Source organism: Microcoleus vaginatus PCC 9802, assembly GCA_022701275.1.
Taxonomy (GTDB): Bacteria; Cyanobacteriota; Cyanobacteriia; order Cyanobacteriales; family Microcoleaceae; genus Microcoleus; species Microcoleus vaginatus_A.
Map to the genome: position 1 here is coordinate 4,056,654 of CP031740.1, position 115,343 is coordinate 4,171,996.

General features: G+C 45.8%; 89 protein-coding genes, 1 tRNA gene and 3 pseudogenes (2 of these 93 cut by a window edge). 53 read left to right on the forward strand and 40 right to left on the reverse strand.

Annotation, left to right across the window (positions count from 1 at the left end; genetic code table 11):
- Together D0A34_16485 and D0A34_16490 are read left to right on the forward strand one after the other, a co-directional pair.
- Positions 1–705, forward strand: the 3' portion of a protein-coding gene (locus tag D0A34_16485) for a hypothetical protein (protein UNU20255.1). Its footprint begins 195 nt before the window's first position; only the last 705 of its 900 coding nucleotides appear in the window; its start codon lies beyond the left edge, outside the window; it ends in the stop codon at positions 703–705.
- A gap of 144 nt (positions 706–849) precedes the next feature.
- The gene (locus D0A34_16490; protein ID UNU20256.1) at positions 850–1,860 is read left to right on the forward strand and encodes a glutathione S-transferase family protein; all 1,011 of its coding nucleotides are present in this window, start codon (positions 850–852) and stop codon (positions 1,858–1,860) included.
- A 538-nt stretch (positions 1,861–2,398) separates the two neighbouring features.
- On the opposite strand, the gene D0A34_16495 is transcribed toward D0A34_16490, so the two are convergent.
- Positions 2,399–3,250, reverse strand: a complete 852-nt coding sequence (locus tag D0A34_16495; protein UNU20257.1) for a hypothetical protein — start codon at positions 3,248–3,250, stop codon at positions 2,399–2,401.
- Between the two features lie 589 nt (positions 3,251–3,839).
- Entirely contained in the window at positions 3,840–4,406 is a 567-nt protein-coding gene (locus D0A34_16500; GenBank protein ID UNU20258.1) for a transposase, read from the reverse strand.
- A gap of 270 nt (positions 4,407–4,676) precedes the next feature.
- On the opposite strand from D0A34_16500, the gene D0A34_16505 reads away from it, so the two are divergent.
- Positions 4,677–5,075 (forward strand): hypothetical protein, encoded by a 399-nt coding sequence (locus D0A34_16505; protein UNU20259.1) that lies wholly within the window; start codon positions 4,677–4,679, stop codon positions 5,073–5,075.
- Here the strand turns inward: D0A34_16505 and D0A34_16510 are convergent.
- Positions 5,008–5,934 (reverse strand): TIGR01777 family protein, encoded by a 927-nt coding sequence (locus D0A34_16510; protein UNU20260.1) that lies wholly within the window; start codon positions 5,932–5,934, stop codon positions 5,008–5,010. The genes D0A34_16505 and D0A34_16510 overlap by 68 nt on opposite strands.
- A 148-nt stretch (positions 5,935–6,082) precedes the next feature.
- On the opposite strand from D0A34_16510, the gene D0A34_16515 reads away from it, so the two are divergent.
- Positions 6,083–7,714, forward strand: a complete 1,632-nt coding sequence (locus tag D0A34_16515) for a DUF3352 domain-containing protein (GenBank protein UNU20261.1) — start codon at positions 6,083–6,085, stop codon at positions 7,712–7,714.
- A 164-nt stretch (positions 7,715–7,878) separates the two neighbouring features.
- Here the strand turns inward: D0A34_16515 and D0A34_16520 are convergent, their stop codons facing one another.
- The 3 genes from D0A34_16520 to D0A34_16530 form a co-directional block, all read right to left on the reverse strand.
- A complete protein-coding gene (locus tag D0A34_16520) occupies positions 7,879–8,076 on the reverse strand; it encodes a hypothetical protein (protein ID UNU20262.1) in 198 nt (65 codons plus the stop codon).
- A 196-nt stretch (positions 8,077–8,272) separates the two neighbouring features.
- Positions 8,273–8,689, reverse strand: a complete 417-nt coding sequence (locus tag D0A34_16525; protein UNU20263.1) for a hypothetical protein — start codon at positions 8,687–8,689, stop codon at positions 8,273–8,275.
- Between the two features lie 87 nt (positions 8,690–8,776).
- Complete coding sequence (locus tag D0A34_16530; protein ID UNU20264.1) at positions 8,777–9,130, reverse strand: iron-sulfur cluster assembly accessory protein; 354 nt, start codon at positions 9,128–9,130, stop codon at positions 8,777–8,779.
- Positions 9,131–9,375: 245 nt separating this feature from the next.
- On the opposite strand from D0A34_16530, the gene D0A34_16535 reads away from it, so the two are divergent.
- The 9 genes and pseudogenes from D0A34_16535 (at position 9,376) to D0A34_16575 (ending at position 21,160) form a co-directional block, all read left to right on the forward strand.
- Positions 9,376–11,028 carry a hypothetical protein gene (locus D0A34_16535; protein UNU20265.1) on the forward strand — a complete coding sequence of 551 codons (1,653 nt, stop codon included), beginning with the start codon at positions 9,376–9,378 and terminating at the stop codon, positions 11,026–11,028.
- 129 nt (positions 11,029–11,157) lie between these two features.
- Complete coding sequence (locus tag D0A34_16540) at positions 11,158–11,412, forward strand: hypothetical protein (GenBank protein ID UNU20266.1); 255 nt, start codon at positions 11,158–11,160, stop codon at positions 11,410–11,412.
- Between the two features lie 4 nt (positions 11,413–11,416).
- Positions 11,417–11,773: pseudogene (locus D0A34_16545) on the forward strand (type II toxin-antitoxin system PemK/MazF family toxin).
- Positions 11,774–11,833: 60 nt separating this feature from the next.
- Positions 11,834–13,270, forward strand: a complete 1,437-nt coding sequence (gene zds, locus D0A34_16550; protein UNU20267.1) for a 9,9'-di-cis-zeta-carotene desaturase — start codon at positions 11,834–11,836, stop codon at positions 13,268–13,270.
- A gap of 176 nt (positions 13,271–13,446) precedes the next feature.
- Positions 13,447–13,893, forward strand: coding sequence for a hypothetical protein (locus D0A34_16555; protein UNU20268.1), 447 nt, complete (start codon positions 13,447–13,449; stop codon positions 13,891–13,893).
- Positions 13,894–14,152: 259 nt separating this feature from the next.
- Entirely contained in the window at positions 14,153–16,144 is a 1,992-nt protein-coding gene (locus tag D0A34_16560; GenBank protein ID UNU20269.1) for a serine/threonine protein kinase, read from the forward strand.
- A gap of 86 nt (positions 16,145–16,230) precedes the next feature.
- Positions 16,231–16,304: transfer RNA gene (locus D0A34_16565), tRNA-Val, on the forward strand.
- Between the two features lie 163 nt (positions 16,305–16,467).
- A complete protein-coding gene (locus tag D0A34_16570; GenBank protein UNU20270.1) occupies positions 16,468–17,076 on the forward strand; it encodes a Uma2 family endonuclease in 609 nt (202 codons plus the stop codon).
- 535 nt (positions 17,077–17,611) lie between these two features.
- Positions 17,612–21,160 carry a PAS domain S-box protein gene (locus tag D0A34_16575; protein ID UNU20271.1) on the forward strand — a complete coding sequence of 1,183 codons (3,549 nt, stop codon included), beginning with the start codon at positions 17,612–17,614 and terminating at the stop codon, positions 21,158–21,160.
- 796 nt (positions 21,161–21,956) lie between these two features.
- On the opposite strand, the gene D0A34_16580 is transcribed toward D0A34_16575, so the two are convergent.
- Together D0A34_16580 and D0A34_16585 are read right to left on the reverse strand one after the other, a co-directional pair.
- Positions 21,957–22,184 carry a hypothetical protein gene (locus D0A34_16580; GenBank protein ID UNU20272.1) on the reverse strand — a complete coding sequence of 76 codons (228 nt, stop codon included), beginning with the start codon at positions 22,182–22,184 and terminating at the stop codon, positions 21,957–21,959.
- Positions 22,126–23,124: a hypothetical protein gene (locus D0A34_16585; GenBank protein UNU20273.1), complete on the reverse strand. Its 999-nt coding sequence runs from the start codon at positions 23,122–23,124 to the stop codon at positions 22,126–22,128. The genes D0A34_16580 and D0A34_16585 overlap by 59 nt, the downstream gene beginning before the upstream one ends.
- Before the next feature lie 367 nt (positions 23,125–23,491).
- On the opposite strand from D0A34_16585, the gene D0A34_16590 reads away from it, so the two are divergent.
- On the forward strand, positions 23,492–23,758 hold the full coding sequence (locus D0A34_16590; protein ID UNU22334.1) for an XRE family transcriptional regulator: 267 nt from the start codon (positions 23,492–23,494) through the stop codon (positions 23,756–23,758).
- 141 nt (positions 23,759–23,899) lie between these two features.
- Here the strand turns inward: D0A34_16590 and D0A34_16595 are convergent, their stop codons facing one another.
- The 3 genes from D0A34_16595 to D0A34_16605 form a co-directional block, all read right to left on the reverse strand.
- Positions 23,900–24,565: a sulfotransferase family protein gene (locus D0A34_16595; GenBank protein ID UNU20274.1), complete on the reverse strand. Its 666-nt coding sequence runs from the start codon at positions 24,563–24,565 to the stop codon at positions 23,900–23,902.
- A gap of 316 nt (positions 24,566–24,881) precedes the next feature.
- Positions 24,882–25,295 (reverse strand): aminoacyl-tRNA hydrolase, encoded by a 414-nt coding sequence (locus tag D0A34_16600; GenBank protein UNU20275.1) that lies wholly within the window; start codon positions 25,293–25,295, stop codon positions 24,882–24,884.
- 72 nt (positions 25,296–25,367) lie between these two features.
- The gene (locus D0A34_16605) at positions 25,368–25,865 is read right to left on the reverse strand and encodes a restriction endonuclease (GenBank protein ID UNU20276.1); all 498 of its coding nucleotides are present in this window, start codon (positions 25,863–25,865) and stop codon (positions 25,368–25,370) included.
- 280 nt (positions 25,866–26,145) lie between these two features.
- On the opposite strand from D0A34_16605, the gene D0A34_16610 reads away from it, so the two are divergent.
- Together D0A34_16610 and D0A34_16615 are read left to right on the forward strand one after the other, a co-directional pair.
- Complete coding sequence (locus D0A34_16610; protein ID UNU20277.1) at positions 26,146–26,457, forward strand: NAD-dependent epimerase/dehydratase family protein; 312 nt, start codon at positions 26,146–26,148, stop codon at positions 26,455–26,457.
- Positions 26,458–27,436: 979 nt separating this feature from the next.
- Positions 27,437–28,915, forward strand: coding sequence for an alpha-amylase (locus tag D0A34_16615; protein UNU20278.1), 1,479 nt, complete (start codon positions 27,437–27,439; stop codon positions 28,913–28,915).
- 100 nt (positions 28,916–29,015) lie between these two features.
- On the opposite strand, the gene gnd is transcribed toward D0A34_16615, so the two are convergent.
- Entirely contained in the window at positions 29,016–30,470 is a 1,455-nt protein-coding gene (gene gnd, locus D0A34_16620) for a decarboxylating NADP(+)-dependent phosphogluconate dehydrogenase (protein ID UNU20279.1), read from the reverse strand.
- 293 nt (positions 30,471–30,763) lie between these two features.
- Between gnd and D0A34_16625 the strand changes: the two genes are divergently transcribed.
- Positions 30,764–31,186: a hypothetical protein gene (locus D0A34_16625; GenBank protein UNU20280.1), complete on the forward strand. Its 423-nt coding sequence runs from the start codon at positions 30,764–30,766 to the stop codon at positions 31,184–31,186.
- Between the two features lie 213 nt (positions 31,187–31,399).
- On the opposite strand, the gene D0A34_16630 is transcribed toward D0A34_16625, so the two are convergent.
- The 5 genes from D0A34_16630 to D0A34_16650 form a co-directional block, all read right to left on the reverse strand.
- On the reverse strand, positions 31,400–31,996 hold the full coding sequence (locus D0A34_16630) for a Uma2 family endonuclease (protein UNU20281.1): 597 nt from the start codon (positions 31,994–31,996) through the stop codon (positions 31,400–31,402).
- 337 nt (positions 31,997–32,333) lie between these two features.
- Positions 32,334–34,229 (reverse strand): ABC transporter ATP-binding protein, encoded by a 1,896-nt coding sequence (locus D0A34_16635; GenBank protein ID UNU20282.1) that lies wholly within the window; start codon positions 34,227–34,229, stop codon positions 32,334–32,336.
- A 154-nt stretch (positions 34,230–34,383) separates the two neighbouring features.
- Positions 34,384–38,316: a WD40 repeat domain-containing protein gene (locus D0A34_16640; protein UNU20283.1), complete on the reverse strand. Its 3,933-nt coding sequence runs from the start codon at positions 38,314–38,316 to the stop codon at positions 34,384–34,386.
- 469 nt (positions 38,317–38,785) lie between these two features.
- Positions 38,786–41,122 carry a DUF4968 domain-containing protein gene (locus D0A34_16645; GenBank protein UNU20284.1) on the reverse strand — a complete coding sequence of 779 codons (2,337 nt, stop codon included), beginning with the start codon at positions 41,120–41,122 and terminating at the stop codon, positions 38,786–38,788.
- Positions 41,123–41,758: 636 nt separating this feature from the next.
- Positions 41,759–42,118: a group 1 truncated hemoglobin gene (locus tag D0A34_16650; protein UNU20285.1), complete on the reverse strand. Its 360-nt coding sequence runs from the start codon at positions 42,116–42,118 to the stop codon at positions 41,759–41,761.
- 634 nt (positions 42,119–42,752) lie between these two features.
- Between D0A34_16650 and D0A34_16655 the strand changes: the two genes are divergently transcribed.
- The gene (locus D0A34_16655) at positions 42,753–43,364 is read left to right on the forward strand and encodes a 2OG-Fe(II) oxygenase (GenBank protein ID UNU20286.1); all 612 of its coding nucleotides are present in this window, start codon (positions 42,753–42,755) and stop codon (positions 43,362–43,364) included.
- Positions 43,365–43,421: 57 nt separating this feature from the next.
- Here D0A34_16655 and D0A34_16660 read toward each other — a convergent pair whose 3' ends face one another.
- Positions 43,422–45,203: an SWIM zinc finger domain-containing protein gene (locus tag D0A34_16660; GenBank protein UNU20287.1), complete on the reverse strand. Its 1,782-nt coding sequence runs from the start codon at positions 45,201–45,203 to the stop codon at positions 43,422–43,424.
- Positions 45,204–45,627: 424 nt separating this feature from the next.
- Here D0A34_16660 and D0A34_16665 point away from each other — a divergent pair, with 424 nt between their 5' ends.
- The 6 genes and pseudogenes from D0A34_16665 (at position 45,628) to D0A34_16690 (ending at position 55,879) form a co-directional block, all read left to right on the forward strand.
- Positions 45,628–46,878, forward strand: a complete 1,251-nt coding sequence (locus D0A34_16665) for an alpha/beta hydrolase (GenBank protein UNU20288.1) — start codon at positions 45,628–45,630, stop codon at positions 46,876–46,878.
- A gap of 900 nt (positions 46,879–47,778) precedes the next feature.
- Positions 47,779–49,953 (forward strand): glutamine synthetase type III, encoded by a 2,175-nt coding sequence (locus D0A34_16670; protein ID UNU20289.1) that lies wholly within the window; start codon positions 47,779–47,781, stop codon positions 49,951–49,953.
- A gap of 178 nt (positions 49,954–50,131) precedes the next feature.
- A pseudogene (locus tag D0A34_16675) lies at positions 50,132–50,275 on the forward strand (BMP family ABC transporter substrate-binding protein).
- Positions 50,276–50,305: 30 nt separating this feature from the next.
- Positions 50,306–51,403, forward strand: a complete 1,098-nt coding sequence (locus tag D0A34_16680; protein ID UNU20290.1) for a BMP family ABC transporter substrate-binding protein — start codon at positions 50,306–50,308, stop codon at positions 51,401–51,403.
- Positions 51,404–51,444: 41 nt separating this feature from the next.
- A complete protein-coding gene (locus D0A34_16685; GenBank protein UNU22335.1) occupies positions 51,445–54,276 on the forward strand; it encodes a PAS domain S-box protein in 2,832 nt (943 codons plus the stop codon).
- A gap of 595 nt (positions 54,277–54,871) precedes the next feature.
- On the forward strand, positions 54,872–55,879 hold the full coding sequence (locus tag D0A34_16690) for an ADP-ribosylglycohydrolase family protein (GenBank protein ID UNU20291.1): 1,008 nt from the start codon (positions 54,872–54,874) through the stop codon (positions 55,877–55,879).
- 228 nt (positions 55,880–56,107) lie between these two features.
- Here the strand turns inward: D0A34_16690 and D0A34_16695 are convergent, their stop codons facing one another.
- The 6 genes and pseudogenes from D0A34_16695 to D0A34_16720 all read right to left on the reverse strand — a co-directional run bounded on the left by D0A34_16695 (position 56,108) and on the right by D0A34_16720 (position 63,244).
- On the reverse strand, positions 56,108–57,517 hold the full coding sequence (locus tag D0A34_16695) for a cation:proton antiporter (GenBank protein ID UNU20292.1): 1,410 nt from the start codon (positions 57,515–57,517) through the stop codon (positions 56,108–56,110).
- A gap of 126 nt (positions 57,518–57,643) precedes the next feature.
- Positions 57,644–58,417, reverse strand: coding sequence for a 1-(5-phosphoribosyl)-5-[(5-phosphoribosylamino)methylideneamino]imidazole-4-carboxamide isomerase (gene hisA, locus D0A34_16700; protein UNU20293.1), 774 nt, complete (start codon positions 58,415–58,417; stop codon positions 57,644–57,646).
- A gap of 138 nt (positions 58,418–58,555) precedes the next feature.
- On the reverse strand, positions 58,556–59,233 hold the full coding sequence (locus tag D0A34_16705) for a TIGR02117 family protein (GenBank protein UNU20294.1): 678 nt from the start codon (positions 59,231–59,233) through the stop codon (positions 58,556–58,558).
- A 14-nt stretch (positions 59,234–59,247) separates the two neighbouring features.
- Complete coding sequence (locus D0A34_16710) at positions 59,248–60,450, reverse strand: glycoside hydrolase family 10 protein (GenBank protein UNU20295.1); 1,203 nt, start codon at positions 60,448–60,450, stop codon at positions 59,248–59,250.
- Positions 60,451–60,584: 134 nt separating this feature from the next.
- Positions 60,585–61,721, reverse strand: a complete 1,137-nt coding sequence (locus D0A34_16715; GenBank protein UNU20296.1) for a serpin family protein — start codon at positions 61,719–61,721, stop codon at positions 60,585–60,587.
- A 113-nt stretch (positions 61,722–61,834) separates the two neighbouring features.
- A pseudogene (locus D0A34_16720) lies at positions 61,835–63,244 on the reverse strand (amidohydrolase).
- 213 nt (positions 63,245–63,457) lie between these two features.
- Between D0A34_16720 and D0A34_16725 the strand changes: the two are divergent.
- The 5 genes from D0A34_16725 to D0A34_16745 all read left to right on the forward strand — a co-directional run bounded on the left by D0A34_16725 (position 63,458) and on the right by D0A34_16745 (position 67,550).
- Positions 63,458–64,228 (forward strand): cysteine hydrolase family protein, encoded by a 771-nt coding sequence (locus D0A34_16725; protein UNU20297.1) that lies wholly within the window; start codon positions 63,458–63,460, stop codon positions 64,226–64,228.
- A gap of 151 nt (positions 64,229–64,379) precedes the next feature.
- Positions 64,380–64,817, forward strand: coding sequence for a cupin domain-containing protein (locus D0A34_16730; protein ID UNU20298.1), 438 nt, complete (start codon positions 64,380–64,382; stop codon positions 64,815–64,817).
- Between the two features lie 128 nt (positions 64,818–64,945).
- Positions 64,946–66,571, forward strand: a complete 1,626-nt coding sequence (locus D0A34_16735; protein UNU20299.1) for a CocE/NonD family hydrolase — start codon at positions 64,946–64,948, stop codon at positions 66,569–66,571.
- Between the two features lie 19 nt (positions 66,572–66,590).
- Positions 66,591–66,950 (forward strand): DUF952 domain-containing protein, encoded by a 360-nt coding sequence (locus D0A34_16740; GenBank protein UNU20300.1) that lies wholly within the window; start codon positions 66,591–66,593, stop codon positions 66,948–66,950.
- A gap of 6 nt (positions 66,951–66,956) precedes the next feature.
- Complete coding sequence (locus tag D0A34_16745; GenBank protein UNU20301.1) at positions 66,957–67,550, forward strand: restriction endonuclease; 594 nt, start codon at positions 66,957–66,959, stop codon at positions 67,548–67,550.
- Positions 67,551–67,561: 11 nt separating this feature from the next.
- Here the strand turns inward: D0A34_16745 and D0A34_16750 are convergent, their stop codons facing one another.
- Complete coding sequence (locus tag D0A34_16750; protein UNU20302.1) at positions 67,562–68,542, reverse strand: site-specific DNA-methyltransferase; 981 nt, start codon at positions 68,540–68,542, stop codon at positions 67,562–67,564.
- Positions 68,543–68,646: 104 nt separating this feature from the next.
- Complete coding sequence (locus tag D0A34_16755; GenBank protein ID UNU20303.1) at positions 68,647–69,900, reverse strand: CCA tRNA nucleotidyltransferase; 1,254 nt, start codon at positions 69,898–69,900, stop codon at positions 68,647–68,649.
- Positions 69,901–70,007: 107 nt separating this feature from the next.
- Here D0A34_16755 and D0A34_16760 point away from each other — a divergent pair, with 107 nt between their 5' ends.
- The 3 genes from D0A34_16760 to tsaB all read left to right on the forward strand — a co-directional run bounded on the left by D0A34_16760 (position 70,008) and on the right by tsaB (position 72,864).
- Positions 70,008–70,256 carry a hypothetical protein gene (locus D0A34_16760; GenBank protein ID UNU20304.1) on the forward strand — a complete coding sequence of 83 codons (249 nt, stop codon included), beginning with the start codon at positions 70,008–70,010 and terminating at the stop codon, positions 70,254–70,256.
- A gap of 233 nt (positions 70,257–70,489) precedes the next feature.
- Positions 70,490–72,202: a serine/threonine protein kinase gene (locus D0A34_16765; protein ID UNU20305.1), complete on the forward strand. Its 1,713-nt coding sequence runs from the start codon at positions 70,490–70,492 to the stop codon at positions 72,200–72,202.
- 2 nt (positions 72,203–72,204) lie between these two features.
- Positions 72,205–72,864 carry a tRNA (adenosine(37)-N6)-threonylcarbamoyltransferase complex dimerization subunit type 1 TsaB gene (gene tsaB / locus D0A34_16770; protein UNU20306.1) on the forward strand — a complete coding sequence of 220 codons (660 nt, stop codon included), beginning with the start codon at positions 72,205–72,207 and terminating at the stop codon, positions 72,862–72,864.
- A 152-nt stretch (positions 72,865–73,016) separates the two neighbouring features.
- Here tsaB and D0A34_16775 read toward each other — a convergent pair whose 3' ends face one another.
- Positions 73,017–73,280 carry a hypothetical protein gene (locus tag D0A34_16775; protein ID UNU20307.1) on the reverse strand — a complete coding sequence of 88 codons (264 nt, stop codon included), beginning with the start codon at positions 73,278–73,280 and terminating at the stop codon, positions 73,017–73,019.
- 149 nt (positions 73,281–73,429) lie between these two features.
- Here D0A34_16775 and D0A34_16780 point away from each other — a divergent pair, with 149 nt between their 5' ends.
- Positions 73,430–76,369, forward strand: coding sequence for a CHAT domain-containing protein (locus D0A34_16780; protein UNU20308.1), 2,940 nt, complete (start codon positions 73,430–73,432; stop codon positions 76,367–76,369).
- 694 nt (positions 76,370–77,063) lie between these two features.
- Here the strand turns inward: D0A34_16780 and D0A34_16785 are convergent.
- The gene (locus tag D0A34_16785; protein UNU20309.1) at positions 77,064–77,885 is read right to left on the reverse strand and encodes an SDR family NAD(P)-dependent oxidoreductase; all 822 of its coding nucleotides are present in this window, start codon (positions 77,883–77,885) and stop codon (positions 77,064–77,066) included.
- A gap of 758 nt (positions 77,886–78,643) precedes the next feature.
- Positions 78,644–80,077: a hypothetical protein gene (locus D0A34_16790; GenBank protein UNU20310.1), complete on the reverse strand. Its 1,434-nt coding sequence runs from the start codon at positions 80,075–80,077 to the stop codon at positions 78,644–78,646.
- Positions 80,078–80,150: 73 nt separating this feature from the next.
- On the opposite strand from D0A34_16790, the gene D0A34_16795 reads away from it, so the two are divergent.
- From D0A34_16795 to D0A34_16825, 7 genes are all read left to right on the forward strand, one after another.
- Positions 80,151–81,188 (forward strand): LD-carboxypeptidase, encoded by a 1,038-nt coding sequence (locus D0A34_16795; GenBank protein UNU22336.1) that lies wholly within the window; start codon positions 80,151–80,153, stop codon positions 81,186–81,188.
- A gap of 97 nt (positions 81,189–81,285) precedes the next feature.
- Complete coding sequence (locus D0A34_16800) at positions 81,286–82,044, forward strand: class I SAM-dependent methyltransferase (protein UNU22337.1); 759 nt, start codon at positions 81,286–81,288, stop codon at positions 82,042–82,044.
- A 221-nt stretch (positions 82,045–82,265) separates the two neighbouring features.
- Complete coding sequence (locus tag D0A34_16805) at positions 82,266–83,267, forward strand: cytochrome c oxidase subunit II (GenBank protein ID UNU20311.1); 1,002 nt, start codon at positions 82,266–82,268, stop codon at positions 83,265–83,267.
- Positions 83,268–83,345: 78 nt separating this feature from the next.
- On the forward strand, positions 83,346–85,151 hold the full coding sequence (gene ctaD, locus D0A34_16810; protein ID UNU20312.1) for a cytochrome c oxidase subunit I: 1,806 nt from the start codon (positions 83,346–83,348) through the stop codon (positions 85,149–85,151).
- Between the two features lie 143 nt (positions 85,152–85,294).
- Positions 85,295–85,918, forward strand: a complete 624-nt coding sequence (locus D0A34_16815) for a heme-copper oxidase subunit III (protein UNU20313.1) — start codon at positions 85,295–85,297, stop codon at positions 85,916–85,918.
- Between the two features lie 162 nt (positions 85,919–86,080).
- Positions 86,081–86,362, forward strand: a complete 282-nt coding sequence (locus D0A34_16820) for a hypothetical protein (protein UNU20314.1) — start codon at positions 86,081–86,083, stop codon at positions 86,360–86,362.
- Between the two features lie 171 nt (positions 86,363–86,533).
- Positions 86,534–87,766, forward strand: a complete 1,233-nt coding sequence (locus D0A34_16825) for a hypothetical protein (GenBank protein ID UNU20315.1) — start codon at positions 86,534–86,536, stop codon at positions 87,764–87,766.
- A gap of 14 nt (positions 87,767–87,780) precedes the next feature.
- Here D0A34_16825 and D0A34_16830 read toward each other — a convergent pair whose 3' ends face one another.
- The 4 genes from D0A34_16830 to D0A34_16845 form a co-directional block, all read right to left on the reverse strand.
- Positions 87,781–88,080, reverse strand: a complete 300-nt coding sequence (locus tag D0A34_16830) for a (2Fe-2S) ferredoxin domain-containing protein (protein ID UNU20316.1) — start codon at positions 88,078–88,080, stop codon at positions 87,781–87,783.
- A 265-nt stretch (positions 88,081–88,345) separates the two neighbouring features.
- The gene (locus D0A34_16835; protein UNU20317.1) at positions 88,346–89,320 is read right to left on the reverse strand and encodes a cysteine synthase A; all 975 of its coding nucleotides are present in this window, start codon (positions 89,318–89,320) and stop codon (positions 88,346–88,348) included.
- Between the two features lie 65 nt (positions 89,321–89,385).
- A complete protein-coding gene (locus tag D0A34_16840) occupies positions 89,386–89,967 on the reverse strand; it encodes a Uma2 family endonuclease (protein UNU22338.1) in 582 nt (193 codons plus the stop codon).
- A gap of 195 nt (positions 89,968–90,162) precedes the next feature.
- On the reverse strand, positions 90,163–90,801 hold the full coding sequence (locus D0A34_16845) for a peroxiredoxin (GenBank protein ID UNU20318.1): 639 nt from the start codon (positions 90,799–90,801) through the stop codon (positions 90,163–90,165).
- A gap of 160 nt (positions 90,802–90,961) precedes the next feature.
- Between D0A34_16845 and D0A34_16850 the strand changes: the two genes are divergently transcribed.
- Positions 90,962–91,237, forward strand: a complete 276-nt coding sequence (locus tag D0A34_16850) for a hypothetical protein (GenBank protein ID UNU20319.1) — start codon at positions 90,962–90,964, stop codon at positions 91,235–91,237.
- 174 nt (positions 91,238–91,411) lie between these two features.
- On the opposite strand, the gene D0A34_16855 is transcribed toward D0A34_16850, so the two are convergent.
- Positions 91,412–94,525 carry an endonuclease/exonuclease/phosphatase gene (locus D0A34_16855; protein UNU20320.1) on the reverse strand — a complete coding sequence of 1,038 codons (3,114 nt, stop codon included), beginning with the start codon at positions 94,523–94,525 and terminating at the stop codon, positions 91,412–91,414.
- Between the two features lie 640 nt (positions 94,526–95,165).
- On the opposite strand from D0A34_16855, the gene D0A34_16860 reads away from it, so the two are divergent.
- The 4 genes from D0A34_16860 to D0A34_16875 all read left to right on the forward strand — a co-directional run bounded on the left by D0A34_16860 (position 95,166) and on the right by D0A34_16875 (position 101,507).
- Positions 95,166–98,363: a hypothetical protein gene (locus D0A34_16860; GenBank protein ID UNU20321.1), complete on the forward strand. Its 3,198-nt coding sequence runs from the start codon at positions 95,166–95,168 to the stop codon at positions 98,361–98,363.
- Positions 98,364–99,095: 732 nt separating this feature from the next.
- On the forward strand, positions 99,096–99,458 hold the full coding sequence (locus tag D0A34_16865) for a cupin domain-containing protein (GenBank protein ID UNU20322.1): 363 nt from the start codon (positions 99,096–99,098) through the stop codon (positions 99,456–99,458).
- Between the two features lie 547 nt (positions 99,459–100,005).
- Positions 100,006–100,887, forward strand: coding sequence for a hypothetical protein (locus D0A34_16870; GenBank protein ID UNU20323.1), 882 nt, complete (start codon positions 100,006–100,008; stop codon positions 100,885–100,887).
- A gap of 38 nt (positions 100,888–100,925) precedes the next feature.
- Entirely contained in the window at positions 100,926–101,507 is a 582-nt protein-coding gene (locus tag D0A34_16875; GenBank protein ID UNU20324.1) for an NADPH-dependent oxidoreductase, read from the forward strand.
- A gap of 687 nt (positions 101,508–102,194) precedes the next feature.
- Here the strand turns inward: D0A34_16875 and D0A34_16880 are convergent.
- Both D0A34_16880 and D0A34_16885 read right to left on the reverse strand, forming a co-directional pair.
- Positions 102,195–103,025, reverse strand: coding sequence for an inositol monophosphatase (locus D0A34_16880; GenBank protein ID UNU20325.1), 831 nt, complete (start codon positions 103,023–103,025; stop codon positions 102,195–102,197).
- A 93-nt stretch (positions 103,026–103,118) separates the two neighbouring features.
- Positions 103,119–104,552, reverse strand: a complete 1,434-nt coding sequence (locus tag D0A34_16885) for an MFS transporter (GenBank protein UNU20326.1) — start codon at positions 104,550–104,552, stop codon at positions 103,119–103,121.
- Positions 104,553–104,694: 142 nt separating this feature from the next.
- On the opposite strand from D0A34_16885, the gene D0A34_16890 reads away from it, so the two are divergent.
- Both D0A34_16890 and D0A34_16895 read left to right on the forward strand, forming a co-directional pair.
- Positions 104,695–105,639: an aldo/keto reductase gene (locus D0A34_16890; protein UNU22339.1), complete on the forward strand. Its 945-nt coding sequence runs from the start codon at positions 104,695–104,697 to the stop codon at positions 105,637–105,639.
- A 151-nt stretch (positions 105,640–105,790) separates the two neighbouring features.
- A complete protein-coding gene (locus D0A34_16895) occupies positions 105,791–106,306 on the forward strand; it encodes an isoprenylcysteine carboxylmethyltransferase family protein (protein ID UNU20327.1) in 516 nt (171 codons plus the stop codon).
- Positions 106,307–106,324: 18 nt separating this feature from the next.
- Here D0A34_16895 and D0A34_16900 read toward each other — a convergent pair whose 3' ends face one another.
- Entirely contained in the window at positions 106,325–106,939 is a 615-nt protein-coding gene (locus D0A34_16900) for a pentapeptide repeat-containing protein (GenBank protein ID UNU22340.1), read from the reverse strand.
- Positions 106,940–107,028: 89 nt separating this feature from the next.
- On the opposite strand from D0A34_16900, the gene D0A34_16905 reads away from it, so the two are divergent.
- From D0A34_16905 to D0A34_16930, 6 genes are all read left to right on the forward strand, one after another.
- Positions 107,029–108,462 (forward strand): hypothetical protein, encoded by a 1,434-nt coding sequence (locus D0A34_16905; protein ID UNU20328.1) that lies wholly within the window; start codon positions 107,029–107,031, stop codon positions 108,460–108,462.
- Between the two features lie 405 nt (positions 108,463–108,867).
- Entirely contained in the window at positions 108,868–110,451 is a 1,584-nt protein-coding gene (locus D0A34_16910) for a chloride channel protein (GenBank protein UNU20329.1), read from the forward strand.
- Between the two features lie 63 nt (positions 110,452–110,514).
- Entirely contained in the window at positions 110,515–111,390 is an 876-nt protein-coding gene (locus D0A34_16915; GenBank protein UNU20330.1) for an Rpn family recombination-promoting nuclease/putative transposase, read from the forward strand.
- A 58-nt stretch (positions 111,391–111,448) separates the two neighbouring features.
- On the forward strand, positions 111,449–112,030 hold the full coding sequence (locus D0A34_16920; GenBank protein UNU20331.1) for an NLI interacting domain protein: 582 nt from the start codon (positions 111,449–111,451) through the stop codon (positions 112,028–112,030).
- Between the two features lie 174 nt (positions 112,031–112,204).
- Positions 112,205–112,684 carry a J domain-containing protein gene (locus D0A34_16925; protein UNU20332.1) on the forward strand — a complete coding sequence of 160 codons (480 nt, stop codon included), beginning with the start codon at positions 112,205–112,207 and terminating at the stop codon, positions 112,682–112,684.
- Positions 112,685–112,760: 76 nt separating this feature from the next.
- On the forward strand, positions 112,761–113,033 hold the full coding sequence (locus D0A34_16930) for a DUF3143 domain-containing protein (GenBank protein UNU20333.1): 273 nt from the start codon (positions 112,761–112,763) through the stop codon (positions 113,031–113,033).
- Between the two features lie 320 nt (positions 113,034–113,353).
- On the opposite strand, the gene D0A34_16935 is transcribed toward D0A34_16930, so the two are convergent.
- The 3 genes from D0A34_16935 to lysA form a co-directional block, all read right to left on the reverse strand.
- Positions 113,354–114,100: an isoprenyl transferase gene (locus D0A34_16935; GenBank protein UNU20334.1), complete on the reverse strand. Its 747-nt coding sequence runs from the start codon at positions 114,098–114,100 to the stop codon at positions 113,354–113,356.
- 20 nt (positions 114,101–114,120) lie between these two features.
- Complete coding sequence (locus tag D0A34_16940) at positions 114,121–115,014, reverse strand: TIGR00159 family protein (GenBank protein UNU20335.1); 894 nt, start codon at positions 115,012–115,014, stop codon at positions 114,121–114,123.
- A gap of 208 nt (positions 115,015–115,222) precedes the next feature.
- Positions 115,223–115,343 carry the final stretch of a diaminopimelate decarboxylase gene (lysA, locus tag D0A34_16945; GenBank protein ID UNU20336.1) on the reverse strand. 1,313 nt of this gene lie beyond the right edge of the window, so only the last 121 of its 1,434 coding nucleotides appear in the window; the start codon falls outside the window, past its right edge; it ends in the stop codon at positions 115,223–115,225.

The following is a 115,343-nucleotide window of genomic DNA, read 5'->3' on the forward strand; positions in this document are numbered from 1 at the left end:
TACGCTAACCCCAACGAACCCTATCAAGGCGTAGTCAGGCTTTACCAGTTAGCAGACAGCGCCGACAGTGCGTTAGGTGCAACGGCTATGGCCAGTAAAATCGGCGAAAACATCGGCTTTCTTTCCTTTCTGAACCGCCTCACTCCCAAAGCTGACACCACTCAAACGATCGACTTGTGCGTCAAAGTGGCGATCGAGCTAATTGCCTTCTGCAAACTTAACAATATTTCCCTTGACAATGTGGGAAGCTTTGGTAATTATTTATCCCTTTACAAAGGCGAATCTGTGATGCGGATGGCTGCTTTAGTGTGTGCTGACGGTTTAATTCCCCTTGGCCCGGACTTCATTAGAGTAGCACAAAATACCCTAGGCGGATTGAATCCTTCAACCTTGCAGCAAAACTCAACATTCCAAAATATCAGCAACCTAATTCCGGGCGCAAATAATTCACAAAAGTTCGGATTTGTGACATCAACTTTCGCCTCAGCGCAAGGTTGGATGAACAATTTAGTACAGTCTCGCGGCTTAACTCCCGCCATAGTTTTAGGCCATCTCAAGCAATACGTTGATGTTACTGATGACAAATTGGATTATGTGGCGGCGTTTTTAGACATGACTACCAATTATTACGAACATACGGGAATTCAGACGGTTGCTCGCCGATTGATCGATCGAGCTTATGCTGAAATAGCCTCTGGCAGATAGTAGAAAAGTCGTTCCCAGGTGAGGGAACACAGCGAGGCAGAGCCTCTGGATCTGCGTTCCCAGCCTCTTCCTGGGAACGAGGGAATAAACCTCGCAATGTGAGTTAAAATAAGCAGATTATGTTAGCAAACCTCTTTTAATCGCATTGTGAAAAACAAATCGCTTCCTTCATCCGTAACAGTCAAGCTAGGCAAATTTGTCTGGACATCAATGTGGCAATTAATGATGTCAAAACTAGCGCCGCCCGATCACACCGGAGCATACATTCGCCCCAGCAGCAGTTTCCGCAACTTTGTCAGCACTGCACCAGACAACCCTCACGGGCCCGCTGCGGGACGGTATCGCCTCTTCGTGGGTACGGGATGCCCTTGGGCGCACCGCACTCTGGTGACGAGAGCGCTCAAAGGGCTGGAAGATGCGATATCGGTGTCGATTGTCTATCCCTCTGAAGGGGGAATGTGGGTGATGGAGTCGGAGACTTTTGGCTGCAACACGATGCCCGAACTTTACCAGTTGGCTTTACCGGGCTATCAGGGGCGGTGTACGGTGCCGGTGCTGTGGGATGACTCGAAAAAGGCGATCGTCAATAACGAGAGTTCGGAAATTATTGTGATGCTAAACTCGGAGTTTAACGAGTTTGCTAGCAATCCTCAAATGGATCTTTATCCTCTGGATTTGCGATCGCAAATTGACGAGTGGAATGAGAAGATTTACCAATCGGTGAATAACGGCGTTTATCGCTGCGGTTTCGCACAATCTCAAGCTGCTTATGACTCGGCTTGTAGTGAATTGTTTGCTGTTTTAGACGACATCGATCGATCGCTCTTGAGGAGTCGTTACCTTTGTGGCGATCGGGTGACTTTAGCAGACGTGCGGCTTTTTACTACTCTATTCCGTTTTGATGCCGTTTACTACAGCTTGTTCAAATGCAATGTGCGCCGCATTCAAGATTACGAGCATTTGGGAGCTTATCTGCGCGATTTGTACCAGTTACCGGGAGTGGCTGGCACTTGCGATTTGGAGGCTGTGAAGCGCGATTATTACGGCAATTTGTTCCCGCTGAATCCCGGCTGCATTATCCCCGCTGGACCCGATCCGGCGAGTTTGCTCAAAGCTCACGATCGCGCAGGGCTCAGAAACCGGGTTTCTCCATAAATCTCTGTGATTATCGAAATTGAAGCGAATAAAATGACCTCGTTCGGGGATATATTTTAGCAAAATTCTTCTCCTTCTGGTTTTCCCCAAGAGATTTCTTCGCCCGGTTCTATTTCGCCTGCTAATAATTCATCTAGGGTATATTTGGAAACTTTCTGATTTACAGGCTCTATGACTATTTTTCCATTTTCTATACTGCAAATTACTGCATCATCTGCTTTCAGGTTGAAATATTTGGTTCTTCAGTACGTAGTATGCTAAACAACCCAAAATCAAGCTGTAAACCTTGTTATATCAAATCCGGTAGCATCGGAATTATTCATCTCTCTTATCTCCCTCTGTGTTCTCTGCGTTCTCTGTGGTTAAATCATTCCGATGCAACCGGAAACAATATTAAATAAGGATTAAACGAAATATCGCTCATTCTAGCCCAATTCATCTAAATAAATAGTCAAAACCTTTGCGGAGCAAAGGTTTTGACTACATTTCTATACAAGTTGGCCTACCAAGTAATGAAGAGCCATTATTTTTTGTATACTCATCCAAAGATTTTATAATAATTAGGATCTTTTTTAATAAAAACTCTCAGTCTAAATAATCGATAATAAAACACAACCTGTTTACTTAGTTTGTTGTTGATTTTCTCCCAAAGGGAACGTTTGGGATATTCAATCTGTTTATGGATGTCGAAGTAAATTTGTTTCTCCTGAATAATTGCTTGTCCATTTTGGATTCTTACTCGTTCAATATTATCCTTAAAGAATGGAAATTTGTCTTCGCGGAAAAAATCAAATGTCATCCCAATTCGAGCCGCAGCTAGCCCCATAGCATAACCCTCACCCTGATAGATTTCTTGCATTTCAAAAAAGTAAGAAATTGTCTGCCAAAGTTCAAAAAATTCCCCTTCTAATCCATTCTGTCTCTTCATGACAAACATAAACTCGTGAAGCCACTTCACTTGTTGAAGATCAATATTTAGTTTTTGCCCTGCTGCTTTTATAACTTCAATTTTTTTCGGATTTTTAATGTTTTGTATGTGTTTGACCAAATCAGTACCTGCTCTTGCTGTAATTCCAGGAGACCAATTCATTTCTTCTACTAGAGGGCCTAGCAATCTAACATCAGAGTCTAAAAACATACAACTCTCAAATAGTGAGAGAGCTTTTTCAAGAACGAAACGTTTGTCATGATACCCTTTCACACTCTGGAGGTGGTGCTTGAACACCAGAACATGAGGGAAATTTTTAAACTGCTCTGGTTGATCGCTTAGGATACATAAAGTTGTGGAAGGCATATGGGTCTGGATATCTTGAGCTAGCATCTTTACATGAGCACGATACCTATCACCTACAGCTAGAGTACAAAAACAAAACTTTTCAGATGTGTCCATATGATTTGAGCGCCAGAGATGTGAGTTAAACTTGCAGAAATTTTTCGTGAATCCAACTTATGAAAATATTATAACTGACTTATGGTTACTAGATTACTCTGAAACAGTTTCAATAGCAAGGAATAAACAGAATATTAAGAATGCGTTTATATTGCGATCGCAATATTGAAGATTAAACCCTATATCCCTCTTCTGTCACTCTCCGGGGGGGCGATCGCGCTTAATCTTCATCTGGCAATTAATACAAGCTATTCTATTAGAAGAAAAAATGCTCAGGTTTATTTATTATAACAACTAGATATAGTCGCGCGTGGGGATCAGAAACCGGGTTTCTTACCCAAATCTTGGGTAGGATGCCTAAATTATCACAGAAACCCGGTTTCTTGGCTCAGGGTTAGGCGCGATCGCGTGGGGGGTTGAGAAACCGGGTTTGAAACCCAAATCTCTGTTGGGATGCCAAAATTCTCCCAGAAACCCGGTTTCTTGGAGTTTCTGGGAACACGCGTGGGGATTCAGAAACCGGGTTTCTTACCCAAATCGGGCGTGAGGATGTCAAAATTCTCCCAGAAACCCGGTTTCTTAAAGCCTTCTATTCTTCAAATGTTAAATACTGGATTAATTTATCGCTAGTTGAACCTTCTAAAAAGTCACGATAAGCATCGGCTGAAAAAAATTGCGATCGCACTCCATCTATTTTAGGTAAACTTCCCTGACGCAAATCAATATATTCCTGATAGCTGGAAAACTCCCAATCCTCTGCTTTTTCAACTATATTAGCACAGACTGGGTTTAAGTGAATATATCGAGTTAAGTGTAATAAATAGTCTTCTCCATCCACATGAATCGCCTGAAACCGTCCCTGAAATAGTGAACCCACCCTTTGATAGCGTTTATTGATAGCCTTAGCATAAGACAGAGTAAATGACTGCATCAGCTTGGAAAAATCATCCGTTTGCAGGTAAACTAATAAATGATAGTGGTTCGGCATCAAACAATAAGCAATAATATCGACACCATGAATAATCAGATGGTTTCTTAATTGACGTAAAAAATAAATATAGTTTTCTCGCTCAAAAAAGATAAGCTGACGGTTATTACCTCGGTTATAAACATGGTAGTAATTACCCGCTTGGAAGATAATTTGGCGACGTGGCATATCAGAGGATAGGTGAGTGGCTAGCGGAAGGGGAGGGGTAAGAAACCCGGTTTCTTACCCAAATCTTCGGTAGGATGCCAAAATTATCGCAGAAACCCGGTTTCTTGGCTGAGGCTGAGGGGCGCGCGCGTGGGGTTCAGAAACCGGGTTTCTTACCCAAATCTTCGGTAGGATGCCAAAATTATCGCAGAAACCCGGTTTCTTGGCTGAGGCTGAGGTGCGATCGCGTGGGGTTCAGAAACCGGGTTTCTTACCCAAATCTTCGGTAGGATGCCAAAATTATCGCAGAAACCCGGTTTCTTGGCTGAGGCTGAGGCGCGCGCGTCGGGGACTCAGAAACCGGGTTTCTTACCCAAATCGGGCGTGAGGATGCAAAAATTGTCGCAGAAACCCGGTTTCTTGGCTGAGGCTGAGGCGATCGCGTCGGGGAGTCAGAAACCGGGTTTCTTACCCAAATCTTCGGTAGGATGCCAAAATTATCGCAGAAACCCGGTTTCTTGGATGGCAGGGCCTCAGAAACCGGGTTTCTTCACCCAATCGGGCGTGAAGATGCCAAAATTATCGCAGAAACCCGGTTTCTTGGACAACGAGGATGCGACTTCTAACTTCCCGATAAAATCTCTTCGAGTGCTAATTTCAGCGTCGGATATTGATATTGAAAACCACTAGCTAAAGTTTGTTTCGGCAACACTTTCTGCCCTTCCAAAACAAGTTTTGCCCCGTCTCCCAACAGCATTTCTAAAGCAAAACCTGGCACCGGCAACCAAGAAGGTCGCTGCAAAACTTCCCCTAAAGTTTGACACAATTCATTCATCCGCACCGGATTCGGTGCTGTCGCATTCAAAACGCCTTCAACTTGCGAATTTTGCAAAGCGTACAAAATTAAATCAACCACATCCTCGCGATGAACCCAAGAAAACCACTGTTTCCCAGTGCCCAGCGGCCCGCCTGCAAATAGTTTAAAAGGTGGCAGCATTTTTGCCAACGCGCCTCCCATTCCCAAAACTATCCCCAGCCGCAAAATTGCTAACCGCGTTCCCGCATTTTTTGCAGGTTGGGCCGCTGCTTCCCAGTCTTTGCAAACTGCTGCTAAAAAATCGTTTCCCGCAGGGCTAGTTTCGTCAAACTCAGCGGTTTCGCTGGTTCCGTAATAGCCGATCGCCGATGCGCTAACTAACACAGATGGTCTAGGATTAGCATTGACGATCGCCTCGACCAATTTTGCCGTCGTCAGTCTGCGACTGTCCAGAATTGCTTGCTGGCGCGCCTCCGTCCACCTTTCCTCTGCAATCGGAACCCCTGCTAAATTGACAACAGCGTCGCAGCCCGCGATCGACTTTTGCCAATCACCAGACTCCGCTGGAGTGTAGGCGACAACTTCCAAATTCGGATAAGCTGAAGCGGGAAAAACTCGGCCAGCCTTCGCCGCATCCCTGCTCAAAACCACCACTTGATGTCCCGCAGCTTGCAGCTTCTCCACCAGCCGGCTACCTACAAATCCCGTTGCTCCCGCGATCGCTACTTTCATCTTTTACCAATAATGCACAGTTCTAGCAGTTTAGACGATCGTCCAAACTTGTTTTGAATTATACAAAACTAGAGCGCCGACCCGATCGCCTCGCCACAAGCTTTCTGTATTTTGATTAAACTGATATGGGACGCGAGGAACACAAACCATGCCTGCAAAAAAATCAAAGCTTCTAATTGCTGCCTCCACCGTCGCAGCAGGTAGCGCTGCGGTCTACTTTTACTTCCAGGGTTTGAGCCAACAAGTATCCAACCCTCAAGACAGCGCCAAAGTTGTGCCCGACGAAGCAATGATGGCCGCGTTTATCTCCCCCAATCCGCAAGCGTTGGCCCAGTTGCAGCGATTTGGCACGCCAGGAGCTCAAAAGTTGCTCGGTCAGGGTTTGAAGGGCTTTCAAGAACAAAGCTTGGCAGGCACTCAAATCGACTTTGACAGGGACTTAAAGCCTTGGCTGGGGGGTGTGATGGTCGCTTTGCTGCCCCCTGATGCTGCGACGAATACACAGCCTCCAAAACTGCTGGTAGTCGTCAGCGTGAAAAATAAAATTAGCGCTTGGAATTTTGCTAATAAATTAAAATCTCAGCCTGGTGCAACTACTCAAGAAAGCGAGTATAAAGGAATTAAAATCTTTGAGATTGCAGAGCCAACTGGCAAGCGCTACAGTGTGGCTTTGCTGAACGACCAATTAGTGATGGCTCCTTTGAAAAAGCCTGTGGAATTGGCGATCGATACTTTTAAAGGAGAACCCTCCCTCGCTACGCAGCAGAGCACAACTAAGTTTTTTGCAGAGAGTGCTGGTGTCAAGAATCCGATCGCAACTGTTTATATTGCTGACTATCCTGCTGCAATTGACCAATTGAAAGCTAATTTGCCCGCAGATATCCAGTTGCCTTGGGCAGTGTTTTCGCAGTTCAAACAAGTTAAGTCTTTGGTTGCGGGAATTGGAGCAGATAGTGAGGGATTGAGGGTAAAAACTATTGCTCAGTTAGACCCTAAATTCGTGCAGCAAAATCCCCAATTCGCATCGAAATTGTTGCCCAGATTTCCCGATGAAACTATTGCTTTAGTCGGCGGCAAGGGAATCGATAAAATTTGGTCGCAAGCAACCGCTGAGGCAAAAGATAGCCCGGAAGTTGACAGGGGAGTTCAGCAGGTGAGGAATAGTTTTAAGCGGTTGGATTTGGATGCGGATCGAGAGGTTTTTGGTTGGATGAATGGGGAATTTGCGATCGGGGCGATCGGTTCCAATCAAGGCATTTTGTCTCAGTTGGGGATGGGGGCGGCGATGATTTTTGAAACGAGCGATCGCCCTGCCGCCGAAGCAACTCTGAAAAAACTCGATGCGATCGCCAAAAGCAATCCTACAGTCAGCGTGGCCCCTAGAACCGTTGAGGGTAAAGAGGTTACGGAGTGGCAAATACCCCAGCAAGGCACTCTATTCGGACACGGTTGGCTGAATGAAAATTCTGTGTTTGTAGCTTTCGGCGGGCCTTTAGTTGATGTGATTACTTCGACGCCACCGCAACCGCTAAGCAGCAGTCCGAGTTTTCAGGCGATCGCTACTTCTTTACCGCGGGCGAACCAAGGTTACTTTTACATAGATATGGAAAAAAGCATGTCTTGGGCTAACCAATATTTGCTCGCAGTACAGCCAAATTTAGTTTCGCCACCCGTCGCTGAATTGCTGAATTCTCTCCGAGGAGTTAGCGTAGCCACAGCTTCTACACAACCGACAACTGCTGAGTTGGAGATGCTTTTTGCCTTGAAATCTAACAATTAGGGAATCTGTAATCGGTAATTTGTAATCGGTAATTCTTCCTTCTATCCCTTAAATCCCGTACACGGCTTCGTGGTCGGACTTTTTTCTGACCAAAAAAAGATGCTGCCCTCTATGGAGGGCAGCTACTCAAATAAAGCATCTTAAAGTCTCTCAAAACTTCAGAATTAACCTTCAGACATTCCTGATTTATTCGGCAATTGCAAATCATCCGGGTCTACGTAGTGACAAACTGCTTTGTCCATACAAATCAAGGCCCAGCCGGATTTATCGATGCTCATCAACTTGTAAGAAGCTGGCTGAATAAAGAAACCTTTGTGGTTGCGGGTTGCGGGCTTGATGTTAACGTGGCTGTCAGTGCTCATGTTTTTACAACTCCTAGTATTATCGTAGTAAAATCTGAAAACCGCTGAGCGGGTTTGTGAATCGTCTAAGTTTTCAAATACTAGCACTGACTTTCTGAGTTTTCCATAAAGTTATTTATTGATTTATTACGATATCGTAATAAACCGCAAAACCGATTTCCTCGATCCCCGCCCAAAAATCGACTTGTTTGCGTGGTTACGGCTCCAGAAGCCACTGTTTAACGCGGGCGAGACTCTTCCAGTCGGGTTTTCTCTTTAATCCTTCTTCAAAATTTTTTTTAACTTCGTCGAGCAACTCTTCCGAAGCCATCACGAGTTGCTGAGCCACTTCTACGTGGGGGCGCACTCCTTTATCTTTGAGATCCAGGATCGCTACTGCTAGGTTGATGCGAGCTTGGGGGTCGTGAGGGTTCAATTTAACGGCTGTTTTCGCTGCCTTTTGAGCCGGTGCAGGTTTATTTTCCAACAGGTAGAGCCACGCGAGGCTAGCCCAGGCATTGCCATTTTTTGGAGCTTTTTCGCACACTTCTTTAAACACGGGGATCAGATTAGCCGGGGCTTCGCCAGCTTGGTAGCGATCGAAACCGTCTTTAAACAATTCTTCAGGGGTCATTCGATTTTAGATTTTAGATTTGGGATGTTGCACGGAAAAGGGCATGGGGCAGTTAACAACTTCCTGCCCCATGCCCTCTTTTCCGATTTATGTAGAAAAAGAACTGCCACAACCGCAAGTTTGAGTTGCGTTGGGGTTCGTAAACTGAAAGCCGCCCCCGATCATAGCATCGCTGAAGTCGAGAACCAAACCGTAGAGATAAAGAATGCTCTTGCGATCGCAAACTACCTGAAAACCGTCGTAGTCGAACACTTCATCGTCGGATTTCACAGTGCTGGGATCTGCGAAATCCATCACGTAGGACATTCCAGAGCATCCGCCCTGGCGAACCCCTACCCGCAAGCAGAGGTCTTTACCTTGTTTTTCTCTCAGGGCTAAAACTTGACGGACAGCAGAGTCCGTCATTTGAATGCCGCGCTTTTCAGAAATGGCTTGAGTCATAATTTGCCGAACTCCTGAGACTGTCTAATGCAAAGAGTTTAATCTTATTGCTCCATTGTACAGGCATTCGCCAGAAGGCATTCGGTTAGATGCTGAAGGCAGAATTTTTAGCTTCTAATTTTTAATTCCCGTGGGGCCTCGTTCCCAAGCTCGATGCCCTCTCCCCCTATAGGGTTTATGATTGATAAGCAGCGGTTGACCGGCTACCGGCACCGCAACAATGCTTCACCCAACGGGCTTACTCTATGGCAGCGCTGAATCGCACTACTCTTCGTCGGCTACAAAACTTACCTCAAATTCCCAGCGTGTGGGAGGGCGATCGCCGACCCTTATCTAATGCTGACTCACACCTGATGATAGATGACGATGACGTTCTAGAAGCGGGTGGCGAGTGCATTCTCTGGGTCGATGGCTCCGAGGGAGTCGTGAGGGCTATGGACATGGTAGGCCCAGATGCCGGCCCAGAGGCGATCGTCCGGGCCCTGCTACGGGCAATGGAACATCCCCAAAGTCCGGCTCCTGCAGGTCGGCCCCAAAAAATAGTAGTCAAAAACCGAGAAATTCAATTTTATCTGCGGGGCGTACTTCAAGATTTAAGCATTTCCATTGACTACGTGCCGGAATTGCCCTTAATTGACGAAATATTTCGCGGCATGGAAGAGGTCGCGATCAACAGACCTCCTGAGTTGCCCCCTCAGTATGCTGAAGTTTTAATGGAAAAAGCTGCTCAAATTTGGCAAGATGCTCCGTGGCGGACTTTGAGCGAACACCAAATTATATCTATTGAAATCAATCAGTGGGATGTCGCCAGCCTCTACGTGTCCGTATTGGGGCAAGGCAGAATGGATTACGGAGTTTTACTGTACCGTTCTCTAGAATCCTTGAAGCGGTTTCGAGAACGAGTCGTCAACGATGAATCTTTTGAAGATTTAGAACAGGCTTTTTTAGGGCAAGACTGTTTGTTTCTTACCTTTGAAAGTGCGGCAGATATTGATGAGGACGACGACGAAGAAATTGATTTAGCCGAGTTGCCTCCATCGGAAATTGAACCAAATTTCGGCAACCTACATCCTTTAGAAGGATTGCGATCGATTCTTTACGAAGAAGAAGCCCTCACGATGTTAGTTGCTCTCGAAGCATTTCATCGCTTTTTCCGCAACGGCCGCCGGAAATTGGGAGCAGACACTTTTCCCAGTCTTAGCAGTCGCTACCGCATCCCTGTTCCGCAGCCTGACGGAGAAATTCAACAGGTATCCGTTAAAGTTTCAACGATGCCGGATGTGTCAGACGAATTATTACAGATGCTCGGTGATGATGACGATGATGACGGTGATGACGATGATGATGAATTTGAAAAGCCACTGCTGCGGGACGATTTGGTGCCGCAAAATTCATTTTTGAGTCTCGGCGCCGTACCTTGGGAAACGGTAGAGTTCCTGCGCGAAAGTGTGCAGTTTCACCAAGCTGCAGAAAGTGATATTAATACCGCTGGAGATGGTTTGCCGGTGGTGATGATCCAAACTTCTCATCCGAAAGCGAAAACTATGATTCAGGATTTGAAAGAAGCGGGAGGGGTGAAGGCAATTGGTTTTAACCCGGGCGAAAATCCTTTTCAGGATGAGCAATACGACTTGGGTATTTTGCAAACTAAAAATGGGGAACTGTATTTGTTTGGGGAGTTCAATGAAGACGATCCGGTGCATCAGGAAGCTCGCAAGAAGTGGGACAATCGCTGTAAATTAACCAACGGTTGGTGCGGTTTGATTATTGCTAAAGGGTTGATGGGTGCTTCTCGCGGTCAGCCTCAGTTTAAGGATATGGTTGCTTTGCTGGAGGTGCGCTGGGTGTCTGCTAAAGATTTGGGAATTGGGCCACTTCAGTTGATGCCGATGTTTTGAAGGAAGAAGGAAGAAGGAAGAAGGAAGAAGGAAGACGAAAGAAGGAAGAAGGAAGAAGGAATATGTAAAATTAATATGTAAGGTGCGCCCCAGCGCACCATAGTTTTTAAATTATTAAGGAGAATGATTATGTCAAATTCTACTCAAAAGCGAGAAGTGTTAGTCGCTCTTGATGCTGAATTCGCGGAGAAAATAGACCAGCTTACTGATGATTGGACGGAGGCGATCGAACAAGCTCTCCGTCTCTGGTACGCTAACCAAATCGAAGATAAGTTGCGGAAATTTTATCAAAACCGCAGCCAAGAAGATATTGAGTTTGAGGAAGAATGGGCAACATTTGCTCAGGAACAAATGGAAGACATTTTAATAGAGGAAGGTCTTTGAGACAATGACAGAAGCTTATCCGCGACAAGGCGAAGTTTATCTTGTTAGAGCTTTGCGAACGATCGGAGATACCAAAAAGCGTCCTGTTGCTGTCGTTTCCATAGATAGCCGGAATGAATTGAGCCGTACTGTACTGATTGTCCCTTTTACTAGCGATTTGAGAGGGGGCGAAACTCCGACTAGGGTTTTCATTCCTGCTGGTGAAGGAGGTTTAGAATCTGACTCGCTGGCTGTCTGCGAGCAAATTATAACTGTCCAAAAGACTTATCTGGAACAAGGCCCTTACGGTTAACTTAGTGCGGATGTCCTAGCAAGAATACAGAGGGCTATACAAATGTCGATCGGCATTTATGAACTTTGAATGTTTCGGAAATTCTAAAATTTGTTACAATCTGTAAAAATACTGGAAAGGATAGGTAAAATGCGGGTTGCGATCGCAGGTGCGGGACTGGCTGGAATGACCACAGCAGTCGATTTAGTGGAGGCTGGCCACCAAGTAGAAATTTTTGAATCCCGCCCCTTTGTCGGCGGCAAAGTCGGCAGTTGGGTAGATCCCGACGGCAATCACGTTGAAATGGGTTTGCACGTCTTCTTCGGCTGTTATTATAACTTATTTGCCCTGATGAAAAAAGTGGGAGCATTTGACGATTTGCTCCTCAAAGAACACGTCCACACTTTTATCAATCGAGGCGGCGAAACTGGTTCTTTAGATTTTCGCTTTCCCGTGGGTGCTCCTTTGCACGGTTTGAAGGCGTTTTTCACGACATCTCAGCTATCCGTACAAGACAAAATTCAAAATGCGATCGCCCTGGGAACTAGCCCGATCGTCCGAGGTTTGATAGACTTTGACGGGGCAATGAAAACTATCCGCGATTTGGATAAAATTAGCTTCGCTGACTGGTTCCGCAGCCAAGGTGGCAACCAAAACTCGCTCAAAAGAATGTGGAATCCGATCGCCTACGCACTGGGTTTTATCGACACTGAAAATATTTCAGCCCGGTGTATGTTGACAATCTTTCAATTTTTTGCCTCAAAAACCGAAGCCTCTGTCATGCGGATGCTGGCTGGTTCTCCCAACGAATATTTGCACAAACCCATTGTGGAATATTTGGAAAAAAAAGGAGCAAAAATTTACACGCGGCGCAGAGTCCGAGAAATTCAGTTTGAAGAAGGCGAAGAAACCCGCGTAACAGGCTTGCTAGTAGCTAACGGCGAAACAGAAGAAAATATTACCGCAGACGCTTACGTGTTCGCCTGCGACGTGCCCGGAATTCAGAAAATATTGCCCCCAGCTTGGCGCAAATGGTCAGAGTTTGACAACATTTATAAATTAGATGCGGTGCCGGTGGCTACAGTACAATTGCGGTTCGACGGTTGGGTAACGGAACTGGAAGACGAAGCCAAGCGCAAACAGTTGAGCCACGCTGTAGGAATCGATAATTTGCTATATTCAGCAGATGCAGATTTTTCTTGTTTTGCAGATTTGGCGCTGACAAGTCCCAAAGATTATTATCAAGAAGGACAAGGTTCGCTGCTGCAGTTGGTGCTGACACCGGGAGATCCGTTTATTAAACAAAGCAATGAGGCGATCGCCCAACACGTACTTAAGCAAGTTCAGGATTTATTCCCGTCAGCGCGGGAATTAAACATGACTTGGTACAGTGTAGTGAAGCTCGCTCAATCTTTGTATCGCGAAGCACCGGGGATGGATGTTTTCCGCCCTGCTCAAAAAACTCCGATCGCCAATTTCTTTCTAGCAGGAAGTTACACTCAGCAAGACTACATTGATAGCATGGAAGGAGCGACACTTTCAGGCCATCAAGCGGCTAAGGCAATTCTCGAAGCTTACAGTCATTAGTCATTAGTCGTCTCTCGTTTTTTCTGGTTCCCAGGCTATGCCTGGGAATGCCTATCAGGAGGCTCCGCCTCCAGTATTTAGACAGAAAACGCGAGGCAGAGCAAGAGTGAAATGCGTTACCAGGCTCTGCCTGGTAACCAGAAATCTAAAATCTAAAATCTAAAATCTAAAATCGCATGACTGATTGGTTAGAACACAGCGTCCAAATAGAAGTAGCAATTCCCATCGAATTAGCGTGGCAACTCTGGTCAGACTTAGAGCAAATGCCGCGCTGGATGAAGTGGATAGAATCAGTTCGCATTCTCGAAGACAACCCAGAATTGTCGCGCTGGAAACTCGCAACTGGCGGGTTAGAATTTAGCTGGCTTTCTCGGATTCTCAAAGTAGTGCCGAATCAGATAATTCAGTGGGAATCGGTAGACGGTTTGCCAAATCGGGGTGCGATAAGATTTTACGATCGCAAAAGCAGCAGCATTGTCAAAATGACGGTAGCTTATGGAGTTCCCGGCTGGCTGGCAAAATTGATGGACAATTCATTTCTAGCGCGAGTAGTTGAATCGACTCTTATGGCAGACTTGGAAAGGTTTAAAGAGTATGCTCTGAAAGTTAAGGCGACTTCTTAAATTATGAGGATTAAAGTCATAACTACTAACCAGTTTGTAGTAAGGACTTCAGTCCTTTAATTTCTAATTTAGGACTTAGGCACCCGAACAAAGAAACCGGGTTTTTGAACCGAGATTGAAAGTTTTAAGCAAATATTTTGGTTAAAAACCAGGTTTCTGGTCGCCCGTGCGTCCAAGACTATAATTGTAACGCGAGAGTCGATCGTCCTTTGGCGTCAGTATCATAGAGATGTGCTGCTGATTCCTTCTCGGTTCAGTTATGAGTTACTGCCTAAACCCCGCTTGTCAAAACCCGCAAAATGCCGATCGTACCCAATTCTGCCTGAATTGCGGCTCCAAACTGTTGCTGAGAGAGCGTTACCGCGCCATCAAACCCCTGGGGCGCGGCGGTTTTGGTCGCACTTTTTTAGCAGTAGACGAAGACAAACCCTCAAAACCGCGCTGTGCAATTAAACAGTTTTTCCCGCTATCCCAAGGTACCAGCAGCAGCGAAAAAGCAGCAGAATTATTCAACCGAGAAGCGGTGCGGCTGGACGAATTGGGGAAACACCCGCAAATTCCCGAACTGCTGGCGCACTTTCAGCAGGAACGCTATCAGTATTTGGTACAGGAATTTATAGAAGGTCAGAATTTACAGGAAGAGTTGGCGCGGACTGGGCCTTTCAGCGAAAGTCAGATTCTGAGTCTGCTGAAGGATTTATTGCCAGTATTGCAGTTCGTGCACGATCGCAGTGTAATTCACCGAGATATTAAACCCCCCAACATTATCCGGCGCCGCATTTCTAAAACTCCCATCATTTATACTTACCCAGCATTAACCGGCGAATTAGTTTTAGTTGATTTTGGCGCGGCAAAAGTTGTGGAGGGTTTGAGAGAAACCGGTACAGTCATCGGTTCTCCCGAATTTGTGGCGCCGGAACAAATTAGAGGTCAAGCGGTTTATGCCAGCGATTTGTACAGTTTGGGAGTAACTTGCATTTATTTGCTAACTCAAATATCTCCTTTTGAGTTGTTTGATATTAATCAAGATGTTTGGGTTTGGCGAGACTTTTTGAAGGTTCAAATTGATCCGAAATTAAGTCGCATCCTCGACAAAATGATCGAATCGAGTCTCAGTCGGCGCTACAAATCTGTAGCTGAGGTATTGAAAGATTTGCAGCCGCAGCAGTCGGCAGCACAGGTTGCGACTCCGGCGGCCCCTGCTATTTCCATGCCGCAGAGGACGCCAGTGGTGCAGAATGCAGTGCCGCCAACGCTTGCAGGCACAATCATACCTGTGCCGCCGATGCAGCGGGTTGTACCCGCACGCGCGCCTACTTGGAGGTGTGTTCATACTCTGGTAGGGCATTCTAATGCTGTCACGTCGGTAGTTTTCAGTCCTGATGGCGCGATTTTAGCTAGCGGCAGTGAGGACAAGACGATTGAGATGTGGAAGTTGGATGCGGGTAAGCGGTGGTACACTCTCACGGGTCATTCTGAGTGGGTGACTTGTGTAGCGTTTAGTCCTGATGGCGCGAGTTTGGCTAGTGGCGGCCGGGACAAAATGATTCATATTTGGGATTTGAATAAGGGTAAGTGGTGGTACGCTTTGGCTGGTCATTCTGACAGGGTTTCTGCTGTGGCGTTTAGTCGGGATGGTCAGGTTTTGGCTAGCGGCAGTCGCGACAAAACTGTGCAGTTGTGGAATTTGAATAAGGGAAGGCGGATGTCGGCTTTGACGGGTCACGCTGGCGGGGTGGAGGCGGTGGCTTTTAGTGCTGGCGGGGAGTTTTTGGCTAGTGCCAGTCGGGACAAGACTGTGCAGTTGTGGGATTGGCAAAAGGGTCGATCGATTTGTACTTTAGCAGAGCACGGGGATTGGGTGCGGGCGATCGTTTTTGCGACCCCCCCCAGCCCCCCCTTGGTAAGGGGGGGAGTAGGAGAAGGATTGATTTTGGCGACGGGGAGTCGGGATGGTACGGCGAAGCTGTGGCGGGTGGATGCACAGGGGCGAGGGACGCTGTTGCGGAGTATGAGGGACAATTCTGGGGATGTTTTGTGTCTGGCGTTGAGTCCGGATGGTCGGGTTTTGGCGACGGGGAGTCGGGATGGGACGATTTATTTGTGGGATGCGGGTACGGGGGGTTTGCTGGAAATTCTGACGGGCCACAGGGGGGAGGTTTTGTCGGTGGCGTTTAGTGCTGATGGGAGGAGTTTGGCTAGCGGTGCGGGCGATCGAACTGTGAAGATTTGGCGGGGGATTGGCCATTAGGGGCGATGTCAAGAGTGTCCGCTTAAAAAATCTCATATTTATGCTTGACAGGCGATCGAATGTTCTGCTACATTAGGAATTCGTGAGGACGCATAGCTCAGTTGGTTAGAGCACTACGTTGACATCGTAGGGGTCACTGGTTCGAGTCCAGTTGTGTCCATGAATTTCCATCATTTATAAATCCAAAGTTTTAGGTTTGCCCTCCTACCCAGAGTCTGGTCTTTAGCTAGACAATTAACCTATTAGTTAGATAATTAATTTAAAAATCTGACGCACCCTACTGAATCAGAATCAAATGATATTAGAGCATGGGAGACTTTACCATGACTCAAGCGATATCGAAGTTAATGAGTTTTGATGAATTTCAGGAAGGAAAACCCGAAAACGGACGCTATGAATTACATAACGGAGTTATGGTTGAAATGCCATATCCAACTGGTAAACATTCAGCGAGCGCGGGTTTTCAAGCGATAGAGTTGGGTTTAGAAATCAGGCGATTACAACTTCCTTACTTTATTCCGAAAGAATGTACAATTAAATTTAACGATAACTCTGGCTACGCTCCAGATGTGATTGTATTAGATAAACAAGCCGTAGAAGCCAATGAGTCTCTATGGGAAAGAGAATCAGTTATTACTCATGGAAATTGGGTCAAATTAGTGATTGAAGTGGTCAGCACAAATTGGCGCGATGATTATGCACATAAAATGATTGATTATGAAGCATTAAGCATTCCTGAATATTGGATTGTAGATTATTTGGGTTTAGGGGGTAGCCGTTATATTGGTTATCCGAAAGAGCCTACTTTATCGGTTTATCAGTTAGTAGATGGTGAGTATCAAATTAAGCTGTTTCGGGGAGATGAAAGAATTGAATCAGTGGTGTTTCCCCAGTTGAATTTGACCGCTAAGCAAATTTTTAACGCTGGATAAGTGCTGAGGCGATCGCATAGCTAAGTTGGTCAGAGCACTACAATGCCATTGTAGGGGTCACTTGTTAGAGTCCAGTTTTGTCCATAGCTAAAACCCGCCCACAAAGCGGGTTTTGTTTTTTCTACAACCAAACTGGTAGATTTGGCATTATCAATTAGGAATGACAGAATATGTCTAGGGCAGAGATTTAGTACAGTCGCCACGTTTTGTCGAGGCTGTTGCTGGGCCGTTGCGTAGTTTGCATGAGTTCGCTGTTAAAGAAACGCTAGCCCGATTCTCGTCGGCACTATTCCCATCCGTGAACAAAGCGCAAGCAAGCAGAACAAGAAAGAGAACAACTGTTAGAATGCGATCGCCTTGCAGAGTCCCAAGCAGAAGCCGCTAACCGGATTCAAGACGAGTTTTTAGCGGTGCTGTCCCATGAGGGGCGATCGCCCGTGTGCTTAAACACTGAATGACTTAGGTTTTGGGCATATTATATTTTGATTCCCTAACAATAACTGGCATAATAGGTAAATAGGCAGGACTAACCGCAATGAAAGTAGAACGTACACACTCCTTGAATGATGGACAAGAGCTTACTGTAAATTTTCCTCAAGAGCTATGTACGGACTGCCAAGCACTCGAAGCACGACGATTTGCGGTGATAGTCGATCACATGGCTGAGGCTTTTATTTCTATTAATTCAGAGTGGCGCTGCACCTATGTCAACCATAAAGCAGAGCAGCTTTTAACCAGGAAGCGGCAACACCTGATAGGCAAAAATATATGGACTATATTTTCGGTCGATCTTACCTCTGAGCTATATAAGTATTGTCATCGAGCGATCGTAACGCCAACGGCGATCGAGTTTGAAGAACACTACCCCTCACTCAACAAGTGGTTAAAAATTCGCCTCATCAAGAGTGAAGATGGCTTACTTATTTACTTCCAAGACACGACTCAAACATCTCAACTCGATCGACAATTGAAAGCCGAAATTACAAAGTGCCAGCAGGTGGAAGCGACCCTTCAGAAAGAACAGGACTTTTTGAAGGCAATCCTAAACAACGTTCAAGCTGGCATTGTCGCTTGCGATGCAGATGGCATATTGACGGTATTTAACCAAGCAGCTAAAGATTTCCATGGGGTACCTCAGCAGCCACTTCCACCGGCTCAATGGGCTCAGTATTATAATTTGTATTTGCCCGACGGCAAAACACCCATGAATACAGAGGATATTCCCCTGTTCCAGGCCTTGCAAGGACACAACGTTCGTGATTTGGAAATGATGATTGTTCCGCAGCAGGGAACGCCGCGAATGCTGTTAGCAACTGGACAGGCGATTATTGCCGCCAACGGCGAAAAACAAGGTGCTGTTGTCGTGATGCACGACATTACACAACGCAAGCAGGCAGAAACTGCTCTGCGTGAGGGTGAAGCGCAATTATCCAGCATCTTCCAAACTATTCCTGATGGCATCACTATTTTAGATTCTACCGGACAGATTATTGCCGCAAATAGGGCAGCAGAGAGGATTTTAAGATTAACTAGCAGCGACATTGTGGAGCGAGGCTATAAAGATCCATCCTGGTTCATTACAACCGTGGAGGGTCATCCTTTCCCAGAAGATGAACTGCCGTTTGCGAGGGTTATGCAAACAGGTCAGGCTATTTATGGCATTGAACATGCCATTAACCATGCCGATGGCACCCGCACGATTCTCTCGATCAATGCTTCCCCTTTGTTTGACGCAGAAGAACAAATTATCAATATCATTGCTGCTTTCAGCGACATTACTGAACGCAAGCAAACCGAAGACGAACGAGTACAGCTTGTTCAAGAACAGGCAGCCCGTGCTTTAGCAGAGGTTTCTCAGGAAAAATCAGCATTTTTAGCCCAAGTGAGTGCTGTCCTTTCCTCTTCGCTAGAGTATGAACAAACTCTCCAAAGCGTTGCAAAGCTGGCAGTTCCTTATTTTGCAGATTGGTGTAGTGTTGATTTGCTAAATGACGATCGCACAATCAGTCGTGTTGCAGTTGCTCATTCAGATCCCGAAAAAGTGAAGTTGGGCTGGGAGTTGGCTCAACGCTTTCCCAGACATCTCGATGATGGGTATGGCATTACTAAAGTCATGCAAACAGGACAGGTTGAAATTGGGATTGAGATTACAGATGAACAGTTAGTTGCCACAGTGCCGAATGGTGAATACCTGGAAATCTTACGTGGAGTTGGGTTAAAGTCCTGCATCATTGCACCGCTACAGGCACGCGGGCGCGTGTTGGGTAGCATTACCTTTGTGTTTACTGAATCCGATCGCCGCTATCGCCTGGAAGACATTGGCCTGGCTGAAGATTTGGCTCAGCGAGCAGCGATCGCCATTGATAACGCTCGTCTCTATAATGAAACACAACAAGCGAAATTAGCCGCCGAACTCGCTGCAAACCGGACGGCTCGACTGCTGGCGGTGATGACAGCTTTGTCTGAATCCCTAACTTCGGCTCAAGTGGCTCAGGTGATTATTGAACAGGGAATGTCCGCACTGGGAGCAAGTTCTGGTTTGCTTGCGGTATTAAACCAGGATGCAAGCGAACTGGAGATTATTCAAGCCATTGGCTATGAGCACGTAGGAGACTTTCAGCGCAGTTTTTCACTTCATGCACCCTATCCTCTGGCAGAAGCTGTGCGAAGTGGGCAACCTGTTTGGGTAGAAACTATTGAAAACCGAATTGCCCGTTATCCTCATTTAGCCCAAGCTTATGCCAAGGCTGGTTCAGAAGCCTGGATTTCAGTGCCATTGTTGATTGAAGGACAAGCCGTTGGTGGGCTATCGCTGAGTTTTTCGACCCTTCCCCGACTTTCCGAGAGCGATCGCGCTTTTGTTTTGGCACTGGCACAGCAGTCGGCGCAGTCGATCGACCGAGCACGGCTCTACGAGTCAGAATCGCAAGCACGGACACAAGCAGAAGCAGCTAACCGAATTAAAGATGAGTTCTTAGCTGTCTTGTCGCACGAATTGCGAACTCCGTTGAATCCGATTCTGGGTTGGACTCGACTGCTGCGAAGGGGAACCCTGGATTCTGGCAAGACGGCGGTAGCTCTCGAAACGATTGAACGCAATACCCAGTTGCAAGTTCAACTGATTGAGGATTTGCTGGATATTTCTCGCATTCTGCAAGGCAAGCTGAGTTTGAACTCTACTCCTATTAATTTGAAAACAACTCTTAAAGCTGCGCTCGAAACAGTTAGTTTAGCCGCCGAAGCGAAAAACATTCAAATTCAAACTCACCTAGAACCCAATGTCGGCGATGTATTAGGAGATGCTACCCGATTGCAACAGGTTGTCTGGAATTTGCTCACCAATGCCATTAAGTTCACCCCAACAGGAGGTCGAGTTGAAGTTGAGCTAAAAAGGATTGATTCCTATGCTCAAATTCAAGTCAGGGATACAGGGAAAGGGATTAAGCCAGAATTTATTCCCTATGTATTTGACACATTTCGACAAGCCGATAGCAGTATTACGAGAACATTTGGTGGGTTAGGGCTGGGATTAGCGATCGTGCGTCACGTCGTTGAGCTACATGGTGGAATTGTCAAAGCCGAAAGTTTTGGAGAAGGACAGGGAGCAACATTTACTGTCACACTTCCCTTATTAGCCAGAAGCAATGATGCAAACAGTGACCCCAACGATAATCTATCACTCAAAGCTCACACTTCACCCTTGGCTAGATTATGTATCCTGGCCGTCGATGACGAAGTAGACAATTTAGAGTTAGTTCAATGTATTTTGGAGCAAGCGGGAGCCACAGTGATCTCTGTATCTTCAGCAACGGATGCGCTACAAAAGCTCAATGAATCTAAGCCAGATGTTTTGATTGCTGATATTGGGATGCCACAAATGGATGGCTATATGTTGATTCGTCAAGTGAGACAACTATCCACACAGGAGGGAGGAGAGATTCCCGCGATCGCCCTCACAGCGTATGCAGGTGAGGCAAATCAGCAGCAAGCACTAGCAGCCGGATTTCAAAAGCATCTTCCCAAGCCTGTTGAGCCTGAAACGTTAGTGGAGACAATTGAGAAATTGCTTCATCAAATAGAGTAATATTAATTCCGGTTGCACTCCTCATAATTGTTGGCTGTTGGCTGTTAACTGTCAGTCGAAAAACTGAAGGAGATAAATTCCGGTTGCATCGGAATAGTCCAATCCAGTCAGCAGTCAACAATCACGGATGGATGGTGCAACAGGAATTGATAGAATTCATCTGCGTTAATCTGTGTTTATCTGCCCTCATCTGCGGTAAAAAAAAGAGAATGTATTAACCACAGATGACAAGGGATTGACGCGGATTAACGCAGATGAAGAGAAGAGAGAGAGGAATAATTTCGATGCTAACAGATTTAATATGATGGTTGAGTGTTGATTGTTGACTCGATTTTACGCCCGACTATGAAGCGCAAATTTAATATAAGGCAGAGTATTAGAGAGAGTGGAAATTAAGATTCAGCTAGCTCGGTACAAGGATTTCAAGTTGATTATTGGAGATGTCTTTTGAGTATAGTCTGGGAAGAAAATGTCACGAATTGAGGGCTAGCCTAATGCTGCTGGGCTTAGATGTATGAATAGGCTCTGCTAAGGCATTGCTCCCCAAACCCCATAATAATATATCTTTGACACCAGCCCAGGGCCCACAACGCGGGAAATTTTAACTTGGCCCCACAGTTGGGAAATTCCGATCGCAATCGCAACTAATGTCGATCGCCCCCCTGCATCCCCAAATCATCTCAAATCCAGTTCACCACTCCACCAGCCTACCAGTCCCTTCCGGGACACGGCTGCCATGCCGTGTCCTCACCCGCAGCAAGACTTGAGACGCCTTGGGGAAAAATCCCCTGATAACTTACCTGCGACAGCCTTGGGCGATCGCCCTCAACACCGCTAGCCGCACTTCTGGATGAGATTTTTCAAGCCCGTTAGCCCGGAAAATCCAGTGTCCGCCGCCCGCGTGCTCGATCGCAATCTTCTGTCCGTCAGGCAAAACTATTTGCCACCAATTCAACACTGTGGCTTTAATAAGGTGGCACTGAATTTCGTTCAGTTGAACCTCCATTAATTTCAGTTGACGCATGATTGGATTTTGGGCAGATGACTTCATGATTTTTCTCATTAAATGAATTCGACTGTTTCTCGGCTTTGATTTCACTTTGCCGATTTTTGAACTTAACTTCACCTTCCGAAGTTTTTGCCTTAACTTCCCTTTCCGAAGTTTTCGCCTTCACTTCCCTTTTACCACCTTTAGGGCCAACTTTGACTCCAAAACCTTTAGACTTAACTTTTCCTGGGGCAGAAGTTGAAGTCTGTTCCGTTGCCGGCTTCTTAAACTCCGCGTCTAATTGGTCTAAAATCTCCTCTTGTTCGGGAGTATGTTCCGCTGGCTGCTCTAAATTTCTGGGATTGTATTCGCCAACCAACCTTGCCAAAAATTCCGAAATTGACAGTCCGGCTGCGGCTGCTTTTTTGGTTAAAAGGGCGTAGGTGTCGGTTTTAATGCGAATTTGTTTGAGCCGGAGGTTGGGATTGTTGTCAACTGTTTCGGCAATAGTTACTGCGGTAATCCTTTCTTTGGGAATGACATCGACAACTTCTTGCCACTTTTCCTGTAAACGACAGTCGCCATATTGGTCGGTAATTGCGTGTTTGAACAAAGGAACAACTTGAGCGACGCAGCTAGGCAAAATCTCAAATCCGGCTTTAATTAAGCGCAGGCAAATGCCAGCAGCTTTGATAATTTGTCTGCAGTAAAAATACTGCCGACCTAATGCTTGTTCGCAGTAAGTTTTAAAAGTTTTGAACTTGTCTTTGTACAATCGCAGTTTTCGGATCGCGTCCAGCATGATTCCTTGACGCACGTAGTCTAGGAATCCCCTTTTAATTTCGCCTGTCAGGTAGTCTAAATCGTGAAAGGGAGATTGATTCTGGATTTCTTCTTCAAAGTCTAGCAGCGGGCCTGCAAAGTGAAAGTTGGAGGCGACATCGCCTAGGTAGAAGTTGTCAATTGATGTGGACATGATCTGGAATGGTTCGAGAAAGGGCACGATAGCACGGAAGTTGTGCGATCGCAAAGGAGAAGTTTTGGTCGGGATCTTTGATACAATTTTGAGTTGTGTTGTCCTGTGAGGTCGATCGACCTTTTACATGGCATCACCTCCTCGGCGTTGAGGAAAAGAGGCTTGAGCTATGCGCCCCAGCCGTAAAAATACACTTGGGTATGCAGGCACAATTGATAGACACGAAAAATCAGGCGGTTCTTCAAACCTGCATTTTGACGAAACGAGACTCGCTGAGCCGCCCTTTGTCATGTCACCTTTGTCTCATTATGAGATGTCAATTTAATTTTGTCAAGCATGACATCTCAATATGAGATTTTACGATCCAATGTCATCAAGAAAAGAACGAAGACAGGAGGGCAATTCACCATTGGAAGCCCTAAGAATCCACAAAACCGACTTATCACAAGATGAGTTCGCTTTTAAATGTGGGATTCCCCGCGCCACCTATCACAGATGGATATCTGGAGCAACAGAGCCCAAATTTTCTCTCGAACAGTTGAAAGCAATTTGCCGAGAACTACAAATAGAAAAAATAGATGAACTTCCAGAGAGCTTTGGCCCGAAGAAGCAATCAAACCAAACCAACAGTTAAAAAATTACTGCTGATACAATTTTGAGTCAGGCTGCAAGGTCGATCGACCTTAACCCGACCAGGATCGAACCTACCCTTGGAAGGGGGGGGAGAGGTAGATTGTAATAATGATTAATCTTTAATTGGGCAGGAACTTCAATGCTAGTAAAGCTCTTTTGATGCCTGTTGAAATGTGGCGCGATCGTTGAGATGTGGAAAAGGCTTGTCAGGAGGAACAGATACGCCAAGGAAGTGACACAAGGGTTCCCAACCCTCCTTCACTTGGTAAACTAACAGGCGCTCTGGTGGAACCAAACGTTTGACTTCTTCAATGTGTTGATTGAAAATTCCGATCGCGTAGGGTTTATCCTCAAATTTCCCTTGAAAATCCTTCACCCAAACATCTTTATCTGCCATGCGGAAGATGCGAACTAGATTCCGCAGCTTTGGAGAAAATGGGAGCGATAAAGCCATCTTTAGCTTCTTCCAGCCTTTTGGCCCTGCTTGGTAGATTGTTTTCAAGGTACTCTCATACCAACTATCTGCATCTCGAATACTCAACAGAACTTTAGCATCAGGATAGTGCTGCATAAGTTGACTATAGTAACGATAACCTGGGTAATCTACTATTGCTTGGTAGCCATCAAACAAAGCATCCCAATTGACAGGTTTTCCCTGACTGGCATCCTCCCAGAACTTTACATCAGAAGGGTGTGTTAGAAGTTCTACCATGTGGTAGCATTTACTAAAACCGAGTTCTTCTAAAGCAGCTTTGATAGATAGCGTTCCCGTTCGTCCAAAACCTGCACCAATCACCTTAATTGCCATAAATTCCTCAATATTCTGCTTCCATTAAAAGTCGAAGCCCACTGCCTCAATTGTAGATCAGGCGATCGCGCAACAGTTCTGGTACTAGGGTATAGATTTTCCCCCCTAGGTGTAGCGACCTGCAATACTAAACGCTCTGTCCCTGCAATGCTGCGATTTTTGAGGATGGATTAATTGCAACTGAAATTACTGTTCAGCCAGGATTAACTGCAACACAAACCCAGGGCTAACTGCAAATGAGCCTGCAATCATCCATTTCGACCGGAATTAACTGCAACTGATCGATGTCTAGAGGGTGACAAGGATCTTTCATCGCTCAATCCGTGACTTTCCCTCTCAGAGCTTTAATCTGCCCTCGCTTGGTTTTGCTGTCGAGACGCTTGCGCTGGGAACTACGAGTTGCTTTGCTGGGTTTGCGCCTTTTCGGTATGACGATCGCACTTTTAATGAGTTCTTGCAGCCGTCTCAAAGCCTCCTCCCGGTTTTGTTCCTGGCTGCGGTGTTCCTGGGCCTTGATGACAATCACACCTTCGGAGGTGATGCGCTGGTCGTTGATTTGCAACAAACGCTGCTTGTAGCGATCGGGCAATGAGGAAGCTGGGATATCAAAGCGCAAGTGAATCGCACTCGCCACCTTATTTACATTTTGCCCCCCCGCGCCTTGAGAGCGAATGGCACTAATCTCGATTTCGCGATCGTCCAGGAACACTGTATTAGAAATTTGTAGCATGATTCATCAGTGAGATTAAAGATACTGGGAAAGCAGTGCATCTTTTATATATAACTTACTTTGGTAGATCAATTATTTACACTTCTTAGCTGTCAGGATGAATTCGATGAGTCTTTTTCTATCCCATAACTCTATGTCGTTAGATTCAGCAAGGTTGTAAGCATTTTCTGTAAATCTGTTGTTGGTGATGACTCTTCCTTTATTCCCTTGGTAATGTCTGACGGCTCCTGCTACTTCTTGAACTGCTTTAATCCCAACTGGATTTTTGCTTCTTTTCGCTTGAACCACAGTTGTTGAGCCATCTTTGTATAAAATTAAATCCGCCCCATAATCTTGACTATCTTGAGTTAAAGTAACACCATACCCAAAGTTTCTAAAATGGACATCAAGAAATCTTTCAAACTCTTTTCCTGTCATTTCATCTACTTCCAAAATTCCACTGTCTAATAAACGTTTTTTTTCCTCTTCTTCTTTTTTCTTTTCTTCTTTCTCTTCTTCTTTCCATCTATCAACTACCGATTTCGCAATAGCAACGGCAACGGCAGCGCCTCCTACTATAAAAGGCCACATAAAATTACATTTATTTAAAAGGATTATTTATTATACCAGATTTCCTCAGTATAGTTATCTACGAAAATCACAAGCACATTGTGATCTTAATTACTGAGAAATTAAACATAAAATCCTCTTCTTTTAGATCCCCGACTTCTTTAATAAGCCGGGGATCTGGGTATTCTGTAGAAAAATTACCAGCAACTGATTTCCAAAATAACTACTTTTTCTATCAATAGAGGGTCGCGCCACTGCGGTCAGAAATAGTAAGCATATAGAAGACACGTTATCAAAATACATGACAGACACAAAGCTGAGCATTGTCATTACAGGCGCAGATACTGAACTCGGACAAGAAACCGTCCGGCAGTTTGTAGCGCCGGGACACAAAGTAACTGGATTGACGCAGGACAAAGATGGTGCAGCAACCGTGCGTTCCCACGGCGGAATCGCGGTAGAAACTGACCCATCCAATGCTGTTGAACTCAGGGATGCGATTCTGGTCGCCAATGCAGATGTGGTGGTGAACGTGACCCCGCAACTGGCAAATACGCTGCTAAGCGATGGGCAAGAGTTGTCACCCCTCAACAAGTGGTTTACAGAAGCTTAAATTACCAATTATTTCCCGCTAGCAATGTTCGGTTATCACGCTACTCAATCGCTAGTCAATCCATGAAAACCATTCTAAAATAAGTGTATAGGTTCGTTAATCTCTGAGATCCAAAAGCTTCTTCCCGGAAGGGAGGGATGAATTGGCGAAGGCTGAGAGCATGGCGCATATTTCTAGAGCGTTTGTTTATGTGGCTATTGAGCTACGGAAAAGGAAAACCCAGTCTCGCACTAACGAAAAAGGAGGAAAAAAGCTATGAAAAGAGTTATAGACAAAATTAAGCTAGTTCTCCCCAAGAGTAAATTAGTGTTAGTATACTCAATACTAGGCGGGTTCTTGGTCTTCGCCAACGCGTCCGGTCCAATCCTAAAACAGAATAGCCTGTAAGTAGGCCCACCTCAACAAACAGAATACCCAGAACCCCGAATTCTTAAAGAAGTCGGGGTTCTAACATATGGAGATGGAGATAGTTTTACTTTTAATTACGTTGATTTACTTAGTTTAGCCTTTTGCCAGATGACAACCCTTAACTGCTGAAACCAAAGTGGATTTGTTAAACCTTTCTACTACCGTTGGGGGCGACTCATTCCGCAAGCAGTTTGGGTGGACTCCACGCTATCCCAGCTACCGAGAGGGTTTGCAGCAAACGGTTGATAGGTGGGGATCGAGTGCTGGTTGAATTGTTTTGATTCCCGGTAATCTTTGCTTTGAACTTGAATAACTTGGACTTGGGCTTTTTGTGTGTACTCAAGTTCAAGTATTATTCAAACAGTCAGGCGATCGCTCTTTAACGACGAATATATTAAAAGCTATCTCGAAAAAAAACGTCAAGGGAGTTTAGATTAGAGAACTGTAACAAAACTTTAATCACACCCAAACCGTAGGTTTAGCCAAAATTAGCGGAGACAGTGACAATGGGCAAGGCTGTAGCCTAAGATCGGTTTAAATTGTCAGTATCATCTCAAGGCAAGGGTGCAAAATGGCAGATATCAACGGCACGATGATGCAATATTTCCACTGGTACATTCCCGATCGAGGAACCCTGTGGGATGAGGTGAAAAACCAAGCCAAAGAATTGGCGGATGCGGGTTTTACGGCACTGTGGTTGCCGCCTGCGTACAAAGGGCTTGCGGGGCAAAGCGACGTTGGATATGGGGTTTACGACTTATTTGATTTGGGAGAATTCGACCAAAAAGGTTCAATTCGCACCAAATATGGTACTAAGCAGCAATATTTGGATGCGATCGCAGCCCTGCACAAATCTCAGATCCAAGTCTATGCCGATGTAGTTATCAACCACAAAATGGGTGCAGATGCAGCAGAGATATTTAAGGCAACTCCTTATCCTCAAAACAATCGGCTAAATCCCAAAGGTGGATTGCAAGAAATCAAAAGCTACACTCATTTTAACTTTCCCGGACGCCAAGGTAAATATTCCCAATTTGAATGGCACTGGTGGCATTTTGACGCAGTAGACTACAACGAATACAATAAAGACGATCGCGGCACAGTCTATTTGGTAGAAGGGAGAATTTTTGATGACTATGTTGCCCTAGAAAATGGCAATTTTGCATATTTAATGGGGTGCGATCTGGATTTTCAGGATCAAGGGGTACGAGATGAAATTATACGCTGGGGTAAGTGGTATCTCGACACAACAGGTGCCGACGGTTTCCGTTTAGATGCAATCAAGCACATATCGTCTTGGTTTTTTCCGGAATGGTTAGATGAATTGGAGCGATATGTCGGCAAAGATTTGTTTGTTGTCGGTGAGTATTGGGCACCAAATATCGATATCCTGCACTGGTATGTCGGTTCAGTTAAGGGCAAAATGTCAGTTTTTGATGTGCCACTGCATTACAACTTTCATTACGCCAGCCAACAGGGCGGTAACTACGATATGCGGCGCATCTTAGACGGTACAATGATGCAGCAGCAACCGACTCATGCAGTAACGTTTGTCGAAAACCACGACTCCCAACCGCTGCAAGCACTTGAATCTGTGGTAGAACCCTGGTTTAAACCTCTTGCTTATGCGATTATTCTATTGCGAAAAGAAGGTTATCCCTGCGTTTTCTACCCGGATTATTACGGTGCAGAATATGAAGATTGGGGGCGTGATGGCAATCGGTATAAGATTGTTATGCCCTCTCATCGATCGCTAATTGACAAGTTTCTCCATGCTCGCAAACACTTCGCCTACGGCCCTCAATATGACTATTTCGATCATTGGAATACCATTGGCTGGACGAGATTGGGCAATCGGAAACATCCACAGGCAATGGCAGTAATTATGAGTGACGGGCCGGAGGGTTCCAAGTGGATGGAAGTTGGTAAACCTCATGCTAAGTTTGTGGATTTAACAGGGCATATTAAGGAACCTGTTTCTACTAACGAGTGGGGTTGGGGCGAGTTTCGCTGTCAAGGCGGTTCAGTATCCGTGTGGATTCAGGAATAAGATCGGTTGGCAGTAATCTCATGTTCTATCTGTAAGGTGCCCCGAAACGCACCCTACAAAAATTAATAAGGTGCGCCGAAACGCACCCTACAAAAATTAATTAATCACCACTACCAGTTTGCAGCGATTCTTGAGCAGTCTGCGTCCACTCAGAGTGGAAGAATTCGCCGCGCGGTTTGTCGGTGCGTTCGTAGGTGTGAGCCCCGAAATAATCACGCTGAGCTTGCGTGAGGTTTTGTGGCAATCGAGCGCGCCGGTAGCTGTCGAAATAGTCCAGCGAGGCGCTAAATGCCGGTACTGCAATCCCCAGTTGGCAAGCAGTAGCTAACACGTCTCGCCAAGCCGATTGGCGATCGAGAATGCTCTGTTTGAACTCGGGCGCTAACAGCAAATTCGGCAGCGTGGGATCGTCCTTAAAAGCTGTTTTAATCTTGTCCAAAAATCCAGCCCGAATGATACAGCCACCTTTCCAAATTCGGGAAATTTCGCTCAAACTCAAGTCGTAATTGTACGACTTCGACGCCGCGCTCAACAGCGCCATACCTTGCGCGTAGGAGCAAATCTTCGAGCAGTAAAGCGCATCCCGAACTTTGTTCACAAACTCTTTAGTATCGCCTTCGTACTTGCCGCTAGGCCCCGTCAGTTCTGCGGAAGCTCTGACGCGCTCGTCTTTGTAAGAAGACATGATTCTCGCATTCACAGCAGCGATAATTGTGGGAATGCTCACACCCAATTCCAAAGCACTCATTACAGTCCAGCGGCCCGTGCCTTTCTGACCGGCTGCGTCCATAATTACCTCAACTAAGGGTTGCTTAGTTTCCGGGTCGTTGTACTTGAAAATATTAGCCGTAATTTCAATCAAAAACGAGTTGAGTTCGTCTGTGGTATTCCATTCGGCAAAAACTTCCTGCAACTGCTGGCCCTCCAATCCGGCAACGTTTTTGAGCAAATCGTAGGCTTCAGCAATGAGCTGCATATCCCCGTACTCAATGCCGTTGTGAACCATTTTCACGTAGTGGCCGGCGCCACCAGGGCCGATGAAAGTGACGCAGGGGCCATCATCTACTTGAGCCGCAATTTTGATGAGAATTGGCTCTAGTAGGCCGTAAGCAGTGCGGGTGCCACCGGGCATCATGCTAGCACCGTTGAGCGCGCCTTCTTCGCCGCCACTGATGCCCATGCCGACAAATCCCAGTCCCATCGATTCTAAATCTTTGGTGCGGCGTTCGGTGTCGTCGTATAGCGAGTTGCCACCGTCAATAATCATGTCGCCCGGTGACAGCATGGGTTTGAGCTGGTCGATGACTGCATCTACGGGTTTCCCAGCTTGCACCATGACTAAGATTCTGCGCGGGGTTTCTAGGACATCGACGAATTCTGTCAGAGTCTTGGCGGCTACAATGTTCTTGCCGGGGGCGCGTTTGGCCATGAATTCGTCGGTTTTAGCTGCTGTGCGGTTGTATACAGCCACGGAGAAGCCTCTGCTTTCGACGTTGAGCGCGAGGTTTTCGCCCATCACTGCTAGACCGATTAAACCAAAATTTTGCTTTGTCATGCTAATAACCCGCTGGTTGTTCCCGCTTGAGGATAGATTTGCGAGAGAGGAAAGCGAGGCGGGGTGTAGCGCTTTCCGGTGGACTAAAAGTATTGGACAATAGACCTAGGAGGTTTAGGTTTATTTTTATATTCCCAGAATTGCTGTTTGGTAAATCAGTAGGGTTTTTTTAAGATTTAAGGGGTATTAATGACGCAGGCAGGTGATGATAAGGCAGGTATTATGTCGATCGCAGTAACGGTAGATACAAACAAGCGGACATTTTGAGGAAAATTGAGGAGACTGTTGTAACTATGGAAGATTTGCAGTATCTTGCGGCCTGGGTGAAGGAGCAACACGCTCGCGAGTATATTTTGACTTGGCTGCTGAGTCAACAGGGGCTGTGGTGGTCTGATGGGGATATTTATCAGGCCGTTTTGCAAAAGTCGGGAAAGCTTTTGAAAGCTTATGTTCAAAAAAGGCAAGCGGGAGAGTTATTTGAGGGAATTTCTGAGAAGTTGGTGGGAGATGATAATTGGGATGATTTGGTGCTGAGTTTAGGGCGAATTGTTGCTGTTTATCAAGAGGAATTGCTGAAGCTGCAAGAGCGCGATCGCCGGGGGGATGGGGTAAAAAAAAATTTGATTAGCCAACCGTTGGCTGGGGATGCTTTGTCGCTTTTGGAGGTGCAGCAAGCTTTGCCCGATCCTTATGCGGATACGCTGACGGGGAGATAATTTGCGATCGACTTTTCGGAGGCACAAGAATCTCAGAAACCCGGTTTCTTCCTATATCTCTCGTACTCAACCAAAATTTGTCGCCGAAACCCGGTTTCTCGCCACGCAGTGAATCCCAAAAACCGGGTTTCTTCCTATATCTCTCGTACTCAACCAAAATTTGTCGCAGAAACCCGGTTTCTCGCCAGCCAACTAAAGAAAATGGATCGAGATTCAAGGGTTGAGAATAGGTGTAATATCTAGAAGAAATCCGGGAAGGACATCTTCACCCGAAAGTGTAGGCGGTTGGTCAAAAGAGAAATTAATAACTTCTGCTACCTCTTCAGACAACCGATAAATTTCTACTAAAGGCGTTTGGGGGTCAATTAGCCAACCTAAGCGACAGCCGTTAGTTCGATAATACCGCATTTTAGCCCGCAATGTTTCTAGGGAATCACTTTGCGAGCGCAATTCTATTACAAAGTCCGGGCACAGGGGAGGAAATTTGCGCTTATCTTCTGCGGATAATGCTTCCCAGCGTTCTCGGAGTACCCAAGAAACATCGGGAGAACGCTTCGCACCGTTGGGTAATTGAAAGACGGTGGAAGAATCAAAGACTTTTCCTAATTGAGTCCGTTCATTCCACAAGCCGACTCGTAGGTTGAGATCGGAATTTCTGATGCCGCTTTCGCCGCCTGTTGGAGGCATAATAATTAGTTCTCCTTCGGGGGTTTGTTCTAATCGCCACTCTTCATTAGCGATGGACAATTGATAAAATTGTTCGTCGGTTAAAGCGACGGCGGCAGGTAGGTTGAGAGTTATAGTTTCCATCGTTGATATTATCGCCAACTAGGTTGGTTTTATTATAGCTCGCACTTTCTGACAATTTTCTCAAAAAGATCGCACGCTCAGAAACGGGGTTTCTTCCGATATTTCTCGTGCGAGGCCGAAAATTGTCGCAGAAACCCGGTTTCTCGCCACGCAGCTAATTCCAGGAACCGGGTTTCTTCCGATATTTCTCGTACTCAACTGAAAATAGTCGCAGAAACTCGGTTTCTCGCCACGCAGCGACACAAATGCGAGCGTTAGGGCTGGTTTATATAGATTGTTTGTGGGAATTCAAGATGGTTGATGAACCCGCCCCTCCGGTAATTCTGTTGATTTCACTCTAAATATAGCTACTAGCTTGACGTGTGAACATTGAGCAGTAAATTCCGTTTGATGCTATCAATTCGTCGTGAGTTCCTATTTCTGCTATTTTACCGTTTTCCATGACGGCGATACGATCGGCTATTTTTGCTAAGCCTAATCTGTGACTGATGACTATTGTTGTTTTCCCGGCGGCTATTTGGCGGAAGATGCTGTAAATTTCGTGTTCTGTCTTGGGGTCTAGGGCAGCGGTTGGTTCGTCAAAAATTAGCACTTCGGCTGTAGAAAGCCGCATTAAGGCGCGGGCGATCGCAATTCTTTGCCACTGTCCCCCCGATAAGTCTATGCCGTCTTCTAATTGTTTCCCCAACGGAGTCTCTAAGCCTGCGGAAAGACTATTGACTTTTGCGCTAATTCCTGCTTCGGAAATAGCTTCGTTAATTGCGGTGTCATCCGACAGTGAAAGCAAGTCGCCGAAACCGACGTTTTCGCGGACTGTCGAGGGGAAACGGGCGTAATCTTGCATAACGACGGCGATGCGCGATCGCACGTATGCTAGAGAGTACGATCGCAAATCTTTGCCATTCCAGTCGATCGTACCACTTGTCGGGTCGTACAGGCGGCCGAGGAGTTTGCCAAGGGTTGTTTTACCCGCGCCATTTTCACCGACAAGCACTAGCATTTCCCCCGGATTAATGGTTAAGTTGATATCTTCGACCGTGCTTTTATTACTACCGGGATAGCAGAAAGATAGATGCTTAATCTCGATGCCAATTTTATCTTTTGGGGGGCGGGAATCTTGCCCGCCATCTGGTAAACTAGGCAGGCGAGATGCTACATCCACAAGCGGCGACTGCAATTCTGGTTTGAGTTCCAAAAGTTGAAAAATCGGACTAACGCCGAGGGAAATATCGTACAAATTAGTATAATTGCCAATCAATAATTGCAAACTTTGCTCCACCTGGACAATCAAACCCGAATAAAGCGCCAAATCCCCCAAAGTATAGCGCCCTCCCAAAGCTCCCATTACCACATAAACAAAGGGCAAAGCTACTCCTACTCTACTAAACACTGACCAGAAAAGTACAACAATTGCTCCTTTTTTTCGGATGCGTTGCATCTCGCTAAAGAACTGCACAAACTGACTTTGCCAGCGTTTGAGCCAAAGTTCCTGCAAGCCAAACAAACGCAATTCTTTAGCGTATTCTTCCCCGGTCAATACTCTAGCGGATAAGTTCATCTCGCGGCTGATTTTAGCTTGCTTTCTTTGAACTCTCCAGATGATTCTGCTATATTTTCTTTGGATGTAAATTGAGGGAGATGATGAAATCAGCATCAGGAGTGGCACCCACCAAGCTATGGTAGCAGCAAGGCTAATAGATGGAATAAATATAAAAATTCCCGTGATGGTCATGCTGAGGGTAAATGCTAGTTGCTGTATTTTGGTGACTCCGGTTTTTGCGAGTTCTACTATATTTAATAGTTCGGGGTTTTCAAAGAGGGCGATATCGTCGAAATTGGCGACTTTTTCCAGGACTTTTCCTTCGACAAAGCCTTGAACGCGATCGCGCAAAGATGTCGCGGCAAAGGAACTCATTGTTTCGAGGGAGTCGCCGATTAACTTGAGACTTAAGACTCCGGCAATACTCCACAGCAGTATTGGCCGGGAAAGCATCAAAGCAAAGGGCTGTGCTGTTTGGGTTTGCGATAGCAACCGAGATACTTCATCAATGATTAATTTATCTAAAAATAGCACGGCAGATGGGGCAGCACCGCTGATAATGTTGAGTATTATTAAATTGCGGAGTTCTATTGGTGCGGCTTTGATTATCAGGCCCAAGCTGCGCCACAAAGCTTGGAAGGTGGTAATTTGGATGGGTTGCATAGTTTGTGGGTAGGTGTCGGGTCTACTCATCCCCGGAGGTATATTATAACAGTATTTATTAACTGTTTGCCCAGCATTTAAAATTAAATATCTTAGTTAGTTTACTCTGTTAATTATGGAATTTTATTCGTCAATTAATTTTTCATTACTCCATTATATACTCGAAAAAGTTCCTAGCATCTATCTAATTTAAATAATCATCATGATCGAGTACATCATTAATACTATAACCATCGTAGTAAAAAAGCGGGCTTCTTCTGTAAAACCACTCCTCGCTTTTATTCGTCAAATAAAGGTAATCAAAATAATTATTATTTTGATAAAAATTTATTAAGCTATCGGTATCATTTTCAAAAATATAGTCATCAAAATCATTGTCATCAAAATAATTGTCTCCGAAGATATCGGTATCATCCTCAAAATCATTATCTTGTTCATCATCTTGTTCATGATCCGGATCAATTTTATCTCTAGGCTTGGGGTCAAGTAGAGATGTTAATACATTTATAAATGCAGAATCATAAATCTCTCCCAAATAGGCCGTTATTGTAACTTGACCTATACTTTTTCCAGCGATAAATTTACCATCTGAATTTATATTGCCACTTGTTGCACGCCAGATGATATTCCCAGGCATCATCAGATCCCCTTGCTGATCAAATCCTCTAGCAGTAAAAGTTAAATTATGATTAAGCTTAAGTTGTACTTCTTTAGGATAAATTTCTAATCGTCTCAATACAGGAACTACAATAACTTCAACAGAAGCACTAATCTTAGCTGCATTAATAAATAGTTGATCAGCCAAGTCGAGAATCCGAGCGACAATCTTAAAGATGTTTTTCTGTAACCATGCTTCTATATCAAAACCAAGGATATCGGTTTCTTCATTTGTAAGATCTGTTTCTGTATTTTCTGCTTGTTCTGCTTGTTGACCAGTCGTAAAATTACTTTTTATAAGCTCGACAGCCGACTTGAGGATGAAATTACTTGGGGTAGAATTAACAAATGAAAATACACGATATAAAAGCCTCATGTATATTCCCAATATTAAGAGTTTAGCCCTTACCCCAGATTCCGATATTTCAGTAACATTAGCTGTTACCTTAAATGTACCTTTCGCATTATTATCGGCAGTAAAATTACCGTTTTGGTCAATTTTTCCACCTGTTGTTTCCCAAGATATTTTTCCAGTATCTATTCGATTGCCATATTGGTCTAAGCCTACTGCTGTAAATTTTTGGCATTCACCAGGCTTGAGCTTTACTACTTTTTGAGGATAAATCTCTAATCGTCTTAAAACTGGGAGCAACGTAACTTTAACTGATTGAGTAATTCCTTCGACTGTAGCATTAACCGTAACTTCACGCTTTTCATAACCTCCTATAAAAGTTCCATTGCCGTTAATTCTCCCCCCTTGGGTACATTGCCAATATACTTGATGAATCTGTATTGGTTCATCTTGTTGATCAAATCCTATAACATCAAAAGTGAAATCTTCTTCAGGTTTAAGTGCTGCTTCATTGGGAAAAATAGATAATTCTCTCAATACAGCAATCACTGTAATATCAGCAAAGGTACTGATATTGTATTCCGTGGAAGTAACTGTTACTCTAAACTTACCTTTAGCATTTATGTCAGCTATAAAATTGCCATGTTGGTCAATCGTACCACCTGTTGCTTGCCAAACTATCCGCCCAATTGCGATATCACGATCCCACTCATCTAAACCCTGAAGCTGGAATTTTTGATGTTGTCCAGGCTCTATTTTTACTTCCTTGGGTGAAATTACTAATGTCGTTAGTTTTGGCGGTTCAACTACAGTGACATCGGCAGAAATGCTGATTTTACCCAGAGTGGCAGTAACAGTTATTTTCTCTTCTTGATAACTAGCGCGGAACATTCCATTATTCAGAATTGACCCGCCCGTTGTACTCCAAGTTATTTGTCCAATATTTATGTTGTCACCATACTGATCCTCACCTTTTACTCGAAACTGAAAACTCTGCCCAAACTCTAATTGATCTATTGAGGATGTAATAATTAGTTGTGCTAGCTTCGGAGGTGCAATAATCCTAATTGGGATAACTCGACGAATTGAATTGACTGAAGCTATAATTTCAAAGTTATCTTGATTTTTTCCAGCTACGAAATTGCCATTTTGGTCAATCCTTCCACCGCCACTACTTACTGACCAATTAATTTGTCCAGTTTGTATATTGTTACCATACTGATCAACTCCCTTAACTTGAAACGGAAAGCTCTGACCAAACTCTAATTGAGGTATTGAAGATATAATAATTAGTTCTGCTAGTCTCGGAGGTTCAATAATCGTAATTGGAATAACTCGACGAATTGAACGGACTGAAGCTATGATTTCAAATTTACCCTGCTTGCTTCCAGCTATAAAATTGCCATTTTGGTCAATGCTTCCACCTCCGCTTACTTCCCATAATACAGTTTCCTGCATGGGATTTCTGCGTTGATCTAAAACTTGTGCTGTGAATGGTTGCGTTTTACTAAACTCTAAAGTAATACTAGAGGGAGTAATAGAAAGCTGAGTGATTATAGGACGCTGAATAATAGTAATTGTGACATAAGTCTCAAAAATGCCTATCTTTGCTTTGACTTCAAATCTTCCTTCCCTTTGACCTGCTGTAAATAAACCCTGTTCGATTTTACCGCCAGTAGTTTCCCATATAATATCTTGAGCGTTAAGGTTCATTTCTCTATTATTTTGGTCTAAACCTTGAAGAGTAAAATGCTGCTCTTGACCACACAATAGTGTTTGGAAAATTTCAGAAATAACAATTTTGCTTAGTTTAGGATAAGAACATCCTTTAATAGCATGAAGTGGTTTTCCGGTTTCTGCCTCCAACAATGTTACCCAATCTTTACCTGCGACAGCAAGAGTTTTTCCATGAGAGCTAATTGCTACAGAGCTAATAAAACCAGACTCTTCTGGTAAAGAATAGATGATTTTATTATAATTATCTCGTAAATCAAATATTTTAATGTTTTTGGAAAAGCCTACTACAAGTATATTTTGATTTACATGATAAGCTAGAGAATTAATTGATTGATTGTGAGAGTAAGTATTGGTGCATTCTAAATTTAGAAGAGGTAGTACAGAAGCATCTCCATTATCTGCTGCAGCCACAATAATTCTACCTAAAACCCAAGCCCCTACAGCTATAGGCCCTCCTAATGAAAATCCTGCTATAGTAGCTGCTACATCTACTAAACCTTTACCCAACACTGAACCTGATTGATTTGAAGACTCTTCTTTAGTTTTGGATTGCCAAAATTTGATAGCCCCATCACGACTTCCACTAATTAAGGTTGTGTTGCCTGAAGTAATACTTAAAGATTGAATCCAATCCGAATGCCCTTCAATACTGCGTATGAGTTGACCGCTATCTAAATTCCATAATGTAATTTTATTATTAGTGCTTCCACAAGCGATGACTTTTCCATCATGGCTAATACATAAACTCAAAACACAAAATAGTTCCTTTTCATTTTTTAGGGTTTTACTTAGCTTACCTGTATTTAGCTCCCATATTTTGATGGTTTTATCTGCGCTACCGCTAACAATTTTGCCGTCAGCAGCGATAGCAACAGCAGTAATCCAACTAGAATGACCATTGAGCGTCCGAATAACCTGCCCTGTTTTTAAATTCCATACCTTAATAGTTTTATCTGCACCTCCGCTAACTAATATACTTCCACCAGGACTAATAGCCACAGACAAAACCCAGTGCGAATGTCCTTCAATACTACGAATCAGTGCCCCTGTTTGCAAATCCCATACCCAAATTTTTTTCCAACTCCCTCCTACTAAAATAGTATTGCCTGGACTTATTGCTAGACAAGTAATAACATCGGTTGGGCAAGTTGTTAAGTTTTCGGGTGTATTTCCCCTCAAATAATAATTCTCACCCCGAAAAACTCTGTAGGCAAATTGTTTAACTCTGTCTGATTGATCTTTGATTGACTGTTCAATCAATAGTTCTAAACCTTGTTGACCATAATTGAGAGTCTCTGATAAAGCAGCGAGTCTTTCTTGCTCACTTTGACTAGATAACTGCTTCTTAACTTCTTCAATTCTTGTAGACATTCTATTTCTCTCCCAATCATTACTTTTCTGATTTTTGGGCAGCGACAAGCAACAAATTAGCTAGGTGATAGGGTTCTCCCGTAAATGTGGTGCTCATAAAATCTCATCTAACTGGGGTGGTTAGGCACGGGCAATAACGGATAGCGTCAAAACAAATAATTAATTTGCAGTGCCGTAACCCACCACCGCCAAATCTGTAACATTAACCAACATTTTTCACCATCAAACTGAAAAAGCTGATGATATTAATCTCTCTATCTAGGTACACCCTGCGGGAAGCACACTCTTGGAGAGCGCACCTACCCATTCAAACTACCCGCCCATTGCTGATGAATTCGATCGCACCACACCGGAATCAGAGACTCACCTATTTTCCATGATACGATCGCCCTTTCCATCTCAAACTCTGCCAGATCGAGCGATCGCCCTGAACGAATCCCACCATAGCATAAACCGCTTTATGCCAAAGTTATCCAAATGTCAAACGCCGCGCCGTACCGTCATCTGTAAATCGCTGTTCGCCAACGCCAACAACTTCCACAATAACTTCGCGTTCAGAAATCGAAAATTGGCCCTCCCGCGCGGCAATTTCAACGATGATTTTTTCCTCTTCCAAATACACTTTGTAATTAGTAGTTGCCCAGACACCTTGTTCGTGTTCAAAACTGTGTCCGTCGTCCTCATAAAGCGTCCATTCACCGCTTCCGGGCCAAATTCGCATTTTCAATGACTCAAGCGGTTCTTCGCTGACAAATTGCCTCACAGGTTCCATCGCAATTATGCCCCCGCCCCGCACGTAAAGCGGCATTCTCTCCAAAGGTGCATAAGCTAAAATGTGCGTCGGGCCATGATAGCATTCGCCCGTCCACCAATCGTACCAAGTCCCCTCCGGCAAATACACGGCGCGGTGTTCAACTCCCGGCCGGTAAACAGGTGCAGCCATCAGCGACGGGCCGAGCAATACTTGATCGTAAAGATGATAAGTTGCCCGATCGCGCGGAAATTGATATAGTAACGGTCGCAAAATCGGTGTTCCCGTCGTCGCCGCTTCCCAAAACAACGTGTAAATATAAGGCAACAACTGATAGCGCAAATTCATGTATTCGCGGCAAATCTTCTCAGTGCGATCGCCAAAAACCCACGGTTCGTGTTGGGCCGTATTTATCGCCGAATGACCGCGCATCAAGGGATACAGCATTCCCACCTGCATCCACCGCGCGAACAATTCAGCGGTTGCATTCTCCGCAAAACCCCCGATGTCGCAACCGACAAACGCCACGCCGGAAAGCCCCATATTGCAAAGCATCGGTAGCGACATTTCTAAGTATTCCCACTGCGATAGATTGTCGCCCATCCATACCGACGAGTAACGCTGAACGCCGGCAAAACCCGATCGCGTCAGCACAAAAGATCGCTCGCCCGATCGCACTTTTTGCAACCCTTCCGAACAAGCTTTCGCCATCATTAAACCATACAAATTGTGCGTTTCCGCGTGGGTGGCGCCCTCGGATTCCGGGCCTTGCGGTGCATCCAGCGGAAACCAGACGTGTTGGTGGCCGTCGCCAAAAGGCCGTTCTGCGATCGAAGGTTCGTTCATATCGTTCCAAATCCCCGCAACGCCCATATCTGTAAGGTTTTTGTGCAATTCGCCCCACCACTGGCGCACCTCTGGCCGCAGGAAGTCTGGAAACACCGCTTTTTCGGGCCAAACGTAACCGTGGAATAGCCTTCCCTCTGCGGTGCGGACGAAATAGTCATTTTCCACACCCTGATCGAATACTTCATAATCTCCTTCCGGTTCGTACTTGACACCGGGATCGACAATCGTGACAACCTTAAAACCGGCTGCTTTCAAGTCTGCGAGCAGTTTCGCAGGATCGGGGAAACGCTTCGGGCTCCAGGTAAAAATGCGGTAGCCGTGCATATAGTCGATGTCGAGGTGGATGACATCGCAGGGAATGGCGCGATCGCGAAATTCCTTCGCCAACTCCCGCACAACGTCTTCGGAGTCGTAGCTCCAGCGGCATTGGTGGTATCCCAGCGCCCATTTTGGCGGAAGCGGCATCCGGCCGGTTAACTGCGTGTAGGTAGCAAGAATTTGGGCGGGTTCCGGGCCGTAAATGATGTAGTAATCGAGTTCCGGGCCTCTGGTTTCCATCCGCAAAACTCCCGGTTGTTCGGCGCCGATGTCGAATCGACTCCAAAATGTAGTGTTGAAAAAGAGGCCGTAAGCGCGATCGGGATTCAGGGCGATGTAAAATGGGATCGCCTGGTACATTTCATCGCTGAGGGAATTGTAGTCAAGCGCGTCTATTGTCCAGTGTGTCTTGACTTGGGAGAGTTTGTCCAGAAAGCCCGTGCGTTCCCCAAAACCGTAGAAGTGTTCGTCTGCTTCGATGCGTTTCCAGCCTGCGGTTGCGCCGGTGCGCCATCCCATACTAGGATCGCAGTCGCTAGCAAAGGGTTTTCCCGATTTGTCAAAGCATTCGATGGAAGCGCGATCGCGATTGACTGAAATCGTTATTTGCGCTGTTTCAATTTCTATTTTTTCGTCTGTTTCTCGCACTTCAAATGGTGTAATTTCCCACTCTTCGTCAGGGACAGTTATTGATTGCGATCGGCTTTTGAATTCACCTGTCGGGGACATTCGCACTCGGATCAAATTCGGCGCGAGGATGCTGAGGTTTAGGGAAGTTTCACCGCAATTAAAGTGAAAGGCGCGATCGGTTTTATTTATGGATTCTACCGAACCGATTGTTGACCAAGGCTGTTCGGTTTTTTGAAGTTTTCCGAAGTATTGCGGCATATACGATTGGGTAATTGGTAATTGGCAATTAGTAAACCGATCGTGCAATCCGCACTTGACTACCGTCATCTAGCTAAAGGATGAATATAACTTCTCAGCATTTCAAGTAAATGAACAAATGCGGTAAAATATACTTCAGCCATACCGTGGCTAGCCGAATAAGCTACTCTTAAAAATTAAATCGGTATCAATAAACCCAGTCAAAAAGAACTGACACCTTGCACCCTTCTCAATCAGGCTTTATGAACAGGCAAGATGCCTGTTCCACAATAAAATTTAGTCTTTGTGGAACAGGCATCTTGCCTGTTCTTGATAACGCCAGATGCCTGTTCCACAATAAAATTTAGTCTTTGTGGAACAGGCATCTTGCCTGTTCTTGATAACGGTGCAAGATGTCATAAATAACTTAAATTTGCTACTATATCGATCGCGATTGCTTCCCACAACTCCTACGGAATACCGATTAAATAACTATAGCAATGCTCGCATTAATTGTGAACTCTTCTCTTCCTGCGCCTCTTCGGGGTTCATTATATGCGGCAAAAAACAAAGTGGAGCTTTCGCTGCACAATTACGAAATCTCCACTTTTATCACTATTCTAGTGGGTGCAAAAACCCTGTTGTCTTCACTCCATTTTACTTGTACAAAACAGCATCTTTCAAAGTAGCGATCTTAGCTAGCGCTTTATCAAGGTCCTCTTGGGACGCGCCGTGGGCAATGATGGCATCGGTCAAATGCTTCACAATTGCATCAAAGTGTTCAGGCTGTAAATTCAAACCTGCGTGTGCTTTCTCCATTGAACGGCCTGAGTATTGCTGGGAGCCGCCAAGGGCATAAGAGATAAAAGCAGTTTGATGGCGGCGCTGCTTTTCCATATCTGTATGATCGAAGAAATGGCTCACTATCTCGTCAGCCAAAACATCGCGGTAAAAATCATCAACCATCTCTTTAATGGCTGACTCTCCACCCATTTTTTCGTACAATGTTGTTGGCATATCGTTTCAGTGACTTGTTTCTTTACTTAATCTTTAATTATAGCTGGCAGCTTTGCTTTTTTCCGATCGGTAAAATATTAATTTAATCTGAAATAATTACTTAGTAACTGTTGCGACTGGTGGTATTTTTTAGACCACCCTCTATTTGTCAACTTTATTAACGTTCTATCGCCAGTTAGATATTGTTGATCGCCCTGCCAGCAGTTTGACCTAATGCACGGATTGCTTGTTGTAGCAAGATGCTTCCGAAAAAGGCCCAACACGCATCTGTTTTCCAGCTAGCAAACTCAAGAAATTAGTGATAAACCAGAGGCCGGATGCGATCGCAATTTCCGCGATCGCCCCTGCAATTCCACCAGTTAAAATAAATGGGCGATCGGCGGCTGAGCGGCATCATGTATAATGGAATTGCAAATATAATCGAATCACCACAACGATCGCCTGTATACTGATATTCTGCCGTTGCTAGTCGGTTGCGACACTTCCGGGCGATCGCCCGCAGTTAAGAAAAACCTTTGATTTAAGTACGCGGACTTAAATCAACATTATGATATCCTCCGCCAGGAACGAAGCAATCCCAAGTCTGAGCGATTGCTGCATTTCTATCTGCTGTTTCCTTAAACTTTGATGATTTTTGAGTGCCTTGAAATACTATAGCCAACATCCTAACGCTTTCTCGATCGACTACCTCAACGACTTGCGAGGAGCAATTCTAGCCTCCCCTTATCTAGCAATCAACAACCTCAATCGCGATTTCATTGGCACAAAAGGGTTTTCCGTGGTGTTTCAACGTGCGGAAATCGCCGAAGTAGAACGGCGGTTTCCCTTGTTCAAACCCTATCTAGATCAAGCATTACAGCCTGAATGCAATGCTTTTTACCTCAACCCTTTGTTACTGGGTGAAGGTTCCCGCGTCGATCCGCATATCGATCGATCTTTGCGATCGTACTGCAAAACTGTTGAACCTCCCACAGCCGTCAGCGTTTTGTACGTGCAAGTACCGCCGAACTTGCAAGGGGGAGAGTTGATACTGCGGCGCAACAAACAGCAAGTCGGGCAGATTAAGCCGCAAGCGAACTCGCTGATCTATTTTCAAGGAGATTTGACTCACTCTGTCAACCCTGTTAAAAGTACCGGAACTCGTTTGAGTTTGGTTTGTGAACAGTACAGTTTGAGCCAAACAGAACTGCAAGATATTCCAGGATTCACCGTGGAATCTAGGGCCGTGAAAGCAAAAATTAAGTAAGGTTTATTCGCTCCTGGGTTGGGTCGCTTTCACTTGGGTTTACGGTAAACTTAAGGCTCAATCTAAATTGGGACTTTTGAGCATTTCCATCAACTTCCGCTTCCGACTGTGTACCTGCATCAGTTGAGAACGATAAGCAGACCACTGAAGATTTTGGCCCGTGTGTAAATAGGCAGCGCGGGCTTTTTCCAACCACTTAATCGCAAGAGTGTACTCGCTTGATTTCCCTTGATCCATAATCGATGCAGCACGCCGACAAGCATTGGCGATTACCCAATCGGGGCTGTGGCTGATAGCAGCCCCCATTACTCGGTGAATCAGTGCTGATTCGTAATAACCCAAGCCATCAGCAAGGGCGATCGCATCTTCAATCATTCCCTCATCCAGAAAAATATCAACCTTCGCGTTAGTGAAATTCCAAGTTTCATTACTTTTCAGAGTGGCTAACAAATCTGCTTTCAAAGTTGACCAACTATCTTTTGCTAACTCCTTCACTAAACTATAATCTCTAAAGGACGGTTGGATTTTAAATATCTGGATTCGAGCATTTAATGCAACTTCGTCTTCCCCCAACTCAACAGCAAGCTCACTCATCGATGTTGCCAGTTGGTAATGGCAATGACCTGACAAATTTAACCCAGCTTGACAAATTTTCAGAGCTTGTTCTAAGGCTCCCTGTTGCTTTAAAGTTTGAACGAGAGCCAAAGCATCTTCCGCTGATTGCATCTGGGTAGCAGCAGCTTCCACTGCTTCTTCTACTCTCCCCAAACGAGTTAACATCGTCAAGTATTGTTGAGTACAACCTTCTGCTTGGGCTAAGTATAAGTATTCTTGATCGCGTTCCTGGCGATCGAGGATTTGCAAGCGAATTAAGCTTAAGTCGTGAGCACAGTCTGGTGCGTCACCAGCCCAAACTCCTGACCCAGTAATGTTTCCTTCAAGTACCTGTTGGAGTAGGGGGTCATCCCAACCTTGGCGTAAAGCTTCCAAGCTCATGCTGAAATCACAATTCCATTCATCTTGCCAAGCTTCTAACATCACCTGGAGATCAATCTCTTCTTCAGCAGTTAGTTGAGCCGTCAAAATGGCTTCTGTCCAAGCTTCATTCAAAGCGTTAGCTATCTCATAATTTTCAGCGCCAAACTCTTCTACATCATCCCAATCTTCAACGCAGGCTGTGGTGATGGCTTCTAAAATTACTAAAGCGTTGTTGCCATCCCCCTGTTCGCTGAATTCCTGGGCTCGCTGAATTACATCTAAAAGTTCTTCTGAAATTGGGTCTTCTTCCTCCCATCCATCCTCGAAATAACGAACAGCCTCTCGCAAAATTCGTCGTACTTGGTGCCGAAAGGGAGCAGGATCGATGGAGGTGTGGCGGGGTGCTTTGGTAGGTTGGTTTGAAGGTGCAGGAATAGCACTTAAGTTAATGTATCGTTCGATCGCATCAATGAGTGATGGTTCTTTTTTTACTAAATGCTGTATTAATTGCTGGGTTTGTACATCGTTGAGGCGATCGAGCAATTGTTCCAGTGTCGGACCCTGCTCAATTATTTCTGGTTGCCGCAGACACAATAACAACGTCGCAACAATGTGTTTACACCACCCACCGTTATCGTAAGGACAGGTGCAGAATAATGTAGATGCTAATCCAGCATCATCAAAGGGCAGGGTAACACGGTAGGGTTCTACTTCGGAACCCTCCACTACTGCTTGCACCATATTGCCACGCCGGACTGCCCTAATAACATTGCCAGCTAAATAGTAAGCTTCACCCCGCTTGAGGGATTGGGCAGAGGTGTGATGCTCGATCGTTGTTTCACTGAGTTTAGGAATGGGCATGAGACTATGCCTCAGCAATTAAAGGATTAGACTCGATTTTACCTGAGAAATACACTTGGTCTACAATTTAATTGCGTCCCGATTTGAGGTTTCCATAAATTTTAATAATCTGTAAAAAACCCGGTTTCTCCACACCCGTGCCTAAGTGCTGTCTCTGTCTAACTACCAAAATCGGAATAATAGCCAAACTTTTGATGAGTAACAGCCCATACACCTAGTTTAGCGGGACAAGCTCAGCTTAAGATTCCCACAAACAGCGAACAACCCCAAAGATGAAAATACAACGATACAAAGCATTTTCGACCGACGTAGGATGTCGGAGTCAATGAAGCTGCTGGTTAGGTAAAATGCCAGAGGCGATCGACTCACCAATAAAACGGCCAGATTAATTTAAACTAATTAAAAATTAGGCTGCGAAAATCCGATGATCCACAAGAAGAACCGCAAAAAATTACCCTTATTAGCAGCGTTCTTAGTCTCGCAATTTATCCCTTGGTTCCTGAGTGCGATCGGGCTATTTCTCAGTCTCTGGGTAATCGTACCAGCACCCACGATGTTCCTGTACCCTTTGGCGGTGGGAGCACCAGAAATCAGTCCTTGGTTGGTCGGTATCAATACGATCGCCCTTCTGCTGAACCTGCTCAGACGGCATCAAGGTAAAGTCTACATTTTTTTACTGATTTGTAACCTGTTTGCCCTAATCCTGGGCCTGCTACCCCTGATTCAGTTTCCCGCAGCCAATGCAGCCATAGCTACCCAAATGCAAGCAGTTTTAGGGGAAAGCTATTTAGCAGCCGTTCCTCAAGCCGATCGCGCGCAGCTACGCCCTCAACCGTTTATCCTCGCAGATGCGTTCCGAGGAATTCCGATTAGAGACGTTAGGATCGATCGGGCTATTGGATTTGCCAACCCTGACGGAGTTTCACTGCAACTAAACCTTTATCGGCCGATGCAAATTGGCAAATATCCGGCGATTATCACCCTCTACGGGGGAGCTTGGCAAAGAGGCAATCCCGATTCCAATGAGGAATTCAGCCGCTATATGGCAGCCCAAGGCTATTGTGTTGTTGCAATTGCTTACCGCCACGCTCCCAAGTATCGATTTCCTGCTCAGCTTGAGGACGTACAAGCCGCTCTTTCCTATATCAAAACTCATGCTGGTGATTGGGAAATCGATCTCGATCGCGTTGCTCTGATGGGAAGGTCTGCAGGTGCCCATTTAGCAATGCTAACTGCTTATAATTCTAGTGTGCTTCCAGTTCGAGCGGTGGTGAACTATTACGGGCCAAATGACCTGCTTCGGGGATACAATGACCCACCTTTTCCTGATGCTATAAATGTTCGAGCCGTCTTGCGTGCTTTTCTGGGAGGAACGCCAGACCAACTCAACGAGCTTTACCGTCGGGCTTCTCCCATAAATTATATTAAACCGAATCTTCCCCCTTCTCTACTGGTTTATGCAGGTCGCGACCATATCGTTCAGGCTAAGTTTGGTCGATCGCTCTACGAACGATTTCGAGCCACGGGCGATCGGGCTATTTTGCTCGAAATTCCGTGGGCTGAACACGCCTTTGATGCAGTTTTTAATGGCCCGAGCAATCAATTAGCTTTGTACTACACAGAACGCTTTTTGGCTCATGCTCTGAAGTCTTCGGATTACCAACGAGTTAAATAAAAGTTTAAACTTTACTCATTTCTTCTCACTAAACGGCGTCTAAAACTGTCTGAACTATTGCTCTAAATCTCTTAATTTTAAATTCATAGAAATCCCCATTACTGTGCTGGGAAAATTTTGTGTTGCGGCAGAATAAAAGCTGACCCCGCCAACGGTGCGGCCACCACGGGGGGATTGCCCCTACAAATTTCATACCCAAATTCAGCAACGTCAAAGCGAGATCCCTTTCTTGGCACACTATATATAGTATCCCTGGGTAAGTCCTGTAAATGTACGATCGCCCCTCAGTTTCAGCGCCCCGCGTCCTGTTACACTGAAATCCTGCGGTTGTGTGCGATCGGTGCGATCGACCTTTCTGAAAAAAACATAAAAATCTGTAGCTTAGGATACATTTATTTGGTTAATGATTGTTTAAACTTTCCAAGTGTAGATGGTGTACTCTCCATAATTCTCCAAAACCCCTAAACGAGTGCGTTGTTTGCTGGACTGCGATTTATCGATCGTCGAACCGTTAAAAACCATAAGTAGTTTTGACCTGAATTCATCGGAATTGATTCGCACAAAATTTTTGAGCTGACCAGGGTGAAGATTAGTTACTAAATCTGTGCAGCGCAGACATCTATCATGTTGACTCAAGTTAGTACAGGCTCTTGTCATCTATTTTATTGCTGCTAATAACCAAAATCCAACCGCATCTCACACTGGATTGTCACGCCAGATGGGCGAAGTGATAGGGCCTCGCTCATCCAATCTTTTAGATCGTGCCAAAAAAGGCATTCTGCCCAAAGTTAGCTTTGACTAAAAACGTTGGGTAAATCCAACATATTTGTCAATCGTTAAACTTTTGCTAACATCTATTTTTTCACAAATACTCGTCCCCCAATCCCAATAAAAATAACCATGAGTGTAAACGAATCGCGCGTTCAAGCAATTTCTCAAATCGTCAACCGCAAACTGATGCCTGGTCGGTCTCCCAAGCGGCTCGAAGATATGTGGGCAACAGACGTTTATAGTCTGAGCAAGATGCAAGAAAGTCTGCCCAAAAGTATTTTCAAATCAGTAAAAAACACCATTCAAACCGGCCAAAAACTCGATGCTTCCGTAGCTGACGTAGTTGCAGCAGCAATGAAAGATTGGGCTATTTCCAAAGGAGCGCTGTACTACGCCCACGTATTTTACCCGCTCACCAACAGCACCGCCGAAAAGCACGACGGTTTCATCTCAGTGCAAGGCGACGGCTCAGTCATCTCAGAATTTGCCGGCAAAGTTCTCGTACAAGGCGAACCCGATGGCTCCTCATTCCCCAACGGCGGCATTCGCTCCACTGCGGCCGCTCGCGGATACACAGCCTGGGATGTCACCAGCCCTGCTTATGTCATGGAAACAGACAACGGCATGACCTTGTGCATTCCCACTGTTTTCATCTCCTGGACAGGTGAAGCCTTAGACAAAAAAACGCCGCTTTTGCGTTCCATTGCCGCAATGAACAAAGCAGCAACCCGAGTGTTAAAGCTATTAGGAAATACCGAAGTTGCTCCGGTAAATTCCAGTTGCGGTCCCGAACAAGAATACTTCCTGGTAGATTCCAATTTCACCACCAGCCGCCCCGATTTACTGCTAGCAGGTCGCACCCTTTTCGGCAAACCTCCTGCCAAAGGTCAGCAATTTGACGACCACTATTTTGGAGCGATTCCAGAGCGCGTTCAAGTCTTCATGCAGGAAGTAGAAGAAAGAATGTACCGGCTGGGAATTCCTGCCAAAACCCGCCACAACGAAGTAGCTCCCGGTCAGTTTGAAATTGCACCAGTTTTTGAAGCTGCAAACGTGGCTAGCGACCACCAACAATTAACCATGACAATTCTCCGCAATACTGCGAAGAAACATGGTTTTATGTGTTTGCTGCACGAGAAGCCTTTCGCCGGCATTAACGGTTCTGGCAAACACGTCAACTGGTCGGTCGGCAATGCCACCCAAGGAAACTTATTAGACCCCGGCGATACACCGCACTCGAACATACAATTTCTAGTATTCTGCGGCGCTGTGATTCGCGGAGTTCACAAATACGGCCCGCTGTTGCGCGCCGTAGTGGCGACTGCCAGCAACGACCACCGATTGGGTGCAAATGAGGCTCCGCCAGCAATTATCTCTGTCTATTTGGGTTCGCAATTAGAAGATATCTTCGGGCAAATTAGCCGGGGAGAAATTAAGGACTCTCAAGGTCGGGGAATTATGAACTTAGGTGTAGAAACACTGCCTACTTTCATGAAGGATGCTGGGGACAGAAACCGGACTTCGCCCTTTGCCTTTACTGGAAACCGATTTGAATTCCGTGCAGTAGGTTCCGGTCAGTCTGTTTCCGGGCCGCTGGTGGCGATGAATACAATTCTTGCAGATTCTTTGGACTGGATTGCTAACAAATTAGAAAGCGATTTGGCTAACGGAACTGAACTGAATGCTGCCATCCAAACAATTCTCAAAGAAGTGATGGACGAGCACGGTGCGGTTGTATTTGGCGGCAACGGCTATTCGGAAGAATGGCACAAAATGGCCGTTGAGGAACGGGGTTTAGCTAACTTGCGGACTACTGCCGATGCTTTGCCCGTGTTGAAGGAAGGATACATTGAAGACTTGTTTGAAAAGACAGGTGTTCTGACTCCCGTGGAATTAGAAAGCCGTTACGATGTTTATGCAGAGCAGTATTTGCTAGCAATTGAAGTCGAAGCAAAACTGGTAATAAGCATGGCAAAAACCATTATTTACCCTGCAGCGGTGAGGTATTTAGGTGAACTTTCCGGCACTATTTCTAAATTGAAAGAGATTGGGATTGAACTGGAAAAGGAAAGTGCCGAAAAAGTAGCGGTGCTGGTTAAGTCTATGATGGATACTGCGAGCAAATTGAGTGATGCTTTGAGCAAGCACGATTTTGCTTCGACAGAAGACCATATGCAGTATGCTTCGCAAACAATTCGTCCTTTGATGGATGAGGTTCGCCAGTATGCGGATGCTCTGGAAGGTGAAGTGGCTGATGATTTGTGGCCGCTACCTACTTATCAAGAAATGCTGTTTGTTAAGTAATCGCGAATTCGGTTAATTGCAGGTTAGAGTTGTAAGGACACGGCAGTGCCGTGTCCTTACTTGTTTTTAAGCTTTTTTAAGCTTAAAGGAGTGGTACGCTGAATCTGTCAGAGTCATTAAATGCGAGCGAGAGTAAGAGTGGTGAAGATTGTTGAGATACCCTTCAACAAATTTATCATTGAATCTAATCAAAAATAAATTTAATGCTGAAGTAGACATTACTGACAGTATTGACGGTGAAAATAGTGAACCTACCATACGCAAATATGCCCAGTCAGGCTATGACCTGGTAAGTGCAGCCAGTGGTGCCTATTCCAAAGCTGTGGTAGGCTGAATCTGTCAGAGTCATTAAATGCGAGCGAGAGTAAGAGTGGTGAAGATTGTTGAGATACCCTTCAACAAATTTATCGGCGTAGAAAAAGTAATATTGCTGCGAAAAGCTATTATGCGAATTCAATCTCTCTTGAAACAAATGACTCTGGCGGCTCTAGCTCTGGTTTTTGCGATCAGTTGCAGTCGATCAACTCCGAACCTAAACTCTTCCCCGGAAGCAAGGACCTCTAGCACCTTTAGAGTGGCAATGCTCACCACAGGCTCAAAAGACAACCAAAGTTGGGATCAAGCTTGCTTTGAAGGATTGAATCTAATCAAAAATAAATTTAATGCTGAGATAGACATTACTGACAGTATGGACGGTGAAAATAGTGAACCTACTATACGCAAATATGCCCAGTCAGGCTATGACCTGGTAATTGCAGCCAGTGGTGCCTATTCCAAAGCTGCCGAAAAGGTCGCTAAAGAATTTCCGCGCACGAAATTTGCCCTGATTACAACGCATCCAGGGAATAACAGAAATTTGGGGGCTGTTGCCTTTCGATCGGGTGAGGTGGGGTACCTCGCAGGCGCTTTGGCTGCCATGAAGACCAAAAGCAATAAAGTTGGCTATATTGTGGGCGAACCTTATCCGGTTTACAAAGAAGAAGAAGCCTTGTTTAGGCGGGGAGTGAAGGCAACGAATCCCTCTGTTCAAGCCTCGACGGCTTTTCTCAACTCTTGGGTTGATACGGAAAAAGCCATCCAAGTGGCAACGGATATGGTTGCTTCTGGAGTAGATGTTTTGGCATTCAACGCGGGTGAGGCAGGGTTAGCCGCGCTAAAAGCCGTTTCGCAAAAGCCAGGAGTCTTGGTGATTGGTAGGACAAAGGATCAGTACGAAGTGGCTCCCGGCAAAGTCCTAACTAGCGTTCTGCAGGACATTCCCAATCTGGTGCTAAATGTGGCAGTGTTAACCCAGCAAGGTCGCTGGGAAGGAAAACTTTACAAGTTTGGGCTCAAGGAAAAAATCTACGACTTTGCCCCTTTCCGTGGTAGTCTCACGTCTCAGGAAGAGGACACTTTCAAGATTATCCGAGAAGCTGTGACGACTGGCAAAATCGATGTTTCTCCTTAGTGCACCGATTAATTGATTTACCAATATTGATCCTAAGTCCGATGCAAAATCAACGCAACGAGCGCATTCTGCCGATCGCCAGAAGCTCTCGTTCTCATCCTTGGCAACGCTTCTTTTCTATTGCAAATCAGCTCCGGTATGGTTTGATATTTTTGGTTCTTCTGAGCTTGCTGCCCACAGGTGGCTTGCTGATCTACCTCAGCTTTCAGGCGCAGATCCAGCAATCGCGATCGCTCCAACAAGAGCGTAGTCAGACAGCAGCAGGGCAGATTGATAATTATCTAGATGACTTGAAACGAAAACTGAGCTATTTAGCTAGGGTCAAAGGAATCACAAACTTTCAACCTCAAGTGCAGCAGAGTTTCTTGGAAGGGTTGATTCGTCATAATGATGCTTATGAAGCCGTTGCCATTTTGAACGGGAATGGACAAGTTGTCGCGTCAGTTTCACCTTACGAACCGCTCAAGTTAGAAAATCCAGCCCATTCGCCACTGTTTATTCGTGCCTTCAAACAACAGGAAGATTATGTCAGTCCTGTAGAAATTAATCCTAAAACTCACCAACCAACCACCATTCTGGCGGTTCCGATTCGGAATGAGCGAGATGAGGTGGATGGGGTGCTATTAGCAGAGATAAATCTCAACTTTCTCTGGTTTGTTGTTTCCCAAATCGAGGTTGGCAAGACGGGTTATCTTTATGTAGTCGATGAGCGTAATTTTCTCATTGCTCAAAAGGGTAGTAAGCCAGAAACATTTCAACTTCAAGATATTTCTAAGCGCCCTTTCTTTCAATTCTTGAAAGCATCCGGAAATACTAAGCGCCTTAACGTTTATCAAGGTCTAAAGCAGGTAGAAGTATTGGGAGCCAGTGCCTTAGTTCGGAGCGTGAATTGGAATGTGGTTGTAGAACTGCCAACGGCTGAGGCCTATGCTCCCGTTTACCAAATGCTCTCAGTTATGGGAGGCTCATTGGCGGTGGTGACGATCGTCGCTGTTGGCATAGGCTTTCTATTTATTCGGCAAATTGTGGTGCCACTCCAGCGCTTAACCACGGCAGCTACTGAACTCAGTGCGGGGCAATTAGAGACGCGGGTCAACATTGATAGCCACAACGAACTGGGGACATTGGCGATCGCCTTTAACAATATGGCAACCCAGTTAGAGGAACTGATTACAGCAGTTGAAGTGGAACGGAATTTTGTTTCAGCCATTCTTGAAATTGCAGGTGCGCTGGTAGTTGTGCTCGACCCGCAGGGACAAATCGTTCGCTTTAACCGAGCTTGCGAACAAATGACTCATTACTCATTTAGTGAAGTCAAAGGGCGCTACATTTGGGAATTGTTCCCGAACTCAGACTTAGCTCGACAAGCCAAAACTACTTTTGAGTCTTTACAATCTGGTAATTTTCCCCAGCAGTATGAAGGCAGTTGGGTGAGCAAAGATCAACAACTCAGACTGATTGCCTGGTCAGATACTGCTTTACTGGATAATGAAGGTGAAATTGAGTACATCATCAAAACAGGGATTGACATTACTGAACGGAAACAGGCAGAAGAGGAACTCAAAGCGTCGGAACAGCGGCTATCTTTTCTATTCCGCCAAAGTGCACTGGCAGTTGTGGAATGGGATTTAAACTTTCAAGTCACTGCTTGGAATCCAGCGGCAGAGCAGATTTTTGGTTACACGGCTACAGAGGCGATCGGACACCATGCCGCAGAATTAATTGTGCCTGCGTCTGCCAGAAAGGTAGTCGATCAAGTTCTGAACGAGCTGTTGATTGATACCAGAGGACGCTACAGCGTCAACGAAAATATTACGAAAGACGGCAAAACCATTATTTGCGAATGGTTCAATACGCCTTTAGTAGGGGATGCTGGAAAGATTGTTGGAGTTGCTTCCTTGACACTGGATATTACTGAGCGCACGCAAGCCGAAGCTGCGTTAAGGCAAGCAAAAGAGGAAGCTGAGGTTGCACTCAAAACCTTACAGCAAACTCAGGCACAGCTTATTCAGGCAGAGAAAATGTCAGGTTTGGGGCAACTGGTTGCTGGTGTTGCTCACGAAATTAATAATCCAGTCAACTTTATCTATGGCAACCTGAGCCATACTGCCGACTACACGCAAAATTTACTAAAGTTGATTCAACTTTACCAGCAAACCTATCCAACTAATGCCCACATTCAGGAAAAAATTGAAGAGTTCGAGTTGGACTTCATTAGTGAAGATTTGCCCAAAATGCTGACTTCAATGAAGGTAGGAGCCGATCGCATTCGTCAAATTGTCCTGTCGCTACGAAACTTCTCGCGGCTGGATGAGGCAGAAAAGAAGCCTGTTGATATCCACGAGGGAATTGACAGCACATTGATGATTTTGCAAAATCGACTGAAGGCAAAACCGGAGCATCCTGCTATTGAAATTGTTAAAGAGTACGGTGAGTTACCGCTAGTAGAGTGCTATGCCGGACAGTTGAACCAAGTCTTTATGAATATTCTGGCAAATGCGATTGATGCTTTAGAAAACTACGACAATCAGCGTTCTCTAAAAGACATCCAAAAGAATCCCAGTTGTATCACTATTCGGACTAAGCTAGTCACAAAAGAAACTGAGCCAGGTTCTTCTAAGAACGTGGTGATTCAATTTCAAGACAATGGATCGGGGATGACGGAAACTGTTAGACAACAGGTGTTTAATCCCTTCTTCACCACAAAACCAACTGGTAAAGGAACTGGATTAGGGCTATCCATCAGCTATCAAATTGTAGTTGATAAGCACGGTGGCTCCATCGAGTGCTTCTCTCAACCCCATCAAGGAACAGAGTTCCGAATTGAAATTCCTGTATTGCAAAGCGGTGCTGTAGCACTCGTGGGTAAATAACTGCGATCGCATTCCTTTATATATAGCGTTTATTAAGTAGCTGGGAAACTGCTAGAGCGCATCTGAATGATGTGTGTAAATAAAAGAAAAGTGGTCAGCTCAAATTCCAGAAAAAAAGGAGGTAGACAAGTAGTGAGTGCCCGCAGCGCGCGATCGCACACCTAACCAGGCGATTGTAGCGAACGGCTCCTCAAACCCTCAAAACAAGGATTAGGGGCGAGTTCGCTTGGAGTTTCATTCTCCCATCCCTTTCTCAAAAGTAAAAGCGATCGCTTGTCTGATAAAATCTTGAGCGCTCGCTTAAAAACAAATATATATGCTGACTCTAATCTCCTGACTCAAAAACAGTCAATTATCCACGCCAAAATCCACCGATCTTGACATTTTTTATGGCTGATATTACTATGGGTTATTTTGGGACTCATGTTCTGTCATCTGGGAGAGAGAGACCGAGGAAGATATTAAATTTTTTATTCATAATTACAGATGATTTTAGTCTTAAGTTGACACAAATGGGCAGTCTCCAACTCTCCGCAGGCTTTAAGAAGTCGGGGATTTAACATAAGATTAGATCAACCTACTTAAAGCTAGATAAATGACAGTCCCGCGTCTGGAACAATTTAGAGGTTGTCTGATCGGTCAGTGTCTCGGCGACGCTATAGGCTGTAGAGTAGAAGGCTATTCTCCGGAAGTTTGCCAAAACTTTGTCCGCTCCCAAGTTAGACTCAAAAAAATCAAAGATCGCGATCGCTTCGGCTTTCCTTTTGGTCAATACACCGACGACTCCCAACTCGCCCGCGAACTCCTCCAAAGCTACCTCGCTTGTGGCGAATTCGACCCCAGCGACTACGCCACCCGTATTGCTGACATTTTCGCTCAACAGCGCATTGTCGGGCGGGGTCGAGCGACAGAAGAAGCTGCAAACCGCCTGATACGGGGCGTTGCTTGGCAAGAAGCTGGTACTCCTGCTCCCAATGCTGGTAATGGCAGTGCTATGAGGGCTGGACCGATCGGCTTAATATTCTACGATGACCCGTCCCAGCTTGTACAAGCTGCTTGCGATCAAGGGCGCATCACCCATCAAGATTCGCGGTGTTCTGCCGGGGCTGTGGCGATCGCCGGGGCTGTGGCGATCGCCCTTCAATCTAACATGATGATTGAAACTGAGCCATTTCTCGGTCAACTGAGCGAATGGGTAGGAGAAGTTGATTCTTCCTTTGCTGCTTTGCTCAAAGATTTGATTGATTGGGTCAAATTGCCTCCAGAGTCAGCCGTAGAGTTGATTTCTCGAGCTGGACTCCCGTTAAACTACCAGGACTCTTGGCAAGGAATCTCGCCTTTTGTAGTTGGTAGCGTCTTGTGGAGTTTATATGCGTTTTTGAGAACGCCTCAAGATTACTGGGAAACTCTCTGCACTAGCATCGCCGTCGGTGGCGATGTGGATACCACCGCAGCAATGGCTTGTGCCATCAGCGGGGCGTTTCTGGGCCTAGAAGCCATCCCGAATCAACTAGCGGAATTTTTGAACGATCGGGGTACCTGGGGCCTGGGCGAACTGATTAAACTCGCTGACAATTGTTATCAGTTGAAAGTCAAGTTGTAGCCGCTTCTAACAACTTAGGAATTATTATTACGGCTATATAAATTTGGACGATCGACATTTGTTTCTAAATCAGTCGATCGCCCCGACTCAAATTCCCTCAATCATATCAAATCCGTTAGCATCGGAATAGTAAATTCGAGTTCACTGTTGACGGTTGACTGTTGACAGTGAACAGTCAACAGTCAACCGTCAACCGTCAAGATCATTCCGGTGTAACCGGAAATGATATCAAACGATTTTCTCGCTAGAAAGTTCCCCACTAGCAGGAGGCTCTACGGTATCGCCAAAGGCAATCCGCAGAAAAGGCGGAGCCAAAAAAGTCGTCAGAATGACCATGATAATAATCGAGACTTCTAACGGTTTATCCAAAACCCCACTCGCGGAACCGATGCCGGCAAACACTAACCCGACTTCGCCCCGAGGAATCATCCCCACTCCGATCGCCAATCGATTAATTCCAGGCTGACCAAACACCACCCAACCTGTTACGATCTTGCCCAAAATAGCAACCACAATCAAAAATACGGCAATCAAAAGTCCCGCCCGATTATCCGGCACTGTTGGGTTCAAAACCCCCAAATCCGCCCGTGCCCCTACCGTTACAAAGAAGATGGGTACAAATAAATCGGCGATGGGTTTCACCAGTTCATCCAACTCCTGGCGGGCATCGCTTTCATCCAACACCAAACCAGCCGCAAACGCACCCAAAATTGCTTCGAGATGAATTGCATTGCCCAGAAAAGCCATGAAGTAGGCAAAAATAAATGCCGGGATGATAATATTGCCGCGAGTTTTGAGTTGACCCACCACCGCCGAGAAGGTTTTGTCGAAGACACCCCCCAACAGAATCGAACCTAGCAGAAAAACAGTTGCACTGACAATCAAATAGATGACATTAACAACATCAATCTCACCGGTTTTGGCTAAACTGGCGACAACAGCCAGGACAATAATTCCCAACACATCATCAATCACCGCCGCACCGACAATAATTTGACCTTCTTTAGAGTTCAGTTGTCCTAAATCAGACAACACTTTAGATGTAATTCCAATGCTGGTTGCCGTCAAAGCTGCCCCCGCAAAAATTGCTGGAATTGCCGCCGTGTGGAAAATTATCATCAAGCCCGCAGTACCAGCGGCAAAGGGAACTGCCACACCTACGCAGGCGACAACGGTAGCTTGAATTCCGACTTGCTTGAGTTGTTTGAGATCCGACTCTAAGCCAATTTCAAACAGCAGAATAATCACGCCTAATTCAGCTAGCACTGAAATGACTTCACTCTGCGATTCAAAGACACTGGTGAGGGCGGCAGGAGAGAGATGATTGATCGATTGCAGAACTGTCATAATCCCTGAGTTGGATGCTGACAGCTCGCTTCCGGGAAAAACGATCAAGTGTAAAGCAGATATCCCGATAATCACCCCTGCTACAAGTTCACCCAAAACCGGCGGAAAATCAAACTTTAGAGCCACTTCTGCGCCGATTTTACTGGCGACATAAATCACTACCAAACTGAGCAAAACTCCGCTCATAACGATCGGCGAATTTTCTGCCTCGACTGTTGCTAACAAAGGTATGGGAGCAACTAGGGATGCCATCCCAGAACTTAAAGCTGTAATTGTATGGTTCAAAAACATGGGTACGATGATGGTAAGAAAGACGATTCTACGCTGACTGTTGACGGTTGACTGTTGACGGTTGACTGTGAGTCGGAAAATTGATAACTGTTACATATTGGGTAGCCAGTTAACTCGACATGACTATCAAGCAAAGCTTGAAGAACCCAAATCTGGCGGTACATCCTGCCACCGCCCTTGTCCGACTGCTTGAATTGCTTCTTTTAGCAAGATATCGCCGGTATAAATTGCCCTACCGACGATCGCACTTTTGACACCAATTGGTTCCAAAGCCAGCAAACTTAACAAATCTGCGATCGAACTAACGCCACCGGAAGCAATCACCGGAATCGAAATAGCGTTAGCAATTTCGCGCAAAGATTCCAAATTCGGCCCTTCCATAGTACCGTCGCGGTGAATGTCGGTGTAAATAATTTCAGCAGCCCCTAACTCTGCCATTTTTTGCGCCAATTCTGTTGCTAAAACTTCCGAAGTTTCTAGCCAGCCTCTAGTCGCAACTTTACCATTTCTGGCATCTATTCCCACCAGAATTCGGCCGGGAAATTCGGCGCACAATTCGCCGACTAATTGCGGTTGTTCGACGGCGACCGTGCCGAGAATGACGCGCCGGACGCCTAAATTGAGGATAGCAGCAACAGAAGCGCGATCGCGCATTCCCCCACCTACTTGACAGGGAACGTCTACTGATCGGACGATCGCTTCAATGGCTGCTTGGTTGACTGGATGACCTGCTTTGGCGCCGTCGAGGTCTACTAAATGCAGCATGGTTGCGCCTTCATTTACCCACTGTCTGGCGACTGCGACGGGGTTGTCGTTAAAAGTTTGAGACTTCGCGTAGTCTCCCTGATACAATCTGACGCATTTTCCATCCAATAAGTCGATCGCTGGAATTACATTCATGATTTTTGCTCAAATTGCTAATTATACCAGTTAAAAAAAAGAATGCAACTTTAGGCAAGCTCCAAACCCATACATAATCAGTCCTTCCCCATCGTTATATCTCAAATATAAAATCTAAAATGGTATTACCCATTACATTTATTTTTGACATTCGCAACCGCTATTTAAATGAAACATAATCGCAGAAGAAAGCGTAGACCATAAAGGAGTATTGACAGCAGCTTTTTGCAAAGCTTCGGCTGTCCAGTCGTTGCAAGTTCTCAAAATAGAGTAACTGCCTTTTGCTTCATAAAAACTATCGCTGTTGTCGTAGCCGTAGCTAATTTTAATTTTCTTACCTGGTGCGTCTAATAGGAATGAAGTTTTAATAAAATTTACCATCTTCAGATACTTCGCTCCACTAATTTTCACACATTTGGTTTCAATATTTTCGGGAGGAAGCCGATAACCTTGAACGTGTAGGGTAGACGGAGTAGGGAGAAATAGGGCCTTGAAAGCTGTAACTGGGTTGATGATTGCTGAGGTAGAAGTTTCCAGCATAAAAGCTCTATCTCCCCAGCCAAAAGATAGATATTTATAATCAGAAGTTGCATCCCGCCCTATTTCTGTTAGCGGTAAAAATTGATTCCCGTCAAAATATTCATTTTTAACTGGAACAATGATTTCGGTGTGGATGCCTTGATTGGAAATGTATAGAGAGATTATGCAATCTGCTTGCGAGTAATTTCCCCACTTTCTGGGAGTGAGATAGCCAATTGTTAGGAAAGCGGTCAAAAATAAGATGACAATTCCTAAGCGCTGTATGGTTTTTCTCATTTTAACCGTAGGTTTCAAATTCTGGCTTCGGATGGCGGGCGCTGCATCTTTGTGGGAAAGAACTCTTGCAATGCCGAATTGCGCTGTTCGGGGGTTTCCCTCGCCCAATTCGATAAACTTTCGTAGAAAAAGAACGACACGCCAGCGAAATTTCTTTTTCGCACTTCTTGCACTTGTTCTTGAATTTGCTTAAGGGGTACAGAATTATTTTTAAGACCAGTTAAAATGCCGATTGCAGTTGGAATGTTAAGTTTAGCCAGTTTAACTTCTTCCCGTTCCAGTTCGGCACTAAAACGCTTGATATCGCTGCGATAAACCTGCAACACAATTTCTTGGATGTAGCCGCGTCTTTCCCAGGTAAACCAGTCCTGCAAGTGGGCGGGTAAAGAAAAGTGAAAAGGGTTCGGAGATAAGCTGACAATACATTTTTCTTTGCGGGATTTGATGGCGCGGGAAACTCGCCCCATGAAGTCATTGATTTTGTCCGCGCGCCAGCGCACCCAGAAGGTTTCGCGGGGGTCGTCGGAGGGAGGGCTTTTGATTTGTTCTTGATACATTAACACTGTTAAGGGCTCGTAACCAAATTCTACTGGCAAGCCAAAATGGTCGTCAAATTGAATGCCATCTATATCATAATTATCGACAATTTCTAGGATTAAATCTAAGATAAATTGCTGGACTTCGGGATGAAAAGGATTCAACCAAACTCGATCGTGTTTGCCTTCTTTCCAAATAGTTGAACCGTCGCGTCGGTGCGCCAGCCAGTCGGGGTGAAGTGTGGCTAATTCCGATTCGGCGGGAGCCATGAAACCAAACTCAAACCAGGGGATTACTGCTATACCTTTTTGGCGGGATTGGGCTATAATTTCTTTGAGGATGTCTCGGTCTTTCAATCCGGGCGATGGGTCGATCGACTGTCCGAATACTCGTTGGGCTGCAGCGCTCGGATAAAGCGTATAGCCTCCTTGCCAAACAGTGGGATAGATGGTATTAAAATTGAGTTGATCGAGTCGATTTACAGCGTCAATGATGTTGTTGCGGGAGAACATAACCTCGCTGTCAATGTTCGTCAGCCAGACGCCGCGCAATTCAGTTGTTGGGGTTTGGAGGCGGGTTTGAGCTAACAGACGCGGGGATAATATGGGGGAGGAGGTAAGGGCGATCGCAAAAACAACTATTAAAGCCAGTATCCGCTGCCATTTGTGCAATTTAATCATCAATTTGTCGCAAATATGATTATTTTTAGACTGATATTTTACCGTATAATTAGCTTGGTAGGGTGCGCCAGCTAGGGTTATTTTATTAAAAGTCGATCGAACATTTCCTGACGCACCTACTATTTTTGATATTATTAGGGGTCAACGATGATACCCATAAATAATATTGTTCCTGTAGTATTGTCTCGAATAGCACAAAAGAATGGACGGTTTACATTCATTTCAAAAGCCGGCATAGATCTCGTCATCTCAATTACAGTCACGGCTGCTGCTTCTGTACCTTCTTCGTTAACTTCGACAAATGTTTTGTGTTTTACCGATTCTACTGCTACTTGGCTATCAGTCATCGGGGAAAAGTCTGTTTTCAATCCACCGAAAAATTCTGCCATTCCCAAAGCTATAAGTGTGTCTTTCAGTTGAACCTCATACTCCATTTTGAAGCGCGGTATTTCAATCATTCCACTTTTAACTCTAAATTCTTGCATCCATTTATTCCAGTTTTCGGGTGTTAATTGCTGCGAGAAAGTTGCCAAATTGGTATTGGAGTTTGGCAAGAAAATATACATACTCAGAGCGCCTTTTTTGCCGTAAGGTAAACTGACTGCTTGAAAAGTTTCTGTTTCGTAGCACCGATAAGAGCCCATCTGGGACATCATTGGATGCTGTTTGGAACTGCTGTCTGTTAAATAAAAAGTTTTGTTGGCAGTTTTAGATTGATCAAAGGGCGTTTCCCAGTTTCCTTTGAAATAGATGGCGTTAATCAAAAATAAAAGTGTATTAGGGTTGATTTTAGTGACTATTTTATCAATTTTTCCGTGAGTTTTTTCGCTCACCCAGTTGTTAATGATGCTGAGAGCTTCTTGCGGACTCTCAAAGTCTATTTCGGTAAGATTGGCTTGGTAGTATTGTTGATTTATTTGCAAAAATTCGGGTTTTAATGAGAAGCCTTGTCTGACCAAAAGCGCGTTGGCAATTGATACTTGAACCTTGGGGTCATCTTTTTGCAAACTCTTTTGCAAATTGTGATTGGCTGCGTTGATTGCTTTTGGACTCATTTTCGTTAATTCGAGAGCTTTTGTCATTTCTTGTTTAGTTTCTCCGCTGACTCCGTTGTATGTCATTGACAGTGCGAGGGCGACAGAAGTAGGGGAAATAAAGATATTTTTATTCGGCTGTTGTTTGCTTAGGGTGTTGAACAAGTTAAAACCAAATTTGGTATTAGCTGCAACAAGTCGGGCGTCTACATTTATCTGGTTGTTAGGGGGGGTCATGGCTAGAGCTTCGGAGTGATTGGAATTTGCGAGGTTGATTGCGTTAATTTTTAGTGGCGGCGCTAATTATGTGATTCAACCGGAGATGATATCATATTCTATTGGTTAATTTTTTAAGAATAACCTTGGAGTTTCATCACTTGGCGGTAGTGGGCTTCTATTTCACTTACTGTTTGCGATTGACGCTTCCCCGTCCACTCGCTGCGAGCGAATAATTCCCGCCTCAAAGCATCAACATCGATCGTTTTCACCTTACCTTCGGCGACAATTTGCTTGCCGTTTACCCAAACGCTGTCTACCGCATTACTCGGGCGTCCCAATATTAGCAAGCCAATCGGATCAGTGCGCGGCAGCAATGATAAACTGGTTAAATCATACAGCACAAAATCAGCTTTTTTACCGACTGTCAGCGAACCCATTTCATCAGCCGCATTCAAGCCTTTTGCTCCTCCCAGGGATGCCATTTCTACAGACTGGCGCGGTGTGATCCATTGGCGGTAATCCAAATCCGTGAGATTGTGCAAAATCGAACCAATTTTAATTGCTTCCAGCAAATCTTGAGAGTCATTGCTAGCAGCGCCGTCGCAGCCAAAAGATACGTTGACTCCCGCTTGACGGTATTTCAAAATTGGTGCAATTCCGCTTCCTAGCCGCAAATTGCTGAGGGGATTGTGTACAACAGTCGCTCCAGTTTCTGCCATAATCCCAATGTCGGAATCGTCTAGCCAAACGCAGTGGGCTAAGGAAGTTCGGGGACTCAAATAACCAATTTTTTGTAGGTGTTCGACAGCACTACAGCCGTATTTTTCGTGAGCTAGTTGTGTTTGAGCGGGGGTTTCCAAGAGGTGGGCGTGGCGACAAAGATTGTAGCGATCGCTCAATTCGATGCAGCCTTCAAACAAAGCATCGGAACACAGTTGAATTCCCGTCGCCACCAACAACATATTAACACCTTTTTCGGGATTGTGAAAGTGTTTTATGGCTTCTTCCATTAACTCTAAAGTTGCCTTAGTCGAGCGAATGTAAGCCGCGTGTTCGATGCCGCTATCGCCCGAAGGCATTTCCGCAGTCAGGGATTCATCTGGCATTAACTGCCCGATAAAAGCGCGGATGCCGATTTATTGATAAGCGCGAACTGCTGCGGCAATTGTCTCTAATTCTTGCCCCAGAATTAAAACTAAATGATCGACTACGCTTGTACCGCCCGACAGCAATGTTTCTACCGCCGTTCCCAAGGCGCTAAAGTAAACTTGTTCGGCATCGAGAGGTGTAAAATCGTATAATTCGGCAATCCACAACTCCAGCGGCAAAGGGGGAATTATGCCCCGCTGCCACATTTCTGAAGAGTGAGTGTGCGCGTTGACAAAACCGGGCAGCAGCAGCTTATTTTTGCCGTCAATAACTCTTCCCGCAGGCTCTAAATTGGGCGCGATCGCACTTATGCAATTATCCACCACTTGCACATCTGCGGTTTCATAACCGCTCTCAACCGAAATTAAAGCATTTTGAATTGTAAAGCTCATAGATTTACCCTTTTTGTAAATTTACATTTATTTTTATTTTATGATGGCAGGGCGGTACCATTTGCGCTCACCAAACTGTAATAAACTTAATAAATCCTAAAATTCATCAAAAAGTTACCCCTGATACTTAATTATAGTGAAGATTTAAGATATGACAAGTTAGTAACAATCAAATTCTTATAAGATTAAAATTGTTTTTGAGTCACAATCCATATGAATCCTGATTCTCTCCGCACCTTGGGCGTACCGCCGAATGCTTGGAAAGTTGATGCCAAAATTGCCGATATCACCCGATCGCCGATCGCGCCTCAACCTGTTACCCTGGAAACCGAAACTAAAACCCTGCGTTTGGATTTAGCAAAAGCAGCAATGTTGGTGATAGATATGCAAAATGATTTCTGTCATCCCGACGGTTGGCTAGCACATATTGGCGTAGATGTAACGCCCGCCCGAAGTCCAATTAATCCTTTAATAAATTTGCTGCCCAAATTGCGATCGCACGCAATACCAATTATTTGGATTAACTGGGGGAACCGCCCCGATTTGCTCAATATTAGTGCAGCTTCCCGTCACGTTTACAATCCCACGGGCGACGGCGTAGGTTTGGGAGATCCGCTGCCAAAAAACAACGCACCTGTACTGATGGCCGGGAGTTGGGCGGCGCAGGTTGTCGATGAATTAAAACCCAAACCGGAGGATATTTGTGTTGATAAATATCGGATGAGCGGCTTTTGGGATACTCCTTTAGATAGTATCTTGCGGAACCTCGGCAGAACTACACTTTTCTTCGGAGGAGTAAACGCCGATCAGTGCGTCATGGCTACCCTGCAAGATGCTAATTTCCTCGGTTACGACTGTATTTTAGTCAAAGATTGTACAGCTACGACATCTCCCGAGTATTGCTGGCAAGCTACTCTTTATAACGTTAAACAATGTTTTGGCTTTTTGTCGGATTCTCAGGCTATGTTAGAAGCAATTAAATAGTAGTCATTACTCATTGTCATTAGTCATTAGTCATTCTCATTAGGAATAAATTTTTGAGTCTCAACTGAGAACTAAGGACTCTGGCTTTTCACTAATGACACCACCCACCTAACAATTGACAACTAACCATAAAAAAATGACAAACCACTGCATGATTCCTGTTATAAAGTCTCCGAAAGACTACCAAGCATTTCGCATCAGCCCCGGCGATACTAATAGATTAGCGATCGTCTTCGATCCGGTAACAGCTAATGTTTCGTTAACTGTTTGCGTGGAAATTTTCGATGTGGGCGGCAAAACTCCTCCCAACCGCCATCAATTCGCAGTAGAAATGTTTTTTGTACTCAAAGGCAAAGGGCAAGCAACCTGCGACGGCAAAACAGTTGGTATTCAACCGGGAGATAGTTTGTTAGTGCCTCCAACAGGCACTCACCTAATTGAGAATACGGGCAGTGAACGTTTGTACACTTTGTGCATCATGGTGCCGAATGAGGATTTTGTAGAGCTAATTCGCAGCGGCACACCAGTCGAACTCGATGAGGAAGATATGAGAGTTCTCAGGCGATCTGATGTACTCGTATCCTGCTAGGTTTGTAGTAAGGAGTTGAGGGCTTAGATGAAAACTATCTCATCAGGTTTGTAGTCAGGGCTTCCGTCCTTAGAAGAAGCACTAAAGCCCTGACTACAAACTTTTTTATTTGATGTTTTTTAGGATTTATGCTGAAACTTTGTCCGAAAGAAACAGCGTCAATGCTAACTAAAGATGCCGTTCGTTTAGATGCTGATATCTACCGCCCCGATGCGGAGGGCGAATTTCCAGTATTATTAATGCGGCAACCTTACGGAAGGGCGATCGCCTCTACAGTAGTATATTCCCATCCCGCATGGTACGCCAAACACGGCTACATCGTTGTCATCCAAGACGTGCGGGGACGCGGCACTTCCGAAGGCGAATTTAACCTATTTGTTAGCGAAACACAAGACGGTTTTGATAGCGTCAATTGGGCTGCTAATTTGCCGGGAAGTAACGGCAAAGTCGGAATGTACGGTTTTTCCTACCAAGGCATGACTCAACTCTACGCGGCGGCTGCTAAACCGAGCGCTTTAATCACAATTTGTCCGGCAATGGTAGGGTGCAATTTATACGCAGATTGGGCCTATGAAGGCGGCGCGTTTTGTCTGCAATCAAATCTCGGCTGGGCAATTCAGCTAGCGGCAGAAACCGCTCGCCTAAAAGCCGATATTTCTGCCTATCAAGCCTTTTCTGCCGCTGCGAGAAATCTCCCGCTATACGATACCGTGCCGGCGCGTCCTGAGATTATTAAAAATCTGGCACCAGACTCATATTATCACGATTGGTTGGATAATTATCGACCGAGCGAGTATTGGGAAAAGTTATCGCCAAACATCAAAGATTTAGACTTGCCAATGCTGCACGTTGGCGGTTGGTTTGATACTTATTTGCGGGGAACAATCCATCTTTACAAGGAAATGGCAAGCCGGAGTTCCTGTCCGCAGCATTTGATAATTGGCCCTTGGGCGCATTTACCTTGGGGGCGAAAAGTTGGAGAGTTGGATTATGGTTTTGCAGCTTCAAATCCTGTGGATGAGCTGCAAATTCGCTGGTTCGATCGCTTCCTCAAAGGAGTTGATACAGGAATATTATACGAGCGGTCGATTTCGCTATTTGAGATGGGGAGGAATGATTGGCGGAAATTTGATAAATGGCCTAATAATAATCATAAATCTTATTTTTTAGCAAGTAATGGACTTGCCGCGATGAGAGAAGATGCGGGTATTTTAACAGATTGTTGCCCGGATGTTTGCACTGAGGATATATTCGTCCATGACCCTTGGCGGCCGGTGCCATGGTCGGGAGGTCACGCTGCATTTCCCGCAGGTTCGATGGAGCGATCGACTATTGACTGCCGCACCGATGTTTTAACATACACTTCGGCACCGCTAACAGCAGATTTGCACTTAGCGGGAGATATCATTGTCGAAGTATTTTGTACAGCAGATGTGCCGACTTTTGATTTGTGTACCATACTTTCTGAGGTAAAAGATAGCGGCAGCGTCTACAATTTTACTCAAGGTTACGTCCGGGTGAATTCAGGTGAAACGCCTGTAAGAATTGTGCTGCAAGCAACTTGTATGCAAATTGCCAAAGGTAATGCGTTGCGTCTGAGTTTGAGTGCGGCTTGTTTTCCCGCTTATGACGTGAATCCGGGAACGGGTGCGCCTCCCGGTGAAGCGCGGGCGATCGATGCTAAAATTATCACGCTGACAGTAAGTTGTGGCGGGAATTGTCCCTCTCAAATTTGGCTGCCAATTGTCGATTAAACCTAAAACCTATCTAACTATGAGCATTATTTTTCACATCACCCGCAGCCAACAGTGGGAACAAGCAAAACAAGTTCAATCCTATCGCGGAGATACGCTAGATACTGAAGGATTTATCCACTGTTCGACTCTGCCACAAGTTCTTAAATCTGCTAATAAATTTTTTGTGGGACAAACAGGATTGCTGCTGCTTTGGATTGACTCGGAAAAAGTAGAATCTGAAATTAAGTATGAATTGGCTGCGGGTGAAAATTACCCGCACATTTACGGGCCGCTGAATGTTGATGCTGTGTTGAAAGTTGTTGAGTTTGAACCGGGTGCAGATGGCAAGTTTGAATTACCAGAAGAATTAAGAGCAAGTATCAATGAACAGGTTTAGTACGCTGTGAAGATAGTTCAAGAAGTATCACTTATTAGTCGCGGTAGCTTTGAGGAGTCAGAAGAATGGGGAGTTATTAAAAATGAAATACGGATTGCTATTGACGCGATCGCCTGGCCTGTAGGTGCATCAAACTTTACGATCAATCCAACCAGGCACGGAAACGGTGTTAAACCTATCAAAAATGCTTGTATGGCTGCTCTTCATGACAATTTTGGATGGCAGCTTGAAACTAAAATCAGATTTGCAACTAGAGCGCCTGGACGAGTAGATGCTACCAAAATCTTAGACAATCATTTATTTGCATTTGAATGGGAAACAGGAAATATCTCATCAAGTCACCGTGCTGTTAATAAACTGGTTCTCGGTATTTTACGAGGGATTTTTTTGGGGACGGCATTAGTTCTGCCCAGCCGCCAACTGTACCCTTATTTGACTGATAGAATTGGCAATTATGAGGAGCTAGAGCCTTACTTTGATGTCTGGCGTGCTGTTAACATACAAGAAGGTTTTTTAGCCATATTTGTTATTGAACATGATGCCCTGGATAGCAGCGTACCTACAATTACTAAAGGCACAGATGGCCGCGCTTTAATATAAAATGTTAGTTGTCAAGAAAACAATTCTAGTTGGATTGACTCGTTTTGTTTAACTTTATTTTTGGTCTTTCCCCTGGCTGATTCCCAGTTTTCAACTTTTCCATTTGCCAAGTCTTGTAACCGCTTCACTGCTGGTTCTATATCGCCGATTTCTGTACCCAGCCAATACCTACCTAACTTCTCTGCTGCATAAAATGTAGTGCCCGAACCTCCAAAAGGATCGATTACAACTTGTCCCGGATTCGATGCCATAGCAATGATACGTTCCAGCATGATAGGAGCTAATTCGTTGGCTCCCCTTTTCTTGTGCTGCCGGTGTCTTACTGGCGGAATATCGGTCCACATTTCCTCAATTAAAGTCCACAGATTTTCTTCTCGAATATCTTCTGAAGCATTTTCCCAGACATCTTCGGGAGCATCCCAAACATCCATTAAGTTAATACCTTGAGGATTTAATTTTTTGCGGTGTCCCCCGTAATCTTTAATCTCTCCTCCGCAATGCCGGCAGACTTGAATCGGGGTATAAACTTTATTGAAAACTGCTGGTTCGCCTTTTGTGTAGTAAAGCAATCCGTAGTGTGCAGGAGACATTTTCTTGCCGCGAGGAAAGGCTTTAGGCATTCTACAAGCTATCCAGTGACGAAAGTTCATTCCCTCTTGGTTTAAATATGCACCGTACTCAATGCACCATTTAGGTAAGTTGAAAATAAATAGACTTCCGCCCGGTTTAAGCACTCGAATACTTTCTTTAAGCCACTGTTTGGACCAAGCAAGATAATCGCTGGAATTCAGCAGATCGCTCGTACCGTTACCGTAATCTTTGCCGAGATTAAAGGGCGGATCAGCAAAGACAATATCTGCACAGTAATCAGGGATAGCACCTAAAAACTTGAGACAGTCTTCTTGGTAGAGAATGCCGTATTTGCTTTGATAAACCTCTCGCAATCCCCGTTCGGCGGAAATCACAGGTGATATCAGACTCATAGGTTCCATTTAATAATTTTTATTTAATAAGCATCACTTCAATAATAGTAATTGTAGCGACGATTGTCAAGAGATTATTGGAGGGATCGCACTGTTGCGATAGTTGCAAAATATTAATGAACATCAACCAACTCTGCCGCCAATTTCAGCGCATCTTCGCGAGTCGCAATTCTACCCTCCACCCGCGCTAATTGAATCTCCATTAAAAATTGACCGATGCGCGGACTTCTGGGCAATTTCAAATATTCCATTAAATCATTGCCGCTAACTAATTGTGTGGGATGAGCAATAATATCATCAGCATCCAGATAGCGATTAATTAACAGTGAAATATCCTCAACCGCAACTCCCGCCGCCACCGCCAAAACCGTTAAAACGGGAAATACTATTCCCACATCCCGAAACAAAAAATACTGTTCTCGCAAAGACATTTCCGCGATAGGTTTTGCTTGCAACTTCGGCAAGTAATTCAAAAGCCCGATCGCACTTTTAATCTCCGCATTGCTGTACTTCAACCGCAGCAACTGGGCTTCAGCAATTGTGGGGTCAGAATCTGCCAAAATAGCCAGCTTCGCGACAGCCAATAAAGGCGTTTTAATTGTATCTCTAATCTGACGCCCGAATTCCTTCCCTAATTCCGGGTAAATTGCCGCTAATTTGTCAGCAGATGCGTCAATTTTTGTCAAAATATCGAAACGGTCGATCGCACTTTCAAACCAAATCGAAAACAAACCGTCTTCGCAACCGCGACAAATCCAAGGAACACCGTTAGGATTGCTCAACAAATAACCCAATTCCGTCCGCACCCGTTCCACCGCTACCCGACTCAACAGCGGCGCTAATTCCCGAATCGCAGATTGAGTTTCAGGTTCGATCGCAAAACCCAACTGCGCTGCTTGGCGGTAAGCTCTTAATAACCTCAGCGGATCGTCCTCCAAATTTGACCGCGAAATCATCCGCAGCACACCCAACCGCAAATCAGTTTGACCGTCCAAAGGATCGATGATTTCTCCTGTAAAAGGATTGTAGGCGATCGCATTTATCCGAAAATCCCGGCGCAGCAAATCCCCCTCCAGACTCCCCCCTTCCGCTTGCGCCAAATCCACCGTACCGCCCGCAAACACCACCCGCGCAATTTGGCGTTCCGCATCCAACAAGACAAATCCACCTTGCGTGCGATCGGCAATTTTTCGAGCAGTCTTCACCGCCCGTGTTAGCATGACAAAATCCAAATCAAAATAGTGCGATCGCCTCCCCAGCAGCGCATCCCGTACCGCACCGCCCACCAGATAAGCAGGCGGTGTCAGCAGTTTCAAATCAAACGGCCAAGTATTAGGAGATAATGAAGAGGGCAAATTAATCGGCATTGCAACAAAAATCTACAAACTTACAAACAATTAAACTCTTGCTACGCTAGATTAACAGAAAGCTCAAATTTCACCAATCTTTTTGAAATGCACAGAGGATATCAAGAATGTGTATTTGTATTAACTGCCACTATGTAGACCGCTGCTTCACCTACCACGCCGTAGAAGAACAGCACGAACAGCTTCACCTCACCGAAACACCCGATTTCGACCCCGTAGAACCCACCATCAACGTCAACATCCGTCCCCGCCAAGACGAAATTGAAATGGAATGGGATGTAGTCGGGTGTCAGAGTTTCAAGCAAGAGACCGGCAAATGGGCAAAATTGCGGCCAGGCGAACTCGTCCCGACTTAAGGAAGAAGGAAGAAGGAAGAAGGAAGAGGGAAGAAGGAAGAAGGAAGAACGAAAAAATAAAACGCTCTCATTTTCTTGTTTCTTCTTTTTACCCAATTTTCAATTTTCCATTTCCAATATTCAATTTCCAATTTTCAATTACCGATGCCCGATGCCCGATGCCCGATGCCCAATTCCCCATTCCCCATTCCCAATTAAAAATCTAAAATCTAAAATCTAAAATCTAAAATCCAATGTGCTATTGCTTAAACCCAACTTGTCAGAATCCGCACAACCCAGGGGATGCAGAATTGTGCCAAAGTTGCGGCTCCAAATTGTTGTTGACTATTGACGCAGAAACGCCATCAGCATCTCGCTACCGAACCATAAAGCCGATCGGGCAAGGAGGCTTTGGCCGAACCTTTCTAGCAGTTGATGAAACCAAACCCCTGATTTTTTCGCAGTGCGTAATCAAGCAATTTTTCCCGCAAAATACGGCAGCCGAAAAAGCCGCTCAACTATTTCACCAAGAAGCAGCCCAGCTAGAAACCTTGGGCAAACATCCCCAGATTCCCGAATTAATCGCGCATTTTGAACAAGACGGGAGACAGTATTTAGTACAAGAATTTATAGACGGCAAAAACCTAGCCAGAGAATTAGAACAAAAAGGAGCCTTCACCGAAAATCAAATTCGGCAAATCCTCAACGATTTATTGCCTGTGCTCCACTTCGTCCACAAATCCAAAGTTATTCACCGCGATATCAAACCCGAAAATATCATTCGCCGCCGCCTATCTCCAACTCCTTTACCCGCCTTAGAAAATTCCTATCAACCCTCTCCTTTCCAAAAAGATATTGTTTTAGTAGACTTTGGTGCAGCTAAGAAAGTAACAGCAAACGGCTTGCAGCCAACTGGTACAATCATCGGCAGTGCTGCTTATACAGCCCCAGAACAATTGATGGGTAAAGCAGTTTTTGCCAGCGATATCTACAGTTTGGGCGTTACCTGCATTCACTTGCTGACTGAAATTCCTCCCTTCGATTTGTTCGACAGTACAGAGGATTCTTGGGCTTGGCGAAATTATTTGAAGACGGCTGTTAGCGACGATTTCGGCCGCATCCTCGACACAATGCTTCAAAGTGCCACCAATCGGCGCTACAGCTCAGCATCAGCAGTCATCCGGCACTTGAACCCCAAACCGGTGTATTTAGACGCACCGCCTGTGCTAGACGCGCCGGAAACGCCCGCAGAACGGGTGCTTACACCCGCGCCCGGTGTGTCGCTTTTCACTCGCCAAGAGCAAGCCGAAATTCAGCAAGCTTTACAAGAGGCGATCGCCCCGTACAATGTTACAATCCAAGTCAGTCAAGCCAAGCAACAGCTCAATATCGTCATCAACAGAACCGAAGACAACCCGGTTTACTATCCGCACTTATCTCAAATAATTGCCACCAGACTCACCGATTTGCAGCTAAATAAAGTCGCAGCCGTGAAGCTGTTGGGAAGAGTCAACAATTCTCGCCGCCCGGAGTGGAAGCAAGTATTGCAAATCGATCCAAAGATTCAATTGAGAAACAAACTCGTGCGGCTGCAACACAATCAATTAGTCAAGAAAATCGCCCCTGTTGCTACCCAAGAATTTTGGCTGCCGAAGTTGAAAACTCAGGATTTTTGGATAGATGCGCTAATGTTTGCCTTAGTTTGGTTTATCTTTGGCTCTCAAATAGTCATTTTTAATTCTTGGTTTGCGTTAATAGTTACGTCGGGTTTTATGACGGTGAAGCATCAAGTTTCCCAACACAAAGAATTTGCCAATAAAAATTTATTTGCAAGTTTAGTAGTGCTGTTTTTGATGACTGGGGGCATGGGTAATTCAAGGATTTTAAATACGGGAATATTTGGCATTCTTTTGGGTTGCTTAGTTGTGGCTTTGCCGCTGTTTTTTGTTAAGGAAAATTACCACTAATCGTGAATAGCAATCCCCTAGACGGAACATCAGTTAAAAAATACGGCTTAGCCCTGCACACAGCTAGTCGCGAACTCGGTTTAGCCATCAGCAATTTTGCCGGGGATTCTCGCTGCCAAACTTGGAATTTGGATCGCGATTTAGCAACTCATTTGCATCAGTATTTAGTCGAGTTTATTCAGCCGCAAACTTGGGCGGATTTGGCTTTTATTGCAGTGGCGAAGGGGCCCGGAGGTTTCACGGGGACTCGGATGGGTATGGTGACGGCGCGGACTTTGGCTCAACAGTTGGATATTCCGGTTTTTGCGATTTCAACTTTGGCGGCTGTCGCTTGCAGCAGCAGTAAAAAATCTATCTCAAATCAGGATATGGCGCTGCAAATGCCTGCACAGCGGGGTCAATTGTTTGGGGCGGTTTATTCAGTTAACAGTAATTCGGGTTTAACTGAGTTGTTTACCGATACGGTAATGACTCCTGAATCTTGGCAGGAAAAGTTGGATAATTGGGGGAATTCTTATCAGTTAATAGAAGTTGGTAGCGAGTTGGGTTGGTCGGTTTCTAGTGTGTTGGAATTGGCTTATTTGGAGTGGCAAATGGGAAGTCGTCCTGATTGGTCGGATGCTTTGCCTTTTTACGGTCAACATCCGGTTAAGGGACACTGAATATTGGGAATTGGGAAATTGGTAATTAGGGAATTGGGCATTATTTCGTTTCAGTTAAATCAACTTGTAGAGTGCGTTTTTTTTCCGACCATGCCCGATGCCCCATGCCCGTAAATGATTTATAAGCAATTAAGCAGACTTGATATCGTTGTTTATTTAAGGGCGATACAAACTTCGAGGCAAAAAGTTAATGTTAGGGGGTCTGGGCTTTCGGTTCGCAATCGATCGATCTCAGCTCGATCGCAGCCGCGAGATTCCATGAAATCGAGCATCCAGTTCGTTATTGTAGCGAGATCGATGTATTTTGCTCCGAGACAAACAGGGCAAATTTCTGGGCTGAGGGTACCGGTGCCGCCGCATTCGGGGCAATCCCAGTGGCTGGTTAGGGGATCGGGGGTAGTTAGGATGTTGTTCATGCTGGGAAAAAGTACGCGCGGCGTAGCGATCCTGCAGGGAATCGCACTACTCGTTCACTCTAGCAAAAATGCCGATCGCCCTCACCTCTTCCACCTGTACGCTCAGTGGGCTAGTGAGTAAAATTGACAAAAATACAAAAGGGGTGGCTATGTTCGATCGCACTCAATGGTTTTTGGCTGGTATATCGATCGCGCTTTCGGTTCAGTTAAGTCAGCCAGTGGCAGCAGCCGTGCCCGTTGGCAAAGCTGTACAAACAGCACAAACTAACAGTAGCGAGGCTGCCCAAAAAGCTTTCAAAGAGGGACTGCAACTGTACCAGCAAGGAACGGCCCAAGCAAAAAGAAGTGCGATCGTCAAGTGGGAAGAAGCATTAAAGTTGTATCGGCAAGCAGGCGACAATAGAGGGCAAGCACTTAGCCTCCTTGGTCTTGGCAGAGTCTACTCAGATTTTGGAGAAAACCAGAAAGCGCTAGAGTATTACAGCCAGTCGCTTCCCCTGTATCGAGCAGTAGGCGATCGCCGTGGGGAAGCTACCACCCTCAACAACATCGGCAATGTCTACGCAGAATTGGGAGAAAAACAGAAAGCGCTAGAGTATTTCAGCCAGTCCCTTCTCCTGAGACGGGCAACAGGCCATCGCGGCGGGGAAGCGGCCACCCTCAACAACATCGGCAGTGTCTACTCAGATTTGGGAGAAAAACAGAAAGCGCTAGAGTATTACAGTCAGTCGCTTCCTCTATTGCGGGCAGTGGGCGATCGCGGTGGGGAAGCTACCACCCTCAACAACATCGGCTTAGTCTACTCAGCATTGGGAGAACAACAGAAAGCGCTAGAGTATTACAGCCAGTCGCTTCCCCTGAAACGGGCAGTGGGCGATCGCGGTGGGGAAGCTACCACCCTCAACAGCATCGGCTTAGTCTACTCAGAATTGGGAGAAAAACAGAAAGCGCTAGAGTATTACAGCCAGTCGCTTCCCCTGAAACGGGCAGTGGGCGATCGCGGTGGGGAAGCTACCACCCTCAACAACATCGGCAGTGTCTACTCAGCATTGGGAGAAAAACAGAAAGCGCTAGAGTATTACAGCCAGTCGCTTCCCCTGAAACGGGCAGTGGGCGATCGCGGTGGGGAAGCTCTCACCCTCACCAGTATCGGCAATGTCTACGCAGATTTGGGAGAAAAACAGAAAGCACTAGAGTATTACAGCCAGTCGCTTCCCCTATTTCGGGCAATAGGCGATCGCAGTGGGGAAGCGGCCACCCTCAACAACATCAGCAATGTCTACGCAGAATTGGGAGAAAAACAGAAAGCGCTAGAGTATTACAGCCAATCGCTTCCCCTGAGTCGGGCAACAGGCGATCGCGCTGGAGAAGCTGTCACCCTTTTCCACATAGCTTATGTCAAGCGCGCTCAAAACAATCTTACCGAAGCCCTCAACGACCTTGAAGCCTCTATCAAAATCATCGAAAACCTCCGCACCAAAATAGCCAGCCCTGAACTCCGCAGCTCATACTTTGCCACAGTACAAAACCGCTACGAATTCTACATCGATTTGTTAATGCAACTGCATAAAACTAATCCTAAATCCGGTTACGATCGCAAAGCCTTAGAAGCCAGCGAACGTTCGAGGGCCCGCAGTCTCCTCGAACTCCTCTTTGAAAGTAACGCCAACATTCGCGAAGGTATTTCCCCCGATTTACTGCAACAAGAAAAGAGCGTGCAACAGCAACTCGATGCCATTGAAAAGCAGCGCATCGAAACAATCAGCGCCCCCAACCCCAACGCAACTAAAATCGATGAAATTGATAAACAGCGCCTCGCACTTTTGGAACAATATCAGCAAATTCAAGCCCTGATTCGTACCGCCAGCCCCCGCTACGCTGCCCTCACCCAACCCCAACCTTTAACACTGCCAGAAATTCAGAAACAGATTCTCGATGAAAACACGATTTTATTGCAGTATTCCCTCGGTGAAAGCCGCAGTTATTTGTGGGTTGTGACATCAACCGGACTAACCAGCTATGAATTGCCAAAACGCGCAGACATTGAAACAGCCGCCCGCAATTTCCAAGACACTGTTACCAACCCCCTTTTGAGAAATATTCCCCAAAAAGTTGCTGAAGCAACTGCCAATCTGGGTCAAGTAACTTTACAACCTGCAGCAGCCCAATTAGGCAACAAACGCCTATTAATTGTTCCCGACGGCGTGCTGCACTATACCCCTTTTCAAGCTTTAACTCTTGGCAAAAACGCTGGACAAAATACCAATGTTCCCTTAATTGTCGAACATGAAATTATCACTCTGCCTTCCGCCTCAACTCTCGCCATTCTCCGGCAAAATTACGGAGATAGAAAACCGCCGGGCCGAACTTTAGCAATTTTAGCAGATCCTGTTTTCAGTCCAGACGATGAAAGAATTAAAGGAAAAATCACCCAAGCAACAACAGAAAAATTAGAAGCAAATAACCTCGATTTAAATCGCTCGCTTCGTGCTTCTAATCGGCAATGGCCACCCGAACGCCTACCATTTACCCGCCAAGAAGCCCAAACAATATCCACCTTATTCCCTTCAGTTTCTAGCCGTCAAATATTTGATTTTGATGCCAGTCGCACTACTGCTACCGATGGAAATTTAGTCAATTATCAAATCATTCACTTCGCCACCCACGGCCTTGCCAACAGCAAAAACCCCGAATTGTCAGGAATTCTGATGTCGATGATAGATGACAAAGGCAATCTTGTTAATGGTTTTTTGCGACTCACGGATATTTTCAACTTGAAACTGGCGGCAAATTTAGTGGTTTTAAGTGCTTGTCAATCGGGAATGGGACAGAATGTTAAAGGCGAAGGAATGGTGGGATTAACAAGGGGTTTTATGTATGCGGGGGCGCAGCGGGTGGCGGTGAGTTTGTGGAGTGTGGATGATGAAGGAACTTCTGTGTTAATGCAAAAGTTTTATCAAAAAATGCAGCAACAAAAGTTAGCGCCAGCGGCAGCTTTGAGGGCAGCGCAGATGGAAATGATGCAGGAGGAAAAATGGAAATCTCCCTATTATTGGGCTGCTTTTACCTTGCAAGGGGAGTGGAAATGATATACACCACTTTTGCTGGTAAGTAAGTACATAGCCCTTCTAGGGACACGGCAATGCCCATTGGTGTCAAGTTAACGTTAAATCGGTAGTCCGACAGTCCGATAGTCCGACAGTGCGACAGTGCGATAGTCCGACAGTCCGACAGTCCGACAGTCCGACAGTCCGACAGTCCGACAGTCCGACAGTGCGACAGTCCGACAGTCCGACAGTCCGACAGTCCGACAGGGAATGAATTCCCTGTCTAATAGCTAAAGTCCTCTGAAGAGGACTAATAGACCTATTGCAAAAATCCATTTCATCAATTGATCGGCCGGAGAGCCCGTCCTAATTATTTTTGCCAGAGGTCTAATGAGTTTAAAAATTCGGCGTTGCTGGGCGTTGCTGAATACAGGTAGGAATTGAGATTTCCCAATTGCTATAAAACAAGTATGGTCAGTTTTGTAACATCAAGCGAAAAGTTGATTCCTACCTGTATTCAGCAACGTCAAAAATTCATCTTCTCAGTCCTCTTCAGAGGACTTTAGCTATTAGACAGGGGTTTCAACCCCTGGCGGACTGGCGGACTAACGGGTGGGTGGGCTGACAGCTTAAGTTGACACCAATGGCCGAGGAGTCCGGAACGGGCAAGATGCCCGTTCCACAAAAGAATGAGTTTTCTTGTGGGGTGGGCCGAAGAGCCCGCCCAGAAAAGGGTTTATCGCCCGCTAGCTAAAGCCTCCCGCAATTTGCGGCCCCGCGATTTATCCCGAAGTTCGGGAGTTGCCATCCGCAACACAAAATCCAGCAACCAAGGCGCAATTCTGTGACACCAAACTGCTAGATGACTTTGGTATCCTACCAAGATTTCCGGTGCATCTTTGTGCAATCCCGCGACAAGTGCTAGGGCAACTTTTTCGGGAGTTGTGGGCACTACCCAGCGAAATTGTTCCAAGTCTCGCACCATGTCGGTATCTGTTAGAGATGGCAGCAAAGCTGTGACTCGAACATTGTACTGAGTTAACTCGCTTCGCAAAGCTTGGGTGAATCCCAAAATCGCAAATTTGGTAGCAGAATAAGTTGCCATTGTGGGTGCGGCAATTTTTCCCATTAAGCTCGAAACATTGACGATTGTTCCTTCTTTTTGAGTCGCCATTCGCCTCGCTACTAAGCGGGTAATTGTGTAGGTTCCCAGCAAATTTAAGGCGATTTCTTCCTCGATTAATGGCAGTGGGGAACGCAAGAATGATGCTTGGTGCGCGACGCCTGCACAGTTGACTAGCAGGTGAATCGGGCCGCTATCTCGCCAAGCTTGGGCGATCGCAATATTCACCGCTACTGACTGAGTTAAATCCAAAGCTAACGGCACTACTTCTGTGCCAAAAAGATCGATTTCCTCTGCCAGTTCAATTAATTGCCTGCGGTTGCGCGCCACAATCAACAAACGTTTGACTCCTTGTCTCGCTAATTCCAGGGCGATCGATCGCCCAATTCCGCGCGAAGCTCCTGTAACAAGAGCTGTTTTTCCTTGAAGTTGCATAATAGATTAAACCTTTTGGTAGATGCTCACTGCGGCACGGAGTTATGAGTTGTGAGTTGTGAATTATTAGTTATGAGCTGAATGTTTTGGCGGTAACAACTCATAATTCATAATTGTTGAAAAGGCTATCTTGTTTCGATAGACCTCATATTACTTGTGGGGTTAACTCAAAACTAAAAACTTTTGAATCGCTAACGTGCGCGTGAGTTGAACTAAACTTTTGGTTTGCCAGAAATCAGTCAATTATCTGGTCATTTAACCTCATTCCAGCAGACAAAGCTGAGATGAGAAAACCGAGTGGGAAATCATGGCCAAGCGGGCTTTATTACCGCTTTTTCTTCAGTTCGCGGAGGCGGACTTTGCCTGTGTAGCCGCGAATAAACTCGCCGGGGATTGGTGATCCGCGAATTTGTCATTTACCGGGGTTGGAGAACCCCTCTTTCTTCAGTCCGTGGAGGCGGATTTTGCCTGGGTAGCTGCGAATAAATTGGCGGGCAATATTCGCCGGGATGGGTTATTCGCCAGGGCTTAATTACCCCTCTTTTTTGAGTCCGCAGAGGCAGACGAGATCCTGTGCAGCGGCGACTTAAAATCGCCGGAAATTCGTGCGAATTGGCACAGGATAATTGAGCAATGCAGATTATCAATTCCACACCTCCTAGATATGAGAATTTCCTATCTACACACACCTTAACAACTTGACAGAGAAGCGGCAACAATTTTTAATAAATCTTCCGCAACACTTCTTTACAATTTTCTCATACGGCCGATTTCCAAGTGCCGTGAAAGCCCAAAGGTATGACACCGGGCAATTCTAGCTTGCAAACAGGTTCGCGGGAAAGTCCGTCGCTGTCAAATATCCAGACTTCGCTGCTGTCAGAATTGCCGTCATAAATAACTGTTACTATCCAACCTTTGTCCGAGAAAATATCTGGAACGTAGATGGGCTCTGCGGGATAGCGATTTTCGCCCAAGTCGGCAATTGTGAGATTGCGGCTTTGCGTGTCAAAACGGGCGATCGCACCGAAACGTTCCGGTACAATATCAACGTTAGGCCGATACATTGCCAGATAAATATATCGCGAGTCTTGCCCTATTTCTGAAGGAGGTACCGTCGGAAACTCGCAAGGTTGATCCAGCAATTCTTCGGCTGCTGTCACTTGGCCAGTTTGAGGATTTAGACACACCCGCCACAGAGTCCCCTCCGCATCAGTGCGAGTTTCACCCGCCGCTACTTCTTTCAGCCGCTGATTAGTTTGAAAGTCAGCGAAGCGCACAAAATCAACCGCTACCGAACCATCTTCCTTGACAAAACCGTTAGCAAAATGCCACTGAAACCAAGAATCAGTTTTGCCGCGACTAACTAAAGATAGAGTTTCTGAGTCAAAAACTAATATCTGAGTACCTAACTCCGGTTTCCACTTAAAGGACTCGCTATAACTGCTAATTCCCGTTAACAATGGCAAAAAATTGACTTGCACCGGCGGGATAAAAAATATCAGATACTTTTCCGCAAAAACAAAATCGTGGAGCGCGTAAATTCCATCTAAAGCAACTGTTGATTGTTGCACGACTTTGCCAGTAAAATCGCTTTTATACAGATTCAACTTTGTAGTCGCACCGTTGGTAATTCCAAAGTTAAAAATATTGCCAGTAATCGGGTCGCGCTTGCAGTGAGCAGAATAAACAAATTTACTATCTAAACTGCCTAAATCGTCCGTTCCCTGAGTTTCCAGGGTTTGCAAATCGAGGCGGTGAGGCGGGCCACCTTCCCACAATGCCAAAAGGCGATCGGGCAAAGCTAAAACAGAAGTATTGGCAGCATTTTTAACAGTTTTAGTCCACCGCAACCACACAGGGCCCGGTGCTGTCATGCCATAATTACTGTAGAGAAATTTATCAGCTTTTTCTTCAGCTAGATATCCCGCTGTTTGCACGTAGCGATAAACAGCCCTAGCACCGACATCGGTAAAATGTACTGCCAAAATTGCACCGTCGCCATCAAACCAGTGTCCCGCAGCAACACCGCCGCGTTCCAAACGTCCGGGCCCATTGCGGTAGAGACTGCCGCGCAATCCTTCGGGAATTTTACCAGTTTTAACCGATAGCTGAGTCAGCGGAAACTCCGCAGCAGGAAGGGCTAAAGATTTGGCCCAGGATTTTTTAGCTGAGATTTTAGTGTGGGTTTTCATTTGAAACTCGCAATTTTCAAGTGATATGGCAGAGATTTTCCTATACAATTATAGCAAAAGTTACCTAACAGCTATGACTCTCCGCCGCCGTGTTCTGCTCAGAACTTTTGGGCTGACTGCTATTGGTACTCAGCTTTTGCCGTTAGCGAAGCCCTCGAATAGGATCGCGCAAACCAACCTATCTCCCAAAAGTGCGATCGTTAAGCCCCGCCGCCTGCAAGTTGGCGATACTATAGCTTTAATCAATCCTGCAGCTTTCAACTACAAAAAAGAAATCGAGGAGTTTTTTAAAGTTATCGAAAAGCTGGGTTTAAAAGTTAAATTGGGAGAGCATTTTTACGACCGCTACGGCTATTTAGCAGGCAAGGATGCCGATCGCGCCGCCGATGTCAACGCAGCCTTTGCCGATGACTCAGTGCGAGCTATTTTTACCGGGATGGGCGGCTGGGGCTGCGGTCGGATATTGCCGCTTCTGGATTACAATATTATCGGCAACAATCCCAAAATTATTATGGGATTTAGCGATATTACTGCGCTGTTATTGGCGATTTATGCTAAAACTAATAGAGTTACTTTTCACGGCCCTTTAGGTGCGTCAACTTGGAGTCCCTTTACAGTGGATTACGTCAAAAAAGTTTTGTTTGACGGAGGTTCTGTGACGATGCAAAACTCCAAAAGCGTGCAAGTTCAAACAATCGGGCGCGGCACAGCTAGGGGAAAACTAATCGGCGGCAATTTATCAGTAATCGCAGCAATGGTAGGTTCTGCATATTTACCGCCGTGGGAAAACAGTATTTTGTTTGTTGAAGAAGTTGGCGAAGAAGTTTATCGCATCGATAGAATGTTGACGCAGCTCAAATTAGCCGGCATTCTCGATAAAATATCCGGTTTTATTTTCGGACAGTGTACCAAGTGCGAAGCTGAAAAACCCCAAGAATCCCTAACCTTACCTCAAGTCTTGTCCGACCACATTCGCCCTTTGAAGATTCCCGCGTGGTACGGTTCAATGGTGGGACATATGCGGGATCAGTTCACTTTGCCGATCGGTCAAGAAGTCGAAATCGACGCTGACTCTGGTACAATTAAATTGTTAGAATCCGCTGTCAGCTAAATCTTAAACTATTTTAGATATTCGCTCGGCTCTTCCTGTGGTTCTGCATTACCGCGCAGAGCCTGGTAATGAAAAAATTAAACATACAGTTAGGACGATCGTGAAAAACCGGCAATTCATAAAACCGCTAGCAGCAATTATCTTAGCAATAATTTGCCTGTTGCCGCTCAATGCCTGTGCAGCAGCCAGTAAAACCGCAAATGGCGACGCCATTTACCAGCAGCGAACCGTCCACAATCCGGACGGAATCGGCAAATTTTACATGGGTCGAGAAATTGCCCAAGTCATGGGATATCAAGGCGCTAGTTGGCTGGAAAGACCGTCTCGCGGCATGGAAGAAAAATCAGCTCGCTTAGTCAACAATCTCGATTTAAAACCGACCGATGTTGTAGCAGACATTGGAGCGGGAACGGGATATTTTAGCTTTCGCCTCGCTCCCTTAGTTCCAGAAGGAAAGGTTTTGGCTGTTGACGTGCAGCCGGAAATGATTGATTTTATTAAATTGAATAAACAAGAAAAAAATATTGCTAACGTTGAGCCAGTTTTGGGAAGGATCGACAATCCGAATTTGCCGGAAAACAGCGTAGATTTAGTTTTGATGGTCGATGCTTATCACGAATTTGCATATCCCCGAGAAATGATGCAAGGAATTGTGAAAGCACTCAAACCGGGAGGCCGCACAGTATCGATCGAGTATCGGGGCGAAAACCCGCTGATTCCCATTAAAGGTTTGCACAAAATGACGCAGAAGCAGGTGAAAAAAGAAATGGCCGCCGTCGGTTTAGTATGGAAAGAGACAAAAGATATGTTGCCCCAGCAGCATTTGATGGTGTTTGAGAAACCATCTCAAATGTAGCAGCCAAACAGAGCGATTGTTTACCATTTTTACTCATTTTTGTCAAGATACAAAAGACGTATTTTTGAGGCGCGCGGGCGCTCGGTCACACATACTAAGCCTTAAGTAACCCTTAAGATAGACATTTTACTAAAAATACCATTTACAATTAAAAATTGATAACCCAGAGGCGCTTCCTTCATTTTTCAAGCGAAGAAGTGTCGCTATTAAGAAGTACCAGCGTGAACATTCCAAGTTCCATCCTCACCATGCTCGCCGGCATCGTAGTGACTCTGATCAGTCTCTGGTACGGGCAGAATCACGGTTTACTCCCGATCGCCGCCTCTGATGAAGCATCCGACATAGACGCACTTTTCAATACAATGATGACCATTTCCACTGGACTATTTATCATGGTCCAGGGAGTGCTCGTCTTTGCTGCAATTAAATATCGCCGCCGTCAAGGAGACAACACAGACGGGCCGCCTTGGCATGACAACTTTCCCTTAGAAATTCTTTGGACAGCCGTGCCGGCGGTGATTATTTTAGGAATCGGAGTCTACAGTTTTGAGATTTACAACTCAATGGGAGGCCTCGATCCGATGGGCAATCACGACCACGGCACCATGCAAGCGCACTCTAAAATGCGGGGAAGTGCGATCGCAGCCACACTCTCAGATACACCCCAAAAAACTCCTCAAATCCCGTCTCCAAAACTCGTTGCTTTAGGGGTAGGTGCTTCCCCAGAAAATGAAGACAAACCAGCAGACTTAGTTGTAAATGTCATGGGTTTGCAATACGCCTGGATTTTTAGCTATCCAGAAAGCGGCGTTAGTTCTGGCGAACTGCATATGCCAGCCAACCGCGACGTACAGCTAAATATTTCAGCTCAAGACGTGCTGCACGCATTTTGGCTGCCGGAATTTCGCCTCAAACAAGATGCAATTCCCGGGCGGCCGAGCGAACTGAGATTTACAGCAACTAAAACCGGCGAATACCGGGTGGTTTGTGCTGAATTGTGCGGCGCTTATCACGGAGCGATGAAAGCTGTAGCAGTCGTTCACACGCCAGAAGAATTCGACACTTGGCTGCAAAGCCAGCAAGTTGCTAGCAGTCAAAACTTAGAGCAAGCAGTTGCAGTCAATCCTGGGGAATTGTCAGACGGAGAATTTTTGGCTCCCTACGTCAGGGAAATAAAAATTAATTCCGAAACCCTAGAACAACTTCACCCAACTCATCACTAAAAATAGTCATTAGTTCCTGGCACTGGGTATTTTATCTTGAGCTAATAACTAATGACTAATAACTAATGACTAATAACTATGACACAAGCACAGTTCCAAGAAAGTGCCAACACTGAGGCTCGCGGAACAGCGCCCGCTGATAGACATTGGCGCGACTACTTCACTTTTAATACCGACCACAAAGTCATCGGTATTCAATACCTGGTAACAACATTTATTTTCTATCTAATCGGCGGCGTGATGGCCACTTTGGTGCGAACAGAACTCGCCACCCCCGACTCCGATTTTGTCCCCCCCGAACTCTACAACAGTTTATTTACTGTTCACGCGACGGTGATGATCTTCCTGTGGATCGTACCCGCCGGAGCCGGATTTGCTAACTTTTTGATCCCCTTAATGATTGGGGCAAAAGACATGGCATTTCCCAGGCTAAATGCGATCGCCTTTTGGCTAATTCCCGTAGGCGGCGTGTTGCTGTTGAGCAGTTTTTTGGTGGGAGCTCCACAGGCGGGTTGGACTTCCTATCCGCCTTTGAGCTTAGTTACTGCTCAAGCGGGGGAAGAAATTTGGATTCTCAGCGTTTTGATTCTGGGAACTTCTTCGATTTTGGGGGCGGTTAATTTTGCCGTTACCATCTTTACCATGCGGGTTCCGAGCATGGGTCTCAATGATATGCCTTTGTTTTGCTGGGCGATGATTGCGACTTCAGCGCTCACTTTGATTGCTACTCCAGTGTTAGCCGCAGCTTTGATTTTGCTGTCGTTTGACTTGTTAGCAGGAACGGCATTTTTTAACCCGACCGGCAACGGCGATCCCATCGTCTACCAGCATTTATTCTGGTTTTATTCGCACCCGGCAGTTTACATTATGATTATGCCCTTTTTCGGGGTGATTTCAGAAGTTTTGCCAGTGCATTCGCGCAAGCCAATTTTTGGTTATTTGGCGATCGCATATTCCAGTCTCGCCATCAGCTTTTTGGGCTTGATCGTGTGGGCGCACCATATGTTTACCAGCGGCACTCCCGGCTGGCTGCGGATGTTTTTTATGATCACTACTATGATCATCGCCGTACCAACAGGGATTAAAATATTTAGCTGGTTGGCAACTATTTGGGGAGGAAAACTCCGGCTTGTCAGCGCGATGCTATTTGGGATGGGTTTTATCTCAACATTTGTCCTCGGCGGCATCACCGGGATCATGGTAGCTTCCGTACCTTTCGACATTCACGTTCACGACACTTATTTTGTCGTCGCTCACCTACACTACGTGCTGTTTGGCGGCTCAGTGTTTGGAATTTACGCTGCTTTTTACCACTGGTTCCCCAAAATGACGGGGCGGATGATTAATGAATTTTGGGGTAGAGTTCACTTTGTTTTAACCTATGTTGGCTTTACTGTAACTTTCCTGCCGATGCACGCTTTGGGGATGCAAGGAATGCCCCGGCGAGTGGCAATGTACGACCCGAAATTTACCACAATTAATGTCATTTGTACTGTCGGTGCTTATATGCTGGCAGTGTCTACAATCCCGTTTATCATTAATGTGATTTGGAGCTGGAGGTACGGCCCGAAAGCAGGTGACAATCCTTGGCAAGCTTTGAGTTTGGAATGGATGACGACTTCGCCGCCGCCTATCGAAAATTTTGAAGGAGTGCCGGTATTGGCAACGGGGCCTTACGATTACGGCATGGAAAAAATTCAGAATACAGGGGAACGTCTCAGACTCAAGCTGAGGGAAAATGCCACCCGCAACGCCCAGAAAACAGGTATTCCTATTGCGGAGGCTCAAGCTTCAACTTTCTTGGGCCGTACTGCAACTTTGGTCGCTCCTGAATCAGAGGTAAATGTTGATTCTCCTGCTGATGAAAGTCAAGATGGCGAATAGTTATTAGTCATCAGTCATTAGTCATTGGGCATTGTTGACTGTTGACTGTTGACTGTTGACTGTTAACTAATGACTGATGACTAATGCCAACTGCCAACTGACAACTGACAACTGACAACTGACTTCTTCATTACCAATTTCTTATGCAAATTCCAGCGATCGATCCGGCAAAAACAGCCCTGAATTACCACCACGAGGGCGAAGTAGAAGCACACGGTGTGGAGCATCCCGACCACCGAATGTTAGGGGTAATTGTGTTCCTGTGCGCTGAAGGCATGATATTTTTCGGTATGTTTGCCGCGTATTTGATTTATCGGGCGATGGCCCCCGCGTGGCCTCCTGAAGGTACGCCCGATCGCGAGTTATTGCTGCCGGGAATCAATACGGTAATTCTAATTGCTAGCAGTTTTGTGATTCACAATGCGGATACTGCAATCAAAAAGAATGATGCCGCCGGAATGCGTAATTGGCTGCTCGTAACTATTGCTATGGGCGCAGTTTTCTTGTTCGGTCAGGTTTACGAATACGCTCATTTAGAGTTTGGCTTGACGACGAATTTGTATGCCAGTTGCTTTTACGTTTTGACTGCTTTTCACGGCTTGCACGTAACGTTGGGAGTGCTGCTGATGGTGGCGGTGGTGTGGCGATCGCGCGCGGAAGGTCATTATTCTAGCGAACACCACTTCGGAATCGAAGCGACTGAGATTTACTGGCACTTTGTGGATGTGATTTGGATTGTTTTGTTTTTGCTGCTGTATATTTTGTGATCCCAGAGGCTTTTCGGCCTCTGCCACAACAGATTTATATGACCCCCAATTGGGGGTTTTTTATTGTTTGGAGAGTGCGATGGACCTTTATTTAGATGAATCACAGCCGATCGCGCTAAACTAAAAGTAGCAATTCTCCTATCCAGCAGCATTGAGAAAATTATGCAGTGCGAATTGTGCGATCGACAAATGGAAGCATTAACCGCCCATCACCTCATCCCCAAACAAAACACCAAGCGGAAAAACGAAGATCCAAGCCCCACAATCGACATTTGCTCCGCTTGTCACCGCCAGATTCACTCTCTATTTGAGAACAAACACCTCGCCCAAGAGCTCAACACCGTGGAAAAGCTCAAAAATGACCCTGAACTCCAGAAATTTCTCTCTTGGATTAAGAAACAAAAAACCGACAAACGCATCCAAGTACGCGGCAAAAAAGCTTGATCGCAGGGTCAGAACTCAGATATATAGTCCTGGACGCAGTTACTGTCTGAGGCCCGGTTTCTTCATTAATTTTTCGTTCCCTAACCCAAAATTTTGCAGAGAAACCCGGTTTGTTTGCGTAAATCCTAGTATAGTGATTTACTTATTAGTAACAAGCTGCCAACAATTATCATGAACCTCACCTCCCTCGAACTCGCAAAAGACCGAGCGCGCATCTACAAAAACTACCTCCAAATGGAAATAGATGCCAAAGCTAACATAAACAAACTAGCTTTTTTAGACCGGGGAATTGAAAAATCCCGTTATCTACAAGAAATTAAAAACTATCCCGAGTATCTCAAACAGAAACCCGACGGCTTAAAAGTAATTAGCTATATTCCCGGCCCCAATAATCCCCTCAAACTTACCCCCTTTCCCAGCCTGGGAGAACTACCTCAAATTAACTCTCAAGCTTTAAATTTTCTCCACGCAGACATCAAAGAAGCCTGCGTTTGCATTGGTAGTTTTGTAGACGGCAAAATTCAGGCGCAGTGGCTGGGAAAAAACGCACTTACCAATGCTGAGCAGTGGAGTGCCACTAAAATTATCGCACTCCTTAATATCGTCAGTCAACTAAATAGCAAATATCCCGACTGCGACATTGACAACTGCGTTGTTAGAGATGGTAACGGGCAAAAACACGATTATTATTTTTACGATGTAGCAAAAGACATGATTAACTATGCCTCCAATATCGGAAGTTCAAACTCCTTAGCTGCGATGTTCAAACGCTTCGATACTCGCATAGGACTAGAGCAATGGCTGAAGAGCGCTACTGGCAATAATGACCTAATTTTTCGCGGCGATTACGGCGAAAATCCTTATCTCACCAACCCAAAAATATTCGATCTCACCAAAAAACAAGTGCTTTTAAGTGCCGCATTAAATACCACCAAACAAAAAAATTCCGTATCTGCTTATGACTTAACCAGGCTAATTTCCATGTTAGGATGGCACTTCCACATCGAACAGCGATCGCGCATGAAAGCATCTCAGTGGAACAGCTTAGAAAGCATTGTCAGAGCAATGGGACACGACAGCGCTCGATATGTGGACGTAGCAATTAAAACTTTGGGGATGGAGGGCCTTATCACTTCTCCAGTAATTATCTCAAAATTGGGTTACGGACTGAGCGCGATCAGGGGAACCCTAGAAACAGTTTATGTGGCTTTAGTGCGGTTTGTTGACGAGCGGCCGAAGGCGGCGGGAAAGCCGGCCAAACTCAGAACTTTAGCCATGACTTTGCGGGCAGAAAAAGCTGTAGGCAGTTCCAGCAATGTCGATCGCTTGGCGATCGAACTCGACGCCAGATTCTGCGCCGAAGTCACGGAAATTCTCCGCCGGTTGTTTGCGGAAGAATTTTAAAGGCGGGCGATCGACTAATTAGAAAGTCGGTGAAACTTGCGGTAAAGCATCCTCTCCACCGACTTTCCTCCCCGCAAATGTTGCTCAGTTATTGCCGCAACTTCCTCAGGGCAAACGGCATTGTACCAAACCTCTTCTGGCAGCACCAACACCATCGGCCCGTTGCCGCACTGTCCCAAACAACTGCTAGCAACAACTTCAATTTCTGAGGGCGACAATTTCTGAAAAGCTGCCAGTACCTTTGCTGAACTTTGCTTGCGACAAGTGCGGTTTTGGCAAACAAGAACTTGCCTAGAAGATTCTGTGATTTTCATGTTTTTTTACTTGACCTTCTACTACATATATGCTATTTTTGTATCATGGGAATAGGTGCGCGCATATATACTCGAATTCTAACGGGTTCCCAAGCAGAGCCGGAGAACAGATTTCCAGAGAAAGAGCCTTGGTTGCACAGGAAAATTCGAGGCCGATCCTGGTAACGAGTAGAGTTGGATAAAATAATTGTGGGGTGGGCGTCCCGCCCGCCCGAAAAATACCATTTAGATGCGGGACAGCTTAAGACTTCAGCGCACCCTACGGTTAATCTGGTGACAAACCTTTGGAAGCCAACCATTGTCGATCGAACAAACGCGACTGATACCGAGCCCCGCCGTCGCAGAGTACCGTAACAATCGTATGTCCCGGCCCCATTTGCTTCGCTAAAGCCACGGCCGCCGCCACATTAATCCCCACAGAACCGCCCATAAACAGCCCTTCTTTCCTCAGCAGTTGGTAAATCACCCGGACAGCTTCAGTATCGTCAATTTGAATGGCGTCGTCTACCGGGGCATTCTCCATATTTGCAGTGACGCGAGTGGTGCCAATTCCCTCAGTAATCGAACTACCTTCGGTCTTAATTTCCCCAGTTTTGAAATAACTGTAAAGCCCGCTGCCCATCGGGTCTGCCAAGACAATTCTAACAGCAGGATTTTTTTCTTTCAAAAACATTCCTACGCCAGCAAAAGTGCCGCCAGTACCAGTAGCTGTTACCCAAGCATCAATTTTGCCGTTTGTTTGTTCCCAAATTTCCGGGCCAGTTGTCTCGTAATGAGCTCGGCGGTTGGCTAAATTGTCAAACTGATTTGCCCAGACTGCATTCTCCATTTCCGAAGCCAATCTTCCCGATAATTTGACATAATTATTCGGGTCTTTGTAAGGAACAGCGGGAACAGTCCGAACTTCAGCGCCCAAGGTTTTCAAAGCATCGATTTTTTCTTGAGATTGGTTATCGGGAATCACAATCAAACATTTGTAACCTTTAGCGTTGCAAATGTGCGCCAAACCGATGCCAGTATTGCCGGCAGTGCCTTCCACAACGGTGCCGCCCGGTTTCAGCCAGCCTTTTTCTTCTGCGTCTTTGATGATGTATAAAGCGGCCCTATCTTTAACGGAACCGCCCGGATTAAGAAACTCTGCTTTGCCGAGAATTTCGCAGCCTGTTTCATCGCTGAAGCTGTTTAAGCGAATTAGTGGTGTGTTGCCGATTGTGCCTACAAAGCCGTTTTTAATATCCATATGTTTTGCGTGTTTGCATCCTATTATTAATTTTTACAATAAGTTGATATTTATTGCTACCACTTTTACCAAATCTTGCTCATATTGAGTATGAATCCCGGCAAAACGGGGTCGCCGCTAACTGTAGCCGGATTCTCCAAACATTCTTCTGGCAAACCAGGACGGTAAATATAAACTCTGCGATTTTTGCGGTCAATTAACCAGCCTAACTGCACTCCTGGTTCTCTCATATATTCTTGCATTTTTTCTTGCAATGGCTTGAGATTATCAGAAGCAGACCTCAGTTCTACTACAAAATCGGGGCAAATAGGTGCGAATTTATCTTGCTGTTCTTGAGATAAAGCATTCCACCGTTCCAGTTTAATCCACGAGGCATCTGGAGACTTGTCACCCATTGCAAGCTTAAATCCCGTACTGGAGTCAAAACAAATACCGCTTCCATCTTGCCCGGCCCAAATATACAACTCTCCAAACACGCTACCGCTGCGATTTCCGGTTGTTCCACCAGTAGGAGGCATAATTAGCAATTCTCCCGATTTGTTGCGTTCAATGCGTAACTCACTATTGATTTGACAGAACTCGAAAAACTCGTCGTCTGTCATTTGCAATTTTGGCGGTATTCGCAACACAATTGTTGATGAGAGCATTTTGCCTTTCCTCCACTCTAAATTGTTCAGACAAGATTGCACAATTTCTTTGTTTGTAGTGAGGACTTTAGTCCTCAAAAATCATGATTAAGGACTCAAGTCCTCACTACAAGCTGGTTTGAGCCGCGAATTATAGAGGTAAGGTGTGCAGTGCACACCTTACAGAATTAGGTTATGCGTCCAGGAATGTTAAACCTATTTATTCGGCTGAGGAGTCATCCGCAAATAAGGCTTAATCGGCGTATAACCTTTAGGAAATTTCTCTTCCAACTCTTTCGGGTCGGTAATCGAAGGTACGATTACGCAATCGTCGCCGTCTTTCCAATCAACCGGAGTCGCAACGCTGTATTTGTCCGTAAGTTGCAAGGAATCAATTACTCGCAAAATTTCATTAAAATTGCGACCCGTGCTAGCCGGATAAGTAATGCTCAAACGCAGTTTCTTTTCCGGGTCAATCACAAAAACTGTGCGGATTGTTAAGTTGTTCAGCGAGTTGGGATGGATCATGTCGTAAATGTCGGAGACTTTACGATCGCCATCTGCTAAAATCGGATAATTGAGGGTGACATTTTGAGTTTCCTCAATATCTTTAATCCAGCCCATGTGAGAATCCACATCATCGACGCTGAGGGCAATGGTTTTGACGCCCCGCTTTTCAAATTCAGACTTTAGACGGGCCACTGCACCGAGTTCTGTGGTGCACACTGGAGTATAGTCTTTCGGGTGAGAAAACAACACGACCCAGCTATCGCCAGCCCAGTCGTAGAAATTGATTTCGCCTTCAGACGAAGCTTGGGTAAAGTTGGGAACTGTATCGCCTAATCGCAGAGTCATAACTGATTTCCTCTAATTTTATTTAAGGACTGTTCCTTATCATGCCATAATTGCCCGGTTTCTCGATCGAGCTGTAAAGGATTCTAAACTTTTTGGTCGATCGCTCGGCAATTCCACTACTGTAATGTATGTGTGGCTTATACCGCTAAATTTTCTTGCTATGCTTTACTTTCTGCTGAAGGCAATACAGCCTGTTTTAGTCCCGCTGTGTTTTGTGTCCGCCTGGGGTTTAGTTTTTTTGCTGTGTTTGAGTGTCGGGCGGACTGTCACCGACTCCCTGCGTCGAGCTCAGCGGATGCACCAAATCCCTTGTGCTAACTGCGTATTTTTCACCGGCGACTACCACCTCAAGTGTCCCGTTCAGCCTACAATAGCTTTATCTGAAGATGCGATCGACTGTCCTGATTATCGAGGGCATTCGGGAATTTACGGTTGAAAAATTCGACCGCCGCTTTACATATTTCTTAACATCTCTCGCTCTTTAGACCTCTCCCGAAAAGAATTATGCGTCATTTAAAACCCTTGGTGGAGACAAGGAGATCGCGTCTATACATAAATTAAATTCGGCGAGGTCTGATGAATTGCCCGTACATAAACAGGATTTGCTCTTTTAAACAAGACCTGAGTTCGACGGAGAATCAAAAGACCCCATTCCGAAGGCAGAAGGCAGAGATAAAGAATCAGCCCCTATTTGACTACTAGGTTGGCTAACTGCGCCGACTCCAGGGAGATTTATTGCTGTGGGGCCGATCGCATAATTCTGCTCGGTATCGAACCCCATCAACTCAGAAACTGTCCCGAAGTCTGCAATGAAAGCACTGCTGTCGCGGGTTTCGACGCTGATGTTATCACCTGACACCGCAGAGATCGCACCACCAGCAGTTAGAATATCTACTGACTGCGATCGCCTGGGAGTTTCATTATCCAAAGCCAACCCAAAAGCCAATATTTGAGTAAACTGGGTAGCGCTAAAATTATTGTCGCTCACTAGCACTAAAGATTGCTGTCCGTTCGGCAACACTGGCCCCAAAGTCATCCCTTCAACATTATCCAAACCTGTCGGCAAACCCAGGCTGTCAAAATTGATCAGCAAACGTTTCTCAACGGGTCTGACAGTATTAATGTTAATAGCATTCAGCGAATTAATGCCGCTGATATCGCTGGCTCCGTTGAGCCGTACTTCGTAGAGCTTGATGGTATTTCCAGTGCCTGGTGCGCCTGCTGAAAAAGAGCGTTCTAGTGCTAAGAAAGTGCCGCGAGTGTCTAAAGCCAACAGTTCCACTAAACCGTTTGTATTAAAGCCTGTCTCTGGAACTGCTGGAACTGCCACTGGGTCAGTTACATAAAGAAATTCTTGTTCCGGCTGTCCTGTGGTTAAATTGTATTTGAGAATGCGCGATCGCGAACCGGTATTAGTTGTTGCGATCGGCCCGTCTTGCACTAAAGCATTCTCCGTTGCTGTAAACAAGAATTTCCCATCAGGAGTAATTGTCAGGTTTTCAAAAGCTAAATTGTTGCGAACTCCCGCTGTTGGTGCATCTGCTGGGCCTATAACTGGTACAAACTTTGAGGGCACGGGTAATTGTCGCAACTGGCTACCTGTCCCTAAAGCAAACTCGTTGACAAATGGACTCTGAAGTCTACCAGCCAAGTTACTGACTTCGCCTTCTGAGGAAACAAACACAGTGCCGTTACTCGTTAAACCGATGCCTTCGGGGTCGAGAGTATTAGTAGCAAAAGGTTGATTGTTTTGGTTAAGCAGAGTTGTCACCCCAGAGAAATTAATCCCGGAACTAGACAGCGAACCCGAACTTAAATCGATATTAAGAGTATAAAATCGAGCCGGATTTCTGTCCGAACGATCGTCAGAAATACTGTAATAGCGGTTGTTAATTTGGTCGTAATCAATGCCAGAAAGTCCGCCGACTTGAGTTCCTTCTACCGTGACGGAACCTGTTGGATAAGTAGCTTGTCCGATGAAGTTGATATTTCTGACACTGGTGCTGGGAGAGCGATCGCCAACAGCAATATCTGCCCAAACTAAACTGTGGTCAGAAGTAGGAGTATTTTCCGCAGTTTGGCGATCGCCCACCAATCTGTACAGCGGATCAGTCGTCAAAGGCCAAAATACCGCAGCATCATTAATTGGCAAGTCAGCCGACGGCAAAACATAATCAACTCGCAGATTTCCCGAAGCCGTTCCCGCATCTCCAAAATCCGCCGTATCAAAAGCCGGATTGCCTTTTTGGTTGACATTATTACCGCCGTCTGCTACTTGTTGAATTCCGCCTAAACTTGCAGGAATTGCGCTAGTGACTCCTGTATTTACTCGCGAGTTATTTAGCAACTGCAAAATCGCATTGTCAAAACTATCCCCATCAACAGGATCGGCATTTTGGTCGCCCATAATTACGAAACTAGCATTGGGGGCAAGTCCGCCAACTGTGCGGCGATCGTCGTAAATATAACTACCTTTGCCGGGAGTAACGTAATCTGCCCAAAAGCGAATTTCATCATGATTTCTCCTGCCGTTTCTGTCTTCAGGGCCGTCAAATACAGGCGGGGTGGGATGACTGACTAAGGCGTGAACAATCTCGCCGTTGATATTAATTGGTACGTCCCAGTGACTCTTGGACGAAAGGCGAAATGCGTTTAATTCAGCAGGCGAGTAATAGTCATTTGCTGCGGGGGTAGACGAGTCATCCGGCAATAATGCCCCTGGCATATCTTTCCAAAGGAAGTTTTGGAAGGTGCGAATATTGGCAGTATCAATGGGATATTTTGAGTACACAGCCATTCCGTATTGTCCCGGAAAATCGCCAAATCCGAAAGCGTCGTTGCCGTATCCGTTTGCGCCAACTTGTGTGACAACGGAACCGTTATTATCTAAATCTAAACCCGAAGCAAGGCCCGTGTTAGAAGGGGCAGTATAGCGAAAGGGATAATTAACAGGAGTTGCGCCATTTTGACTAACAGACAGATAGTTTTGCTGAAATAAATTTAGGGCTGTGCTGCTGCTGTCGTAGTCAAATTCGTTAATTAACAAAACATCTGGATTTACACGCTGAATTGTTTCAGCGACATTCTTTGCTTGCTGGTTGTTGGGAGTTGAAAGGTCTGTAATTAACCGACCGGCACTACTGCGATTCAAAGAAGCGTTGAAGCTAGAAAACCGAACTCCCGGAACTGGATTTTGGGCAACAGTGAAATCTCCTGCATCGAAGGAGTTGACTCCCTCCAAAATCGCTAGAAATTCGTTAGTTCCTGTATCTCGGATCACAATACTGTTGCTGAAATTATCCGTACCTTGAGAAATCTCGATATTTGCCGGGGAGATGCCGCTGAGACTGATTAAGTCTTGACCTTTAACAAAATCGGTGATGAGGTCAGCATTTTCTAGTTGGGAACCGCCAGTAGTGCGTGTTCCTATCCGCCCGATCGCGAAAATATTTTTACCACCACCGCCAGTCAAAATGTCGCGATCGAGCTCGCCGGAGAGAAAATCGTCTCCTTCGCCACCTTGAAGGGTATCGCGGTTTCGACCGCCGTAGAGTGCGTCATTTCCCGAATCGCCCAATAAAAAGTCATTGCCTGAATTGCCAAAAAGCCGATCGTTTCCTTCCCCAGAGGAGATGGCGTCATTGCCCCCCAACCCTGAAATTAAGTCTGCTGCGATCGTCCCGCTTAATGTGTCATTCCCTGATGTGCCGTTAATTGCTGCCACGTTAAGTCACTCCTCTATACCGCTGAAGTCAAATATTTTTGGCTTTGCGAGTATAGTCTCACGCTACGATTAAAGACTGATTATTTATTTGTTAAAAACTGGCGCACTTTCCTTCATTGAGGCGATCGAACCCGACAGCATAGATGAATGTGATTTTTATGTCTTTACTTCCAATTTGGGACACCTGATAATGCCCATTTACCACAAACTCCTAGGCTTAAATTTAAATTAACCTTTCCTTTACAAAGATTGTGTAGAGTATTCGAGGGTTCACTGTTTCTAGCTACTTAGAAACAGTCTAGCTGGGTTCACGACTCAAATTTGTAGCGAGGGTAACAAGGTATTTCTAAATCAGACACTAAGGGTACTCTGCTACTGGCTATCACCTTAGCCAAAAGTCTTTATCTAAAGAAGTCGTTCGTGCTGCATCGTCTTTAGCCTGACTGTTTAGTCAGGTTAGATTCGTTGTGACTCGGACATTCTGAGGGCAAATCAGTCCCCTGGTTTGACACCTAAAACATCTTGAGGATAAGTAATCGCCGTCCAGGCATCCTTAAAGTGAAGATAGCGTTTTCCTGTGCGATCGTCGCCCACCAACTCAACAATTTTCCACAGTAATCAAAACAGGTTTTACCAACCAATGGCACCCACATATCACGATCTTCTTACCGGTTCGCTAACACAGGATTGGTCAAACAAAAGTCTCATCACGGTTAATGATGACTGGTCCGGTATCCCAAGTATTGATGGTTTTCGCGGAGATGAACTAACAGGCGCAACGGGAACAGATCCACAAACCATTGTTGTGGCCGGCACATCGCCCATTGATGTCAATGCAAATCAGACAAATCCCAACACCTTTAACACAGGTGGTGTTGCTGAATTTGAGATCGCGAACCCCGTTGTTGCCCTAACTGGTTCCGGTACAGCAGATGCCCCTTTTTTGCTGATTTACCTCAACACTGTCGGCGTTACGAACATCAACGTCTCCTTCAATCTCCGCGATGTGGATGGTTCTATCGATAACGCTGTTCAACCAGTCGCTTTGCAATACCGCGTCGGGACATCGGGCAATTTTATTAATATCCCTGCTGGCTACGTTGCAGACGCCAGCACTGGTCCAAGTTTAGCAACCGAAGTCACACCAGTTAATGTCACCTTGCCAGCAGGAGCACACAATCAATCTCAAGTTCAACTCCGGATCATCACAACTAACGCTGTTGGGAATGATGAGTGGATCGGGGTTGATGACATCAGCATCACAGGTACTCCTGGTGGTGGCGAACCCACAACAACAGTCACACTTCAGGCAACAGACGCAAACGCAGCAGAGGCAGGGCAAGAGCCAGGGACGTTTAGAATTACGCGCACAGGTGACACGAGTGCCCCCCTAAGCGTGAACTACACCGTCGCCACGGGTACGGGTCAGGCGACCAATGGCACGGACTATACGCCGAATTTGACTGGGATTGCCACCATTGACGCTGGGCAATCCTTTGTCGATTTGGCGATCGCACCAGTAGACGATAGTGCAGTGGAAGGCAATGAGACCATCACGCTCAACCTAGTCGATACCAGCGATTATGACCTCGGTGGTTCGAGCACAGGCACAGTGACCATTGCAGATAATGATGTGCCACTGACCCGCATCCGCGACATCCAAGGAACCGATCACATCTCCCCCCTTCTTACCTCTGCAACGGATCGAGTCGGTGTCTTCAATGTTGCCGGAATCGTTACCGCCAAAGCTTCTAACGGATTCTACCTCCAAGACCCTACACCCGATGCCGACGCGGCAACATCTGAGGGGATTTTTGTCTTCACAGGCACAAGCTCCGCAGGCTCAGCTATTCTCAACAGTGTCAGCCTCGGTAGTGCTGTTCTGGTCACGGGTACTGTGAGTGAGTTTCGTCCTGGAGCGAATAACCTCACGACTACCCAGATTAGTAACACCTCGACTCAAGCTCTAAGCGTTACCCCCTGGACAACTGCGCCCACAACCACGATTACCCCCATAAGCGTCAATCCTCCCACATTAGTCATCAACAACGACTTCTCCACGGCTAACCCTGGCAACGTGGAAACAGGCGGTGATTTTGAGCCTGCTACTGAAGGCATTGATTACTATGAAAGCCTGGAAGGAATGCTAGTACAGGTCAACAATCCTGTAGCAGTTAGTCCGACAAACAATTTTGGGGAGATTTGGGTACTTGATGACAATGGCGCAGATGCCACGGGGCGGACAGCTCGTGGGGGTAGCCTCATCAGTCCTAATGACTTTAACCCCGAACGCATTCAGATTGATGATGATCTGATTCGTCCTGGCTCTTCGTCACCCTTGGTTGATGTCGGAGCGCAACTCGACACAGTGACCGGGGTGATAAGCTACAACTTCAACAACTACGAAGTGCTGGCAACTTCCCCCATCACTGTTGATACTCCTAGTCCATTAGAGAAGGAAGTCACTACCCTAAACCCAGTTGATGACAAGCTGACGGTCGCTACCTTTAATGTGGAGAACTTAGACCCAGGTGATGGGGCTACCCAGTTCAATGCCTTGGCTCAACGCATCGTTACTAACCTTCAATCACCGGACATCATTACCCTAGAGGAGATTCAAGACAATAACGGTCCGACTAACGATAGCGTTGTTGATGCTGCCATCACTTACAACACCTTGATCGCAGCGATTCAGGCGGCAGGCGGCCCGACTTATGAGTTCCGTCAGATTAATCCAACTGATGACCAGGATGGTGGTGAACCGGGGGGAAATATCCGCGTCGGTTTTCTATTTAAGCCAGAACGGGTCACGTATGTAGATCGTCCGGGTGGGACAGCCACAACGCAAACCACTGTAAATAATGTTGGTGGCGACCCGCAGCTTTCCTTCAGTCCGGGTCGGATCGTTGACACCGATCTCTCGGATGGTGACGCCTTCGCAAATAGCCGTAAGCCTTTGGTCGGGGAGTTTCTGTTCAACGGTCACAAGCTCTTCGTGATTGGAAACCACTTCAATTCCAAGGGTGGCGATCAGCCCCTCTTTGGGCCAAACCAGCCCCCAGTCCTCACGAGTGAAGTCCAACGCCGCCAGCAAGCGCAGATTGTTAACAACTTTGTAGATAGCATCCTCGCCGCAGACTCTACGGCAAATGTGATTGTTTTGGGTGACTTGAATGACTTTCCGTTCTCTGAACCCTTGAACATCCTCAAAGGGACGCCCGGTGGTGTCGGTACACCTATCCTAAACAACCTGATCGAAACCCTACCGGCAAATGAGCAGTACACCTACAACTTCCAAGGCAACGCGCAGGTTTTGGATCACATCTTGGCGAGCAATACGCTGTTTAATAATTTAGATGAGTTTGATGTTGTTCATATCAACTCTGAGTTTGCGGATCAGGATAGTGACCACGACCCCAGTGTGGCTCGTTTCACCCTTCCTCAGTATGTCGGAACACAAAAAAATGATTCCTTTACTGGCACCGCTTTGAATGAAGTCATTACTGGTGGTTCCGGTGGGGATAAGCTTACGGGTGGCGCTGGTAGCGATCGCTTTGTCTACACCAACATTGAAGATTCGGGAGACCGGATTGAGGACTTTATCACTGGCACTGATAAAATCGTTCTCACCCAGTTGCTCGATAGCTTGGTTCCTGGCGGCTATAACGGCACAAACGCGATCGCGGATGGCTATGTGCAGTTGGTTCAAAGAGATGGCAAAGTTGTCCTCCAGATCAATCAAGATGGCTTTAGTGATGACAACAAATTCAAAAATTACATTACTGTCGAAAACGTTCTGGCTGGCGATCTGAGCGCTCTGAACAACTTTGTATTTTAGGGGTGTTTGGTTGAGCAATCTTAGAAAAGTAAGTCTAAGTGCTGTGTATTAGCATTTCTACAGTAGGAAATTATCCAAACGATTGCTCAACCAGCTCCAAGGCATAATACTTCTCTGATAAACTCCCTTTCTAGACATCTATAAGGTTTAGAAATGGAGTTTTCAGTAGCTCGAATCCACTGGGTCACGCCTACAGCAGCTCCAAGTGCTACTGCTCCTACTACAGCTAACGGGACTTAAACAATGAAATAAGAATAGATAGCTTATAATTTATAGAGGATAGTGCTTTTTACGTCAAGCTACACTCCTGAAAAAAAACCACGCCCGACGCCATGCCCCCATGCTTTGAGAACAGCCATATCTTAGAGATTTGTCCGTTGCGTGCAAAATAATGGTGACGTATTTGCCACACACATACCAAGTTTGGGCTTAAAATTTGTTTAAGTCCCGGCCCGTTTAGGGGCCTTAAAGTGTCTAACTCCCAATAGGTGGGATAGTTCTGCTGCGTTAAAGTGCAATTAAATAAAAAAAATGAATTAAAATGGTTGATTAAATAGGCTTGTTTCTATTAATTAATCTTCTCTCGCCCGATCGCCTGTTCCGTTTGTGGCTGTTTGACCGCAGGTGTCAAACAGCCACAAACTTTTCAATCCAACGATTTGGGGATTTTTCCAGATGTCTTTTCAATTAAACTGATCTTGTGGTAAAGAGATTTTCAGGAGATGGGAAAGAATGCTAATTCAAAAGCTAAATGCCTGCGACGAGTTTATTGCTGGCGACGGTACTCAACTGCGAGAATTACTGCATCCAGACAAACAAGCTGTGGATTTGCGTTACAGTTTAGCCCACGCCACTTTGCCACCGGGACAAACTTCTGCGCTGCACTCCCTGACAACTTCTGAAGTTTACTACATCCTCAGCGGCGTTGGAGAAATGCACATCGACGACGAAAATCAATTCGTGGAAGCCGGAGATGCAGTTTACATTCCCCCAAACGCCAAGCAGTTTATTTACAACTGTGGCACAGAGCCGCTAATATTTATTTGTATCGTCGATCCGGCGTGGCGAAAGGAAGACGAGACAATTTTCCAGTAATTTTCTAGTTTTTCTCCTTTTAGGCTCGTTACCCGGCTCTGCCCGGTAACGCCTATCTAGAAGCTCTGCCTCTAGTGAAAAAAACATCACAAACGGAAAATCTCTTTTAACAACAACAGCACCCAGCCATATGTACCGAGTGATTTCCTCTTTTTCAACTTCGATGTGGAGTTGCAATAATCCTCGGATTCAGTTGCATTGCTCCCCTCTAATTATTTGAGGAAGTATCAGCTTTGTTGGTGGGTGCTGCTATTGGTTTTTGATGAGACAGATGTGAGATTAGACAGCGTTTTACTCCTTAGATTCTATTGTGAACTTCGCTGTGATATCTGGATTTGGTATCTGTCGGAGAAGCTTTTTGTTTGCTTCATATTATTAATTTATCACCTTCTTCTAGAAGCGCAAGTACCTGCAACTAAACTTTACATTTTTAGAAGTAACTGCCGATAATTATGAAGTTAAATTAAGCATTGAGCTTTCTAGCTGCTCAGCTCAAATAGTAGAGTTCGGCTGTGCTTGCTGCTGCGAGAAACGGCATAATATTTGTATGAAAACAACCAAACTCATCAAACTGTGCGCCTTATCGCTCAGTATCTTTCTGCTGTGCAGCAGTGCAGTGACAGCGCAAACGACGGCGAACCCTCAACCTGGGCAAACTTACACGAACCAAGAGATTCTACAACAGTTGGTAAAGGCAAAAGTCGTGTATCTGGGAGAAACCCACGATAGCGCGGAAGATCACCAAGCTCAACTGGCGATTATCCGAGAAATGCAGCGGCAAAATCGGAAAATTGCGATCGCGATGGAAATGTTTCAGCGTCCCTTTCAAAGCGCGATCGACAACTACTTAGCAGGTAAACTGACTGAACAGCAATTAGTCGAGCAAACAGAGTACGATCGCAGATGGCGTTTTCCCTGGGAATCTTACGCCCCTATTTTGCGGTTTGCCAAAGAAAATCAACTACCTGTCCTCGCCTTAAATACACCATCCGAAGTAACGAGAAAAGTTGCGTCTCAAGGTTTAGAAAGCCTCACAGCAGAGGAAAAAAAGCACATTCCCCCAATATCGGAAATTCGCACCGACAACGCCGAATATCGGCAACTGCTGCTAGAAGTTTACCAGCAACACCAAAAGGCAGCACAGGGAAATAGTACGGCTTTTGAAAGATTCTTGCAAGCCCAAGTTTTGTGGGACGAAACTATGGCGGAAAAAATCGCCCAATTTGTCAAAGCAAACCCCGACTATCAAGTTGTCGTGTTGGTGGGGAAAGGACACATTATTTACGGTTACGGCATTCCCAGTCGCGTCGAGAGGCGTTTGGGAGTCGGGAATGTAAAAATGCGATCGGTTTTATTCAATTACATTGAAAATCTTCCTTTGTCGGCAGATAGACCCATTGCTGACTTTGTTTGGAATCACTCGAAATAGTACAATTATACGCGCAAGCAATAATCAGGAAAAAATCAATGACAAACAGACCAAAAATACTTGCATTTGCCGGAAGTACCCGCGAAGCATCCTATAACAAACTGCTGGTAAAAGTTGCGGCCGCTGGGGCTACGGCGGCGGGTGCAGAAGTTACATATTTAGATTTGCGCGATTTGCCGATGCCGCTATTTGACGAAGATTTGGAAGCAAAAGAAGGAGTGCCAGAAAAGGCCCGTAAATTGAAGGAATTGATGGTAGCGCATGACGGGTTTTTGATAGCTTCCCCCGAGTATAACAGTTCAATTACGCCTGTGTTGAAAAATGCGATCGATTGGGTATCGCGCCCAGCACCGGGTGAACCGGGATTGGTGGCATTTACTGGCAAAGTAGCGGTAATTATGAGTGCTTCCCCAGGCGGAATAGGGGGTTTGCGGGGATTGGTTCATTTGCGATCGATCCTGGGGAATATTAACGTATTGGTACTCCCCGATCAGAAAGCAATTCCCCAAGCTTTTGAAGCATTTAATGCTGACGGTACGATGAAAGATCCCAAACAGCAGGACTCTGTTGAAAATCTAGGTGCTAAGTTGTCTAATGTGCTCTCAAAATTAATCGCCTGAAGCAATAAATTCATTTTGCAGTAGGGACACAGCAATGTTGTGTCCCAATTCCAGCATCTGTTATTTCGCTGGCTGCATCAAGTGCGATCGCCTGGCAAAATTGCTACGATCGTAGTCGATTGACTGTTATTCTCACCCCCAAATTAACATGACATTCACCGGATATCCCGACTCAGCACCTGCTAAAACGAGTAGCCGCGCTTGAGAATTGCACTTAGAAAATCATCCGTCTGGTGAATTCCTGAAATTGTACTATCGAGATTAGTGCGATCGCAAACCGCAGACTTTTCCAAGTTTCTTCCAAAGTTTATTCTTGTATCTTCCCACAGGCTAACTCTTCGACCTAGCCATACCACTCATCTACTTTTTCCAACACCCCAGTAAATCTATTTTCCCTTGTGCCTCTACTTGAAAACGGGTATAATTTTATTTCTCAGATATAATAGCGAGTTCAAAACTTACCACAAATTGTACGAAACCGCATCACCCGATCTACGTAAAACAAAACCACCCGATCGCAGATTGGCAGAAATAGACAAGAGTAGGCATACTTGAACCATCGGTCATCGGTCGGTATATTTCTTCCAAACAGCACGGCAGGCGTGGGAGACTCCTCCGTCACGCCTGCCTTGCAGTTTTATTTAATAATTGTTCGATTTCCTACGGGATAGCTTCGCTTCACACAAATCACCCCATTTTTTTCTTCTTCCAAGCCTCCACAAACGGCAAAAACACCGACACCAACTCCTGCCGATTCATCACCAAAGTCGGATAAGAAATCCTCCCGTAATTCTTCCCCACTTCCAGCGGAAAAATCCCCTGGGATTCCAGCGGCAACCAAACCGCACCAGCAGCCTTCACAATTACCCAACTCCCCGCAATATCCCAAATTTTCGGAGTCGCTTCCACCCCTCCCATAGCCACACCCGAAGCCACAGTCAAAAAATTGTAACTAGCCATGCCCAACATCCGAACTTTACTCGGAAGATGAGGCCCGATTCCCACACTCCGCGAGCACAAATTAAAAAAATGATTACCGCTCATTTTATCAGCAGTCGGCCGAATTGGCTGCCCGTTTAAAAACGCACCTTGAGGCATATGGTCAAACACGCCGCCAGCAAAATCAGGTGCAAAAAAACCGTGGAAAGACTGATTAATTGGCGGCAAATGCACGCAGCCAAAAACCGGAGTTCCGCGATACAACAAACCCAAAGAAATACCCCAAATCGGAATTCCCCTAGCAAAATTAGTCGTAGCATCCAAAGGATCAACAACCCAGCACCATTCAGTATCGGGGACAACGTGTTCGCCCTCCTCACTTAAAATCCCGTGAGTGGGGAAAGCAGATGCGATCGCACTTCTAATCTCCGCATCCGCCCAATTATCGGATTTCGTCACTAAACTCCCGTCATCCTTCTCAGCCGCTTGCACGGAACCGAAATCTTGCAACAACTGCTGTCCGACTCTATCGACAGTAACCCGTGCAAAACTTAAAATAGAATCCCAAAAATTAGTCATTAGTTATTGGTTATTAGTTATTGGTTATTGATTATTGGAACTAACAACTGCCACAAGCCAACTGCCACAAGCCACCGACCAACTGACAAAACATTAGTCTAAGTCATTTTCAAGAATAGTTGCGATCGCACTTTTAGCATTATCCTGAAACTCCCCAACATCCACCCTACCCAACAGCCAAACAGCCAGAATCATACCCGCCGCCGGCACAGCAAACACCAACCCATAAGCCAACATCGGCACCCCAAACAAACTTCTGCCCAAATCCAAAATAGCACCGCCGCTAACCGTCGCCACACCCCGCGCCATCGCCTGCGACAAACCCCAAGCACCAATAAAAGTCCCCGCAGTTTCTGCAGCAGTCAAATCCAACATCAAACTCAGCGCACCCGTCGTCGTAATTCCAGAAGCAAAACCAAACAACATTAAAGCCGACTTAAACACAATTGGATTACCAGTAAACCCCGATAAAATAATCAAGCCAAAACAAGCAGCCACCGACAAACAGCCCAACTTAATCGTATTTTGCTTGCCAATGCGTGGCACAATTAAAAAACCAGTTGCGCTCAAACCAAAAAGCACACCAGTACCATAAATAGCATTCAACTGCGTAGTTTCCGAAATCGGCATCTTAAAAATTTCCCCGCCGTAAGGTTCCAAAACCGCATCCTGCATAAACAAGCAAATTGTCATAACCAGCAGGAAAGTAAAAAACAAACCGGTTTGGCGACTAGCAGTCAAAATCCGCAGCGCACTTCCCAGAGTAATTTTATCTTCTCGATTCACTGCGGACGATCGAGCTTTGTACCGCGAATACTTTTTCTCAACGCCAAAAGTCGCAATCCCCACCAACAGCAAAACAAGCGCCGGCACCTTCACAAACAAACCATTAATCGAAGCCTGCAAAACTTCCCGTGGCACATCCCCATCAATTTGCTTCAGCAAACCGCTGCTAATAATCGCCCCGATAATAATACCAACCATCAGCATCGACCACACCACACCCACCAACTTCGAGCGATCCTCCTCATCGGAAACATCCACCAACAAAGCAGCAAAAGGAGTCGAACTCGAACAAATAGCAATACCGTAAAGTGCAAAAATCACACCCAACAAACCCACCCAACCGTAAGTAGGAGTCGTCCAACCCACAGCCTCCAAACTGCTGCCCAAGCGCCACATCACCTGTACCGCCAAAAAAGCAGAAATCACAAACAAAACGCTTCCTACCCACACATAACCCGTGCGGTGATGGCCAAACAAAGGCTTAGCATCAGACATTTGCCCAAACCACACCCTAGCGGGCGCGACAAACTGGTGCATGGCCAGCGTACCAGCCACCACAGTAGCCGGAATCGCCAACTCCTTAATCATGATGCGATTGAGCACCCCCAGCGTCAAAATCGACATCATGCCCAATCCCATCTGAAACAAACCCAACCGGAACATAGTCAGGAGGGAAACTCTCTTGAGGGCAGGAGTCGCGGAATCTGTTAATCTTGAATCTGGCAAACGGTCGATCGACATAACTATTCAAATAAACACAGCATCAGCATTTATAGTAACTGAGATACCCGCCACCAGCCGCCATTCCTCCCCAGGCTAGAAGCTCGATCGCGACTATTTATAGAAAAATAATAGACAATAAAGAATTGTGGATTTACCAACCGTGACAACCATTACCCTAGGACAAAATGGCCCAGCCGTCATTCCCCTGTGCGTCGGAACTTGGGCTTGGGGCGACAAACTATTTTGGAACTACGGCAGCAACTACGGCGCCGCCGAAGTCGAAGCCGCATTCAAAACATCCTTAGACAGCGGAGTCAACTTTTTCGACACAGCCGAAGTCTACGGTAACGGCTTGTCAGAAGAATTACTGGGGCAGTTTCTCAAAAAAACCACCCAACCCGTGCAAATAGCCACAAAATTCGGCCCCGTACCTTGGCGGATTACAGGAAAATCAGTTTCCGACGCTTTGAGTGCCAGCTTAAAACGCTTGCAAGTAGAACAAATAGCCCTCTACCAAGTGCACTGGCCCTTCACTTTTTTACTGAGTCAAGAAACCCTGATGAACGCCTTAGCGGATGAAGTAAAACAAGGCAGAATTCAAGCAGTAGGAGTCAGCAACTATTCAGTAGAACAGATGCGCCAAGCCCACAAAATACTAGCAGCCAGAGGCGTTCCCCTAGCAACAAATCAAGTCCGCTACTCATTGCTGTCGCGGCAAGTAGAAAAACAAGGAATTTTGAGTGCAGCCCGCGAATTGGGAGTTACTATTTTAGCGTACAGCCCCTTAGCCCAAGGATTGCTTACCGGCAAATACACAGCCCAAGAACAACCCACAGGAGCCCGCAAAATGGACTCCCGCTTCAGTAAAAGCGGCATCGAAAAAATCGAATTAGTCATGTCCACCCTGCGGAAAATGGGCAAAAAGCGCGATCGAACTCCCGCCCAAGTTGCCCTAAACTGGTTAATAGCTCAAAACAAAGTAATCCCTATTCCCGGCGCCAAAACTGCAAAACAAGCCCAAGAAAACGCCGGCGCATTAGGCTGGAGTTTAAGCCAAGATGAAGTCAACCAACTAGAACTAATGACTCGTCCCTGGCTAGAATAAATTTGTTAATTGTTCACCGTTCACTGTTGACTGTTGACTGTAAATATCCTGTAGGTTGGGTAGAACGAAACCCAAGTTCTACCCAACCTACAGTTCGTTTCCCTCTTCCCTCTTCCCTCTTCCTTCTTCCTTGTTCCTTCTTCGTCTTACTATGAAAATCTTAACTGATTGGGGTTTCACACGCGAAGGCTGGCGCAATAACAGCCGCGGCGAATATTTAGTTTTGCTTCAAGGAGGATTGCTCACAGGATTTGTAATATTACCAGTTTATCAACTGCCAGGATTAAAAATTCAATCAACTCAATTACTTTATATTATCTGGTTTCTGGCCAGTATTCTCGGCTTAAGCGGATTAATTTTCATCATCAAAGCATTGATAGACTTAGGAAAAAATCTCACACCTTTACCGTATCCCAGAGAAAACGGAGAATTAGTCCAAACAGGCATTTACGGAATAGTGCGGCATCCATTATACAGCGGCTTAATTTTAGCGACCCTGGGCTGGACACTTTTTCAAATGAGCCTATCCCACTTAATAGCCAGCGCACTATTAATAATACTTTTCGAGATCAAAGCCAACCGAGAAGAAGCCTGGTTAACCAAAAAATATCCAGCCTATTCAGAATACCGCCAGCGAGTTAAAAAACTAATTCCCGGAATCTATTAACAGGAATCAACCAGAAAATTATTCATGCTTTGTTCCGTCAGGCATAATCGCCCCCTTTAAATTCGCTCCTGCCAAATTGGTACTAAGCAGCAAAGCATTCCTCAAATTAGCACCCTTTAAATTAGCATCTTCTAGGTTTGCCATCCATAGATTCGCCCCTTCCAAATTCGCGCCCTCCAAGTTAGCATTGACCAGAAAAGTCCCTTTCATGAAAGCACCTTTTAAATTGGCATTTTTCAAATTATTAGCTGCCAAATAAGCATCCTCTAGAAAGGCATTTTCTAGATTGCTATCCTCCAAATTCGCCCCTACCAAATTGCTGCGGATCAGGTAGACCCCACGCAAATTTGCTTGTTTTAAATTAGCATTTACCAGATTGGCACTCCACAAATTGGCATCTTTAAGGTTAGCATTTTCTAAATTAACGCCTTCGAGAAAAACACCACTCAAATTAGCGCCTGAGAGATAGCAGTTCCGGCATTCTCTCGCTACAAGCAAATGTCGGACTCGATGCTTCACTGAGGAAATGTTGGCTGCAAAAGTTATCAAACCTGTACCTGTTAAGGCGATAATGCTAAAAGTTGTCAGTTTGAGCGCACTTACAAGTTTTCTCTGTTGTATTTCTCGGAAAATCCGCTCGCAGCCCCTAAAAATATTTACAGAATTGCTCATATTTATAATCCAGTGTTTTGCTTCCCTGCCCTTCCCCTTCCCCTTACCTTATGAAAAAACAGTTAAAATTTAAATTCCTGACGATCGCACTTATTGTAAGCTTAGCAATAATCGGTGTCGGATGCGATCGCCTTTTCAAAAAACCCTTTCAACTTCCCGCCTCAGCCAAACAAGAACCCTGGCCCATCCAAACAGGCCTCCGAGCAGCCATCCTCCGCGACAACATACCAACAGTCAATCGCCTAGTTTTAGTACCAGACGAAGCCACATTCTTAGCAGCAATCCAAAAATGGAATCTCAAAGGAAACTGGCCTATTCTCATCGAAGACAAAAAATATACGCCGATGTTTGTGCAGCGCTTTCAACCCGAAGAAATAGTGCGTTTGCCAAGCATCAAACAGCAACTGCCAAAAAATCAAAAACTCCAACAATTAATGCTGAACGCCTCAGCAGCAGCTTGGAAGGCCACCGATACTCAAACCTTAAAAGCACAATGGAAGCAACTCGGCTGGGAACCCCCAGGAGTAGTAATCACATCAGAAAACGATGCTGCACGCTCAGCAGCAGTTGCCTTAGCAGCCGCTCACGGTCAACCTTTAGTATTTCTAGAAGGCAACTTCGGAAAACCAAACGATACCCTCAATAACACACAGTGGAAAAATCTGCAACTAGCAGTTACAAAAGCCGTCGAATCAACCGGATATTTTTACTCTCAACTCGCAGACCCGCTCGACACAATAACTATTGTACGCCAACTAGCAGTCAAATATCAATCTCCTGAAAAACCCGACGAACAACTAGCCGTTACCGACGGTTTGGGACGACACCCCAACGGCGAACGCTGGGCGGCGGTCGGCTGGATTTACGGTTCCGAGGTGCGATCGATCTATCAAGCCATGTGCGCCTTATTTCTCGATACCGAAACCGCCCTGCTTTATGACAGTTACCCCAAGGAAGGAAATTGGGGAAAATATGAAATGGAGGAAGCAGCTAGCGGACTAAAAACCATAGGTTTGAATGTCGAAGTAGTGCAGAAACCCGAATCTAGCTTGGAAAAGTGGCGGAGTTTAGCCTCAAAACCGTGGACATTTGACTTAATATTAATGAATTCCAAAGGCTATCCAAAATCATTCCAAGTCGGCAACGGCGACGCTTCAGTTGAGGACATACCAAAACTCCAATTTCCGGCAGCAATCCACATGATTCACAGTTGGTCAGCAGCCGCCCCAGATGACACAAACACCGTTGCCGGACGGTGGTTAGTAAATGGTGCTTACGCCTATGTCGGCAGCGTCAACGAACCTTTTTTATCGGCATTTATTCCACCTAAATTAATGGTCGATCGCCTGAAGCGAGGATCACCCTTTTTAATCGCAGCACGCCAGCTAGAATCCCCTCCATGGAAAGTCGCCACCATCGGCGATCCGCTAATGTCGATCGCCAAACCCAGACCAAGAATCCCGCCTACTCAACAACCGATGTGATATTATGCGCGATCAAGGGATTTGAGATTTGAGATTTGTGGTTTGACATTAGTGGTTTTAAGGTAAAGCCTCAAATCGCCAATTCTTTAATCGGAATGTTGTGTTTCACTGAGTTATATGATATTGCAAGTTCACTCATGCGATCGCCCTAAACCCCAACACTGTAAATAGAGTTAATTAGCATTATCGCGAGAGACTATCTAAGTTTGAATGTAACTGAGTATACAATGACCTAAAATCCGCCGCTCCTCAGAATCAGTCATTCTACACCAGCCGCCCGCCCAAAAAGTCCCCCCCTAAAATACGCCTTAATTAACTTGTCAATTCCCCTAAAATCACTCACAATTAAAATAAGAAATAAAATGTAATATTTATCTAACTTCTCACAGAAGAATTAACCGCTAAATGAGAGCCACCCCTCCTGTGGATCTGCCGCCACCCGGGCCAACCGCAGCAACTCCCCAAGCCTCCAGCCTCAGCCCGCTATTCAAGCGCCTGCACCCCAGCCCAGAAACCCTCCTGCTCATCCTCTCCCTAGTCATCGGGGGAGTTACTGGTGCAGGCGTCGTCACTTTTCACTATCTCATCCACTTCATTCACAGCCTGATGCTGGAAGACTTCATGGGTGCGATCGCCTCGAAAGGCTCTTGGACGCTAGCCTGCATTCCCACCCTCGGCGGAGTCATCATCGGGCTGATGCGCTGGCGGTTTCGGGATTTTGGCCCGAATATGTCTTCCTTAATTGCAGCCACCCGCGGGCTGCAAGAACTCTCCCCCCTCAAACCCATCACCAAAATGGTGGCAGCCTCAGTTTCCCTCGGCACCGGCGCCTCCCTGGGCCCGGAAGCCCCCAGCGTCGAAATCGGCGCTAACTTCGGAATGCTGCTGGCTCAAGTTTTGCAGCTTTCCCCAGAACGGCAGCGCTTGCTCCTCGGCGCCGGAGCAGCAGCAGGTTTATCTGCCGGGTTTAACTCTCCCATCGCCGGAGTGTTCTTTGCTTTAGAAGTCGTGCTCGGCAGCACCTTCGCAACTTCGTCAGTCAGCGTTGTCTTGCTCTCCGCCGTAGTTTCCGCGCTCATCGCTCAAATCTGCTTGGGAGCTCAGCCGGCCTTTTCTTTGCCGATATACGATGTCCGCAGCCCCCTAGAACTGCCTCTGTACATGGGATTGGGACTTTTGGCGAGCGGAGTGTCTCTAGCCTACACAGAAGCAATTCAATTAGCCGATGGCTGTTTTCAAGGAAAAGTCCGAGGATTTGCTTGGCTCGGACGACTGCCCCGGCCGCTGCACCCCATCCTCGGCGGGGCCTGCGTCGGCTTAGTCGCCCTGCAATTTCCTCAAATTTTGGGTGTCGGCTACGAAACAGTCCAAGCAATGCTCCAAGATGTTAAATTTTCCTTGCCTTTGCTGCTCCTGCTGCTGTTTGTCAAACTGGCGATGACCGCAATCAGCCTCGGCAGCGGTTTAGTGGGCGGTATCTTCGCTCCGGCGATGTTTTTGGGAGCTTCCCTGGGTTCGGCTTACGGCCTCTTTTTGGAAATGCTGCCGGCAATGAGCGATCGAGTCGCCGGCCCTCCCGCCTACGCAATGGTGGGAATGGCCGCCGTCCTCGCCGGCAGCGCCAGAGCACCGCTGACAGCCATCCTATTGATGTTTGAATTAACCCGCGATTATCGGATTGTCTTGCCTTTGATGGCCGCAGTCGGATTGAGCGTTTGGCTGGTGGAGTGTGTCAACCGCCGATCGGCCGCCCACAGCCTCAACCTTCAGCAAATGGGCGTAGACGTGGCTCTCAATACACCGATCAAAGCCAGAGAACAGTTGCAGGATTGGGAAGATGTTCTGGGCGATCGCATCGTCACAGAACTGATTTCTTGCCAACTTCCGATCGACGGCGAACACAGTATCGAGGAGCCAGTGCTGGCTATGGCTAACGCACATTTACCAGAAGATGTCAAGCCTTTGCCTGAAACAAAATCAGCAGTCTGAGTGAGTTCGATTCTGGTTGCTTCCTCACCAAACTAATAGTCGAAAAGCACCCATCTGACAACCATGATATTTATCAACCCAAAAACCGATTACGCCTTCAAAAAAATTTTCGGTTCCTCAGAAAGCAAAGACATTCTGATTAGCTTTCTCAACGCTCTAATTTATGAAGGCAATCCCACCATCCAAGACTTAGAAATTATCAACCCAAATCTACCACCCAAACTTGAAGGCTTAAAAGATAGTTATCTGGATGTGAAAGCCAAACTTAGCGACGGCACTTTAGTAATTATTGAAATGGAAGTGCTCAACGTCCAGTCTTTTGGCAAGCGAGTTTTGTACAATGCAGCAAAGACTTATGCTTTTCAGTTGGAAGCAGCACAAGGATATCGATTGCTGAAGCCAGTGATTGCTTTGAGAATTACGGATTTTGAAATGTTTGCTAACAGCGAAGAATGGATTTCGAGATTTGTGTACAAAGAAGTCACGAAAAACTTTACGTATCCCGAAAACGATCTGGATTTAGTGTTTGTAGAGTTGCCCAAGTTTACCAAAGGACAGGAGCAACTTGAAACTTTAGCAGATAAATGGATTTATTTCATGAAAAATGCCAGAAGTTTGACAGCGGTTCCAGAAACAATGGATAGCATACCGGAAATACATCAAGCTTTTGATATTGCCAATCAAGCCAAGTTAAGCCGGGAAGAAGTGGAAGATTTGGACAGAAGAGAACAGTTTATTTATGACCAACAGGGAGCGATTATTAAGGCTGTTCAGGAAGGAATAGAACAAGGGATGCGAGAAAAGGCGATCGCGATCGCTCGACAATTACTCTCACAGCTAGATAATGCCACGATCAGCCAAGTTACCGGGCTTAGCGTTGAAGATGTCCAAAATTTGCGTGAAGCGAAGCTATCCCCTAGGGAATCGGGCGATTCATAGTTTAAAGGAATTATGCATAGGGAGTAGACCTAGACATAGTGGTGAACGATTTTTGATTATGGATTATCTAAAAAAACTATTGATTCTCGATCTTGATGAAACTTTAATTTATGCTGCCGAAGCATCTTTCCCTCGGAAAGCTGACTTTTTAGTGGAGCCATATCACATTTACAAACGACCGTTTCTTGATGTATTTTTGAAAAAATGCCTAGACTGGTTTGAGGTTGCAGTTTGGACATCTTCTACGCCGTCTTATGCGATCGCAATTGTGTCAGCCATCTTTGAAAATCCTAAAATTTTATCATTTGTGTGGGCAAGCGAGCGTTGCACAGTTGCTTACGATCCTGAGTGGTTTGAATATTACAATCGCAAAAATCTAAAAAAGGTTAAGCGCAAAGGGTATCGTCTAGAGTCAATCATTGCAGTGGATGATACGCCTCAAAAGTGGGAGCGCAGCTATGGCAATCGGGTGCGAGTAAACCCCTTTGAGGGAGATGAGACAGATGATGAATTAAAGTATTTGCTGCTTTACTTGGATAAACTGAGATCTGCAGAAAATATCCGCAGTGTCGAGAAAAGGTTCTGGCAAAATCAGCTTATCCGATCGATCGGTGAGTCAGGAATATCAAACGCGCAGTAAGTGGCATCACAAATCGATGAAGCGGACGGCAGGAATATCTTGGTGCTGAATTTGATGTTAGTTGCCGCCGCTTATCGCACGCGAACACCCCTCGACATAGCAGACAGTGGCGCTACCCTCAACTCTGAGCTAAAATAATCAAAAACTATTCACAACAAGCCCAGAGGCGCTTAGGTGACTCCTAACGAGGGAACGGCAAACAGCAAAAGTCAGACAATACCCGGCAAAACCCCCTTGGGTTCCACTCATTACAGCTTGTTAGGGCTGCATCCTTCAGCCTCAGCGATCGAAATTCGGCGATCGTACCGGGAACTGAGCAAACTCTACCATCCCGATACCACCGACCTGCCGCCCGCAGTCGCCACTGCCAAATTTCAGCAGCTCAACAACGCCTACGCCACCCTCAGCAACCCAGAACGTCGCCTCGCCTACGACCTCAAAATAGGCTATTCTCGCCTGAACGTGATGGGGCCGCCCCCAGGCTTCAATACTCCCGTTTCGGGCTCGGGCAAAAAAACTTACAACTCCGCTTACCTAGATCCCACGGATCGACCTCTTTCCCCCGGAGAAATGTTCGCTCTGTTTATCATGGGAGCTAGCTTAATCGGATGTTTGCTACTGGCGATCACGATCGGCTTAATTCGCGGCAATTAAAGCCTCAAATCCCCCATCTCCAATCCTCAATCGGAAATCCCCAATCTAAAATCTAAAATCTAAAATCTAAAATCTCATGACTCTTCCTTCCGCTGACACTCCTTTGTACAACCATCCGCTGCCGGAAATCGAGCAGTGGCTAAAAAGCCGCGGCTGCCAGCAAGACCGGCGAGAACTCCACTGCTGGCAGATTGATCGACCTACCTGGAAAGCAGAACTCTCCCTCGATATTGACCAACTCACCATCCGTTACATCGATGCTGGAGCCGACGGCCAAGATATTCACCGAGCCTTCAAATACTCCCTCTCGCGTCAGGATATTGAAGCTGCCGTTTTCTCCGGCCCCTAATTTGATGTGAGATGTGAGATTTGATATTTGAGATTTGATATTTGTCCTCCAATCTAAAATGGTTATGTTGAGCAGGACATGAGTGAAATTGGTATTAGATTTTAGATGGGGAATCCAGGTGAGAATCAGGAGCATCAAGCCTGCAAGCATTTACATGGGAGTGCGAGCGTCCCGCTTGCTGTATTGTGCTGTGCGGGACGCTCGCAGGTCATAAAAACGTTTTTTACTTTCAGGGAGATGCTCCCTCAGAATCCACACCTACTTGGAAACTGAAAAATCAACCAAAAAATCTAAAATCTAAAATCCAAAATCCAAAATCGTTACACTTTGCCAAATCGGCGGCTGCGCTTCTGATAATCAGACAAAGCGCGGTGAAACTCCGATCGATCAAAATCCGGCCATAGCGTCTCAGTAATGTAAATTTCCGAATAAGCCATTTGCCATAGTAGAAAATTGCTCAACCGCATTTCCCCACTCGTCCGGATCAGCAAATCCGGGTCACAAACATCAGCAGTATACAAATAGCGTTTAAATAAAACCTCATCAATCTCCTCCGGCTGCAACTTGCCCTCTTTCACCTGAGTGGCGATCGCCCGACAAGCTTGTACAATCTCCTGACGCCCCCCGTAATTCGTCGCCACCGTAAACAAAATCCCCTGATTATGCTGAGTGGCCGTCACAGAACGCTCGATTTCCGCTTGCAAAGACTTCGGCAAAGCCTGCAAATTCCCCATAAATTGAATTTGCACGTCCTCGTCCACCATCTCCCGCAATTCTTGCCGCAACTTTCCCTCAAACAAACTCATTAAAAAATCCACCTCTCCGGCCGGCCGCCCCCAATTCTCCGTCGAAAAAGCATAGGCCGTTAAAGCTGGAATCCCCCAATCTTTGCAGCAGCGCAGCAGTTCCTTCAGAGTGCTAGCTCCTCGGCGGTGCCCCGCAATCCGCGGCAACCCCTTATTCTTAGCCCAGCGCCCGTTCCCGTCCATAATCACTGCTATGTGCTTAGGCAGTAGTTCTTGTTGCAGATCCTCCGGCAACTTTTCCAAGCAAATTCCTTGACTCATGGTTTCTCCCGATTACCCGACTAACGGCGCAGTATCCGTTTTAATAGCGTCACTCCCTTCAATCCTATCTGGCGTCCGAGATTGCCGATCGGAATTGGAGCCACAACTCTTTCTCCCTCGGACGGAAACAGCTTTGCTTCCAGCAATTCCTTAAGTTTGCTGCTAGTCAAAGGTCGATTTAAAGTTCCCATCTGGGCTAAAGAAATAGAACCCGTTTCCTCCGACACTACCACGCACACGCAAGCTTGCACCCGTTCCGTAATCCCCATCGCCGCCCGGTGGCGGGTTCCCAACTGCCGCGACGCGCTGCGATCAGACAAAGGCAAAATTACCCCCGCCGAAACGATCCGCGAACCTCGAATCAAAACAGCTCCGTCGTGCAGCAAAGTTTGCGGCTGAAAGATTGTCTGCAACAATTCTTTAGAAACTTCAGCATTTAGCTTGAGTCCCGGCACCGAAAAATCTCGATCGTCGATCGGAGAATCTGTTTCTATAATTAGTAAAGCGCCCGTGCGGTTTTGTGAAAGTTCTTTTACTGCGTCCACAATTTCATCTATTACGCTGTCCGGTTCGGGAGTGGGTCGGCGATCGCGTCCAAACAATTGCCGAAATTCCCCCCGACCCAATTGTTCCAGAAATCGGCGAAACTCCGACTGCAATATTACCGCCATTGCCACAGCCGAACCAGTCACCAAGCTGTTAAGGGCAACGTGCAATAGCCTCAATCCAGCCCAGTTGCTCACCGCCGCCGCCAGCATCAAAATAATAAATCCCCGTACCATCCACAGCGTTCTGCGCTCGCCAACAATGACGAGCACCAAATACGCAAGGGCAAAAACCAGTCCAATATCGATCCCTTGAATCAATAAGGACTGAACGAGGGTCAAGTCAAAGCCAGATTGTTGATTGTTCATGGTTCATCGAACGCTACCGCCTGTGAACCGCGAACCGTGATGCACTCGAACCCATGAACCATGAACAGTTGTTATAAGGAATATGCTGAAAATCCCCGTGTTTTTAGACCGGGGAGTGTCAATCTAATCGCGTGACTGAACAAGGCAAAAGTTAAAAGTGAAAAGGCAATCATCACTAAGTAAACATGGATTGTCTTTCTTTTAACTTTTAACTTTTAACTTTTAACTTTTGAGCTCCGAGTCGTTCAGGAAGGCGGTCAAGCCTCAGCAAATCCTGGTAAGTTTCCCGCTGTATAATCGTGTTAACTTCCCCATTTCTAACTAAAACC

Coding starts and splice junctions, on each gene's coding strand:
- D0A34_16495 (UNU20257.1), bottom strand. CDS start 3,250: ATGGACACATCTGAAAAGTTTTGTTTTTGTACTCTAGCTGTAGGTGAT.
- D0A34_16870 (UNU20323.1), top strand. CDS start 100,006: ATGAAAACAACCAAACTCATCAAACTGTGCGCCTTATCGCTCAGTATC.
- D0A34_16915 (UNU20330.1), top strand. CDS start 110,515: ATGATATTTATCAACCCAAAAACCGATTACGCCTTCAAAAAAATTTTC.
- D0A34_16875 (UNU20324.1), top strand. CDS start 100,926: ATGACAAACAGACCAAAAATACTTGCATTTGCCGGAAGTACCCGCGAA.
- D0A34_16940 (UNU20335.1), bottom strand. CDS start 115,014: ATGAACAATCAACAATCTGGCTTTGACTTGACCCTCGTTCAGTCCTTA.
- hisA (UNU20293.1), bottom strand. CDS start 58,417: ATGAATGTAATTCCAGCGATCGACTTATTGGATGGAAAATGCGTCAGA.
- D0A34_16825 (UNU20315.1), top strand. CDS start 86,534: ATGAACCTCACCTCCCTCGAACTCGCAAAAGACCGAGCGCGCATCTAC.
- D0A34_16535 (UNU20265.1), top strand. CDS start 9,376: ATGGCAGCGCTGAATCGCACTACTCTTCGTCGGCTACAAAACTTACCT.
- D0A34_16785 (UNU20309.1), bottom strand. CDS start 77,885: ATGCAACTTCAAGGAAAAACAGCTCTTGTTACAGGAGCTTCGCGCGGA.
- D0A34_16895 (UNU20327.1), top strand. CDS start 105,791: ATGAAAATCTTAACTGATTGGGGTTTCACACGCGAAGGCTGGCGCAAT.
- D0A34_16845 (UNU20318.1), bottom strand. CDS start 90,801: ATGACTCTGCGATTAGGCGATACAGTTCCCAACTTTACCCAAGCTTCG.
- D0A34_16645 (UNU20284.1), bottom strand. CDS start 41,122: ATGCCGCAATACTTCGGAAAACTTCAAAAAACCGAACAGCCTTGGTCA.
- D0A34_16505 (UNU20259.1), top strand. CDS start 4,677: ATGCCAAAATTATCGCAGAAACCCGGTTTCTTGGCTGAGGCTGAGGCG.
- D0A34_16710 (UNU20295.1), bottom strand. CDS start 60,450: ATGATTAAATTGCACAAATGGCAGCGGATACTGGCTTTAATAGTTGTT.
- D0A34_16735 (UNU20299.1), top strand. CDS start 64,946: ATGCTGAAACTTTGTCCGAAAGAAACAGCGTCAATGCTAACTAAAGAT.
- D0A34_16610 (UNU20277.1), top strand. CDS start 26,146: ATGACAGACACAAAGCTGAGCATTGTCATTACAGGCGCAGATACTGAA.
- D0A34_16885 (UNU20326.1), bottom strand. CDS start 104,552: ATGTCGATCGACCGTTTGCCAGATTCAAGATTAACAGATTCCGCGACT.
- D0A34_16750 (UNU20302.1), bottom strand. CDS start 68,542: ATGGAACCTATGAGTCTGATATCACCTGTGATTTCCGCCGAACGGGGA.
- D0A34_16525 (UNU20263.1), bottom strand. CDS start 8,689: ATGACCCCTGAAGAATTGTTTAAAGACGGTTTCGATCGCTACCAAGCT.
- D0A34_16755 (UNU20303.1), bottom strand. CDS start 69,900: ATGCCGATTAATTTGCCCTCTTCATTATCTCCTAATACTTGGCCGTTT.
- D0A34_16590 (UNU22334.1), top strand. CDS start 23,492: ATGTCATCAAGAAAAGAACGAAGACAGGAGGGCAATTCACCATTGGAA.
- D0A34_16935 (UNU20334.1), bottom strand. CDS start 114,100: ATGAGTCAAGGAATTTGCTTGGAAAAGTTGCCGGAGGATCTGCAACAA.
- D0A34_16510 (UNU20260.1), bottom strand. CDS start 5,934: ATGAAAGTAGCGATCGCGGGAGCAACGGGATTTGTAGGTAGCCGGCTG.
- D0A34_16920 (UNU20331.1), top strand. CDS start 111,449: ATGGATTATCTAAAAAAACTATTGATTCTCGATCTTGATGAAACTTTA.
- D0A34_16765 (UNU20305.1), top strand. CDS start 70,490: ATGTGCTATTGCTTAAACCCAACTTGTCAGAATCCGCACAACCCAGGG.
- zds (UNU20267.1), top strand. CDS start 11,834: ATGCGGGTTGCGATCGCAGGTGCGGGACTGGCTGGAATGACCACAGCA.
- D0A34_16760 (UNU20304.1), top strand. CDS start 70,008: ATGTGTATTTGTATTAACTGCCACTATGTAGACCGCTGCTTCACCTAC.
- D0A34_16780 (UNU20308.1), top strand. CDS start 73,430: ATGTTCGATCGCACTCAATGGTTTTTGGCTGGTATATCGATCGCGCTT.
- ctaD (UNU20312.1), top strand. CDS start 83,346: ATGACACAAGCACAGTTCCAAGAAAGTGCCAACACTGAGGCTCGCGGA.
- D0A34_16640 (UNU20283.1), bottom strand. CDS start 38,316: ATGTCTACAAGAATTGAAGAAGTTAAGAAGCAGTTATCTAGTCAAAGT.
- D0A34_16530 (UNU20264.1), bottom strand. CDS start 9,130: ATGACTCAAGCCATTTCTGAAAAGCGCGGCATTCAAATGACGGACTCT.
- D0A34_16865 (UNU20322.1), top strand. CDS start 99,096: ATGCTAATTCAAAAGCTAAATGCCTGCGACGAGTTTATTGCTGGCGAC.
- D0A34_16600 (UNU20275.1), bottom strand. CDS start 25,295: ATGCTACAAATTTCTAATACAGTGTTCCTGGACGATCGCGAAATCGAG.
- D0A34_16880 (UNU20325.1), bottom strand. CDS start 103,025: ATGACTAATTTTTGGGATTCTATTTTAAGTTTTGCACGGGTTACTGTC.
- D0A34_16740 (UNU20300.1), top strand. CDS start 66,591: ATGAGCATTATTTTTCACATCACCCGCAGCCAACAGTGGGAACAAGCA.
- D0A34_16630 (UNU20281.1), bottom strand. CDS start 31,996: ATGGAAACTATAACTCTCAACCTACCTGCCGCCGTCGCTTTAACCGAC.
- D0A34_16725 (UNU20297.1), top strand. CDS start 63,458: ATGAATCCTGATTCTCTCCGCACCTTGGGCGTACCGCCGAATGCTTGG.
- D0A34_16715 (UNU20296.1), bottom strand. CDS start 61,721: ATGACCCCCCCTAACAACCAGATAAATGTAGACGCCCGACTTGTTGCA.
- D0A34_16835 (UNU20317.1), bottom strand. CDS start 89,320: ATGGATATTAAAAACGGCTTTGTAGGCACAATCGGCAACACACCACTA.
- D0A34_16730 (UNU20298.1), top strand. CDS start 64,380: ATGATTCCTGTTATAAAGTCTCCGAAAGACTACCAAGCATTTCGCATC.
- D0A34_16555 (UNU20268.1), top strand. CDS start 13,447: ATGACTGATTGGTTAGAACACAGCGTCCAAATAGAAGTAGCAATTCCC.
- D0A34_16860 (UNU20321.1), top strand. CDS start 95,166: ATGGCACCCACATATCACGATCTTCTTACCGGTTCGCTAACACAGGAT.
- D0A34_16520 (UNU20262.1), bottom strand. CDS start 8,076: ATGAGCACTGACAGCCACGTTAACATCAAGCCCGCAACCCGCAACCAC.
- D0A34_16930 (UNU20333.1), top strand. CDS start 112,761: ATGACTCTTCCTTCCGCTGACACTCCTTTGTACAACCATCCGCTGCCG.
- D0A34_16575 (UNU20271.1), top strand. CDS start 17,612: ATGAAAGTAGAACGTACACACTCCTTGAATGATGGACAAGAGCTTACT.
- D0A34_16635 (UNU20282.1), bottom strand. CDS start 34,229: ATGAGTAGACCCGACACCTACCCACAAACTATGCAACCCATCCAAATT.
- D0A34_16605 (UNU20276.1), bottom strand. CDS start 25,865: ATGTGGCCTTTTATAGTAGGAGGCGCTGCCGTTGCCGTTGCTATTGCG.
- D0A34_16625 (UNU20280.1), top strand. CDS start 30,764: ATGGAAGATTTGCAGTATCTTGCGGCCTGGGTGAAGGAGCAACACGCT.
- D0A34_16570 (UNU20270.1), top strand. CDS start 16,468: ATGACTCAAGCGATATCGAAGTTAATGAGTTTTGATGAATTTCAGGAA.
- D0A34_16910 (UNU20329.1), top strand. CDS start 108,868: ATGAGAGCCACCCCTCCTGTGGATCTGCCGCCACCCGGGCCAACCGCA.
- D0A34_16840 (UNU22338.1), bottom strand. CDS start 89,967: ATGCTCTCATCAACAATTGTGTTGCGAATACCGCCAAAATTGCAAATG.
- D0A34_16595 (UNU20274.1), bottom strand. CDS start 24,565: ATGGCAATTAAGGTGATTGGTGCAGGTTTTGGACGAACGGGAACGCTA.
- D0A34_16615 (UNU20278.1), top strand. CDS start 27,437: ATGGCAGATATCAACGGCACGATGATGCAATATTTCCACTGGTACATT.
- D0A34_16830 (UNU20316.1), bottom strand. CDS start 88,080: ATGAAAATCACAGAATCTTCTAGGCAAGTTCTTGTTTGCCAAAACCGC.
- D0A34_16705 (UNU20294.1), bottom strand. CDS start 59,233: ATGAGAAAAACCATACAGCGCTTAGGAATTGTCATCTTATTTTTGACC.
- D0A34_16580 (UNU20272.1), bottom strand. CDS start 22,184: ATGCGTCAACTGAAATTAATGGAGGTTCAACTGAACGAAATTCAGTGC.
- D0A34_16795 (UNU22336.1), top strand. CDS start 80,151: ATGACTCTCCGCCGCCGTGTTCTGCTCAGAACTTTTGGGCTGACTGCT.
- D0A34_16790 (UNU20310.1), bottom strand. CDS start 80,077: ATGAAAACCCACACTAAAATCTCAGCTAAAAAATCCTGGGCCAAATCT.
- D0A34_16670 (UNU20289.1), top strand. CDS start 47,779: ATGAGTGTAAACGAATCGCGCGTTCAAGCAATTTCTCAAATCGTCAAC.
- D0A34_16540 (UNU20266.1), top strand. CDS start 11,158: ATGTCAAATTCTACTCAAAAGCGAGAAGTGTTAGTCGCTCTTGATGCT.
- D0A34_16690 (UNU20291.1), top strand. CDS start 54,872: ATGACAGTCCCGCGTCTGGAACAATTTAGAGGTTGTCTGATCGGTCAG.
- D0A34_16500 (UNU20258.1), bottom strand. CDS start 4,406: ATGCCACGTCGCCAAATTATCTTCCAAGCGGGTAATTACTACCATGTT.
- D0A34_16695 (UNU20292.1), bottom strand. CDS start 57,517: ATGTTTTTGAACCATACAATTACAGCTTTAAGTTCTGGGATGGCATCC.
- D0A34_16665 (UNU20288.1), top strand. CDS start 45,628: ATGATCCACAAGAAGAACCGCAAAAAATTACCCTTATTAGCAGCGTTC.
- D0A34_16680 (UNU20290.1), top strand. CDS start 50,306: ATGCGAGCGAGAGTAAGAGTGGTGAAGATTGTTGAGATACCCTTCAAC.
- D0A34_16820 (UNU20314.1), top strand. CDS start 86,081: ATGCAGTGCGAATTGTGCGATCGACAAATGGAAGCATTAACCGCCCAT.
- D0A34_16685 (UNU22335.1), top strand. CDS start 51,445: ATGCAAAATCAACGCAACGAGCGCATTCTGCCGATCGCCAGAAGCTCT.
- D0A34_16815 (UNU20313.1), top strand. CDS start 85,295: ATGCAAATTCCAGCGATCGATCCGGCAAAAACAGCCCTGAATTACCAC.
- D0A34_16775 (UNU20307.1), bottom strand. CDS start 73,280: ATGAACAACATCCTAACTACCCCCGATCCCCTAACCAGCCACTGGGAT.
- gnd (UNU20279.1), bottom strand. CDS start 30,470: ATGACAAAGCAAAATTTTGGTTTAATCGGTCTAGCAGTGATGGGCGAA.
- D0A34_16850 (UNU20319.1), top strand. CDS start 90,962: ATGCTTTACTTTCTGCTGAAGGCAATACAGCCTGTTTTAGTCCCGCTG.
- D0A34_16515 (UNU20261.1), top strand. CDS start 6,083: ATGCCTGCAAAAAAATCAAAGCTTCTAATTGCTGCCTCCACCGTCGCA.
- D0A34_16660 (UNU20287.1), bottom strand. CDS start 45,203: ATGCCCATTCCTAAACTCAGTGAAACAACGATCGAGCATCACACCTCT.
- D0A34_16560 (UNU20269.1), top strand. CDS start 14,153: ATGAGTTACTGCCTAAACCCCGCTTGTCAAAACCCGCAAAATGCCGAT.
- D0A34_16650 (UNU20285.1), bottom strand. CDS start 42,118: ATGCCAACAACATTGTACGAAAAAATGGGTGGAGAGTCAGCCATTAAA.
- D0A34_16905 (UNU20328.1), top strand. CDS start 107,029: ATGAAAAAACAGTTAAAATTTAAATTCCTGACGATCGCACTTATTGTA.
- D0A34_16585 (UNU20273.1), bottom strand. CDS start 23,124: ATGTCCACATCAATTGACAACTTCTACCTAGGCGATGTCGCCTCCAAC.